79 protein-coding genes and 1 riboswitch (2 of these 80 cut by a window edge) are annotated in these 115343 nt (G+C 43.8%); of the genes, 16 read left to right on the top strand and 63 right to left on the bottom strand.

Features of this window, described 5'->3' with window-relative positions:
* The 10 genes from NSS76_RS01965 to NSS76_RS01920 all read right to left on the bottom strand — a co-directional run.
* A protein-coding gene (locus NSS76_RS01965; RefSeq protein WP_341080380.1) for a non-ribosomal peptide synthetase crosses the window boundary here: on the bottom strand, positions 1-9533 show its 5' portion. The gene continues 601 nt to the left of window position 1, outside the view; only the first 9533 of its 10134 coding nucleotides appear in the window; the start codon lies at positions 9531-9533; its stop codon lies beyond the left edge, outside the window.
* A 63-nt stretch (positions 9534-9596) separates the two neighbouring features.
* On the bottom strand, positions 9597-13430 hold the full coding sequence (locus tag NSS76_RS01960; protein WP_341080375.1) for a non-ribosomal peptide synthetase: 3834 nt from the start codon (positions 13428-13430) through the stop codon (positions 9597-9599).
* Between the two features lie 43 nt (positions 13431-13473).
* A complete protein-coding gene (locus tag NSS76_RS01955) occupies positions 13474-24168 on the bottom strand; it encodes a non-ribosomal peptide synthetase (RefSeq protein ID WP_197172451.1) in 10695 nt (3564 codons plus the stop codon).
* Positions 24169-24190: 22 nt separating this feature from the next.
* Complete coding sequence (locus NSS76_RS01950) at positions 24191-34897, bottom strand: non-ribosomal peptide synthetase (protein ID WP_187470537.1); 10707 nt, start codon at positions 34895-34897, stop codon at positions 24191-24193.
* A gap of 145 nt (positions 34898-35042) precedes the next feature.
* Positions 35043-35136: riboswitch (cyclic di-GMP riboswitch) on the bottom strand.
* A 368-nt stretch (positions 35137-35504) separates the two neighbouring features.
* The gene (locus NSS76_RS01945) at positions 35505-36308 is read right to left on the bottom strand and encodes an ABC transporter permease (RefSeq protein WP_024424298.1); all 804 of its coding nucleotides are present in this window, start codon (positions 36306-36308) and stop codon (positions 35505-35507) included.
* Positions 36301-37170 (bottom strand): ABC transporter permease, encoded by an 870-nt coding sequence (locus NSS76_RS01940; protein WP_024424299.1) that lies wholly within the window; start codon positions 37168-37170, stop codon positions 36301-36303. Before NSS76_RS01940 ends, NSS76_RS01945 begins: the two co-directional genes overlap by 8 nt.
* Positions 37170-38261 (bottom strand): ABC transporter ATP-binding protein, encoded by a 1092-nt coding sequence (locus tag NSS76_RS01935; protein ID WP_025092817.1) that lies wholly within the window; start codon positions 38259-38261, stop codon positions 37170-37172. Before NSS76_RS01935 ends, NSS76_RS01940 begins: the two co-directional genes overlap by 1 nt.
* A gap of 8 nt (positions 38262-38269) precedes the next feature.
* The gene (locus NSS76_RS01930; protein ID WP_024427273.1) at positions 38270-39355 is read right to left on the bottom strand and encodes an ABC transporter substrate-binding protein; all 1086 of its coding nucleotides are present in this window, start codon (positions 39353-39355) and stop codon (positions 38270-38272) included.
* The gene (locus tag NSS76_RS01925; protein ID WP_341080366.1) at positions 39352-41340 is read right to left on the bottom strand and encodes a hydantoinase B/oxoprolinase family protein; all 1989 of its coding nucleotides are present in this window, start codon (positions 41338-41340) and stop codon (positions 39352-39354) included. The genes NSS76_RS01930 and NSS76_RS01925 overlap by 4 nt, the downstream gene beginning before the upstream one ends.
* Complete coding sequence (locus NSS76_RS01920) at positions 41330-43399, bottom strand: hydantoinase/oxoprolinase family protein (RefSeq protein ID WP_341080365.1); 2070 nt, start codon at positions 43397-43399, stop codon at positions 41330-41332. Before NSS76_RS01920 ends, NSS76_RS01925 begins: the two co-directional genes overlap by 11 nt.
* 367 nt (positions 43400-43766) lie before the next feature.
* Between NSS76_RS01920 and NSS76_RS01915 the strand changes: the two genes are divergently transcribed.
* The 3 genes from NSS76_RS01915 (at position 43767) to NSS76_RS01905 (ending at position 46525) form a co-directional block, all read left to right on the top strand.
* Complete coding sequence (locus tag NSS76_RS01915; protein WP_024424305.1) at positions 43767-44195, top strand: NucA/NucB deoxyribonuclease domain-containing protein; 429 nt, start codon at positions 43767-43769, stop codon at positions 44193-44195.
* Positions 44196-44322: 127 nt separating this feature from the next.
* Complete coding sequence (locus tag NSS76_RS01910) at positions 44323-46020, top strand: methyl-accepting chemotaxis protein (RefSeq protein ID WP_341080362.1); 1698 nt, start codon at positions 44323-44325, stop codon at positions 46018-46020.
* 118 nt (positions 46021-46138) lie between these two features.
* A complete protein-coding gene (locus NSS76_RS01905) occupies positions 46139-46525 on the top strand; it encodes a competence protein ComJ (RefSeq protein WP_341080360.1) in 387 nt (128 codons plus the stop codon).
* Position 46526: 1 nt separating this feature from the next.
* Here the strand turns inward: NSS76_RS01905 and NSS76_RS01900 are convergent, their stop codons facing one another.
* Together NSS76_RS01900 and NSS76_RS01895 are read right to left on the bottom strand one after the other, a co-directional pair.
* Positions 46527-47333 (bottom strand): aminoglycoside N(3)-acetyltransferase, encoded by an 807-nt coding sequence (locus NSS76_RS01900; protein WP_341080357.1) that lies wholly within the window; start codon positions 47331-47333, stop codon positions 46527-46529.
* A 28-nt stretch (positions 47334-47361) separates the two neighbouring features.
* Entirely contained in the window at positions 47362-47778 is a 417-nt protein-coding gene (locus NSS76_RS01895; protein ID WP_025092811.1) for an Lrp/AsnC family transcriptional regulator, read from the bottom strand.
* Positions 47779-47893: 115 nt separating this feature from the next.
* On the opposite strand from NSS76_RS01895, the gene NSS76_RS01890 reads away from it, so the two are divergent.
* Complete coding sequence (locus tag NSS76_RS01890; protein ID WP_341080354.1) at positions 47894-48658, top strand: MBL fold metallo-hydrolase; 765 nt, start codon at positions 47894-47896, stop codon at positions 48656-48658.
* A gap of 43 nt (positions 48659-48701) precedes the next feature.
* On the opposite strand, the gene NSS76_RS01885 is transcribed toward NSS76_RS01890, so the two are convergent.
* Positions 48702-49031, bottom strand: coding sequence for a YckD family protein (locus tag NSS76_RS01885; protein WP_024424311.1), 330 nt, complete (start codon positions 49029-49031; stop codon positions 48702-48704).
* A 181-nt stretch (positions 49032-49212) separates the two neighbouring features.
* Here NSS76_RS01885 and NSS76_RS01880 point away from each other — a divergent pair, with 181 nt between their 5' ends.
* Together NSS76_RS01880 and NSS76_RS01875 are read left to right on the top strand one after the other, a co-directional pair.
* Positions 49213-50085 (top strand): transporter substrate-binding domain-containing protein, encoded by an 873-nt coding sequence (locus NSS76_RS01880; protein ID WP_024424312.1) that lies wholly within the window; start codon positions 49213-49215, stop codon positions 50083-50085.
* A gap of 12 nt (positions 50086-50097) precedes the next feature.
* Complete coding sequence (locus tag NSS76_RS01875) at positions 50098-50775, top strand: amino acid ABC transporter permease (protein ID WP_034283291.1); 678 nt, start codon at positions 50098-50100, stop codon at positions 50773-50775.
* Positions 50776-50892: 117 nt separating this feature from the next.
* On the opposite strand, the gene NSS76_RS01870 is transcribed toward NSS76_RS01875, so the two are convergent.
* From NSS76_RS01870 to NSS76_RS01850, 5 genes are all read right to left on the bottom strand, one after another.
* A complete protein-coding gene (locus NSS76_RS01870; RefSeq protein WP_122631507.1) occupies positions 50893-52191 on the bottom strand; it encodes an arsenic transporter in 1299 nt (432 codons plus the stop codon).
* A gap of 132 nt (positions 52192-52323) precedes the next feature.
* The gene (locus tag NSS76_RS01865; RefSeq protein WP_024424315.1) at positions 52324-53556 is read right to left on the bottom strand and encodes a PucR family transcriptional regulator; all 1233 of its coding nucleotides are present in this window, start codon (positions 53554-53556) and stop codon (positions 52324-52326) included.
* Between the two features lie 126 nt (positions 53557-53682).
* Entirely contained in the window at positions 53683-55230 is a 1548-nt protein-coding gene (pruA, locus tag NSS76_RS01860) for an L-glutamate gamma-semialdehyde dehydrogenase (protein ID WP_024424316.1), read from the bottom strand.
* 23 nt (positions 55231-55253) lie between these two features.
* Positions 55254-56171, bottom strand: coding sequence for a proline dehydrogenase family protein (locus tag NSS76_RS01855; protein ID WP_151863125.1), 918 nt, complete (start codon positions 56169-56171; stop codon positions 55254-55256).
* Positions 56172-56332: 161 nt separating this feature from the next.
* A complete protein-coding gene (locus NSS76_RS01850; RefSeq protein ID WP_341080345.1) occupies positions 56333-57103 on the bottom strand; it encodes a nucleotidyltransferase domain-containing protein in 771 nt (256 codons plus the stop codon).
* A 92-nt stretch (positions 57104-57195) separates the two neighbouring features.
* Here NSS76_RS01850 and NSS76_RS01845 point away from each other — a divergent pair, with 92 nt between their 5' ends.
* Entirely contained in the window at positions 57196-57510 is a 315-nt protein-coding gene (locus NSS76_RS01845) for a hypothetical protein (protein ID WP_024424319.1), read from the top strand.
* A gap of 35 nt (positions 57511-57545) precedes the next feature.
* Here the strand turns inward: NSS76_RS01845 and NSS76_RS01840 are convergent, their stop codons facing one another.
* Positions 57546-58502: an acetylxylan esterase gene (locus NSS76_RS01840; RefSeq protein ID WP_257802889.1), complete on the bottom strand. Its 957-nt coding sequence runs from the start codon at positions 58500-58502 to the stop codon at positions 57546-57548.
* Positions 58503-58713: 211 nt separating this feature from the next.
* Here NSS76_RS01840 and NSS76_RS01835 point away from each other — a divergent pair, with 211 nt between their 5' ends.
* Positions 58714-59499, top strand: coding sequence for a carbon-nitrogen family hydrolase (locus tag NSS76_RS01835; RefSeq protein WP_056765066.1), 786 nt, complete (start codon positions 58714-58716; stop codon positions 59497-59499).
* A 243-nt stretch (positions 59500-59742) separates the two neighbouring features.
* Here NSS76_RS01835 and NSS76_RS01830 read toward each other — a convergent pair whose 3' ends face one another.
* Positions 59743-60648, bottom strand: a complete 906-nt coding sequence (locus NSS76_RS01830; RefSeq protein ID WP_341082659.1) for a LysR family transcriptional regulator — start codon at positions 60646-60648, stop codon at positions 59743-59745.
* A gap of 116 nt (positions 60649-60764) precedes the next feature.
* On the opposite strand from NSS76_RS01830, the gene NSS76_RS01825 reads away from it, so the two are divergent.
* On the top strand, positions 60765-61538 hold the full coding sequence (locus tag NSS76_RS01825; RefSeq protein WP_185854073.1) for a class I SAM-dependent methyltransferase: 774 nt from the start codon (positions 60765-60767) through the stop codon (positions 61536-61538).
* A 211-nt stretch (positions 61539-61749) separates the two neighbouring features.
* Here NSS76_RS01825 and NSS76_RS01820 read toward each other — a convergent pair whose 3' ends face one another.
* The 5 genes from NSS76_RS01820 to NSS76_RS01800 form a co-directional block, all read right to left on the bottom strand.
* The gene (locus tag NSS76_RS01820) at positions 61750-63126 is read right to left on the bottom strand and encodes an MFS transporter (RefSeq protein ID WP_025092801.1); all 1377 of its coding nucleotides are present in this window, start codon (positions 63124-63126) and stop codon (positions 61750-61752) included.
* Between the two features lie 121 nt (positions 63127-63247).
* On the bottom strand, positions 63248-64255 hold the full coding sequence (locus NSS76_RS01815) for a LacI family DNA-binding transcriptional regulator (protein ID WP_024427258.1): 1008 nt from the start codon (positions 64253-64255) through the stop codon (positions 63248-63250).
* Positions 64256-64332: 77 nt separating this feature from the next.
* Positions 64333-65280: a dihydrodipicolinate synthase family protein gene (locus NSS76_RS01810; protein ID WP_024424325.1), complete on the bottom strand. Its 948-nt coding sequence runs from the start codon at positions 65278-65280 to the stop codon at positions 64333-64335.
* A 344-nt stretch (positions 65281-65624) separates the two neighbouring features.
* Positions 65625-66182 carry a shikimate kinase gene (locus NSS76_RS01805; RefSeq protein ID WP_003214270.1) on the bottom strand — a complete coding sequence of 186 codons (558 nt, stop codon included), beginning with the start codon at positions 66180-66182 and terminating at the stop codon, positions 65625-65627.
* 85 nt (positions 66183-66267) lie between these two features.
* Positions 66268-67041 (bottom strand): IclR family transcriptional regulator, encoded by a 774-nt coding sequence (locus tag NSS76_RS01800; RefSeq protein WP_133744727.1) that lies wholly within the window; start codon positions 67039-67041, stop codon positions 66268-66270.
* Between the two features lie 147 nt (positions 67042-67188).
* Between NSS76_RS01800 and NSS76_RS01795 the strand changes: the two genes are divergently transcribed.
* Positions 67189-68547, top strand: coding sequence for a hypothetical protein (locus tag NSS76_RS01795; protein ID WP_133744726.1), 1359 nt, complete (start codon positions 67189-67191; stop codon positions 68545-68547).
* Between the two features lie 39 nt (positions 68548-68586).
* Here the strand turns inward: NSS76_RS01795 and NSS76_RS01790 are convergent, their stop codons facing one another.
* The 9 genes from NSS76_RS01790 to NSS76_RS01750 all read right to left on the bottom strand — a co-directional run bounded on the left by NSS76_RS01790 (position 68587) and on the right by NSS76_RS01750 (position 78479).
* Positions 68587-69900 carry an MFS transporter gene (locus NSS76_RS01790; protein WP_025092799.1) on the bottom strand — a complete coding sequence of 438 codons (1314 nt, stop codon included), beginning with the start codon at positions 69898-69900 and terminating at the stop codon, positions 68587-68589.
* Positions 69901-69945: 45 nt separating this feature from the next.
* On the bottom strand, positions 69946-71148 hold the full coding sequence (locus NSS76_RS01785; protein WP_024427254.1) for a CaiB/BaiF CoA transferase family protein: 1203 nt from the start codon (positions 71146-71148) through the stop codon (positions 69946-69948).
* Positions 71149-71273: 125 nt separating this feature from the next.
* The gene (locus NSS76_RS01780) at positions 71274-71654 is read right to left on the bottom strand and encodes a cupin domain-containing protein (RefSeq protein WP_024424330.1); all 381 of its coding nucleotides are present in this window, start codon (positions 71652-71654) and stop codon (positions 71274-71276) included.
* Positions 71655-71677: 23 nt separating this feature from the next.
* Positions 71678-73438 (bottom strand): thiamine pyrophosphate-binding protein, encoded by a 1761-nt coding sequence (locus tag NSS76_RS01775; RefSeq protein WP_133744725.1) that lies wholly within the window; start codon positions 73436-73438, stop codon positions 71678-71680.
* 38 nt (positions 73439-73476) lie between these two features.
* Entirely contained in the window at positions 73477-74250 is a 774-nt protein-coding gene (aroD, locus tag NSS76_RS01770) for a type I 3-dehydroquinate dehydratase (protein WP_133744724.1), read from the bottom strand.
* A gap of 9 nt (positions 74251-74259) precedes the next feature.
* Entirely contained in the window at positions 74260-75693 is a 1434-nt protein-coding gene (locus NSS76_RS01765; RefSeq protein ID WP_133744723.1) for an aldehyde dehydrogenase family protein, read from the bottom strand.
* Positions 75690-76547, bottom strand: coding sequence for a citryl-CoA lyase (locus NSS76_RS01760; protein WP_332285373.1), 858 nt, complete (start codon positions 76545-76547; stop codon positions 75690-75692). The genes NSS76_RS01765 and NSS76_RS01760 overlap by 4 nt, the downstream gene beginning before the upstream one ends.
* A 315-nt stretch (positions 76548-76862) precedes the next feature.
* Positions 76863-77684: an ammonia-dependent NAD(+) synthetase gene (gene nadE / locus NSS76_RS01755; RefSeq protein WP_024424335.1), complete on the bottom strand. Its 822-nt coding sequence runs from the start codon at positions 77682-77684 to the stop codon at positions 76863-76865.
* Positions 77685-77882: 198 nt separating this feature from the next.
* A complete protein-coding gene (locus tag NSS76_RS01750; RefSeq protein WP_024424336.1) occupies positions 77883-78479 on the bottom strand; it encodes a DUF1989 domain-containing protein in 597 nt (198 codons plus the stop codon).
* A 111-nt stretch (positions 78480-78590) separates the two neighbouring features.
* Between NSS76_RS01750 and NSS76_RS01745 the strand changes: the two genes are divergently transcribed.
* Positions 78591-79907 (top strand): amino acid permease, encoded by a 1317-nt coding sequence (locus NSS76_RS01745; protein WP_029706583.1) that lies wholly within the window; start codon positions 78591-78593, stop codon positions 79905-79907.
* On the opposite strand, the gene NSS76_RS01740 is transcribed toward NSS76_RS01745, so the two are convergent.
* The 7 genes from NSS76_RS01740 to NSS76_RS01710 form a co-directional block, all read right to left on the bottom strand.
* Positions 79902-80660: a YqcI/YcgG family protein gene (locus tag NSS76_RS01740; protein ID WP_341080311.1), complete on the bottom strand. Its 759-nt coding sequence runs from the start codon at positions 80658-80660 to the stop codon at positions 79902-79904. The two genes, NSS76_RS01745 and NSS76_RS01740, sit on opposite strands and share 6 nt — an antisense overlap.
* Positions 80661-80977: 317 nt before the next feature.
* A complete protein-coding gene (locus tag NSS76_RS19605; RefSeq protein ID WP_241743505.1) occupies positions 80978-81193 on the bottom strand; it encodes a UPF0715 family protein in 216 nt (71 codons plus the stop codon).
* Between the two features lie 104 nt (positions 81194-81297).
* The gene (locus NSS76_RS01730) at positions 81298-81927 is read right to left on the bottom strand and encodes a LysE family translocator (protein ID WP_024424337.1); all 630 of its coding nucleotides are present in this window, start codon (positions 81925-81927) and stop codon (positions 81298-81300) included.
* 92 nt (positions 81928-82019) lie between these two features.
* Entirely contained in the window at positions 82020-83210 is a 1191-nt protein-coding gene (locus tag NSS76_RS01725) for an MFS transporter (RefSeq protein ID WP_268415553.1), read from the bottom strand.
* 54 nt (positions 83211-83264) lie between these two features.
* Positions 83265-84311, bottom strand: coding sequence for a Gfo/Idh/MocA family protein (locus tag NSS76_RS01720; RefSeq protein WP_024424339.1), 1047 nt, complete (start codon positions 84309-84311; stop codon positions 83265-83267).
* Positions 84308-85174, bottom strand: a complete 867-nt coding sequence (locus NSS76_RS01715; RefSeq protein ID WP_073203693.1) for an HAD-IIB family hydrolase — start codon at positions 85172-85174, stop codon at positions 84308-84310. The genes NSS76_RS01720 and NSS76_RS01715 overlap by 4 nt, the downstream gene beginning before the upstream one ends.
* Positions 85149-86474: a DegT/DnrJ/EryC1/StrS family aminotransferase gene (locus NSS76_RS01710; protein ID WP_341080296.1), complete on the bottom strand. Its 1326-nt coding sequence runs from the start codon at positions 86472-86474 to the stop codon at positions 85149-85151. Before NSS76_RS01710 ends, NSS76_RS01715 begins: the two co-directional genes overlap by 26 nt.
* Positions 86475-86583: 109 nt before the next feature.
* Here NSS76_RS01710 and NSS76_RS01705 point away from each other — a divergent pair, with 109 nt between their 5' ends.
* Positions 86584-87573, top strand: coding sequence for a LacI family DNA-binding transcriptional regulator (locus NSS76_RS01705; RefSeq protein ID WP_341080294.1), 990 nt, complete (start codon positions 86584-86586; stop codon positions 87571-87573).
* A 49-nt stretch (positions 87574-87622) separates the two neighbouring features.
* On the opposite strand, the gene NSS76_RS01700 is transcribed toward NSS76_RS01705, so the two are convergent.
* The 3 genes from NSS76_RS01700 to NSS76_RS01690 all read right to left on the bottom strand — a co-directional run bounded on the left by NSS76_RS01700 (position 87623) and on the right by NSS76_RS01690 (position 91883).
* The gene (locus NSS76_RS01700; protein ID WP_103132604.1) at positions 87623-89245 is read right to left on the bottom strand and encodes an L-lactate permease; all 1623 of its coding nucleotides are present in this window, start codon (positions 89243-89245) and stop codon (positions 87623-87625) included.
* Between the two features lie 43 nt (positions 89246-89288).
* A complete protein-coding gene (locus NSS76_RS01695; RefSeq protein WP_122631524.1) occupies positions 89289-90236 on the bottom strand; it encodes an L-lactate dehydrogenase in 948 nt (315 codons plus the stop codon).
* Between the two features lie 216 nt (positions 90237-90452).
* Positions 90453-91883 carry a YfcC family protein gene (locus tag NSS76_RS01690; protein ID WP_024424344.1) on the bottom strand — a complete coding sequence of 477 codons (1431 nt, stop codon included), beginning with the start codon at positions 91881-91883 and terminating at the stop codon, positions 90453-90455.
* Between the two features lie 153 nt (positions 91884-92036).
* Here NSS76_RS01690 and NSS76_RS01685 point away from each other — a divergent pair, with 153 nt between their 5' ends.
* Positions 92037-93164: a M20 peptidase aminoacylase family protein gene (locus NSS76_RS01685; protein ID WP_034623963.1), complete on the top strand. Its 1128-nt coding sequence runs from the start codon at positions 92037-92039 to the stop codon at positions 93162-93164.
* A gap of 47 nt (positions 93165-93211) precedes the next feature.
* Here the strand turns inward: NSS76_RS01685 and NSS76_RS01680 are convergent, their stop codons facing one another.
* From NSS76_RS01680 to NSS76_RS01610, 15 genes are all read right to left on the bottom strand, one after another.
* On the bottom strand, positions 93212-93934 hold the full coding sequence (locus NSS76_RS01680; protein WP_044333557.1) for an SDR family NAD(P)-dependent oxidoreductase: 723 nt from the start codon (positions 93932-93934) through the stop codon (positions 93212-93214).
* Positions 93935-94044: 110 nt separating this feature from the next.
* Positions 94045-94797 carry an alpha/beta fold hydrolase gene (locus NSS76_RS01675; RefSeq protein ID WP_024424346.1) on the bottom strand — a complete coding sequence of 251 codons (753 nt, stop codon included), beginning with the start codon at positions 94795-94797 and terminating at the stop codon, positions 94045-94047.
* Between the two features lie 107 nt (positions 94798-94904).
* Positions 94905-95786 (bottom strand): glycine betaine ABC transporter substrate-binding protein, encoded by an 882-nt coding sequence (locus NSS76_RS01670; protein WP_341080285.1) that lies wholly within the window; start codon positions 95784-95786, stop codon positions 94905-94907.
* Positions 95786-96631, bottom strand: coding sequence for a glycine/proline betaine ABC transporter permease subunit OpuAB (gene opuAB / locus NSS76_RS01665; protein WP_024424348.1), 846 nt, complete (start codon positions 96629-96631; stop codon positions 95786-95788). Before opuAB ends, NSS76_RS01670 begins: the two co-directional genes overlap by 1 nt.
* A 10-nt stretch (positions 96632-96641) precedes the next feature.
* Complete coding sequence (gene opuAA / locus NSS76_RS01660) at positions 96642-97907, bottom strand: glycine/proline betaine ABC transporter ATP-binding protein OpuAA (protein ID WP_024424349.1); 1266 nt, start codon at positions 97905-97907, stop codon at positions 96642-96644.
* A gap of 399 nt (positions 97908-98306) precedes the next feature.
* Positions 98307-99401 (bottom strand): toxic anion resistance protein, encoded by a 1095-nt coding sequence (locus NSS76_RS01655; RefSeq protein WP_024427234.1) that lies wholly within the window; start codon positions 99399-99401, stop codon positions 98307-98309.
* A gap of 14 nt (positions 99402-99415) precedes the next feature.
* Positions 99416-101032 carry a YceG family protein gene (locus tag NSS76_RS01650; protein ID WP_024424350.1) on the bottom strand — a complete coding sequence of 539 codons (1617 nt, stop codon included), beginning with the start codon at positions 101030-101032 and terminating at the stop codon, positions 99416-99418.
* A 70-nt stretch (positions 101033-101102) separates the two neighbouring features.
* A complete protein-coding gene (locus tag NSS76_RS01645; RefSeq protein WP_151040496.1) occupies positions 101103-101918 on the bottom strand; it encodes an HAD family hydrolase in 816 nt (271 codons plus the stop codon).
* Entirely contained in the window at positions 101915-103024 is a 1110-nt protein-coding gene (locus NSS76_RS01640) for a cysteine protease StiP family protein (RefSeq protein ID WP_172881259.1), read from the bottom strand. The genes NSS76_RS01645 and NSS76_RS01640 overlap by 4 nt, the downstream gene beginning before the upstream one ends.
* On the bottom strand, positions 103017-104348 hold the full coding sequence (locus NSS76_RS01635; RefSeq protein ID WP_341082657.1) for a phosphoribosyltransferase family protein: 1332 nt from the start codon (positions 104346-104348) through the stop codon (positions 103017-103019). Before NSS76_RS01635 ends, NSS76_RS01640 begins: the two co-directional genes overlap by 8 nt.
* Complete coding sequence (locus NSS76_RS01630) at positions 104338-105525, bottom strand: HpcH/HpaI aldolase/citrate lyase family protein (RefSeq protein ID WP_341080280.1); 1188 nt, start codon at positions 105523-105525, stop codon at positions 104338-104340. Before NSS76_RS01630 ends, NSS76_RS01635 begins: the two co-directional genes overlap by 11 nt.
* 99 nt (positions 105526-105624) lie before the next feature.
* Entirely contained in the window at positions 105625-106404 is a 780-nt protein-coding gene (locus NSS76_RS01625) for a TerC family protein (RefSeq protein ID WP_024424355.1), read from the bottom strand.
* 140 nt (positions 106405-106544) lie between these two features.
* On the bottom strand, positions 106545-107123 hold the full coding sequence (locus NSS76_RS01620) for a TerD family protein (RefSeq protein ID WP_007498343.1): 579 nt from the start codon (positions 107121-107123) through the stop codon (positions 106545-106547).
* Between the two features lie 41 nt (positions 107124-107164).
* Complete coding sequence (locus NSS76_RS01615) at positions 107165-107746, bottom strand: TerD family protein (RefSeq protein WP_024424356.1); 582 nt, start codon at positions 107744-107746, stop codon at positions 107165-107167.
* A 20-nt stretch (positions 107747-107766) separates the two neighbouring features.
* On the bottom strand, positions 107767-108369 hold the full coding sequence (locus tag NSS76_RS01610; RefSeq protein WP_024424357.1) for a TerD family protein: 603 nt from the start codon (positions 108367-108369) through the stop codon (positions 107767-107769).
* Positions 108370-108771: 402 nt separating this feature from the next.
* On the opposite strand from NSS76_RS01610, the gene NSS76_RS01605 reads away from it, so the two are divergent.
* Positions 108772-109764, top strand: coding sequence for an LLM class flavin-dependent oxidoreductase (locus NSS76_RS01605; protein ID WP_341080279.1), 993 nt, complete (start codon positions 108772-108774; stop codon positions 109762-109764).
* A gap of 210 nt (positions 109765-109974) precedes the next feature.
* On the top strand, positions 109975-111015 hold the full coding sequence (locus NSS76_RS01600) for an acyltransferase family protein (protein WP_341080277.1): 1041 nt from the start codon (positions 109975-109977) through the stop codon (positions 111013-111015).
* A 20-nt stretch (positions 111016-111035) separates the two neighbouring features.
* Here the strand turns inward: NSS76_RS01600 and NSS76_RS01595 are convergent, their stop codons facing one another.
* Together NSS76_RS01595 and NSS76_RS01590 are read right to left on the bottom strand one after the other, a co-directional pair.
* A complete protein-coding gene (locus tag NSS76_RS01595; protein ID WP_024424360.1) occupies positions 111036-111815 on the bottom strand; it encodes a glucose 1-dehydrogenase in 780 nt (259 codons plus the stop codon).
* Between the two features lie 119 nt (positions 111816-111934).
* The gene (locus NSS76_RS01590) at positions 111935-112363 is read right to left on the bottom strand and encodes a cell wall hydrolase (RefSeq protein ID WP_024424361.1); all 429 of its coding nucleotides are present in this window, start codon (positions 112361-112363) and stop codon (positions 111935-111937) included.
* Positions 112364-112890: 527 nt separating this feature from the next.
* Between NSS76_RS01590 and NSS76_RS01585 the strand changes: the two genes are divergently transcribed.
* Positions 112891-113952 carry a DUF4352 domain-containing protein gene (locus NSS76_RS01585; protein ID WP_024424362.1) on the top strand — a complete coding sequence of 354 codons (1062 nt, stop codon included), beginning with the start codon at positions 112891-112893 and terminating at the stop codon, positions 113950-113952.
* A 186-nt stretch (positions 113953-114138) separates the two neighbouring features.
* Here the strand turns inward: NSS76_RS01585 and NSS76_RS01580 are convergent, their stop codons facing one another.
* Both NSS76_RS01580 and NSS76_RS01575 read right to left on the bottom strand, forming a co-directional pair.
* Positions 114139-114477, bottom strand: coding sequence for a hypothetical protein (locus NSS76_RS01580; protein ID WP_044333585.1), 339 nt, complete (start codon positions 114475-114477; stop codon positions 114139-114141).
* 129 nt (positions 114478-114606) lie between these two features.
* On the bottom strand, positions 114607-115343 hold the 3' portion of the coding sequence (locus NSS76_RS01575; RefSeq protein ID WP_044333587.1) for an ABC transporter permease. The gene runs 439 nt beyond the window's last position; 737 of the gene's 1176 nt are visible here — the last part of the coding sequence; its start codon lies off the right edge, out of view; it ends in the stop codon at positions 114607-114609.

Genomic DNA, 115343 nt, shown 5'->3' with positions numbered 1-115343 from the left:
ACAATGCTGTTAAACAATGAATCTCCATTCGGGATGTGGGTCAGCTGCTGAATATCTGGCAGTACGGTATATTCGAATTCCCGCATCTGAAAAACTGTGTCCTGCGTATGTGCCAGCAGCTTGGAAATGGTCCACTCTGGCGTAATCGGCAAACGGAGCGGCAATGTGTTAATAAAGAGCCCTGTCATGCTTTCAACCTGTGGTAAATCCGCCGGCCGTCCTGATACTGTCACTCCGAACACGACATCCTCATATCCTGAATGAAGATGCAAAAGCAGCCCCCATGCTGTTTGAATCAATGTGCTCATTGTCACCTTCTGCGCGCCTGTCATCTTTTCGAGTTTCTGCTGCATCTCGGGCGTTAGTTTGATACTTAGCTGATCAACACCTGCATCTTCATCCGAAGCCTGCCCGCCGTCTCCTGGAAGTGGTGTAGCCTCTTCTACTCCTGACATATAACCTTTCCAGAACTCTAGCGCCTTCTCTTGATCCTGCTTTTGCAGCCACTCGATAAAATCTTTATATGGACGTACAGCAGGAAGATCCACCTCCCGTTCATCCACAAGAGAGCGGTATAAAGAAAAGGATTCTTCAATAAAACTGAACAAGCTCCAGCCATCGATTAAAATATGATGAAAGCTAAAAATAAACGTGCATGTGTTTTCATCACGATGGAATAAAGCAATACGAATCAGCGGTTCATCCGTATCTTCTAGTTTGAAATCCTTTAAACGATCTGTTTGCAAATATTGCTGGATAGCTTCCTTCTGATCCGTTTCACTCAGGTGGCGCACATCGTGCTGAGTGAGATGAATGCTTCCTTCTGATTGAATCAACTGAACAGGCTCCTTTAGCCCTTCCCAAGCAAATGTTGTCCGCAAAATCGAATGCCGCTCTACAAGCAGATTCCAGGCTTTTTCATAGGCTGCGCCGTCCGTTAAGCCTACGAGTGTCATATGCACTTGACCAAAATACGCCTGTGATGCTTGATCTAATAGTGCATGAAACAGCATCCCTTGCTGCATTGGAGATAGTGGATACACATCCACTACATTGTCTGGAAGCTCATCGATTTGCTCTTGCGTCAGCTGAACCATTGAAAAATCAGATGGCGTAAAGCCGCCTTTTGTCTCTACACAATGCGTCAGAGTATCCTCCATTTTTTCTTTGAACCGTTCAGGTAACAGGCGCACCTCTTCATACTGAAGCAGTTCACGGTTTATCATAAAATTCATCTGAAGCTGACCGTTCACAACATATCCGTACACATCGATCAAATGCTGTCTTTCTGCTTTTGGATCATGTACAAGTCCATTTCGTTCATCTGCTAAATAAAGATGTGCTTCACCGTCTATTTGATCTAACTGTCCAAGATAATTAAAGCTCATTTGCGGCGCTGCCTTTTTGAGGAAACGAGATGCTGTCATATATTGAAGCAAGCCATAGCCGATTCCCTTTTGCGGCACAGCTCTTAAGGTTTCTTTGACATCTTTGATTTGTCTCTCAATATCGGTTTGAATAAAAGGAATAAAAATAGGATAAGAGCTTGTAAACCATCCGACTGTTCGTGACAAATCCATGTGTTCAAATAAATCCTCGCGCCCGTGCCCTTCTAACGTGATGAGCAGCGGCTTTCCAACGGCTTGTGTGAGTCCTGATAAGAGTAAATCGTTTACCTCTGTTCGGTACGCTTGTGATGCCTGTTTTAATAAAATATCTGTTTGATCCTTCGTCAATTGAATAGACAGGATCTCTGCATGTTCTTCTATATTGAAAAGCGCAGGTGTTTGAAAAGGAGAATCCTCTTCCTCTTGACTGATGATATTTTGCCAAAAAGGAACCTGCTCTTGTAATTGATCGGTTTGTGCATATTCATAAAGAGCATCTGCCCACTGCTGATAGGACGCAGTTTTCTTTGCAAGCTCGATTTCCTGCCCTGCCGCAAGCTGCTTCAGTCCATTTAATATGTCTTCCTGTATGATGCGCCATGAGATTCCATCCATTACAAGATGATGGGCAGCGATAAAGAGTTCAGACGTGCCATCATTTGTGTGAAAAAGAATGGCTTTGATGACTTCTCCCCGTTCTAATGACAACGTTCCTTGACAGGCGGCGGTCTCCATGCGGATTTGTTCCAGCGCTTCCTCCTGAGAAACACCCGTCAAATCAAAGAAGGAGACACAAGGGGGGATGCCAGGCGCACGAATGGTTTGAATCCATGATCCATCTGCTGTTTTTGTATACATCGCTCTCAGCATATCGTGATGATCGACAATTTTTGAGAGAACCTGTGTCAGCTGCTTTAGCTGTATGGATTGCTTGAATTCCATATGCGCTGATAAATTCCAATAATCTTGGTTTGTCATTGATTGCTCAAAGAACCATGATTGGATTGGAAGCAGACGAACAGCTCCTGTGACAGGTGACTGGTCATAGAACGCAGCAGCATCTGACCTTTTCATAGCAAGTGCCAGCTGTGAAATCGTCTGTTTTTCAAATACATCCCTTGGCTGAATGACATAGCCTTCCTGTGCTAAGCGCGCCACCATTTGTATGACAATAATCGAATCTCCGCCAAGCTCAAAGTAGTTATCATGTACGCCAATCGAAGGCGTACCGAGCAGCTGAGTCCATACTTTTTCCAGTACACGCTCTTCCTCACTGAGTGCCCTGTCAGCCGGTTTGTCCACTTCTTCCTGTCTCCACTCTGGCATCGGAAGACGTTTTTGGTCTACCTTGCCATTTGCCGTGAGCGGGAGTTCCTCCAGCTCTATTAATAGGCTTGGCACCATATAATCTGGCAGTATTTCTTTTAATTGATGGCGAATGTCTTGCGTGGTCATGCTGCCCTTTTGGACAAAGTAACCGATCAATCGCTTATGACCACTCTCATGCTGATGCGGAATGACCGCACATTCTATGATGTCTTCAAAGCGCAGCATAGCAGCTTCAATTTCTCCGCATTCGACGCGGTGTCCGCGAATTTTCACTTGATGATCGATTCTTCCAAGGCAGTCGATGATGCCGTTTGGCAGCCAGCGGCCCATATCGCCTGTTTTATATAAACGCGCTCCTTCTTGGAAAGGATGCGGAATAAATGATTGCGATGTTTTTTCTTCATCTCCAAGATATCCGAGTGCAAGCCCTGTACCGCCTACGTAAATCTCTCCAATAACACCTTGCGGAACCGGCTGCAGCTGGTCGTCTAGTACATAGGCCTGAGAATACGCAATTGGCTGACCGATAGGAATTGTTGCCTGCCTCTCATCCACTGCCCGAATGTGATGCACACAGGAAAACGTCGTATTCTCAGTTGGTCCATAGCCGTTTAAAAGGCCTTCAGGTAAATACGGCAGCGCTTTACGGATATGAGCAGCTGACAAAGCATCACCGCCGACCAATAAGGCATCGAATCCAGATAAAGCTTCTGGATGTTCCTCTGTTAATCGGTTAAACAGCGGCACTGTCAGAAATCCTGTTGTGATCTTGTAAGATGTCAGCGTGTCAGCGAGTGTATCCATTGATAAGATCGTATTTCGATCAGTCAGTATCAGCCTTCCCCCGTTGAGCAGGGCTCCCCATATTTCATACGTAAAGGCATCAAAGGAAAAGCTCGCGATTTGTAAAATACGCGTTTGTTCATTAAGGGTGACATAATCTGTTTCGCATACAAGCCGGATGACCGCTTGATGTGGAATTAAAACCCCTTTTGGCTGACCGGTTGATCCTGATGTGTAATTGATATAAGCGAGTCCATCAGGTTTTAAAGCAGCAGGTTTGAATTCTGCCTCTGATAAAAACTCTTCATACCCCTGATCAAGACAAATGAGCTCGGTTTGACTGATCGAGACTTGTTTCAGCCATTCATTTTTTGTCAGTAACAGCTGAATACCTGTATCCCTCAGCATATAATCAATGCGTGCATCTGGATATTCAGGATCAATTGGGACGTAGGCCCCGCCTGCTTTCACAATCGCCAGCACCCCAAAAATCATTTCAGGCGACCTGTCGATCAGAAGCCCTACTGGTTCATGCGGCTTCACTCCTCGCTGCTGCAGATAAGCGGCAAGCCGGTCGACTTTCTCTTGTAACTCCTGATACGTCCATTGTTTTCCCCCAGATTCGAGGGCGATCGCATGAGGTGTCTTTTTCACCTGTGCTTCAAACCGTTCTGTGATGAGAAGCGGGCCTGCTGGTTGTTCTGTTTTGCCGCTCCATTCATAGAGCAGCTGCTGCCTCTCTTTCTCTGGCAGATAATTCATTTGTCTGATCGGCTGTGCTGGATTTTCACAAATACATGCAAGCAGCTGCTCGTAGTAACAAAGGAACCGATCCATCGTGTCGTCAGAAAATAAGTCTGCATCATACTCCAGTTTTAATTGAAGACCTTCCGCCCCTTCAAAAACAAACAGAGATAGATCAAATTTAGCCGTATCGTTATCCTCAATGGCTAAAACGGATGTCGCCTCACCCATTGGAGAAGCTTCAAGGGGCAGGTTTTGCAGAACGAACATGACCTGAAACAGCGGCTGCTTGCCAGCCTCACGTACAATATTCAGCTCATCTACGACCATCTCAAACGGCACATCCTGATGCGCATAGGCGCCCATTGTTGTTTCCTTTACTCGCTCTAATAGCTCTGTGAAAGCCGGATTCCCGCTATGATCAATCCGAAGTGCCAGTGTATTCACGAAAAATCCGATGAGCTGCTCCATCTCCGCCCGATTTCTCCCAGCAATGACGGATCCAATAACAAACTCATCCTGTGAAGACAATCGATGCAGCAAGGTAGAGAAAGCCGAAAGTAATGTCATATAGAGGGTGCTGTCTGTATTTTTAGAAAGAACAGCCAGCTGCTCTGATAGCGGCTTCGACAGTCGGTATTTTTTCGTCTTTCCCCTGTAGGATTGGACGGCTGGACGCGTGTAGTCATACGGCAGCATCAACTCTTCCACAGGTACCGCAAATTGCTCCTTCCAATAGGAAAGCTGTTGATACAGTGTTTCTCCCGTCAAATACTCCTTCTGCCATAGTGCGTAATCTGCATATTGAATCGGCAGCGGTGAGAGATCAGGCTCCCTCCCTTCGATGATCGCTGTATACCATTCGGACAGCTCCTTTGCGGCAATGCCAATCGACCAGCCATCTGACACGATGTGGTGAATAGACATCAGCAGCAAATGATCTGTTTCTGACAGCCGAATCAGCTTCGTGCGAAAAAGTGCATCATGCTCTAAGCGGAAAGGCGTGCCCGCTTCTTTTTTCGCCCACTCAGCCGCTTTTTGTTCTTTTTCTTCCTGTGATGAAAGATCTGATACATCGACCACCTCAAGCGCTGGAAGAGTCATATGCTCATGTATGATCTGTACCGGTTCATCGCCGTTCATCGCAAAGGATGTTCTGAGCGATTCATGCCTTTGCACCATTTGCTGCAGGCTGCGCTGAAGTACCTTTACATCTAAAGGTCCATTCATCCGAAAGGAAATCGTATTATTGTATAATGGCAGATCAGGCTGTAATTGATAGAGAAACCACTGTCTTTGCTGGGCATAGGACATCGGAAGCTCCTGACCCTTTTCTATTTTCCGTATCGGAATCGCTTCATCGGCTTTGGCATGTGAATCAATCCAGTCCGCTAACTCTCCAAGTCTCGTATGCTCAAAAAGAACAGCGAGCGGCACGTCAAATCCCGTTTTCTGTCTAACAGCAGACAGCATTTGCGTTGCCTTGAGCGAATGACCTCCGAGTAAAAAGAAGTGATCACCACAGCTGATGTTTGAAACATCAAGCAGTTCGGACCAAATGTGTGCCAAGAGTTTTTCCGTCTCGGTTTGAGGTGCTCTGTCCTCTGAAGCATTTCCACTTTCCTCTATTAATTCATTGAAATGCACTTCGTCCGGCATCCCATCCTCTGTTTCTTTCCAGTATTCTTCAGGATATAGATGGACGGAACATTCACCAGAGAGACGAGACTGTATACACGTATAAATGGACTGATACAGCCTTTCTTCAACAGCCTTTGTTTGATCGGTTTTGAAAAAGACATATACGACCTGCTCTGTTTGGGTCTCCCCTTGTATCATCTCTTGAATTTCCTGCTTCGACCGATCCAGCCCGATATAAATGAGTGGAGCTTCTGTCATCATGCATGCAAACATTGTTTGAATGCCCGCCCGTTTTGGAATCGAGAGATAGCCCCTTTCTTTTAGCATGCCTTTGATCATTGACCCTTCACTCATTCCGGTCTCATCCCACATGCTAAAGCTAAAGCAATACGGTTTTACTGTAGATGTCAGCCTCTGATAATGAGCAAATTGTTCAACGAACTCATTGGCCGCACAATAAGCGCCAACGGTCATCCCGCCCTTTAACGTTCGAGCTGACGAGCTAGAAAGAAATAAGACATTCTCCCGTTTAGAGGCTGCTTCATGAAGCGCAATCGTGCCATATACCTTCGCTTCGTACATCGCATCTAATGATACAGACGTCATATCACGAAGCAGCTCTTCTTGAATGATGCCAGCGAAATGAATAACGCCATGCAGCCTTTTACCTAATGCCGTCTCCTCTCTTGAGATCAGGGCTTCAATGGCTTTTGCGTCAGTAATGTCTACTTTTTCATAAAGAACTGTACCGCCGTGCTTTTCCACTAGTTTCTCAAGTGAAATCAATACGTCTTGCTGCTCCTCAGATAAAGCCTCTCGCGATTTTCTTCCAACTAGCACTAGATGCGCTTGATAGGATGTCAGCAAGTACTCACTAAGCATCCTCCCAATGCCGCCAAGCCCGCCTGTCATCACGTAAAGCCCGGATGATTCAAATGGCGGTTTCTTCATCCTTTGTTCTTTTTCCAGATGAAGCGGTGTTAAAAGAGGAGTATAACGAACACCTTCACGATAAGCGGCGATATGATGGCTTGTGTCATGTGTGAGCTCTGTCATGATCGATGATGCATGAGAACGGCCAGCATCCGGTTCTGTCAGAGAAAAATCAAGACACCGCACCTTGATAAACGGCCATTCATGCTGAACAGCTGTCATCAGTCCTGCTGTCGTTGCTTTCTCCACATCATGTCTTTGATCTTCCGGCAAATTCATCGCATGGGCAGAGACTAAGGTGATCTCTACCGGCTCATCATAGGCAGCGACCGCTTTAGTTACATATAGTGCACTCATACTGCCTGTTTTCTGGGCTTCTTTCGCCAACGCTGCATGAAGTGTGTCTTCTTGAGTTGTGTAGTTCCAAAGGTGAATGATTTGTTTCACCGAAACGCCATACGAACGGAGCGTCTCAAAGAGTTGTTCGTAGTCAGACGGCCGATTCGGGTGGATGATGAAGTGTGTTTGTGTGAGTTGTGTGAATGCTTGCCCCGGTTCAACCGTAATATAAGTTTGTTCATTGCTTGAAAGGGATCTCAATTGATCTGCCAGCCCTAATGTGTCTGCAAAGATCACCGTGTCCCCTTCTGTTTGTTTTTCCGCTTCATGAAGCGGAGCAGGTGTCCACTTCTTTTGTAAACTCCAATCAGGCAAGGTGTGCTCATTTTCAAGTCTGATGTCCAGCTCCTTGATGATTTCATCGAATTCGCCTTCCTGCCATCGCTTCTTGAGCTGTGCCCTTTCTATTTTTCCAGAGCTTGTTTTCGGAAAGGCGTGCTTCTGAACAGGGATCACACGCGATGCAGTCAACCCCATTTTTGATGCAATATGGGATTTGATATTCTGACTTGCCCTCATGATATAAGAAGGTTCATACAGCTTCGGTGTAAAAAAGAGAATCAGCTCGTCGGATGCAGATGCTTCCATCCGGGCGGAACAAGCGGCTACAAAGCTCGTTTCGACGCCGGGTACTTCCTCTGCAATGACTTCTATTTCATAGTTGTGATAATTTTTCCCGTTGATGATGATCATGTCTTTTTCTCTACCGGTTAATGTCAGCCTTCCTTCGTGCAGAAAACCTAAATCCCCCGTGTGAAACCAGCCGTCTGTTTGAAAGACTTCTTGATTCGCTTCGTCATTCTTGTAATAGCCCTTCATTGTCGTCGGCCCTTTAATTTGCACACTGCCAATATGATCTTCGGGAAGAAGTTCATGCTGATGATTAACGATACGAATCGTGATACCAGGAATTGGTCTTCCCAGCTCTGTAAAGCTGACGGTTCCTGTCTCACGTGCCTCCGCTGGTCTTAGCTGCTCTGTGAGTGATGTTTCCTCAAAGGTTAGAACCCCGCTGCTTTCATCTCCCCGCTCTATCGCAAAAGAGAAGACAACGGCTGAAGAGATTTCAGACATGCCGAATGCTGGTCTCATGACGTCTCCCTTTAAGCCGTGCGGAGCCAGCAAGTGTAAAAATCGGTGAATCGTCTTCGGTACGACCGCTTCTGCCCCATTGATCATACAAGACATAGCAGAAAGATCCCAAGATCCTGACGAAATGTCTTTCTCATAATCATTGATCATCGCAAATGCGAAGTTAGGCGCCCATGTCTTTGTTGCACGGTAGCGGTCCATCCAGTCAAGCCAGCGCAGTGGCTGAGCGATAAAATCATCTGTTCTTGCCCGAACCTGTTCACAGCCCGTGTACACATTGACAAGGTGAAACATCACAATACCGCCAATATGATCTAAAGGCATCCAGTCTAACGACACATCCTCTTGTGTAAACCCATTGGCTGCCACTGTTCCTTTGACATTCGCCAGCACGCTTCGATGAGAATGCTCTACGCATTTGGGCATCCCTGTGCTTCCAGACGTTAAGATAAAAAAGACTGAATCATCCGGTGTCGCGGGATAAGCTTCTATATCTCTTTCTAAAGAAAGCATCGGCTCAACGGCTGCGACACGTAACTTGTCTGTATGCCACAATAAAGCTAAGCCTTGCACCTCATCAATCAGCGAGTCATCTGTTAAAATGAGCGGATGCTCCAGCAGGTTCCACGCATGATGAAGCTTCTTCACAGAGGCATTCATTTCACGATAGGTCGGTGCAGCGGACACTAATGTTGGAACAAATCCGCCTAACACACACGCCCAAAAGGCTGTTACCATTGCATGATTGGATGAAAACTGAAAGAACACTGGATCACCTGGTTCAAGTCCGAGCGCCCTTAAACCTGTCAGAACCCGCTCGGCATCCTCCTTTAACTGCGCGTAGGATTGTGTGAGTTCATTTTCACTATTGACGATATAAGTCAGCCCATTTGTCGTTTTTGCCGCCTCCGTTAAGGCGTCCTGCAAGGTTTGGGCTCCTGCCTTAACATCTAGATCCCCTCCATAGGAAAGGGCGGGCGGCATGTCCGCTGAAGCAGGGGAAGCCGTTTGCGTCTGTATCGATTCAGATGCGGCCTCCTGCTCCATGTGATTGTCGAGAAATAAATGAGAGAGGTGATATGGCCGCGGTCGAATGGTTTTTTCACGAGAAAAAACAGCGAAGCGTTCGATTTCGTTGGTTTGTAAAATGGTTCTCTGTACATCTTGTAAAATCGTATCCATTGATTCATGTACATTTGATTGGTTCATAATTGATGGTTTCATATGAGTTCCTTTCCTTTTTTATCAGGCAGGACTGCTAATGTGCACCCCTGCCTGATCTAAAGTTTACAAAACGGCTTCTCTATTTTTTTGATTGACGATCTTTTGGATCAGCTGGGCATTTTGGGCTGCACATTCTTGGTTTTTGAACATGTCAGCATGCTGACCATAGCCTTGATAATAGCGATAAGCACCGGTCGTCGCTTCTTCCCAATGATCCATCCAGTCTGGTATATCAATTTGCTCTTCTGATTGGATGAAATCAATATCTGCTTGTATCTTTCCTTGATTCACCCCCTTAACAAATGTTTCATAATAGGCCCGCGTTTTTTGAGCAAGCGCTTCTTGAACGAGCTCTTCTTGGGCAAGTTCACTTTGCTTTGATTGATGGACAATCGCTGCGATATCGTCATCAATGGATCGTCCTTCTAAATCACTTTCACCAATTTTCTTATAGGAATCAATCATGATGACCTTTTCCACCGTCCGTCCTGCTTGTTCAAGCGATTGAACGAGCTCAAAGGCCAGATAGCACCCGCCAGAGTAGCCCATCAAAGTCAGCGGTCCTTCAGGCTGAAGGTGCTGAATATGCTGAACGTATTGCGTCATGCGTTGATCAGCTTCAATAAAGTCAAAGGCGATCAAACGAACGCTATCAAGCGTTTTGGCAGCTTCCTGATAGATAAAGCCGTAGCCCGGTAATGGCGGAAGAGCAAAGACTGTTGGCGTTTGAGATTCGTTGAATACAAGATAGCCGGCAGCTTGGTGATCCTGCTGTTGAATATAACGGCTGATGGCTTCGATTGTCGGCGTCTCAAACAGCAAGTGAATAGGCACCTGAACATCGAATTCCTTCGACACCTTTGATAAAAGTGACATCGCTTTTAAAGAATGTCCACCAAGCTCAAAGAAATGGTCATCTGTACTGATATCATTTCGTTCAAGTACTTCACGCCACATGACAAGCAGCTTTTGTTCTATCTCATTTGCCGGAGGCTTCACATGGCGGTTTCCTTGAGGCGCCTCCGGCTTTGGCAGCTGACGTTTATCAACCTTTCCGTTTGGTGTCAGCGGCATTTTCTCAAGTCTGATCAGCTCATGAGGCTGCATGTAAGCCGGAAGTTTCTCCTTCAGCCCTGACTTGATCACATCAACTTTGTCCTTCCACTCCTCCTCACACGTCATATAGGCGAGCAGCCTTGTATGCTGCGAGCCATGCTGATCAGTTATGAGGGCAGCTTGCTTTACGCCTGGATGCATGAGAAGGTGGGCTTCAATTTCTGTCAGCTCAATTCGGTGGCCGCGAATTTTCACCTGATCGTCCACTCTGCCTGCATACTCAATCAGACCGTCTGCTCGAAAATAAGCCAAATCACCCGTACGATACAGCCTTTCTCCCGCAGCAAATGGATGTGTGATAAAGGCTTCTTTTGTCAGATCAGGACGATTCAAATACCCCTTCGCAAGCCCTTTGCCGCTGAGACAAAGTTCTCCGACCATTCCAATCGGCTGAAGCTGTCCGTGCTGGCTCAATATATAAGCACCCGTTTGGTTAATCGGCTTTCCGATGGGAATAGAATGCGCTTCGATCGGAGGAGCTTCATCTACAGGATAATAGGTGGCGAAAACCGTTGATTCAGTTGGGCCGTAGACATTGATTAGTCTGCCTTTCCCCATAACATCAAAGGCTTTTCTCACATGCTGTATAGATGCACGCTCACCTCCGAACAGCACCTTGCGCACACTGCGCATCCAATCGGTTTCTTCATCAATAAGAAGATTAAATAAAGCAGTTGGAACAAACATGACAGAAATGCTTTCTCTTTTAATCAGCTCCGTCAGCTCATGCATATCTAAAATGGTTTCTTTTTTCGGCAGGACAAGCTTTGCTCCGTTTAAAAGTGCACCGTATACATCAAAGGTAAAGCCATCAAATACGCTGTTGGATAGCGACAGTAGTGTATCTGTTTCTGAAATGGTTAAGTAGTTCGTATTTTTGACCACCCGGGCAATATTGGAATGGGTTGTCATGATGCCTTTTGGCTGACCCGTTGTGCCTGATGTATACATGATATATGCCGTATCGTGTAAACCTGCTTCCAGCGGCAGATTCTCTGAGCTCATTAGTGAAATCTCCTGATCATCTGCAAACAGATACGTGCCAGCAAACCCGAGCCCCTTCGCCTGACCAATAAAGGATGAGTGAGTCAGAAGATGCGTCGCTCCGCTGTCTTTAAGCATGTATTGAATGCGGCTTTCTGGATAGTCAGGATCAATTGGCACATAGGCTGCGCCTGCTTTTAAGACAGCAAGCAGACTGACAATGAGTTCAGGCGTTCGATCGGCTAAAATGGCGATGACCGTTTGATGTTCGGCTCCATTTTTTTGCAAATGTCGTGCCAATCGATTGGCTTGTTCATTCAGCTCAGCATATGTCATCGTTTGCTCTTCTGCTGATAGCGCCACTGCATTTGGCTGTTTGCGGACATTATGCTCAAACCATTTCGATAAATACAGCTGGTCATGCTCAAGCTCAGGTGCATTCCATTCCTCAAGAATCAGCTGTTTTTCCTGATTCGTGACGAGTGGGAGTGTATGAACCGATTGATCGGGATGCTTGACCGCCTCATGTATCAATAGGCTGAGCTGTTCCTTTAACTTATGAACAAATTGAGGATCAAACGCTCTTTGGTTAAAGGCCAGCTTCAATAGTAATTCTTCTCCAGGCGATGCGAGCAGATTCAAATCATAGTTTGATTTTTCATAGACATTCATGTCCTCCACCGTGAACCCTAATCGTGCCTCTTGCTCGTCCTTCTTTGCGGCTGGGACATTTTCAAACACAACAATATGATCAATGAGCTGCTGCTGACCTGACTTTGCCTGAATATCATAAATCGGAATATATTGGTGCGGCTCGGCTGCAAGAGACTGCTGCTGTGTTTCTGAAAGGAGTGCACGAAATGTCATGTGATCTGTCAGCTGAATTCTTCTTGGGATGACATTGATGAACAATCCAACCATCCTGTCAACGCCAGCCAAGTCTGCCGGACGTCCTGACACAACTGTTCCAAACAGCACATCATTTGACCGTTGATATCTGCTCAGCAGAACCGACCAGACGGATTGAAGCGCACTGCTTAACGTTGCATTTTGCTGCAGCGCTAACTCTGATAAAGCGGCCGTTTCTTCTTTGCTCATGGACCACTCAATTTCGCCTAATTCATGTTCATTCGTTTGTTTCCGCTGCTCTTTAAAGGTCGATTGTCCATCAAACCCTGCTAATGATTGCTGCCAATATTGAAGTGATGCTTGCTTATCTTGTTTTTCCAGCCACTTTATATATTCTTTATATGGTTTGACCGGCTCTAACTTGTAAGGGACGTCATGTAAAAGTGCATGATAAATCGCAAATAACTCCTGCACCACAAGTCCAAAGCACCAGCCATCCAGAAGGATATGATGATAGCTCCATATCCAGCGATAGCTGCCAGGGCCCGTTTGGAAAACAGACGCCCGCATGAGAGAATCCTTCGAAAGGTCAAATCCTCTCAGCTGATCCTGTTGTTTGAATTTCTCTATACGTTCAAGCTGTTCGTCTTCAGAAAGATCTTGCAAGTCCACAACATCAAGTGTAAAAGGACGTTCTTTTAGTACAACTTGGACAGGGCGCTTTACTTTTTCGTGGAGAAACACGGTACGAAAAATATCGTACCGCTCCACGATGATATTCATGCTTTTCTCAAGTAAGTCATAACGCAATGTGCCCTTAACGTTCATATCCATTTGCTCTACATAAAAGCCCTTTTCCTGATGATGGAGGGTATGAAACAGCATTCCTTCTTGCATCGGTGACAGATAATACATGTCTTGAACTTGATCCCTTTTAAATTGACTCATCTATTTCATCCTCCCTTCCTTTTTTATGATTCATCTCGTGTTGTTAAGTCAATTTCTCCTCAAGCATGTCAAAAATGTCGTCCATTTCATCCATTTCAAGGTCAGCCGCAGAGAAGTCACTTGGCGTAAATTCCCGTTCTTGCTGCGCTAAGCAATGGGTGATGATGGATTGAATTTTCCCCTTCAACAATGCCATGAACTGCTGTATCGTCTGTTCTTCATATTCACTTGCACAATAGGAACAAGACAAAATGAATCGATTGTGTTGAACAAGACCACTAAGGTTCAGCTTATAAACAGCTTCCGAATCAGGGCTTGCTTGTCGTCCCATATCATAAGTCGACGGTCTAAAGAGTTCTGTCGTCACTTCCTGATCAATCTGTCCAAGATAGTTCAAGCTGATTTCAGGCTGTACGTGGTGCCCTGACGGTTCAGCGGCTGTCATGTATTTTAAGATCCCGTAGCCGATTCCTTTATTTGGCACACGCCGCAGCATTTCTTTCGTTCCTTTAATAGCATCAGCTATGGTCTGATCTGGCTTCGCTTCAAGTACAACTGGATACATACTCGTAAACCAGCCAATCGTGCGAGAGACATCCAGCTCTGATAAAATATCCTCTCTACCATGACCTTCAAGCTGCACATGTACATGGGACTCACCTGTCCACTCTTGAACAGCAAGACCGAGAGCACATAAAAGAATATCGTTCATTTCCGTTGTGTACGGCAGATGAATATCGGTCAAAAGATGCTCAGTTTCTGTTTCTGTCAGCTGCATTTGAACTGATTTGGTTTCGGCAACTTTTCTTTTTGTCACTTCATGATCAACAGGTAATGCGGTTAATGGTTTGCTTTCAATTTCTGCCCAATACTCCTGCTGATTTTTTAATGGCTGTGACTGTGCATAACGTTCAATGGCCTCTGCCCATTCTTTAAAGGAATGAGTTTTCAGCGGCAGGACAAGCTTTTGTCCCTGAGCTGCCTGCTGATATAGAGACATAAAGTCCTCTAGTAAAATTCGGCATGAGACACCGTCAATGACTAAATGATGTGTCACGATGAGTAAATGATCGCCATCTTCTGCATGGAAACAAATCACTTTCATTAACGGACCTGTTTCGAGATTCAGCTGACGCTGATACTCATTGGCATATGTGGAAACAGCCTTTTTCACGTCGTGCTCTTTTGAGACATCATGAGAAATAATCGCCAGCGGTTCCGTGAGCTCCCGCTGGTTGTATTGCAGGATGCCGCCATGTTCCTGCTTGTATACCATACGCAGTGCATCATGATGTGAAAGTAGTTTTTGCATGACTTGTTCTGTAATAGAAAGGTCAAATCCATTTGGTGCATGAAGCATCACCGAGAGATTCCAATGGTGCTGATCGCTGAATGCTCGTTCAAAGAACCAGCGTTGAATCGGTGTTAAAATGACTTCTCCTTCGACAGGTGATTGGTCGGCTGTGAGAAGATCGGCTTCTTCAATATATGGGCGAAGCTCCGCAATGGTCGGATACTGGAATAGAAGTTTCATATCGAGCTTCCAGCCTGCTTGCGTGAGTCGGCTTGCCATTTGGATACCTTTAATCGAATCTCCGCCAAGGAAGAAGAAGTGATCGTGAATGCCGACTTGGCTGACGCCAAGGACATCTTCCCAAATGCCGCAAAGCAGTGTTTCCACTTCATCCCTTGGTGCTTCGTATACCGTTTGGTTCGCTTCGATATCAGGAGCTGGCAATGCTTTCAGATCGACCTTTCCATTGGCCGTCATTGGAAATTGGTCTAGTTTTATGATCCATGATGGCACCATGTATTCTGGTAACGTGCGTTTTAGGCTTTCTTTTAAGTCCTCTGTATCGTTCTCCGTAATCACGTAAGCGGCAAGGGCGTCCTGATCACCCGCATCTTTGACCGTTGTCACGACGGCTTCTTTCACCGAATCCAGCGTCAGAAGCTGGGCTTCAATTTCTGACAGCTCAATACGGAAGCCGCGGATGTTGACCTGATGGTCTATTCTGCCGAGATAAATTAGCTCACCATCGTCTGTCCATTTCACTAGATCGCCTGTGCGGTACATGCGCTCACCTGGATAAAATGGATCTGGCACAAATCGTTTGTCGGTTTCTTCTGGGAGATTCCAATAGCCCCTCGCCAGTCCTTTTCCTGCAATCACGAGCTCACCCGGTACGCCTGGCGGCGACAGGTCGTATAAAGAACCCATGATGTAAAAACGTGTATTGGCAATCGCTGTTCCAATCGGAATCGTGCCTTGTTCTGGATCGATCATTCCGCTTGTCGCTACGACTGTATTTTCAGTCGGACCGTAGTTATTCACTAGTTTGTATGGGACTGGCTTTACCTGTTTCAGCTTATCTCCGCCTGTTAGTAAATAACGCAGAGAATGGTTGTCCATTGACATAAACTGCTCACATAGCTGCGTTGGCAGGAAGGCAATGGTGATGTTTTCTTTATTGAAATACGCATTGAGCTTGATCATATCGAGACGAATCGCTTCGTCGATAATGTGCAGCTCTGCGCCGGCGATCCACGTTGGGAACATCTCCCAAATGGAGGCGTCAAAGCCAAAACCGGCATATTTCGCAGTTCGATCGTCTTTCGTCACTTGGAAGGCTTCATTGTGCCAGAACGCAAGATTCACAAGGGACTGGTGCTCGACCATGACACCCTTCGGCTGTCCCGTCGTCCCAGACGTGTAAATCATATAAGCGAGATCTGTTGGCTTCACATGAACCTGAATCTCGTGAGCTTCTCCCTCTACCGCATCTTCTATGAACAGGACATGACCTGTAAATGAAGGTGGTGCAGTGAGTTCTTTCTGCATCAGAAGTACCTCTGACCCGCAGTCTTCCAGCATGTACGCAATACGCTGCGCTGGATAATCCGCATCAATTGGAACGAATGCCGCACCTGCCTTGAGAACGCCAAGGACAGCAGCTGTCATGTCAAGAGATGGGCTGGTAAGAATACCGACGCGGTCTCCTGGTTTTGTGCCGCTTGCGATGAGTCGTGAAGCGACTACATTGGCCCGGCTGTTCAGCTCTTCATACGTCCAGCTTGTTCCACAGAAGGTCGCTGCTTTTTGATGAGGTGCTTCTTGTGCCTTAGCCTCAATCAAGGCATGAACGGTTTGATCTACCGGGACGTCTAGGGCAGGTCCTGACCATTCATTGATCAGCTCTCGTTTTTCCTCTTCAGTTATGAGAGATAGCGCTGAAATTGGCTGATTCAGCTTAGCCAGCATATCGTCTATGATTTTTTCAATATACCTGCTCCAGCGCTGAATGGTGCTCTTTTTAAACAGGGCCGCTGCATACTCAAAGCGCAAGCCCACTTGGTCATTTTCTTCAAATACACCGAGCGTTATATCAAATTTTGCATGAACGGTATCTTGCTGCTTTTGCGAAAGCTTGAGTCCATTCAAATCCGGTAACGTCAGGTCACGGTCATCTGTTGTCAGCATGACACTAAACAATGGATTGCGGCTCGTGTCTTTCGGAAGATCTAACTGAGCCACCAATTCCTCAAACGGGAATTCTTGATGTTCATAGGCTGATAGGCTGCGATCTTTCATTTTTTCAAGCAGCTGCGCTGTCGTTTCTTCTGGCTGCACTTCGTTTCGAAGAGCCAGTGTATTGACAAACATGCCTGGAACCCGTTCGATCGAAGCATGCGTACGTCCTGCGGTCACAGCGCCTATGACGATATCTGTCTGCCCAGTTAACTTGGAAAGGAAAATGGCAAATGCCGTTTGCATCACCATGTTCAAGCTCACACCTTTTTCCGCCATGAGCGTTTTGATGGACTGCACCTTTTCAGCAGATAACCATCTATCGACTCGCCCTCCTTCAAATGACTGAACTTGAGGACGCGGAAAATCAAGAGGCAGTGCTAAGTCTTCCGGCGGCTGTGCATATTGCTCCAGCCAATACTGCCGCTGTTTCTCAAGCAGCGCCTGCTGCTTTTCTTCCTGCTGCCATACCGCAAAATCCTTGTAATGCAGCTGAACTGGCGGTAACGTCTTTTTCTCATACAGCTCTGCGAGTTCTTGAATGAGCAGGCTGCGTGTGACACCATCCGCAATGATATGGTGCATATCCATCATGAATACATATTTCTCATCAGAAAGCTTCGCCACTTTTGCCCTCATTAATGGTGCTTGATGTAATGAGAATGGTGTAATGAATGACTCGATGACAGACTGCTCCTGATCGCCCTCTATTTCATCAACCTCTAATGTAAACGGCACTTGGCGATAGACTTTTTGAACGGGCACGCCGTCAATTTCTACAAAGGCTGTCCGAAGTGATTCATGTCTGCCGATCAAGGCTTGAAGCGCTGCTTCCAGCTGCTTCACATCAAGGCTGCCTTCCATCATTAAAACGGCTGGCATATGATAAGTGACTGCTTCTGGATGCAGCTGCTGCAGTACATACATCCTCTTTTGAGCAGAAGAGACGGGATAGAAATCTTGCTTTTCCGCTGGCTGAATGGATGTCACCACCGAAGAATCCGTTTCTTCCAAGTAGGCTGCCATTGCCCGTATGGTTGGTTTTTCAAAAAGGACTTTGAGCGGCACATGCTTGTTCAGCTTTGCCTGCACCTTCGAAATGAGCACCATGCCCTTGAGGGAATGACCTCCCAATTCAAAGAAGTGGTCAAGAACGCCCATTTGTTCAACTCCAAGAACTTCTGACCAAATGTCACACAGCGCCCGCTCAAGTTCCGTTTCTGGTGCCACATGCGCCGTATGGTTCATATGCACCTCATGCGGAAGCGGCAGAGACTTCGCATCCACCTTTCCGTTTTGGGTGAGTGGAATGTGATCGACTTTCACAAAGTACGTTGGAATCATATAATCCGGCAGTGTCTCCGCAAGATTTTCTCTAAACGTCAGTGTTCCAATGTGTTCAGGCGCTGTGTAATAGAGTGCAAGCTCCGGCAAACGGGACAGGTGCAGGACTTTTACATAGACTTCTTGAATAGATGCCAGAGCACGTGCGGCATGCTCAATCTCCTGTTTCTCAATGCGATAGCCGCGGATTTTCACTTGATCGTCGACTCGTCCAAGAAACTCAATATCTCCATTTGCATGCTGTCTGACCAAATCCCCTGTGCGATACATTCTCTCTTGAGGATCATATGGATTATCAAGAAAACGTTCTGCTGTTAATTCAGGCTGATTCAAATATCCTCTCGACACGCCTTCTCCAGATATATAAAGCTCTCCCGGCGCGCCATAAGGGACAAGCCGCTGCTGCTGATTGCATACGAGCGCTCTTGTGTGAGCAATGGGCTGTCCGATCAAAGATCGTTCCTTCAAAGCGTCCAGCTCTTGCGGTGTGATCAGCTTGATCACTGTACCAATGGTTGTCTCAGTCGGACCATAATGGTTCATGACTGCCACGCATGGATGCTGCATCATAAATGTTTCAACATCCTCAGGGATCACCGGTTCTCCTCCAAGTACCACCAGGCGTAAAGCATTAAATGAATGTTCCTTAGAATCTGCCATCATATGAAATAAGGATGGTGTCATTTTGATATAAGTCAGCTCTTGTTCATCAATCAACCGCATCAAACGTACAGGGTCTGTATACACGTCTTCATGAGGAACATAGAGTGTCCCCCCTGCTTTTAAAACAGGGAAGATGCTTGTGTAACCAAGATCATACGCATAAGAAGAAAGCAGTGCCGTCCGATCACATTCCTGCAATGTCACCTCATTTATCAGCCAGCTGACATAGTGTGATAGATTACGATGCGTGAGCTGTACACCCTTCGGCTTCCCCGTTGTCCCAGATGTGTAAATGACATAAGCGAGCTGCTCAACCGATACTTCCGGCAATTCTAGTGGATGGCTTTGATGCACTGCTTGTTCAACCTGCACCACTTGAATCGACTTATGATTTTGATAGGAATCTGCTAGAGACTCATTTGTCACGATGACTTGTGCACCTGAATCCTCTAATGTGTAGCGGATTCGTTCAGCAGGAAAGGCCGGATCAATCGGGACAAACGCTCCTCCTGCTTTCATCACACCAAGCATGGAGACGATGACATAGACAGAGCGGTCAAGGATCAGTGCCACAGTTTGTTCCTTCTCGACGCCTCGTTTCTTAAGCTCACAGCTAAGTGCATATGACATATCCTCAAGCTCGCGGTAGGTGAGTTTTCTTTGATCATCCATGACGGCGATAGCATCCGGTGTTTCCTTCGCCTGACGTGAAAATTGGACATGGAATGGCTCATGACGATTCGTCTGCCCTTCGGTTTTTTTCTCCAGACGCTCTATTTGTTCATGCTGATCCAGTATATGGAGCAAGCCGATCTGTTCCTCTGGATGACGAACCGCCTCCCGAATAATCGCCAGAAGATGAGTTCCGAACCGGCGGACGGTCTCTTCTTTAAATAACGCCGCTGCATAGTCAAAGCTCAGCTTTAATGCTCCCTCGCGTTCAAATGCTTCTAAAGATAGATCAAATTTGACCGAGTGATGCTGAATGGCATAAGGCGAAATGTGCAGATCGCCGAGCTTTAGCGCTGGTACCTCCATGTTCTGCATGTTAAATGACACGCTAAAAAGCGGGCTCCGAGTTGTATCACGGTCTAATGGAAGATGTGCAATTAACTCTTCGAGCGGATAGCTTTGATGTGCAAAAGCATCAACACTTGTTTCTTTTATTTCTTCAAGCAGCTGTAAAAATGTTTTGGTTTGTTCTGGTTTTCCGCGCATCGCAATGGTGTTGATAAACATCCCCGGCATATCTTGGATATCAGGGTGTGTCCGTCCAGCAACTGGCGAACCCACAATGATATCTTCCTGCCCACTATAGGAGGCAAGCAGCACTTGAAAGGCGGATAACAAGAACATATACATGGTCGTATCGGTTTTCTGAAGCAGTTCCTGAATTCGCTGAGTCGTTGCTTGATCACAGCCAAACATGAATCGTTCTCCAGTAAAATCACGTTCTGCTGGACGCGGATAATCAGTTGGCAGCTCTAAAATCGGTAAATCTCCTTCAAATTGCTTCAGCCAATACGCTTCATGCTCCTTCTGTTTCTCCGTTTCTTCTTCACTTAGCTGCCAGACAGCGTAATCTTTATAATGAAGGGCTCGTTCAGCAAGAGCTTCTCCATCGTAGGCCTTCGCCAAATCTTGAATGAATGTCTTCATGGAGCTGCCATCTGTAATGAGATGATGTGCTTCCAAGACGAGAAGATGACGGTTCTCACTGACTTTTAGCAGCTGAGCTCGCAAAAGGGGTGCTGCTGTTAAATCAAATGGCGATTGACGTTCAGTAAGAAATGCCTCCGCCTCTTCTTCCTTGATGTCATGAACAGGAAGGTCAAATTCAGTCCATTCATGCACCCTTTGGACAATGTCTTCCCCGTTCATATGAAAGCTCGTTCTTAAGATTTCATGTGTTTGGATTAACTGATTAAATGCTGATTTAAGCCGCTGATATTCGAGTGTTCCTTCAAGCGTTAAGACGATCGGAATATGATAATTCGTGCTGTCAGGTTCAAGTGTCTGCAAAATATATAAACGGCGCTGAGCTGGTGATACCGGATATTCGTCCGCCTGCTCTGCTGGCAAAATAGGATGTCCGGTTTCTTCTTGACCATCCTGATCGATGTAAGCCGCTAATGAGCGAATCGTCGGCTTCTCGAAAATCACTTGAATCGGCACTTCCTTTTGAAGCACTTCTTGAACCTTCGCAGACATCATCATCGCTTTGAGCGAGTGCCCGCCAGCCATAAAGAAATGCTCGTCTATCCCAATCGTTTTCCCAAGAAGCTCCTCCCAAATGTCAGCGAGTGCCTTTTCTGTCTCGGTCTCAGGCAGAATGATTTTGATTTCCTCGCGATGCACTTCGTCAGGCTTAGGTAAAGCTTTTCGATCTACCTTCCCGTTCGATGTCAGTGCAAAGGTATCCAGCTTCATCACATGGTGCGGCACCATATAAGCTGGCAGTTTTTGATTGAATACATCTCGTACCTCTTCTTCTGTCAGTGATCCTGTGAAGTAAGCGATGATTTCCTTTTCATCTGAAGAAAGCTGCTGAACAAGTACAACTGCTTCATCTATGCCCGCTTCTTGATGAAGCACTGATTCAATTTCACCAAGCTCAATACGGAAACCACGAATTTTCACCTGATCATCGGCACGACCGAGGAATTCAATCTGACCATCTGCACCATATCTAGCCAAGTCCCCCGTTCGATACATCCGTCCTGACGGCTTAAAGGGATCTGCCATGAATACTTGATCAGTCAAATCTGGACGTTTGATGTACCCTCTTGAAACACCATCTCCGCCCACATACAGCTCTCCTGGGGCTCCAATTGGCTGAAGTCTTTGATAGTCATCTAAAATATAAGCTGACGTATGATTGATCGGCTGACCAATTGGGATCGGGCCCGCTTCATCTCCTCTTACTTCGTAAATGGTCGAGATGGTTGTATTTTCGGTTGGGCCATAGACATTCAGCAAGGTAATTGATGGATGATGCTTTTTCACAAGCTCCGCACTTTTCACATTGATCACATCACCGCCGGTGAATAATGTGTTTAACCCTTTGAACATTTGCGGCCGCTGCTGAGCGAGCTGATTAAATAAACCAGTCGTTAAAAAGAGCGCTGTGATCTGATGTGTTTGGATAAATTGTTCAAATCGGTGAATATCCAATAAAGTATCACGGTCAACAGGATAAAGCGTCGCCCCATTCAGAAGCGTAGTAAAGATTTCAAGGGTAATCGCATCAAAGCTGACAGCTCCTGTATGCGCCATACGATCCGACGTGTTCAACCCTATTTTTTCCTGAGAGCATGCTAACCTCACAATATGCTGATGCTCAATTTGAACTCCTTTTGGCCGTCCAGTTGATCCCGATGTGAACATGATATATGCCAATTGAGATGGGGACGTCTCGACTGATAACTCCGCTTGTGAGTGATGAGACATGCCGGTCACATGAACAGCTTTGATGCTTTCATCAACTGGCGGCTGGCTGTCAGCATAGAGCACAATGGATACGCCGCTGTCTTCAAGCATCCAACGGATTCTCTCATCAGGCTGAGCTGGATCAATCGGTACATAAGCAGCCCCTGCGTATAAAATGGCTAACATGGTGATCACCGCATCTGCTGATCGGTTCATATACACCGCGACTGCATCCCCCGGCTGAACGCCGTTTTCAACAAGACTGCTCGCTAAACGACGGATTTCACGTCCAAGTTCTTCATATGTGAATGTTCGCTCGCCTTCGACTAATGCCGGATGGTCAGGCTGCGCCTTGATACGTGCATTGAGCAGCTCAGGAATGGACAGGTGCTTCGGATAATCTCGCTCCGTCTGGTTCCACGCTTCAATCAGTTGCTTTTCTTCTTCTGTAATACATGTCACTTCATGAAGACGCACATCAGGATTGTGAATGATTTGCTTCATGAGATTGGTCAGATGTTTGGATATGTTTTCAATGACCTTTTCTTCAAAAGCCATCGCATTGTATTTGAATTTCAATGTCCACGTTTCACCAGGATAGACAAGGACATTGAGGTCGAAATTCGTTTGTTCAAATCCGTCCTTTACATCAATGGCAAAACCGAGACGTGCAGACATGGTGTCACCAGACAGCTCCTGATCTAAAGGATAGTTTTCAAACCCAACCAAATGATCAAAGAGTTTTCCTCCAGCAGCTGTTCTCTGCTGAATGTCATAAAGCGGCATAAAATCATATTTTTCCGCTTCCAGAGCATGCTGCTGAACCGTTTGAAACAGCTGTTTAAAGGTCTGCTCCTGATCTAATGTCACCCGAACAGGTATCGTATTGATAAACAGCCCTGCCATCCGCTCAATCCCAGACACACTTGGAGGTCTGCCTGATACGACTGTTCCGAATGTGACATCATCTGCTGCATGATAGGTGCCTAAAAGAACGGACCAGACAGCCTGAAAAAGGTTCGGTGCTGTCACTTGGCATTGTCTTGCCACATCTTGAATGGCTTGTACGGTTTGAGCGTCCCATGTAAACGTCCATTCCTGATGGTCATATTGTCCGTTCGCTTCTTTTTGCTGCAGCAGCCCTTGGTGCTGAACAGCACCATCCAGCCGCTCCGTCCAATAGTCTTCTGCTTCTTGTTTGTTTTGCTTTCCAAGCCACTGGATATAGTCCGCATAAGGCTTACCTTGTGAGCGATCCGGCGTTCGGCCGTTCCGATAAGATTCATAGTAATGAAACAGTTTTTTCATCAAAACACCCATGGACCAACCATCCATGATGATGTGATGGTTGCTCCAAATCAGGTGCCAGTTTGTTTCATTTAATTGAAAAACAGCGACTTTCAACAACAGATCATTCGTTAAGTGAAATCCTTGCTTTCTCACTTGCTTTTTATATTGATCCAATACCTTTTTCTGCTCTTGATGATTCAGATGAGATAGATCTTCTCTATACACATCTATATGACGTTCAGCCAGTACAACCTGACGAGGCTTTTGTAATTGCTGATAGACAAAGGCTGTACGCAGAATGTCATATGTCCGTACGAGTTCATTGAGACTCTTTTCAAAAAGATCGAGATCAAAATCTCCGCTTATTCCAAGCTCAAGCTGTGTGAAATAAGAGGAGGAATTAGGGTCTAGCATGGCATGATACAGCATGCCCTCTTGCATTGGTGTTAAAGGATATACCTTTTGAATTTTCTGCTTGCTCATAAGTCCACCTCTTCATTTTTGCTTAAAATAGATCCATTAGCTTTTCAAGTTCGTCCATGGTGAGATCCTCATCCCCCACATCACTAGGTGTGATCTGACTCTCATCCTGTGATAGACAATGTGAGATCAGTGCCTTTACATTCTTTTCTAAGAGTTCCTTGAACTGTTCGATCGTACGTTCTTCGAATTCAAGGTGATGATAGGAAATCGTCACATGGAGCATGGCTTGTTCTACGAAACCAACAATATCCAGCGCATGAGGTTTCTCAGATTCAGGGCTCAGCGATTGTCCTGCATGCCATGGAGAACGCCTCAATTCACCGCCGCCGATCTGTTCATCAAATTGACCAAGATAGTTAAAGCTGATATCTGGTGTGACTTGAAAATCGATATCGTCCTTCATCTTGTCAGGCGTTAAGTATTTTAAAACGCCATAGCCGATCCCCTTGTTCGGAATGTGCCTGAGTTCCTCTTTTAAATGCTTGATCTGATAAGAAAGATCGTCTGCATGCGACATATCCAGTAATACTGGATACATGCTAGTAAACCAGCCAATGGTCCGTGATACATTGACCGCAGGAAGGATGTCCTCTCTCCCGTGTCCTTCAAGATGAATAAAGTGCCTGTCTTCTCCTGTCCACTCTTTCATGGACAACCCCAATGCCGTCAGCAAAATATCATTGATTTCCGTTTGATAGGCTTCATGTACATCCGTCAGCAGACTGTGTGTTTCCTCCTTAGACAATGTAAAACGAAGGGTCTCTGTATGAAGCATTCGTTGATCCTCCGTGACATGATCCTTTTGAAGCGGACGAACGGAATGCGCAAGTACCTTTTTCCAATAATCTCTTTCCGATAGCAGCTCATCTGACACAGCGTATTCAGTCAGCTTTTGGGCATATTCTTGGAAGGAGTGTGTTTTTTCAGGAAGGGTAAGTGTTTCCCCGCGCTTCGACTGTTCATAAAGAGCCATGAAATCTTCAAGGAAAATGCGCCATGACACACCATCAATGACAAGATGGTGTACAGCGAGCAATAAATGATCTCCTTGATCTGTTCGGAAAATGGCAGGTTTCACTAGTGGTCCCTCCGTTAACGACATACTCGCCTGCACTTCATTTGCCAGCTTTTCTACTTGCTGGATCTGCTGCGACAGCTCTCCTTTTACTTCAACCACATCAATTGCCACATTGTTTTCCTCGATTCCTCGATGACGCTGGATGACGCGCCCTTCTTCGAGCGGATACACCATTCGCAATGCATCATGATGAATCATGAGCTGCTCCAGTACTTGCTGAACGTTTTTCTCATTTAAACCATTTGGCGCATGAAGCATCATCGATTGGTTCCAGTGATGCTGATTCGTAAAGTTTCGTTCAAAGAACCAGCGCTGAATCGGTGTTAAAATGACTTCTCCTTCGACAGGTGATTGGTCGGCTGTGAGAAGATCGGCTTCTTCAATATATGGGCGCAGCTCTGCAATGGTCGGATACTGGAATAGAAGTTTCATATCGAGCTTCCAGCCTGCTTGCGTGAGTCTGCTTGCCATTTGGATACCTTTAATCGAATCTCCGCCAAGGAAGAAGAAGTGATCATGGATACCGACTTGGCTGATGCCAAGGACATCTTCCCAAATGCCGCAAAGCAGTGTTTCCACTTCATCTCTTGGTGCTTCGTATACCGTTTGGTTCGCTTCGATATCAGGAGCTGGCAATGCTTTGAGATCGACTTTTCCATTGGCCGTCATTGGAAATTGGTCTAGTTTTATGATCCATGATGGCACCATGTATTCAGGCAATGTGCGTTTCAGGCTTTCTTTTAAGTCCTCTGTATCGTTCTCCGTAATCACGTAAGCGGCAAGGGCGTCCTGATCACTTGCATCTTTGACCGTTGTCACGACGGCTTCTTTGACCGAATCCAGCGTCAGGAGCTGCGCTTCAATTTCTGACAGCTCAATACGGAAGCCGCGGATGTTGACCTGATGGTCTATTCTGCCGAGATAAATCAGTTCTCCATCCTCTGTCCATTTCACTAGATCGCCTGTGCGGTACATGCGCTCACCTGGATAAAATGGATCTGGGACAAATCGTTTGTCGGTTTCATCTGGAAGATTCCAGTAGCCTCTTGCCAGTCCTTTTCCTGCAATCACGAGCTCACCAGGTACGCCTGGCGGCGACAGGTCATATAACGAACCCATGATGTAGAAACGTGTATTGGCAATCGCTGTTCCAATCGGAAGCGTGCCTCGATCTGGATTGATGACTCCGCTTGTCGCTACGACTGTATTTTCAGTTGGACCGTAGTTATTCACTAGTTTGTATGGGACTGGCTTTACCTGTTTCAGCTTGTCTCCGCCTGTTAGTAAATAACGCAGAGAATGGTTGTCCATTGACATAAACTGCTCGCATAACTGAGTCGGCAGGAAGGCAATGGTGATGTCTTCTTTATTGAAATACGCATTGAGTTTGATCATATCGAGACGAATCGCTTCGTCAATAATGTGCAGCTCTGCGCCGGCGATCCACGTTGGGAACATCTCCCAAATGGAGGCGTCAAAGCCAAAGCCGGCATATTTCGCGGTTCGATCGTCTTTCGTCACTTGGAAGGCTTCATTGTGCCAGAATGCAAGATTCACAAGGGACTGGTGCTCGACCATGACACCCTTCGGCTGTCCCGTCGTCCCGGACGTGTAAATCATATAAGCGAGATCTGTTGGTTTGATCTGAACCTGAATCTCGTGAGCTTCTCCCTCTACCGCATCTTCTATGAACAGGACATGACCTGTGAATGAAGATGGCGCAGTGAGTCCTTTCTGCATTAGAAGCACCTCTGCTCCGCAGTCTTCCAGCATGTATGCAATACGCTGCGCTGGATAATCTGCATCAATCGGAACGAATGCCGCACCTGCCTTGAGAACGCCAAGGACAGCTGCCGTCATATCAAGGGATGGGCGGGTGAGAATACCGACGCGGTCGCCTGGTTTTGTGCCGTTTGCGATGAGTCTTGAAGCGACTACATTCGCCCGGCTGTTCAACTCTTTATACGTCCAGCTCGTTCCGCAGAAGGTCACTGCTTTTTGATGAGGTGCTTCTTGTGCCTTAGCTTCAATCAAGGCATGAACGGTTTGATCTGACGGGACGTCTAGAACAGGACCTGACCATTCATTCAGCTGTTTTTGCTGCTGCTGCGGTGACAATAATTGCATTTGATCTAACGATTGATCTGGCGCTGACACCATTTGTTCCAGCAAATGAAGGAAATATTCTTTCCACTTTTCAATTGACGTCTTTTGAAAGATAGAACAATTAAAATCAAACACGAGATCAATTTGATCTGCGGATTCGTTTCCAGTTAAGGTCAAATCAAATTTGGCAATATTCTCTTCGAATGGCTGTGGAACAATGTGAAGCCCATCCATTGATAAATCACGAATATCCGCATTTTCCATTGAGAATACCACGTCAAAAATTGGATGACGGCTTGTGTCGCGAACCGTTTGCACCTGATCTACCAATTCTTCAAATGGGTACAGCTGATGCTCATTTGCTTCTAACACAAGCTGATGAACATTTGACGCAAATTCAGCAGCTGTCTGATGTCCTGATGGTCTTGTTCTAAGTGCCAGCGTGTTCACAAACATGCCGATCACAGATTGAATATCAGGATGGGTTCTGCCAACAACCGGAGAACCAATGATGATATCCTCTTGTCTTGAAAGCTTGCTTAAAAGAATACTGTAGCCAGCAAGCAGGACTGTATAGGTCGTACTGTTGAGCGCTCTAACGAGTTCGTCCAATTTCGCTTTAAGCGAACCTTCGATTGTAAATGAGACACGATCTCCTGCGAATGTTTGCACTTTTGGCCTTGGCAGATCTTCTGGCAGTGCCAGCACAGGCAGCTCCCCTTGTAATTGATCCAGCCAGAAAGCCTCTTCAGCTGCTTTTTGCACAGCAGATGCCTCACTTTTTGACCAAACTGCATAATCCTTATATTGAACAGGTAATTCCTCTAGTTTGTCTCCTCGATACAGGGCTGATAGCTCCTCAATTAAAATGCCAACAGACGCACCATCTGAAATGATATGATGCATATCAATCAGTAAATAATGGACATTTACGGAGACGGAAACCAGCCCTATTCTGAGTAAAGGCGCTTTTTCAACATCAAATGGCCTGATAAAGTCATTCATTAATTCCTGTATGTCTCGGCCGTTCTGTTCAATTTTTTCAATGTCTATAGAGACATTTGTTTCAATCCGTTGAACAGGTTCATTCTGAACAAAATCAAAGCTCGTTCGGAAAGCTTCATGACGTTGGACTAGCTGATCAATTGCCTTTTCAAATCGTTTTTCATCAAAGGCTCCTTCTAGCTTTAAGGCAGCCGGCATATGATAGCTTTGCTCCGCATCAGTCATTTTCTCCAAAACAAACAGTCTTTTCTGAGCAGATGTCACTGGATAATAGGACGCCTCTTTGGCAACTTCTACTCGCTTGATCTCCGTTTGATCCGCTTGATCAACCGCAAGGGCGAACGCTTCTAATGTTGGGGATTCAAATAAAGACTTCAAAGTGAGCTCCACCTGCATCTCTTCATATAGCCTGTTCAGCATTTTCATGCCGCGCAGCGAATGACCTCCGCATTCAAAGAAATGATCACGCCTGCCGATTCGCGGCACTTCAAGAACTTCCTCCCAAATGTTCGCCAGCAGACGCTCTGTTTCTGTTTGAGGAGAGGTGTATTCATTTGCCCCCTGCTCACTGAGATCAGGTGCTGGCAGCGCCCGCCTATCGACCTTGCCATTATTCGTCAAAGGAAGCTCGTCTAATTGCATGAAAAATGCCGGCATCATATATACAGGCAGTTCACGCCCTGCTTGCTCGCGCAAATCAGATAATGAAACAGATCCTTCTGCTGTGAAATACGCACATAAGGTGTCATTCGAAGCAGCAATGACGACAGCTTCCTTCACCTGAGGATGCTGCAGCAGCTGGTGTTCAATTTCACCAAGCTCGATACGCTGTCCGCGAATCTTCACTTGATGATCGATCCGTCCAATGAATTCAATATCTCCATTTGACAGCCAGCGTGCAAGATCGCCCGTTTTATACATGGTCTCTCCAGGGCGGAAAGGATTGTTGACAAACTTTTCGCTTGTTAGTTCTGGCTGCTTATAATATCCTTTCACCAGTCCATCACCAGCGACACATAGCTCTCCCGCCACACCCGGCGGCTGAACATGTCCAAACTCATCTACAATATAAACAGCCGTTTGACTCACTGGCTTTCCGATTGGGATAGATAACGCCTGCTTCTCAATATGATTCACAGGATAATATGTGGTGAAAATTGTGCTCTCAGAAGGTCCGTACATATGAACAAGCTTGTCTTTCCCAACTGTCTCAAGTGCAGTCACTACATGAGGCACAGAAGCTCGCTCTCCGCCAAACAGCACTTTTCTTACGTTTTTCAGGCTGTCTTTTTTCATGTCGATGAGTAAGTGAAAAAGAGCTGTTGTGATCATTAAAATACTGACTTTTTCCTTCTCAATCGCTCCAGAAAGCTCATTCATGTTTAAAATATGATCCTTTGGCAGAACAATGAGTTTCGCTCCGTTTAATAATGCACCAAACACATCAAACATAAAGGCATCAAATACATAGTTTGAGAGGCTCATCACCGTGTCTTCAGGATGAATGGTGAGATAATTCGATTGCTTCACCGTTCTCAAAATGTTCCGGTGTGTCACCATATTTCCTTTAGGCTTACCGGTTGTACCTGATGTATAGGTCAAATTCGCCAAGTCCTCAGGTAAAATATGAGCATCTATAGGGCTGTCTGACTGCTGAGCAATCGCTTGATCTTCTGTTTCTATGATGGTTCCCTCAAATGCAGTGAGCACCGAGCGATGGCGCAGCACTTGATGTGTCAGTAAGAATTGTGCACCGCTGTCTGTTAAAAAGTACTTCACGCGCTCATCAGGGAAATCGGGGTCAATTGGTACATAGACACCGCCAGCCTTAAGCACAGCCAAAACAGAGAGCACCATTTCATTGGAACGTTCAAAGAATAGGGCCGCTTTCATCCCTTTTTCAAAACCAGTTTCACGCAAATAATGAGCCAGCTGATTCACTCGGTCATTCAGCTCTTGATAAGAAAGAACCACATCTTCACATTGCAATGCAGGCTGATGACCATGCTGCTGCACCTGTTTTTCAAACTGCGTCACAATGGTTTCTTCTGCTGGATAAGGCGAAGGTAACGGATTCCACCTATTTAACTGAGCTTCTGCTTCTTGTTCAGACAGTAATCGATAGGATTGAATAGCTTCCTGCGGCGCTTGAACCATTTGCTCCAGCAGATAAACATAATGTTTCATCATCTGCTCTGCCGTACTTCGTTTAAATAGCGCCGTACTGTAATCAAGTACAAAGGATAAACCTTGATCGGACTCCATCGCTTGCAGTGTTAAATCAAATTTCGCAATATGGAAATTGGTTTCTTCAACCTCGACCAGCATGTCTCCAATATGCTGGGCTGCTCCATGATCCGGCGCGAGTGTAAAGACGGTGTCAAACAATGGATGACGGCTAAAATCTCTTGGCACATTCAGCTTTTCAAGCAGCCGTTCAAATGGATATTGCTGATGCTCAAATGCCTGCATTGTCTTTTTCTTTACTTGCTCAATCAGCTGAGACATGGTTCCATTCGGATCTACCTCAGACCGCAAAGCAAGTGTCTGGACAAACATACCGATCATGTCATTCAAATCTGTATGCACACGCCCTGCCGCCGGTGTTCCGACCACGAATTCCTTTTGACCTGTATATTTGGCAAGCAATGTATAGTAAGCAGAAAGCAAGACCGTATACAGTGTCGTGTGATGGTTTGCTGCAAGCTCCTGTAATTGATTCTTTAACGCTTCATCTATTTCTTTGATGACACGATCACCTGCGAAAGACTGGACAGCTGGACGCTGATAATCAGTCAGCAGCTGTAAAGCCGGAATATCACCCGAAAATTCTTGCAGCCAAAATGCCTCTTCTTTTTGAAAGCCTTGGTGCTGTTGCCAAACTGCATAATCTTGATATTGAAGCTTCAATGGTGCTTTAACCGATCCCTCGTAAGCATCTGACAGCTCACGCAGCATCAAATCGATCGAAAGACCATCTGAAATCAAATGATGCATATCGAAAAAGAGCAAATGCTCCTGATCATGCAATGACTGCAAACCAATTCGAAGAAGCGGCGCACACTCAAGATCAAAAGGTCTGACAAATTGCTGCATGTTTTCTTCCATCGTACCGCCTGTCAGCTGTTCTATTTGAAAGGACACTGATGAAACGATCCGCTGACGAGGAACACCTTTTATCGTATGAAAAGAAGTGCGCAGCATATCGTGACGTGAAATCAGCCTGTCAAAGGCTTCAGTCAGCTTCTCAAGCTGCAGAGTTCCTTTTAACCTCACAACAGCAGGCATATGATATGCAGTGCTTTGCTCCAATTGACTCACCATATAGACGCGCTGCTGTGGAGGCGACAATGGATAATGATCAGCAGCCGGCGCTTTTGGTATCACCGTTTCAGAAGACCTTTCTGCTTTCTCAATATAAGCAGCTAGAGCAGCAATTGTCTGCTGTTCAAATAAAACGGAGAGCGGCACCTCCACTTCAAAGTCTCGCTGAACCTTGGTAAGTACGGTCATCGCTTTGAGCGAATGCCCGCCTCGATCGAAGAAAGAATCATACACACCGATCTTCTCTTGATCTAGAATGTCTTCCCACAAATGAACAAGCTTCGTTTCTATATCGTTTCTAGGTGCCGTATAAACAGCATGTACCGCTCTATCACCTTTTAATGCAGCAAGTGCACGACGGTCGACTTTGCCGCTGACTGTGAGTGGAAAAGCATCGAGCTGTTTGAAATAAAGAGGCATCATGTACGCTGGAAGCTGATGTTTGATAGCCGCTTGCAGCATGTCAACAGACACACCTTCATGACGAGCTTGATAATAAGCACTTAACGCCTTTTCTCCATCCGCTTCGTCAACCACTAGCACGACAGCCTTATCAACTCCATCTACCTGCTCCATCACAGCTTCAATCTCGCCTGTTTCTATCCGGTAACCCCTTATTTTCACTTGATCGTCCATTCTGCCAAGATAATCAATCGTGCCATCTGGAAGCCATCTGACTAGATCCCCCGTTCGATACATCCGCTCATGCGGAGAAAACGGATCTGCTGTGAATACCTTCTCCGTCAATTCAGGCTGATTCACATAGCCTCGCCCAACACCTATACCGGCAATGCACAGTTCTCCTGCTGCCCTATGCAGCTGCAATTGATCATATTCATTTAAAATATAAATGCGATGATGACCAAGCGGTTTTCCAATCGTCACATAGCGCTGTTCAGTTGATTCGCTCAGCTCACTGAGATTCAGGCGATGCACCGCCGCATCCACACACGTCTCAGTTGGACCATACACATTCCACAGAGTAAAATCAGGCTGACTCATACGAACTGCTTCAATGAGTGAACGTGCTGCTTTCGCAGGCAGCGCTTCTCCCCCAATCAACATGTGCGTCAATGACAGCCCGTCCAAATCCGCAGCAAGTAAAAGCTGCACATGCGCCGGTGTTCCATCTGCCGCTTCAATTTGATGTTTTCTGTAATAAGCCGCTAGCTGCATGCCATTTCTCGTCGTTTCTCGCGGGATGATATGAAGCGTATGTCCAAATAAAAGGGCAGCAAAGATTTGTTTGACCGATGCATCGAAATGGAATGGGGCTAGTAGCGCCATTTGTAGCTCATTCGCCCCTTGATAAATCTCATGATGCAAAGCATGGACCAAATGATGAAGCTGAAGATGCTCAATCATGACGCCCTTCGGCTTTCCAGTCGTACCCGATGTATAAATCATGTAGGCTAAATCATCCGGCGCCGTCTGATCTACAAGCTCAGGCAGCCGTCCATCATCTAATAATATTTGCTGCAGCACGATCAATTTTTCCGAAAGGGCTGGGTATTCTTGAATGAACGATTCCTCTGTTAACACAATAGAAGCACCTGAATCCTCCACAATAAATTGAATGCGCTCCTCAGGTAATGCCGGATCAATTGGTACATATGCCCCGCCAGCCTTTAGTATGCCGAAGACTGCTACCATGGCATCTGTCTTACGCTCCATCAAAACAGCAACAGGCACATCACGTGAGATACCTTTCATTTGTAAAAAACGAGCCAGCTTTTCTGCCTGTTGTTGCAGCTCTCCGTAAGTAATTGTTCCATCTTCTGCTACAACGGCTGTCCGGCCTGCATATTTGTTGGCTGTCTCATCAAACAGGTGATGAACCGGTTTTGCTGCTGGCCTTTCAAACGATTCTCCTTCAGATAATTGCAGCAGCTCCTTTTGTTCACCTGCTGAAAGTAAAGGCAGTGTCCCGATCAGCTGATCAGGCTGAGAGACGGCCGCTTCTAGTAATATCAAGAATCGATCAAACATCTTACTCATTTCTTCTTCTGTGAATACATCTGTACGGTAATCCAAATCAATGGTCAATGTATCAGTATCCCAGCGGTCTTTCACATGGATTGAAATATCATTCATTCCGCTCCCGCTAAAAATCGGTTCAGTAATGAACGACAGATTCTCTTTTTTCTGCCACTGCATCACCTGATACTCTAAAGAAATATCAAAAAGGCGTCCTGTAAACCCTTCTCTTTCCCGCAAATCATTCATGAGCAAATTGTAAGGGTACTTTTGGTGTCGCAAGATCTTCATTTGATCCGCCATGACCTTCTTTACGAAATCAAGAAACGATTGCGACCCTTGAACAGAAGCACGCATTGGAATCGTAGATACAAACATCCCAATCATCTTTTTTTCTTTGGCATTCGTCCGGTTGCCCATAAAGGTTCCAAGAACGACATCCTCCATACCGCTAAAGCGATGTAAGTAAATATAGACAGTGGACATAAACATCGAAAGCATACTGACTTTCTGTTCTTCACAAAAAACACGAAGCTTCTCCTTTAAAGAATCTGGAACATCCCCTGAAAATCGCTCCGCATGCAAACTCATCTCGTATCCCTTATGCGGTTTTAAAGATGCGAAGTCTGGAATATGAGCAAATTGCTCATTCCAAAAAGCTTGGTCTTTTTGAAAACGTTTAGAAGATTCATAGGTCTGCTCACTCATGATGTGATCAACGAAGGAAATCTCCTCAACTGGCGAGATGTCTACTCCTTGCAGCATGTCATGATATAAATCAATAATGCGATTTCCCATTAAAATGATGGAAATACCATCCGCGACAATATGATGTGCTTTACAGAACAGCCAGCACTCTTGATCACTGATTTGAAACACCGTAAATTCAATCAAAGGGCTGTCAATCAATGGCATCGGCTCACGAATCTGCTCGTTTGCCCAAACCCTTACTTCCTCTTCACTCCAGCCCTTTTCCATGCGAATCGGCTGTTTTTCATAAGGTTTGATATATTGAACAGGCTCCTCCTCTTCATCTCGATACACGAGCCTCAGCCGAAGAGAGTCAGTTTGTCGAATGTACGCTTGAAGCACATCGACGACCAAAGAAGGATCGAGACCAGATGCTGATCTCAACCTGGCGAATCCACCCAAATTAGAAATACTTGTACCTGGATAAAATCTTTCCGTGTAGAATACTCGCTTTTGCGCATGTGTTAAGGGGTAATAAACTATATTCATTCTCATCCTCCGCCTCTTCTATGTTTTCTCCACCAATTTCACCCTGCACCCTCTATATCAAAAGAACCAAGTCTATTTCATTAAAATAGACGGTTAAACAGAAAAGGAGCCCACCCCGAATAAAACGGAGGGACTCCCATTTTCATTCGGTAGCCTGCCGACCTTAGCAAAAAAAGAATCATTTACCTTAGGACATGGCTTTGCGTCTCTATGTTTCCATAGATTTGCCTTTTTCTTCTTTTCTTTTAGATATTTTCTATTTACGTCCACTTTATATGAAAATATTGTTTTTTTCACCGAAAAATGGGTGTAAAGATTCATGCGTTATACCGAAGGGATCCTGTGAGAATTGACGATATTTACCGAAAATAACTAATAATAGTTGCGTTCAACCGAAAATAATCGACTAAATACCGCAAAAATTTCATATTTCCCCTTAAATTTTGAAAATATGACCGAAAATGTAGGATAGAGGTCTCCTTGCGTTCCCCGCAAATTCTTAAATCTTAAGAACTATATTCCCTAAAAAAATGAATTTTTTTACTGTAAAAACAACAAAAAAAAGAGCTGTCATTTCAAATGACAACTCCTTGTTTCTTCATTATATTTACATCACCTTAGACAAACCAATCGTTTTTTCAATAATGAGCAGCGCAATGATAGAAATGATAATAAATATGACAGATATCGCATTGACACTTGGATCAAAGGTCTGCTCAATGTAATTAAAGGTCCTGACAGGAATTGTAATGGTTTGAGGAGAGGAAACGAACAAACTGATCGATATTTCCCCAAATGACGTCACAGCTGAAAACACCCCTCCTGCAATGATTCCCGGCTTAATCAAAGGCAATGTGACTCGAAAAAACGTACGAATGGGTCCTGCGCCAAGATTCATTGAAGCCAGCTCAAGCCGCGGATCTAAATTCGAAACACTCACGCCTACCGTTCGAACCACATAGGGAAAACCAATGATGACGTGACCAATGACGAGCGCCCACAAAGACCCTGTAAAGCCCATAGCCGTAAACAAGTAAAGCATTGCAATCCCTAACACCACCTGAGGAATCATGAGAGGTGACAGAATGAAAGCTTGGACAGCCTCCTTTCCCTTAAAGGAAAGCCTTGCTAAAGCATACGATGCCATTGTCCCTAAAAGAACCGTGAGAGGCGTCACGATGAACAGCAGAATCACACTGATCCGAAGAGATTCCATCCATTCTGGATTTGACACGACCTCATGAAACCAGCGCACAGAGAACGAAGTCGGTGGAAATTCAGGAAAGGCATTTGGACTAAAAGCAGATAGGACGATCACAAGAACAGGTATGGTTAAAAAAAGATAAACCAATGACCCAGCAGTCCAAATCAGGATGGAAAGCAAGCGGTCACCTATTGACTTTTTACGCATGCATCCTCGCCTCCCAACGCTTCAATAAATAGCTTAATAGACTGACTACCACAAGCACACAAACCAATAATGTAAAGGACATAGCCGCAGCAAGAGGCAGATTATACACCTGCATGACCTGCTGATAAATTGACAGCGGCAGCAGCGGCTGCATCCGTCCGCCGACTAACAGCGGGGTGATATAACTTCCTGCTGCCAGTGAGAAGACGATGATCGCGCCAGTCACCATGCCTGGAATGGTCAGTGGTAAGGTGACATGAAAAAAGGTTCGAATCCGGCCAGCTCCAAGACTCATAGAAGCCGGTCTTAAGTGACGATCCATATCGGTTAAGCTTGTTGCGATCGGCAGTACTGCAAATGGCAGCATGACTTGGACATAGGCAATAATGACCGCATTCATATTCCACAGCATCGAGAGCGGCTTCTCAATCACCTGTAAATCTAATAACATGCCATTGATCAGACCATTTTGCGAAAGAAGAACAATCCATGCAAATGTCCGAATCACAACACTTGTCAAAAGCGGCGACACAAGTAGGATATAGAAAAATGCCCGCAGACGCGGATTAGGTGCTTTGACGAGCACGTATGCTGCGGGGTATGCCATCAATAAACAAATCACCGTTGTCTGCAAAGCCACCCACACAGTACTTCCAATCGCCTTTACATATGCATCTGTCGTGAACACATGAATATATTGAGAAAAGCTATACGTTTGTAATGTATTCATCATCGAATCGACATCGCGAAAACTGAGAACGAGCATCATCACCAGAGGAGCTAGTAAAAATACTACAAGAAACAAACAGGCTGGCAGCAGCATAAACCAATGAAATCGTTGATTCTTTTTCTTGATTCGCATCACGTATGCACCTTCGAATCTAAGAAAACGATATCTTCAGGCTGCCAATGGATATGGACGGTTTCTCCAACTTCAGGCAGTTCGGGAAATGCCGCATCAGAAGCATGGACAATGATTTCACCATTATCAAGCCCCACAACCAAACGTAATGAATGCCCAATATAACTCACATCTGACAGCACTCCTGATACATGGTTCGGCTTTACTTCCTCCCGCTCAGAAGAGATGCTGATTCTTTCAGGACGCAGCATAAGCAGTTGCTTTTCCCTCTTCTCTTGATGTGCCGCAGCCTGCAGCTGAAGATGCTGACCGCTTGAATGGGTGACATGCGGAACTGTAAATGCCGCATCAGCTTCATTGTACACGGCCTCAAAGATGTTCACCTGTCCGATGAATTCAGCTACAAATCGATTGTTTGGCTGGCGGTACACCTCTAAAGGCGTCCCAATCTGCTGTATTCTTCCCTCTCCTAAAATTCCAACCCGATCAGAAAGGCTTAAGGCTTCCTCTTGATCATGTGTCACAAGAATGGTTGTAATCCCGACATTCCTTTGAATATTTCGCAGCTCTGTCTGCATGTTTTTTCTTAGTTTGGCATCTAGGTTGCTGAGCGGTTCATCAAGAAGGAGAACAGACGGCTGAATCGCCAGCGCTCTTGCAATCGCTACCCGCTGCTGCTGACCACCGCTTAATTGGTGGGGCATCCGTTTCGCAAATGCCTCTAATTGAACAAGAGACAAGCTTTCCATCACCTTCTCTTTAATTTCCGCCTTCTTTTTCTTTTGAACCTTTAGCCCGTACGCCACATTATCAAATACAGTCAGATGTGGAAAAAGTGCATAGCTTTGAAAAACCATACCTGTTTTTCTTTGGTAAGGCGGCAAAGCTGTCACATCCTGATCGCCAATATAGACGACGCCTTTTGTTGGTTCTAAAAAACCGCCAATGATGTTTAATAATGTTGATTTTCCGCAGCCGCTAGGACCAAGAAGGGAGAAAAACTCTCCCTCATTCACCGTAAGACTGACATCGTTGAGAGCAATCTGCTCACCGAAGTGCTGACTGATGTGTTCTAAATGAATTCCACTCATGCGATCACCTATTTTCCTCCGCCTAATACTTCGTTCCATCGGTTTGTCCAATTGCCAAGCTCAGAGGTCGCTGTTTCATAATCTACCCACGTCAGCTTGCTGTAATAATTTTCTCCAACTTTCACTTTCCCCTTAATCTTGTCATCGTATTTCACATCAGAATTCGACATGCCATAATAAGATTTTTCCGAGAAAGCCTCCTGAGCTTCTTTTCCACTTAAGTAGTTTAATAGTTTGTACGCCGCTTCTTCATGCGGACTTCCCTTCGTTAAAGCCCAGCTCGCAACAGCTGCAACAGCACCTTCTTTCGGATATGAGAAACCAATATCCATGCCTTCTTCTTCAAGTGCAAATACTCGCCCGTCCCAATATGGAACAGCCGCAACATCCCCACGTTCTAACAAGGTTTGAATCGATCCTGGGTTATCTGGAAAAGCAGCAACATGACCTTTTAACTGCGCGAGACTTTTAAATGCTTTATCAATATCCTTAGGATTTGATTCTGTCCCCCCTTGCGCATGAACAAGTGCAGAGAAAAATTGCAAACCGGCTGAATAAGTCGGAGATGAAATGGCTACCTTCCCTTTCAGCTGACTGCTCCATAGGTCAGTCCAGCTGTTTGGCTCCTGCTTGACGAGGTCTTTTCTATAAGCAATACCAAGCTGCCCCATACTAAAGCCTGCTGCATATTGTTTTCCATTCACAGTAAGCTTCTTTTGGACAGAACGGTAAAGCTTTTTCACGTTCGGCGCTTGATCTTCATCAATAGGCGCAAGAACGTTTGCCGCGATACCTCTTTGAATCGTATCAGGCTGTAAGATTAGTAAGTCATATGGTGGATTTTTCCCATTTGACGCTTTTAATTTTGTAAACCATTCAGAATCCGCCCCAGAGACGGTTTGCACTTTAATTCCTGTATCTTTTTCAAACTTTTCAAGGATTGGTTTGATATTCTTTTCCCAATCGCCTCCATATACGCCAACAATCACAGTCTGCTGCTGTTTGCCTTGATCCTTTCCATTTCCACCACAAGCGGTCAGCAGTACAACGATTGATAGGATGCCTGCAAAAATAGCGATTAATCTTCTTTTCATGATTCATTTCCCCCTTTTTGTCCATTCATTTGACGAAGTGCTTGAGTAATATCTTTCTTTGTTAACGGCTCATTTCTATGACTGAAATGTTGATGAACTGCATGTTTATAGTGCGTACGTTCATTAGCCGGATAGGAACGAAGCTGAACGGCCAGCTCACTGCTGGCTTCGTCCGTCCATACTTTCTCATAAGCTGCTCTTTGTTCTCCGAAATCCCACACGTCAGTAGATGGAGAATGATTAATCTTTTCACGCACCCTGCTCGTCTGCTCCTCATCAATCTTCCATTCATTTTCGTCTAAATACACTTTCACACCATATTGCTGCAGCGCTCTTTCTTCACTTAATAGACCTGCTTCCACTTCCTGAAGGACTTTTTCTTGCTTTCTGGCAAATGGATTTCCCCAGCCGCCTCCACTTGGTGAAATCAATTGAACGATATCGCCTTTTTCAAGTCGCAGAACATCTATTTTGGGCTGGTCTTGTTTCTCACCATTAGCTGTGATCAGCTTGACCTCACCAACCGCTCCTGCTCGGCCGCCCATTAACCCCCAAGGCTGAAACTTCATCCGTTCCATTCCTCGTGCTGTCACCATCGATTCAGGCTTCATCATTTCAAATTCCAAACCAATCGCATGTCCGCCTCGATTTTCACCAGCTCCACCTGTGTTCGGCAGAAGCTCATATCGGTGAACATGAATATCAATATGCTGTTCCAAACTCTCAATTGGTGTATTCTTCAAAAAGCCTGACGAATGATCAATACCGTCCACTCCATCAGTACCATTTTGAGCACCTCCGCCTCCGCCTAATGGTTCGACAACGGACATTTTCCTGCCACCCGTTTGATCATCAGGTACAGAGAGAACCACAATGGCAGATTGACCTGCACCTGCTGCCGGCACTGCTTCAGGCAGCAGCTTACCAATGGCGCCTAGCACGACATTGTACAGCCTCATCGTAATCGAATGACGAATCCCGACAGAAGCCGGGTATTCTGGATGCACCAGCGTTCCTTTAGGAGAGATCACGTCAATTGGATACGTTATTCCACCATTAATCGGTATAAAAGGATCCTTACTAATGATGTAATTAATCAACCCTTGATAAAGAAAGGAATGTTTCTGACCATTGGTAACAAGGTTAAAGGCTGTTTTTACTTGGGGATCACACTCAGAAAAATCGAGCGTCAGCCGTTTCCCTTTGATCGTTAGCTTGATTTTCAACCGAATAGGGACGCCTGAGATCATATCATCATCTAAATAATCAGCAAATTCACTCGTTCCATCCGGTATAGCTTCAATGACCTTTCCAGCACGATCCTCGGCTTGCTTCAGCAAGTCTATCATTCCTTGTTTCACTTCGTTTTTTCCGAATTTCTCAATCATTTCTTTTAACCGAATATCTGCTGTATTCACTGCAGCAATCATCGCATTGATATCACCATCATTTAGATGACTAGCGCGGCTGTTAGCTCTTAAGAAGGTACGTACGACCTGATTCTCTTTTCCGCCTTCATAAATTTTTACTGGCGGAATTCTTAATCCTTCTTGATGAACATCCGTTGCTGTCGGTGAAATACTCGAAGGCACAAGTCCACCCACATCACTGACATGAACAAAAGACCAAGCATAGCTTACGATTTCATCATCTACAAAAATCGGCTTAATGATATGGACATCTGGCAGGTGAGTCGCCAAACCATCTGTCGTATAAGGATCATTAGTGATGATAATGTCTCCTGGATGCATCGGCCCGCTTTCTTCAATCGCCTTTTTTAGACTCAGCCCTAAAAAGATCGTCACACCCACTGTCTTCGGATAAACAAAGAAATCTCCAGAAGGCGTGGCTAATGCTGTCGCAAAGTCAGCAGATTCTTTGACGAAGGTCGTAAATGACGTTCGTTCAATGACATGTCCCATGCCTGATGCAATCGCATTAAAATAACTGCGCATCATCTCAAGCTTTGCTGGATCAGTTCTCATGTAAAGCCGCCTCCTTTGAAATCACTAAGTTACCTGATGGATCAATGCTGCCTGCCCAGTTTGGCAAAATTAATGTTGTTGTATCATCCTGCTCAATAACGGCAGGCCCATTTACAATAGAACCTACTGACAGAGTGTCCCGGTTATAAACCGATGCTTCGTATTCTTTTTCCTCTATAAAGATTCGTCTATATTCATATGGTTTCAAAGACTGTCCGCTGCTTTCATGAACAGGTGAAAAAGGCAGCGGAGGCGTCTCGCCTATGACTCGAACGCGTAAATGAGTAAACTCGATGTTTGCCTGATCATCCCTATGACCATATTGACGCTGATGCAGTTTGTGAAAGGCTTCAATGAGTTGGTGGATGTCTTGTTCTTGTTTTAGCCAATCAATCGATAATGGCAATTCAATCTCAAATGCCTGTCCTTGATAACGTGCGTCTGCTAATAATAGAATGGATGTCTGATTGATATGCTGAATGTCCTGCTGGCTGACCCAATCAGTCGCTTTTCGCGACAGCTTCTCATAATCTTGTTTTAGTTGGTTGATCGAATAGTCTTGTAAGCATATTTTCTTCGACAGCACCGCATCATGAATAAAGTCAGCGGTCAGAGCACCTAATGCACATAATGTACCCGGACTCGGAGGAACAACCACATTTTTCGCATGAATTTCTCTCGCAAGAAAATTCGCTACAACCGGTCCTGCTCCGCCAAACGCCAGCAAACTAAAATCTCTAGGGTCAAATCCTTGCTGCTCCATCACATTGCTTAATTCTGTGTACATATTGGCTACGGCTACTTGAATGAGCTGGTCAGCCGCCTCTTCAACCGTTTTGTTGAGCTGATCAGCAATTGGCTGAAAGGCCTTTTTCGCCGCAGACAACTGTAATTGTAAATGTCCTCCGGCAAAACGTTCTTGATTGAGATAACCGCATATAAGAAACGCATCAGTTAAAGCTGCTTTTTCTCCCTTTCCATACGAAGCTGGTCCCGGATTTGAGCCAACTGATTCTGGCCCCGCTTTTAGAAGTCCGCCCTGATCAATCCATGCTACCGAACCTCCCCCTGCTCCTATTGAATACATCGCAACAGATGGGAGAATAATTGGAAAGCCTGAAAGCTGATTGGATTGCGCCATTGTAGGCTGTCCATTTTGAATAATCGAGATATCTGCACTCGTCCCCCCGACATCAAAAGTGATCAGGTTGGGTTCACTAGCTGATGCTGCAATTCTCACCGCACCGATGACACCAGCTGCCGGACCAGAAAAGAGAGTCTTAACAGGCGAGGTTGCCGCACTTTCTGCATCCATTAAACCACCATTTGATTGTGTAATGTATGGAGAAATTGGTACACCTTCTTCCTTCAAACGAATTTTCAGCGTTTGTAAATACTGTTTCACCTTTGGTTGAATGTACAAATTAACAACAGACATCACTGTACGCTCGTATTCCCTCATTTGAGGCCATAATTCAGATGAGGTAAGGACTTCTAACTGTGGATAATGATGATTGATATAGGCTTTTGCCTGTAATTCATGAACTGGGTTTTGATAACTATGTAAAAAAGAAATGACGATACCTGCTAGATTTTTAGATATAACATGCTGGACTGCATCATCTAACTGCTGCAGATGGAGAGGGTTTTTGATCGTACCATCGTGTATCAACCTTTCAGAGATTGGATATACATGCTTCCGAGGTATCAATGGTTCTGGCAAACGAGAATTGAAGTCATAAGGAATGGGTAGTCGTAAACGTTGAAGTGACAATATATCTTGAAATCCTTCTGTCACAAAAAGGGCTAAATCTGCTCCTTTTCGCTGCAATAATGTATTAAGACCGATTGTCATTCCGTGAACGAGGTATTGGATGTTGGATAAATCAACCCCTCTTTTTTTTAGAAGATTTAACCCATTGATAATACCTTGGGCTGGGTCATCAGTCACTGTGGGTGTCTTGAGTTCAGTCAGCTCCCCTGTTGCTTCATTTATCAACGATAAATCAGTAAATGTTCCGCCTATGTCTATTCCGAGCCGGTATGAGACATCCGCCATTTGTACTTCCCTCCTACGATGTAATTAGAATCATATTTTGATAAATTACGACATTTTTTGATATTTGACTCCATATTATTAAAGCAGATCGGTCTAGTCAATTTTATTTTTTTGAAATTTCTGTGTGTTAAATTCTTGAAATTAGCTCAAAAAGCAGTGATAAAGCCATTTTGGATGAGCATAATCGTTTTATGATCTACAAAATTAAAATTTTTATGAATTTCTTCAAAAATGAAAAACAAGAAATCAAGTAAAATCTGTTTTTTGAATTTTAAAAGGCGTTTTTTCAAAACCAGGAGAAATTGGTAAGTAATTCTGCTATACTTCTGTTTACAAAATACGCAAACAAGAAAGAGAGCCAGCACCTATGAAACTTCTTAAAATGATTCTCTTGCTTTTATTGATTGTTATTGGTGTAGCAACAGGCTATATCCAGCTGGAGCAAGGGAAACAAGAGACAGCGAATTCATCTTATGACAAAACGATTCATTTTCCATCAGACCGCTATCCCGAAACAGCCAAGCACATAGAAGAAGCCATTGATGAAGGTCATTCATCCATTTGTACAATTGACCGTAAACATAGTGATGAGCAGAGGGATCGATCATTACATGGCGTTCCAACAAAACGCGGGTATGATCGTGACGAATGGCCAATGGCAATGTGCAAAGAAGGAGGCACAGGAGCTTCTGTTAAATATGTACGCCCTTCTGATAATAGAGGCGCAGGCTCGTGGGTAAGTCATCAATTATCGGATGATCCTGACGGCACAAGAATTCAATTTATCATCGATTAGCAGCCTTTCCCTTTTCTATATTAAAAAAATTTTCACATGACTGCATGGAGGTATTTTAAACACTTTTTTCATGCCGATAATCCTTAAGGAGGGATATCCTACCTTATACCTAAAGGAGTTAAAAAGCATGAAGAAAAAGGGAAAACTGAGGCTTGGCGCCAAAATTTTGCTGATCTTTTTAAGTGTCCTCATCATCTTTTCCGCAGTTGTTGGTTATGTGGTGAATCGCGAGATGACAGAAAACATCAAGCAAATGGCAACTGAAAAAGCAAAAGGTGATTTAAAACTAGGCTACGCCTACCTGAATGAAAAAGTAGAAGGCTCGTGGCAGATTAAAGAGGACAAGCTATTCAAAGGAAATACGCAAATGAATGATCATGACACATTGGTTGACCAATTAGCCGAATATACCGGTGATACCATCACGATTTTTCAAGGAAATACCCGCGTTGCTACGAATGTCATGTTAAACGGGAAACGAGCTGTAGGTACAGAAGTATCTCCTGAAGTGAAGACCACTGTTTTAGATAAAGGAGAAAACTATTACGGCACTGCAAATGTTGCCGGGAAAGACTATCAAACGGCTTATATGCCGATCAAAAATGAAGCAGGCGAAACAATTGGTATTTTTTATACTGGCGCCAATCAAAGCATGATTTCACAAATGCTTCAGTCATTCTATATACAATTTGTCATCGTCCTTTTGTTAAGTCTGATCGTTTCGGTCATCATTATTTCTATTTTCACTAAACGGATTCAGGCACGTCTCAAGCATATGGCTTCTGCCATTAAGAGTGCAGGCGAAGGTGATTTAACCATCAATGTGACGGATACTGCGGGTGATGAATTGTCTGAACTGGCTGGCCATTTCAATAAGATGCGTGAAAAATTAAATCAAACCATTCTAAATGTCATGAACACGTCTGAATTAGTGGCCACATCCTCTGAGCAGCTGTCAGCTAGCGCAGAAGAAACGAGTGCAGCATCAGAAAAAATCACCTACACGATTCAAGAAGTGGCACAATCTTCAGAAGAACAGTCCACTCAAATGACAGCTAGTGAGCACAAAATGATTCAAGTATCAAACGAGCTGGCAAACATCACTGAAAATGCAGGACAAATGGCTTCAAGAAGTCACTCCGCACAAGAAGTGGCCCAAAAAGGTGTACACAATATCGGTGAAGTTCATTCACAAATGACGTCTATTGCCAAATCGATTGAAGAAAATGGTACAGCGATTCAAGCATTGGAAACACGTTCAGCTGAAATTGATCATATTTCCAAAGTCATTACAGATATCGCCAGCCAGACAAACCTGCTAGCTCTTAATGCAGCAATTGAAGCAGCACGGGCAGGTGAGCATGGAAAAGGATTTGCTGTTGTCGCAGACGAAGTGAGAAAGCTTGCAGAAGAATCTCAAGCATCATCAAACATGATTTCCCATCTCATTTCTGAAATACAAAAAGAGATGACTCATTCGACGAATGCCATCAAACGAGTAAGAGAGGAAGCGGCTCAAGGGGCTGTACTTATCTCTCATACAGAGGAATCATTTCATGATATCCAGCAGTCGATGAGAGAAATGGCGAATGGCATTAAGCATTTATCAAGTGCATCACAAAAAATCGCAGCTTATACAAACGATGCGAAACAGTCTTTTGCGTCTATTACAGAAGGCGTGAAACGAACGAGTGAACATTCACAGCAAGTAGCCGGTTTAACAGAAGAACAATTTGCTGCAATGGAAGAAGTAACAGCTTCATCAGAAGCCCTTGCCCATTTAGCAGGAGATTTAAAAGCAATGGTCTCGCAATTTCACATCTAGATCCCACACCAAATAGCGCAAGGCGGCGACAATCGTCTTGCTGCCTAACTTTCTCCTCATGAATCACTCTTTAACCATTCACGTTCCAACGAAAATCATAAATAAAGGAGTTTTTTATATGAATCACTTAAATCAAGCCTATTCCCTATCTATCTCCTACCACCAAATCACGGTATACACCGGAAGCGACACACCACCTGTCATTGATTGGACAGATGAGGACATTCTTCAAGGATTTGCAACGGGAGATCAAGGAGTTTCCTTTGAAGGAATCAATAATGGAAAGGCGTCTATTATTGTGACATTAAATAGCGATGAGCCCCAAGTCTCGGTTGATAGAGCCATAACAGTTCCCTTTACGCTTACAAGTGACCAAGTTTATATCACAAGCGTCATGGCCCATGTGCTGTCTTTCTCCATTCCAAAAGGAAACTATCAGCTTACCTGCTACACCTCACAGCAGCCTGATCAAGACGTTTATTATGTAAATTTCCAAACAGTGTAGATTACGACTGATCGTATAGATCAAGCCACTGTTCCGCATAGTCTACCGATTCTCTCATGGGCAGTAAATATGAACTGGCAAGTCCAATTTGATTGTGCTGATGGATGCCTCCTGATTGCAGAAAATCACGGCCAATCTGTTCAAATAGTTCTTCTCTTGTGATGATATCTTGGTACTCTTTCCATACCCTCCACCCATTCTCTAAAATAGGGGCTCCTCTTGTCATGAGGTCCTGCTGAGGGATTCGGTATTCAGCTAGATGAAAAGCTGTCATGCTCTCAAATGATGCACCAAGCAGCAGCACTTGAGCATGAAGCTCATACATGCGGCCAAGAGGCGACTGCTCTCCTAATCCAAAGGAAAGTGCATGGTGTTTCAGAATTTCATGTTTTCTTTTCCCCCAGGCGGTGAATGAAAAATGGGGATGATTGCTTCTCGCCACGCCTGGGTATTTCCAAAATGTTTCCGCCACCTTTCCCATTGCTGCTGGCGTCGTGTAAGCTGGGTCAAATGCGGGCATTGTTTCTTTGATCGATTTCCACCATGAATAAGGAACAGGCGGATCGATCCAATCGGCGGGATCAGAAAGCTCTAACGTTTGTGCCGGCATAATCAGTGTCCCTCCTTCTGTTAAGGTTTCCATCAATGCTTGTATGACGGCTACAGCGCCTCCGTTTACCCAGCCGATTGATGATAAAGATGAATGAACACATAAAATCATGCCCTTTTTCACACCAAGTTGAACCAAGTCTGCTTTGATTCTTTCCTTTGTCATCGGTTCAGCTTGATTTTCGATTAATTTTTGCATCGTTCCTTTTCCTCCTGCGTCTCTTCTATTACTGATGAATGAGACGTTTAACCGCAATAGACAGTTTGTAATTTGCGTAATTCGTCAGCTCCGTTAAAAACTGATCAAGTTCATCATGACTGGAGAAATGTCCTTCAGCCATATAACAGCCTTCACCACTTATTTTGAACAAATTCTTGATTTCTTCCTTTTTATAAAGAAACGACAGAAGTGGTTCATGATGATGACTACGGGTATATAGCTGCAAAAAGGTTTGTATCGTCTTTTGTGTCTGCCAATCAATTGAAATGGTATATGCTTCAATCACACCTTCTTCTTCTAGCTTTAACACCCGATTTGCAACAGCTTGGCCGGTTAAATGAACTTTTTCACCTAGAGCTTTCATCGTTAATCGGCTGTTCTTTGATAGTTCTTTTAAAATATTCATATCTGTTTGGTCTAGCATTGGCTCACCTCTTTCAAAAATCAAGCCCTTCTGCCAAAAGACTTTCATGATCCTCTGTCACGTAGAACTCTTTTAATATACTGTAAACTTAATCAGAAAAAAAGGAGTCCTTTTTATGAAAATAACACTCATTCGCAATGCGACTTTATACCTTCACTATGGTCATGCAACTTTTTTAATCGATCCCTTTTTAGCAGCAAAAGGAACATATCCACCGTTCCCTCATACAGCCAATCAACATTTGAACAATCCTATTGTGGAGCTTCCTGTAAAAATAGATTTAGACAGTCTGTTACACCCAGATGCTGTCTTACTCTCTCATTTACATGTGGACCACTTTGACGACGAGGCCAAAAGAAAATTAGCTCAGGATCAACCAATTTATACTCAATCGGAGAAGGATCGAAAAGAAGTTGAAGAAGCTGGATTTCAGCATGTCACATGCATTGAAGATGAAATGGACATTTGCGGCGTTCATATTAAACGTACAGGCGGACAGCATGGGACGGGAGAAACGGCGAAGCGGATGGGGCAGGTGAGCGGTTTTGTTTTCTCTCACCCTGATGAACCTACCCTTTATATTGCAGGTGATACCATTTGGTGTGATGAACCGAAAGAGGTTGTGAATACAAGCAAGCCAGACGTCATTGTGGTCAATAGCGGGGCTGCTCAATTTTTAGAAGGCGATCCCATTACAATGACCAAGGAAGAGATTCTAGACATTCACCGTTCTCAGCCAAAAGCTCAAATTGTCGCCTGTCATCTTGAAGCTGTGAATCATTGCCTGTTAACAAGAGCTGCTTTAGAAGCTTACGTTCAAGAGCATCATGCAGATCAAGCCATTTTTGTCCCTCAAGATGGGGAAAGTCTCACCTTCTGATCGACAATAAAAAACCGGCACTTCGCTGCCGGTTTCATCATTATCATGGGCGATGGTGCTGTGGTTTTTTCAGCAATGGAACAAATCCGTTCTTTTTCAAATGAGTGTAATGCTCATCCATTCGTTTCGTGATGTGTGTGCCTTGTTCCTTTGTTAACACGCCGTACTGTACATATTTCTCAATGACTTCTTTTCGCTTAGAAAGAATTTGCTGCTCAAGGATTTCAATTTGTTTTTGTTGTTCTGCTGTTAATTTCACTTGATGTGTCACCGGGCGCTTTTCCATTTGAGGTGTTTCTCCATGAGCCGTTTCTATATGAAAACCAAATAACAGCATCATCGACAAGATGATCAAACTACTTATTTTTTTCATCATTGTTGTTCCCTCCTTTATTCGCCTTTATTTTGCGCTCACTTTCCTTTTTTATACATTATTTCAACATGCAAATTGATTATAATATTCTTACTTTTTCACTTTTCTTCTGAAAACGTTGTCCTTACAGGAAAAGCGTGCTATGTTTTGTTTTGTATAAAAAATAGAGGAGGATTCTTAAATGAGTCGTTTTTATCATAAAAAACCTATATGGATCATGCTTGTTGTATCTGCTTTCATCCTTATTATGTCTGCTTGCAGTCAATCAGGCTCATCTCAATCTGAAGACACAAAGTGGGATCAGATTAAAAAGAAAGGGAAAATCGTGGTTGCAACTTCAGGCACCCTTTATCCAACTTCTTATCATGATACTTCTAATGGCAAGGATCAATTAACTGGCTATGAAGTAGAAGTCGTCAAAGAAGCGTTTAAACGTCTTGATGTGAAAGTAGAATTTAAAGAAATGGGCTATGATGGGATGCTGAGCGCCATTAATTCTGGTCAAGTGGATGCCGCTGCAAATGATATCGACATCACAGATGACAGAAAAGACAAGTTTGCCTTTTCAACCCCTTATAAATATTCCTACGGAACGGCTATTGTTCGGAAAGATGATTTATCTGGCATTAAAACTTTAAAAGATTTAAAAGGAAAGAAAGCAGCAGGGGCTGCCACAACGATTTATATGGATGTCGCTCGTAAGTACGGTGCAAAGGAAGTCATTTATGATAATGCGACAAACGAGCAATACTTAAAGGATGTTGCAAATGGCCGTACAGATGTCATTCTAAATGATTATTACTTGCAGACACTGGCTCTTGCTGCATTTCCTAAACTAAATATTACGATTCACCCTGACTTGAAATACATGCCGAATGAACAAGGTTTTGTTATGAAGAAGGACAACAAAGAGCTTCAAAAAGAATTAAATCGTGTATTAGGCGACATGAAAAAAGACGGAACAATGAAAAAGATTTCTGAGAAATTCTTTAATCATGCAGACGTCTCTAAGAAAATTGATGCTGATGTCGAAGATGTCGACATTTCCAAATAAGGAGCCGCAATCGTGGGAGATATTCATTTAGAATATATATTTAATCCTGCACTGGCAAAGGCGTCATTTCCGTTTGTTATGAAAGGCATCTGGCTGACGCTGCTCATTTCCTTTGTGAGCATGTTTTTTGGTACCATTCTTGGCTTTTTTATCGCTCTTGCCAGGATGGCGAATTCATGGATTCTTCGGCTGCCTGCACGACTGTATATCTCATTCATGCGAGGCGTGCCCATTCTGGTGATTTTGTTTATTCTCTATTTTGGATTCCCCTATATCGGCATTGAGTTCACAGCGGTCACTGCCGCCATTATTGGGTTCAGCTTTAATAGTGCTGCCTATATTGCAGAAATTAACCGGGCGGCCCTCTCCTCTGTTCCAAGTGGACAGGTGGAAGCTGCTAAATCATTAGGTCTCAGCTATTGGCAAACGATGCGTGGTGTCATTTTGCCTCAATCCGTCCGCATCGCCCTGCCGCCATTGACCAATGTCATGCTCGATTTAATCAAAGCTTCCTCACTGGCAGCAATGATTACTGTACCAGAGCTCTTCCAGCAAGCAAAAATTGTAGGCGGACGAGAATTCGATTATATGACCATGTATATTTTGGTCGCACTCATTTACTGGGGCATTTGCAGTGTCGTCTCATTGCTTCAGGACTTTTTAGAAAAACGCTATGCGAAATATCTGTAGCAAAAAAAGAGCAGATCTCATGGATCTGCTCTTTTTCAGCATGATAGAAAACCTTTGCAGCCCTAAGCACCGGAGCGCAGACCTGCGGGCGAATGCGAGGATTTGTCTACACGATAATTAATGAATAAGCCATAACCATACATATAACCCGAGTAATGTGATAATCAAGGTTGGGATGGTCAGGATGATTCCGGCTTTCATGTACGCCCCCCAAGAGATATGGACGCCTTTTTTCTTTAAGACATGAAGCCACAGCAATGTCGCCAATGAGCCGATTGGGGTCATTTTCGGTCCAAGGTTGGAGCCGATGACATTGGCATAAATCAGTCCGTCTCTCATGACACCTGCTGTATCTGTATGTCCAATGGCAATCGCATCAATTAAAACGGTCGGCAGATTGTTCATCACAGAGGACAGCACTGCGGCAAGCACGCCCATAAACATCGTTCCTGCAAGCAAGCCATGTGAAGCCCCTTGCTGGATCCATGCCGCCAATATTTCTGTAAGACCGACATTTTTCAGTCCATATACGACGACATACATACCGATCGAGAAAAACACAATGGACCACGGCGCTTCTTTGATCACTCGCTTTGTCGCCACTTGCGGACTTCTTCTCGCCAGCCACAAGAAAGCAAGGGCAATCCCGCCTACGATGATGGACACTGGAATACCGATCAGCTCCCCCGCAAAATAACCCACAAGCAGACAGCCGAGCACATACCAAGACAAACGGAACATACGGATATCTCGAATAGCTGACGCCGGTTCCTTTGCCTGTGACAGATCGTAGGTTTTTGGGATAAGCTTTCGATAAAATACATACAGAACCAGCATGCTCGCTCCAAGCGACACAAGGTTTGGCACGAACATATTCGCTGTATATTCTAGAAAACCAATATGAAAATAGTCGGCTGATACGATATTGACCAGGTTACTAATGACAAATGGCAAGGAGGTTGTGTCTGCAATAAAACCGCTTGCCATCACAAAAGGAAGCACCATGCGCTCATCCAGCTTCAACGCTCTCACCACAGATAAGACGATTGGGGTCAAGATCAGTGCCGCTCCATCGTTGGCAAAAAAAGCAGCCACAACAGCGCCGAGCAATGTTAAGTAAATAAACATGCGGACACCGTTGCCTCTTGCGGCTTTTGCCATATGCAGTGCAGCCCATTCAAAAAAACCGATCTCATCTAAAATTAACGAAATGATAATAATGCCAATAAAGGCAAAGGTCGCGTTCCATACAATTTGCGTGACTTCCCACACATCGCCTAGATGAACGACACCAAAGGCAAGTGCAAGAATGGCGCCTCCACACGCTGACCATCCTATGGTGACACGTCCTGGCTGCCAAATGACAAGGACGAGGGTCATGATGAAAATCAAAATGGCTAAGGTGACTGATCCCAAAGGTGGCCCCCCTTTCACTTTTCTCATAAAATCTTTATCTATCATACAACGAAATGCATCAGTTGTATGCCATTTTCGCATGTCACATGAAAACCCGCAGGTGATCCTGTGCACCTGCGGATTCCATCATGATTATTGATCTTTTTTCATCAGCATCAATTCAATAAATAACTCACATCTCTGGCTAAAATGACTTAAGTCGATCGAAGTCATGTCAAAAATTTGTTTCATTCGATAGTTTAATGTATTTTGATGAATAAACAACTGCTCCGCTGCTGGCTTTAGCTTGCAGTTATTCAATAAGTAGACTTCCAGCGTTTTTAAAAACGAGGTTTGACTCTCGCGGTCTTTTTCCTTCAAGCGTAACAAATCTGGATTGAAGTCGTTTTTCTTTTTTTGATGGCTGTAAATAGAGTCTAAAAACCGGAAGACCCCTAAATTCTCATAATCATATGGAATCAGTTCTTGCCCTCCGACAATTTTTACTGCCTTGACGACCTCTATCGCTTCAAATCGACTTGTACTCATTTTCATGACATCACGATACTCTCTTCCCATCCCAATATACAAAGGGGAAGGATGGGCATTCGTTTTTGATTGCAGATGTGCGATGACATCAGCGGCAGTCGCTTTCGGTGAGTGCCGGTCTGACAGGCTGCCTAATATAACGACAATATCTGCTTGAACCGAATAGACGTGATTCACTTTATCCTCTAGCTGCAAATACGTTCGAATGACATCCTTCACATCTTCTGCCGTCTCACTTTTGTTATCGGCAGCGTGCACGACCATAACAGTAAATACGGCTGGCAGTGGAATGCTTAAGTTCTCAGCCTCCCATTTCAGCTCTTCTTCAGTATAAAAATGATCATCCATGACCTTTTTGAAAAACTCTTCAATCTTGCCTTCCTTTTTCTCAAGCTGTTTCTTATTCTTATAAATCACTTTTCCAACCTGAAAGGAAGCTTCGTGTAAAAATTGCAGCTCCTCCTGAGAGAGGGAGTCCTCAATGTCCTGCACCCAAATAAAGCCTACTACCTCTTGTTTATGCTTGGCGCTCACAGCCACCCGCCGATTAAATCCGAGCTCGTCATGGCCGCTCACATAAAAAGGCTTTGACTCCTTGTGAAGCCGCTCAATTACCCCTGTTTTCTTTAACCAATCGACCACAGACCCCGGACATTCCTTGGAGAAAATCGTTTGCTGATTGACTGGGTCAAACTGCTGAATGCTGTAAGAATTATAAGCAAGGAGCTGACACTCTGTGCTTTCTAAAATGACTGGTTTTTTTAAATAGCCGCTAATAAATGCAATTAATTTATCGACATCAAAAAATGTATGAAGCTTTTCTAATATCTCTTCCATCCCGATTGCTCCCTGATTAAGTGATACATTTATCATACTTCTTTCCAGTCAGATTTGTATAGAAACAAGTCGCAAGCAGGCAAAAAAAGCATGAACCCGTCAGTGCAGGTTCATGCTTTTTCCATATTAAAACATTTCACTAATCGTTTTTGCCTGCATGTGCAGAGCCAAGTAATCTGGACCGCCTGCTTTTGAATCCGTTCCTGACATTTTGAAGCCGCCGAATGGGTGGTAACCAACGATGGCACCTGTGCAGTTACGGTTAAAGTAAAGGTTCCCTACATGGAACTCCTGCTTCGCACGGTTGATGTGATCACGATTATTCGTAATGACAGCACCTGTTAAACCGTATTCTGTGTTGTTGGCTACCTCAAGTGCCTCATCAAAGCTAGAGACTTTTGAGAAAGCCAAGACTGGTCCAAAGATTTCTTCTTGCATTAAACGGGACGTTGGCTCAAGATCTGCAAAAATGGTCGGGTGGATAAAGTATCCTTCCGAATCATCACTCGTTCCGCCAGTGACTAAGCGGCCTTCCTGTTTGCCAACCTCGATATAATCCGTGATCTTGTCAAAGGACGCTTGATCAATGACAGGTCCCATGTAAACATCCGCAGAAAGTGGATTGGCTGTTGTTTTCGTTTCTGTGATTTCCTTCACTCGCTCAACCACTTGGTCATACAGCTTCTCATGGACGACAGCCCGAGATCCAGCTGAACATTTTTGACCTGAAAATCCGAAGGCTGATGTGAAAATGGCATTAGCCGCTAATTCAACATCTGCATCCTCATCGACAACCACTGTATCCTTACCGCCCATTTCAGCAATGACACGTTTTAAATGCTGCTGGCCTGGCTGCACTTTTGCCGCGCGTTCAAAGATACGTGTCCCTACTTCTCTTGATCCAGTGAATGTAATCAGACTTGTTTTCGGATGATCTACTAAGTAATCCCCAACCTCTGCTCCGCTTCCTGGTACAAAGTTGACAACACCCTTTGGAAGACCGGCTTGCTCAAGCTCCTCCACAAAACGGGCTGCAATGACAGGTGTCGCACTCGCTGGTTTTAAAACAACTGTATTCCCAGTGACGATTGGCGCTACTGTTGTTCCTGCCATGATCGCAAACAAGAAGTTCCACGGCGGAATCACGAGCGTCACGCCAGTTGGTGTGTACACATATTGATTGCGTTCCCCTTCACGGCTGTTCACTGGTTTTCCTTTCGCCAGCTCCAGCATTTGACGGGCGTAATACTCTAGAAAGTCAATCGCTTCTGCTGTATCTGCATCTGCTTCATTCCACGGCTTACCTGCTTCTTTGACAAGAAGGGCTGAATACTCATGCTTTTTACGGCGAATGCTTGCCGCAGCTCTGAATAATACGCCAGCTCTTTCTTCTGGAGACGTGTAGCGCCATGTTTCGAATGCTTTCGCTGCTGCTTGAACCGCCTGTTCTGCCTCTTCCTTGCCGGCCTTCGATACGGTTCCAACCACTTCATCCTTTTTCGCTGGATTGATCGAAACAATCTTGTCTTTCGTTTCAATTCTTTCTCCATTAATCACGAGCGGATAGGTTTGACCAAGTGATTCTGTTACTTTTGCTAATGCTTGTTCAAAAGCTTTGCGGTTTTCTTCCTGGCTAAAATCCGTGAATGGTTCATGCTTGTAAGGTGTTGTCATTTTTGTCACGCTCCCGTTTCAAATTATTTTTTCGTCATCCCTTTTAGAGCAAAGGCAATGTTTGCCGGCCGTTCTGCAAGACGTCTCATGTAGTAGCCATACCACTCTCGTCCATACGGAGTATAGACCCTCATTTGATAGCCTTCTTTCACAAGTGCCTGCTGCGTTTCTGATCTCATGCCGTACAGCATTTGAAATTCGAACTGACTTGTCTGTATATTGTGTTTTTTCACAATATTTTTCGTGAACTCAATCATTCGATCGTCATGTGTCGCAATGGCTGTATAGTTTCCTGAGAGCAATTGCTTTTCGATCAGCTTTTGATAATTCAGATCAACGTCTTTTTTGTTTGGATACGCCACTTCGGCGGATTCCTTATAGGCACCCTTTACAAGTCTTAAAAATGGCTGCAGCTCATTTAGGTCATCAAGATCCTTTTCTGTTCTGTACAAATACGCCTGCAAGACCGTACTGACATACTCATATTGCGATTTCATCTCTTTAAAAATGTCCAGCGTTTTTTGACAGCGCTGTTCATCCTCCATATCGATTGTCACCATGATACGGTGCTTCTCTGCCGTATCTAAAATACGTTTCATATTGCGATACACAAGGTCATCGTCAATATCCAGGCCAAGTGATGTCATTTTGAGTGACACGTGGGAATTGAGTCCCGCCTCAGCAATCCGCTGAATGGTTTGTATACACTCAGCCGTCCGCTCATTGGCAATTTCTGACTTTGTAACAAACTCACCAAGGTGATCAACTGTCACAGCCATTCCTTGGTCATTTAATCGCTTGATAACAGGGATGGCACTCTCAAAGTCCTTCCCTCCGATGATTTTCTTAGATGCAACAGCACTTCCCCAATTACGAGCAATATGGTTCAAGAGACTGCTCTTTGACAAAAACAAGAAGAAATTTCTTGTGACCGACTCCATAAAGGGCACCTCCCACTCTTTGTAAGCTATGTCTTTATTGTAAAGCTCATAAGCTGTCCGCTACAATATTTGAAGATGACAAAAATTCTGACTTTTTTTGTGGTTTTATCACAATAAGAGATAAAAAAGAGCCTGCCGTGATCCGGCTGGCTCTTCCCTGCTTACGCCCACACCTCATCAAGGGTAGACTGCAGCAGCTCATTTAATTCTTGCAACAGGTTGTCTTTCGGCTGATTGTAGCTTTTCACCAATTCATCAAATCGCGCGAGCTCTTTGTCGATAAATGGATGGACATAAGCGAGGCGGTTTTCTACATCCATTTCTTCTCCGTCCATTTTACGTTTGAGCAGCTCATGGATTTCCGCTAAAAGCGGACCTTCCTCCACTAGTTCCTCGAGCAGTTCATGAAAGTCCATCGGCGGAACCGTCCGGTATCGTTCAATCCATTGACAGGCAAGCAGCGGACGAAGCACATAGAAATACTTCTTGATTCGCACCTGCTCTCCTCGTAAATGCCGGCTTTCATTCCGCTTCGCCATATTGAGGTAATGATACATCAATGCTGGAGGATAAAACGCTCGGTCCTTTAATTCTCTTAGCTGCTTTGCCAAAGAGAAGGATTCAGCATAGATGATGTCAGACGACAGCCATTCCATGATGGACGGATTCGATTTATTGAATAAGCGAAGTGCCTTTCTAAGCTCCCAGCCGCTGATATCAAGCACATCATCAATCGGCCGTTCAATGACATCACGATGTTCTTCCATTGCCCAATACCATTCTTTTCGAGGAACATATAAAAAACGGACATCGTAATCACTATCAGTCGAGGGGAATCCCCATGCTCTGCTGCCTGACTCGACCGCGAGGCAAATTTTCACGTCATACGTTTCTTCGATGATTTTCAGCTCTTGCTTGATTCTCTCTCTCATCATCCATCAACTCTTTCTATAGAAATCTGCATGACTTCTTCACGTTTTGGTAAAATACGAATAAGACATATATGAAAAAGGAGTTGGATCTCATGTCTATATCTCGCATCATGAAATGGATCACCGGAATTTTTGAAGCCTGTCTTGCCATCCCTGTCATCGGAGGCCTATTTATTATTAGCAATGGCTATTCACCGCTCATGGTCATGCTTATTCTGCATATTATCACACTCGTCTTATCGAAGCGAGACCAAGGACCAATGATTGGCAGCATCATTGGGATTATTACATCCTGCCTCGCCTGGATTCCGATACTTGGATTCATCCTTCATATCATCACAGCTCTTGCTCTTATTATCACCGCGTTAGTGCCTGATGAAAAAACGAGACAAAATACGAGTTATTAAAAAAGAGGCCCTCCTAGAGCGGCCTCTTTGTTCTTTTATTTGAGTAAGTGCTTTTGTAAGAAGGAGAGCTTCTCTGTTTGAAAAGCCGGGATAAACTCGTGTCCAAAATAGCGATATACCTTAAGGTCTTTATCTGTTTCTAAATGGTTGTATGCCGCAAACACAGTAGATGGCGGGGTAATTTTGTCAATCAGACCGATCGCCATCAATGTTGGCTGTTTCACCCATCCAGCTAAATTGATTAAATCAAAATAGCTTAATGTCTCAAATGCCTTTTCTTCCACTTCCGGGTCACTATTTCTCCGAAAGTATGAATTGATTTCTAAATAAGGCTGCTCCAATGCCACGTCCACTGCACGCTCGAAGTTTGATAAATAAGGGTAATCTGCCGCGACGACCTTCGGAATATCTGAAAGAGCTGCTGCTGCTACCGCTAATGCGCCTCCCTGGCTTCCACCAATTACGCCGATCCGGTGTTTATCCACTTCAGGGAAGGACTGAATGACTTCGAGTGCACGAACCGCATCTAAATAAACACCGCGATAATAGTAGGTCTCCTTTGATAAAATGCCTTTTGTCATCCACCCTAAAGCGTGACCGCCTGGTGTCACTGTCTGATCTTCACTGCCGCCTTGACCGCGGACGAGCATACCAAATGTGGCGTAGCCGTGGAGCGCCCAGTTGACGATGTCGTGAATGCCGCCGTCATAGCTGGCATTATAGCCATGAAAACGAACGAGCGCTGGATGCGGGCCAGTTTGATCAGGTACAGCATAAAAGCCTTCAATTTTAGAATGTCCAAAGCTTTGATATGTCAGGCGGTACACCTTGACGCCTTTCACTGGATAGTCATACGGTTCAAGTGATGGCTTTGCCTCCACTTGGCGCAGTTCTTCGAGCGATTTCTTCCAAAAGTCTGAGAAATCAGGACGTGCAGTTTTCTTTGGTTTATATTTTTTTAGATCTTCTAGTGATAAATCGAACAATTGCATATCATACTATTCCCCTTTGTTTTATTAGTTATAGGTATCATACCACTCATTTCTTGATTGAGAAAGTCATTTAACAAAACCTTCTGACATTTCTATTGGCAAAGATGATGGAAACCATTATGATAAAGAAACTGGCCTTGAAGACTAGAATAAACCATTACATACATTCATGATTTTCACATGACATATAGCGAATAAAGGAGGAACCCATATGAAAATCGCCCTTGTCCAAATGGACGTACAAATTGGAGAACCTGAAGTGAATTTTAAAAAAGCAGAAGCGTTTTTAGAAGAAGCAGTTCGCGAGCAGCCTGATCTGATCATTTTACCCGAAATGTGGAATACCGGCTACGCCCTTGAACAAGCCGAGCAGCTTGCAGATATAAACGGTGAACGCACAAAGCAGCTCTTCTCCTCCTTTGCCCGCAAGCACCAAGTGTATCTCATCGCAGGCAGTGTGTTAAATAAGCGGACAGAGAATGAAAACATCACCAACACAATGTATGTTTTTAACCGCCAAGGTGAGCTTTTGTTAGATTATGATAAAATTCATTTATTCCGCTTAATGGATGAGCACAACTATTTAACCGCTGGTGATCAGCTTGGTTTATTTGACTATGGTGAAGATGTGACGATTGGTGCGATGATCTGCTATGACCTCCGCTTCCCGCAGCTTTCCAGAACACTTGTGAACAAAGGAGCGAAGGTGCTTGTCAATACGGCGCAATGGCCGTCAGCAAGAGTGGACCATTGGCGCAGCCTGCTCATCGCAAGAGCGATTGAAAACCAGTCATTTATGATTGCTGTTAACAGAACAGGCACAAGCAGAGACACGGCATTCCCTGGACACTCTATGGTGATTGATCCACTCGGCCGCATCCTGCTTGAAACAAAAGATGACGAAGACATTTATTATGCGGAAATTGATCTTCAGCTAGTGGATGAAGTCAGACAGCAAATTCCGGTTATGACGGATCAGCGTCTGGACTTATATTAAACAGCAGGGTGCTCCCCTGCTTTCAGCGTGTAGACAAACCCTCGCATTCGGTGTCAGGTCTGCGCTCCGGTGCTCACGAATGTCAAATTCGCTCCGCTCCGCTGCTCGCCCTTTCTAGACTGCAAAGGTTTTCTATCACGCTGAAAAGAAGACAAAGGGCTAAAACCAAGATCATTTTAGCCCTTTGTCACCAATCTTAAAGCAGGGTGCTCCCCTGCTTTTTGCGTTTAATTAAACGTTTGTTTAAGCTTTTCCTTGGTTCTGATAAAGGTCCATGAAGGATTGAGCGGCTTTCGTTAAATACCTTTCTTCAACATATGCAAATACAAGTGTTCGGGTTGGGCATGAATCAATGTGTAAATAAATGACCCCGTTCCTATCCTCTTGTGCCACCATTTTCGGCACAACGGTCACACCTAGTTCGTTTTTGACCAATGCCTGTGCTGTTTGAATATGGCTTGTTTCAAAAGCCACTTTTGGCTGAAAACCGTGATGACGGCACAGTTCCATGACCACATGCCGAAAACCGTATCCCTCTTTCAGCATAATAAATGGGATACCTTCAAGAAGTTGAAAGGGAACCATTTCTTTTTGTCCTGCTTGCTTGATGATCTCGTTCAATTCCTCTGATAACCAAGGCTGAGCAGCTTGTGGAACTGCAAGAAGGAGCGGCTCTGTCAGCATTTGTTTCGTTTTCAATGATTCATGCTCGACAGGCATAGATAAAATAGCCAAATCCAGTTTTCCAGCCAATAGACGTTTTTCGAGCTCACGAGGTGAATCTTCTATCAATTGAACGTCGACATGAGGATACGTTTGACAAAAGGTTTTTAATAAGCCGGGCAAGACATATCCCCCTGTGACTGCTGGCGCTCCAATGTTCAGCTCTCTCCCGATTTCATAAGCTGCTTCTCCCATTTCACGCAGCAAATCATCTCTTTCCTTCAAAATATTCTCAGCCCTTTTAATGAATCGTCTCCCTTGAGGTGTGGGCGTTACTTGTCCATACTTTCGAATAAATAGCGGTGTGTCTAATTCCTCTTCCAGCTTCTTCATTTGCTGGCTTAAAGAAGGCTGTGCAATATGAAGTTGATCCGCTGCTTTTGTAAAACTTTGCTGCCGGTACACTTCAATGACATATTCCATCATTCGTATATCCACTTTCATCACCTCATAGGTTTTAACTATCCATGTCATATCTTTTATGTCTTAGACAAATAACAGAAGGAATTCTACGATAAAGAGACCACAAAGGGGGAAAAGAAATGAATCCATATGCTAAAGCCGAGAACCAATTTTCACAAAATGCCGAGAACTATCGAGATTCACCTATATTTGCAGCCGGAGAAGAGCTGGAATGGATGAAAACAACAGCAAATGCGAAGGGACATGAGCATTTACTTGATATTGGCTGCGCGGCAGGACATACCGTTTTTTCCTTTTCAGACGTTATCTCTAAAGGGGTAGGCATTGATGTCACGCAAAAAATGATCGAGATTGCAGCAGCACTAGCGGAAGAACGCCACCTGAACCACATTACTTTTGAGCAGGCAGCCGCAGAAGCATTGCCCTTCTCTGATGAATCATTTGATTTAGTGACGTGCCGATTTGCTGCTCACCACTTTCCAAACCTTCCGGCAGCCATGTCTGAAATCAGCCGAGTCTTAAAAAAAGGCGGCCAATTTCTGCTCGTCGACCATTATGCACCTGAAAACCCTGCACAGGATTCATATATTAATCACTTAAATAGAATGAGAGACCCTTCTCATGTGCGGGAAAGCTCATTATCAGAATGGAAAGAGCTTTTCGATGACAACCAATTGACTCAGAAAGAGATTCGTTACTGGGATCTGCATATTGATTATCAGGACTGGATTATACGTGGACGCACGCCAGAGAATATTCAAAAGGAGATCGTTTCCCACCTTCAAGCCGCAGACCCTGACACAAAGCAGCTGTTTCAGCTTCAATTCGATGCGCAGCATCAGCCCATTTCCTTCTGTTTAAAAGCTGCACTGCTTCAGGGAATCAAGCATTAAACTGATAGAAAAAGTCTACCATCGCCGGTAGACTTTTTTAATCTTCACTGTTTCACAGGTGGCTTTTCATGTTCGTGACACGTCTCTCTTCACGACTAGATTATGTTTCTATTATATGATAAATGAACGAAGATAGGTGAGGCATTTTAGATCCTCTGAATAAAAAAAGAACCTACCCTCTTTGGAATAAGTTCTTTACTGCATGCGTAACTTACGGTGCAATATCCTCTAATACTTTCTCGCGCGTTTCGATCATTTTAAAAGCAAGAATTGCTCCCACTACCGTCACACTTGCAAAAAGAATAAAAATAGTTGAAACACCGCTTACCTCTAAAATAAAACCTATCATAATAGGAGCGATCGCTGAGGCCAGTCTAAGCCACGCTGTAGCAAATGCCGTTCCAATCACCCTCATACGTGTCGGATAAATTTCAGGTGTATATAGATAGAGGAGAACTGTAATTGTCCCCATCATTCCGTAAGCAGCAGATCCTAAATAGATGACGCTTTCTGGTGAAGTCGCTCCGCTGATCCATAAAGCCGTTAATAAAACACCTGTTAATACAAATGCAATGGTTGCCCAGCGCTTCCGTCCCACTTTATCAATTAAAAATGCACAAGCGAATACCCCTATGGTCTGTAAAATATTTGTGAGAGATGCTGCCCTTAATGAATCTCCAACTGGCAAATGGTAAACAGTATTATAAAGACTCGGTAACCAGTTATTTAAACCATTCGATACAAAGTAGGCAGAAAACCATAGTCCCCATACGACCAATGTTCTTTTACGGTAAAAAGTTGAAAATAGCTCTTTCCAGTCGCCTTTTTCAGTACTGCTGGATACTTGATTTGCGACAGGCATTCGTTTGTCAGTACTAGCTTCAATTTCTTCAATAATTCTTTCGGCTTCATCTAACCTGCCTTTCGAAATAAGCCACCTTGGCGATTCACGCAGCATGAAAAAGAATCCAAAGACGATTAAACCTCCAATGCCTCCAATCAAGAACATCCATTTCCACCCAAAGCTAGGTACGACGAATGCGCCAATTTGAGCTGAGATCATTAATCCTAATGGAAAAATCATCTCATAAAGCATAAAAAATCTACCTCTTCCTTGAGCTCGGGACAACTCATTAATATATGAGGCTGCTACCGGCACCTCTCCTCCAACTCCAATCCCTTGTATAAAGCGGAAAATAAAAAGGGCCATAAAATTACCTGAAAATACACATGCGATACTCATAATAGACATGAGGAACACCGTCCACTTTGCACTAAATACACGGCCGCGCCTTTCTGCTAACCACCCAAAGAAAATAGCACCAATCGCTTGTCCTATATAACCAGACCCAATAAGAAGGCCAATTTGAGCAGGTGATAAATTCCACATGCCGATGAGGACCGGGAGAACAAACGCTAAAGATAGCGCATCAAAAGCATCAAAAAAGGTAGCAGATCCCATAATGATTCGAGGTTTTAAATGCCATCTCGAAAAAGGTACACTTTCCATCCTAGTCAATAGTTGTGAAGCTCTATCAACAACTTGCCCACCTTGAGAATTTGAATTTCCGCTGAGTTCTAACGTCATGGTATCTCCTCCTTATTAGAGGAAATGATGCAAAAGTACATGCCGAAGAGCGCTTAAGAAATCGCTTACATTTTAAATCAAGCTGAAATTCTGCAGCGTTCATACGAGTTTTCAGCATCTATCAAATCTTTTTTGGCGTTCCCGTGGTACCCCGATCTATATAATACATAGGGAAGATATGTTCCATCGCCTCTAACTGTTCTCCTTCTAATAACTGTGTTAGTAAAGAAACAGCTTTTCTTCCCATTCCAACTAAATCAACATGAACAGAAGATAAAGAAGGGGTTAGGAAACTTGCAATGGGCACATCATCGGCACCAACGACAGACAAATCATGAGGTATTGAAACATTTGCGTTTTCTGCCGCTTTCATGACCCCTATCGCCAAAAAATCTGAAGAGCAAACAACTCCAGTCATGTGCTGGTTTCCTTGGAGAAATTGAGAAACCACTTCTACTACTTTTCCCCCATCAAATTCATCTAACTCAAACACAAGCTCTTTGTTCAATGTTAATCCTAAACGTTTCAGTGTGCGCTCATACCCCTTGTAATACCTCACACTATGCATCGAACTCATTGGACCATTGACCAGCCCAATGGTTCGATGGCCTTTATCAAATAAGGCCGTTACAGATTGACAAACACCTTCTTCATCATCCGGCCTGACACATGGAAATGGTGAATCCTCTAAGTAACTTCCGACAACGATAATGGGAATAGCCAAACTTTTTAGCCAATCCATGCTCAATTCTTCATTTCTTGGAGAAAATAAAATGGCACCATCTACAGCCTGCGTCTCAAGTAACCGCTGCTGCTGCACAGATGTAAATGACATCAGCATATTGAATTCGGTCTCATCTAATTCCTTCGCTATGCCATCTAAAATCGTTGAAAAAAATGGATTATTCAAAATATATGAACCGCGGGGAACCACTACAGCGATATTCCCAGTCTTTCTTTTCACGAGCCCTCTCGCTCCTAAATTAGGGCGGTAGCCTAACTCATCAATCACTTGCTTGATTCTTTCAGCCGTTTGAGCGCCTACTCCTGGTTTACCACTTAATACTCGGGAAACAGAGGCTATAGACACTCCTGCTTTCAATGCTACATCTTTAATACTTACTGACACATTTCATACCTCCGGGAGTCTGTTGTTTTATACCCTATTATAACCTGACTCACCTTCATCATGAAATCAATGGTCTGTTATCTACTGACGTTTTCCTTAAGCAAACCAACACTTTGAAGGCCCTGGCGAATCTCTTCTTTTTCCTTTTGAGTTAAAGGTAATACCGGCTTTCTAGCAAGCGAACTGCTGATCAAACCTCTCTGGAACATCGCTTCCTTCATTCGCAGATGAGAGGTAGAGGAAGGTTCATCCATTTTATATACAGCATGCTTTAATTCAAAGATTCTATCGTACACTTTATTAGCTGCTGCAAGGTCTTGTTCTTCCACACATTTCACAAGTTCAGCGATCAAATCTGGCACAAAACAGCCGAAACCGACAAGCGCCCCATCAATCCCTTGAACTAATGTTGGCAATAAATATTCATCGTGACATGTGAGCAGCGATACATCTGGTGCATGCTTTTTCAGTGCGCGCACATCGACTTCATATTGTGCCATGTCTCTTTGACCAATTTTGAATGAGACAACATTTTCAATTTCCGACATTTCTAGTAATTGATTCGTTGTATATGAGGTTTTTGTCCACGTTGGATATTGATGGACGATGATTGAAATGTCAATCGCTTCAGCAACATCTTTAAAGAATTGGACAGGTGATTCAGGCTGCATACCGAATCTCAGCCATGAATGCGGCGGCATGAGAAGGATACCTTCTCCGCCAGCTTCTTGAACTGCTTTTGCATGCTGGATCGCTTCAATTGTCCCTTCAGCTGAAACCCCGGAAATGACAGGTACTTCCCCTTTTAATTCGTCGGCTGCAATACGCACAGCCTCAGCTCGTTCATGTGGCAGCAAAGTCATAATCTCGCCAGTATGTCCATTGACAACAATCCCGTTAATTCCTTCGTGCTCCGCCACCCAGCGAACAAGCTTACGAAAAGCAGGTTCATCAATTGAATAGTCATCTTTAAAAGGAATTAAGACCGCCGGGAATACACCGCTCCATTTTTCTTTATTTTTCATCAACAAATTCCTCCCCATTCGATTATAGTAAACGTTTACCGTAAGCGTTTACGTAAACAATCATAGAATGTCCTCACGGAAGATGTCAACATTATTTTTTAAATATTATAATAATTCAAAAAACTCTTATTAAAATTTAGATACTATTTTATTTTTCCGAAAAAGAAAATGATCTATATCAAAAGCCTCATCACCATGAACTGATTGAAGGAGAATCACCGCTTTTTCCAAACGGCTGCACACCAAAAAAAGGATAAATACATTTTGGTTGTCAAAGCATCATCATATGTACGAAGGAAAAGAATTCAATAGAAAAAAAGTCTACCCTCAACGGTAGACTTTTTTTATTTCGAATATAAATCCCAGCCAAGCTTGAGTGTGTCCACAATATAATTGGCGACTTCCTCAGCCTCTAAATGATCTGTTTCCACTCTTGAGTTATGAAGAGAATAAATCTCCCGGCGCTCTTCAAACAGCTCTTTCATCTCATCAAGTGTCCGGTTGTGAAGAACAGGGCGGTTTTCGATTAAAATATCAAGCCGCTGCTTCCAATTCTCCCACGATAGATCAAGGAAAAGAACGGTACAATGCTTCAAGCAGGCGCGTTTGATTTCTTCCTGTTTGAATGCACCGCCTCCAAGGGAAACGATCTTGAGCTGTGTATGTTCACATAAATCGACGATATAATCCTTTTCAGCCTGCCTGAAGAATGCTTCTCCTTTTTGCTGAAACATCTCTGGAATCGTCATGTTGTACTTTTTCTCAATCTCCTGATCGACATCAATAAAATCTCTATATAGCTTTTTGGCAACCAGCTGCCCAATGGTTGTTTTCCCAACACCCATAAAGCCAATGAGGACAATATTCCGCTGTCTTACAGGAATTTCTCTATTGATTTTCATGGTCGTGACACGTCCTCCCTACGACAAGGAATGCTACATAATGTTTCTATTATATGATAAATGGAGCGCGAAAAGATAGGCAATCTTAAAAATTGTGTTTGACGACGTAGCCGAGCTGTTCAGAAAGCCGCTGTGCCTGTTCTTTCACTTTTTGCTGCAACTGAGGAATGACTTCTTCAGTAAACCGATGGGTTGGACCAGATATGGATAAACAGGCTTTCACTTCACCATGAATGTTAAAGATTGGTGCCGCTACTGCCGCAGATCCTACCTCGCGCTCATCGATGCTGCAAGAAGTATACGTGTCAAGAATATGTTTACGTTCCTTTTGCCAATCACCCTTCACCACATGATCAGCCTCAGACGTAAATACCTTTTGTTGAAATTCTTCACTTTGAAATGCCAATAATACCTTTCCGCCTGCACCTGCGTACAATGGCAGCTTCTCACCAATCTTGACAAGATGCCGAATCGATTGCAGCCCTTCCGCTTGTTCAATACAAACCCTGCTTGTTGAATCCAGTACATACAGATTGACGGTTTCCTTTGTTTCATCACGAAGTGAGTACATGAGTGGTTTAGCCAGTTCCCTCAATTTAATGGACTTCCCTGCAATGTATCCGAGGAGATAAAGCCTTTGACCCAATCGGTATTTCATTGTTTCTTGATTCTTTTCCACAAAATGATTCATTTCAAGTGCCTTGAGCAGTCTCGTTGTCGTAGACATTGCTAAATTCATCTCTTTTGAAATATCCGTTAGCGTCAGCTCTTGACGTTCTTCACTAAAACAATACAGAATATCCAAAGCACGCTGAACTGTACGCAGTCCTGATTCTTCTTTTGACTTTTTATCAGTCATATTCACTTTCTCCTTTTCCCCTTTGATTTCTTATCGACATCAACGATCGATTTTGCTATAATCCATTTTAAACGTTCCACTAAAAGAAAACAAATTCCACCAGTCGGAATAAAATCAATAAAGATATTTGATGGAGGAGATATTTGAATGTACCTGCTCGTTTTTACACTTCTTATCAGTCTATATATAGTTCATCAACTATTTCCTGCTCCCATACTCTCCTATTTTGTTGGTCTGCTGGCCGCTGCTTCGCTCACCATTTCTTTTAAGAAAGCAAGCGGGCTTTATTTGAAAACAGGTGCTGTATTTCTCATCATTGGGTTGTTCTTATTCTTCTTATCCGGCCAGCCTTTGCACACGTTTTTTCTTCACTTTCATTCCATGCTGGGCTTGCTTTCTCTCTTTTTCATGCTGCCTTTTATTCATTCTCTCATACATGTTGGACATTTCGATACACAATTAAATAAACTGCTCACACTGCATACAACGAGCTCAAATCAGCTTTATCGCAAGAGTTCATTTGTCACTCATATACTCGGCATGTTTTTAAATATCGCGACGATTCCTTTACTATATACATCGCTCAAACCGTCGCTTGAATCCCTAAAAGAACAAGTGAAACAACATCTTTATACACGCAACCTCTTAAGGTCATATGCATTATGTTTAAGCTGGAGTCCTGTTGAAGTACTGGTAAGCGTCACCATTGATGCAACCAAACTAAAATATTATCAAATTGCACCTATTACTTTTGGTTTAATGGTCGTCGTGCTGGCGATAGATTGGATGCTTTTTTCTCGTCAAAGCAAACGATTACCAAACATCATTCAGTCTTCAGAAACAAACGCCAATCCTCATCGAATTAAACGAAAAACCCTTCAGCTCGCTTTCATGCTGCTAGGTTTTATGACAGTCGTCTCACTTGTCGATGCATGGATTGGGAAAGGCTATTTATTCGCTGTAGTACTGACGATTATTCCATTTGCTCTATTATTCTCTTCTGTTATCAAAAAAAGAAAACAATATATCGCTGTCTCTGTGCCTCATTGGAAAGAAAGAACCCGTCAGCTCTCCAACTATATGTGTCTATTTTTAAGTGCAGGCTTCTTTGTTGATATGCTCCTTGCGACAAACAGTATGCAGCCGATTCAAGCATTTATTGTCAGTATATCAGACCATGCCATTTGGGTTTATTGTGTCATTGGGTTGTATTTTCTGATCACCGCCCTTTGCGGTTTTCACCCGCTCGTCTCACTTGCTTTGTTAGTCAGCATGATGGCACCAGTCTTCCATGAACTGCCTGCTCTTCCCATTGCCATCATGCTGATCGTTGCTGGCACATCAACTGTTATGTTTAGTCCTTTTAATGTTTCTGTCTCCCTATTAGCTGATTTGATGAAGGTCAATCCTTACCGTATCACTCGCTGGAATATATGGTTTGCCAGCCTTTATATCAGCATGGGTATCGCATGTGCAGCGATCATCACCGTTATCTTTTATACATAAAAAAGAGAACTCATCCTTGAGTTCTCTTTTGCTTTCTCTCTATGGCTTTAATTGAATACGTTCAATTTTACCTACGATAAAGATGTACGACAATGCCCCGCCTAAAGCGACTAAACTGACGAATAAAATGCCTCCATTGTAAGAGCCTGTCGCCGACACGATGAATCCGATAATCAGCGGAGTGATGATCCCAGCTAAATTAGCAAAAAAGTTAAATACGCCGCCAGCCAGCCCCACCATTTCCCGCGGTGCCACCTCAGACAGCATCGTCCAAGAGATATTAGACAGTCCTTGCGCAAATGAAGCGATGGATAAAATGGTCAGCACAAGCGGGATATTTGTTGTAAAGTTTGCTAAAACAATGGTACTCGTCATCAGCAAGCCAACCACTACTGGCAGCTTTCTCGCTACATTCACTGATACGCCCTTTTTAAGCAGCCAATCAGACACATAACCTCCAAACAAGACCCCAAAGAATGCAGCAATATAAGGAAGAGACGCAGCAAAACCTACCTTGAGAAACGCCATATTTTTCGCCTCTGCCAAATAGGTCGGAAACCATGTTAAAAAGAAAAAAAGGGTAGACGCAACAGAGAATTGGCCAATATAAAGCCCGATCAATTTACGATATTTTAGAAGGGCGGCAAAGTCTGCCCATTTCAGCTTCTCCTGTGATGCGACTGTCAGCCCATCGCCTTGCCGGATTAATTCTAACTCATCCTCATTTATCTTCGGATGCTCTTTCGGTTCGTGATAATACTTGTACCAAAAGAAAGCAAATATGATACCGAGCGCACCTGCTGTAATGAAGACGGTTCTCCAATCGAAAGTCGTCATGATCCAAAATAGAAGAGGTGTCGCAAATGCAAGACCCACATACTCTCCAGCAGTATAAACACCTGTTGCAAAAGCCCGTTCCCGCCTTGGAAACCATGTGGTGACAATACGGTTATTTGCAGGAAAAGCGGGAGATTCTGTAATCCCAATAAACAAACGGCAGCCGAATAAAAAGGCAAAGCTGTTCGCAAACGCCTGTAAGCCTGTGAAAATAGACCAAGTAACAAGTGATATCCCATACGTTACCTTTGAGCCAAATTTATCGAGAATAAAACCGCCTGGTATTTGCATCGCTGTATATGTCCAGCTAAATGCTGAAAAAATCAAGCCTAATAAGGCAGGATTTAATTGCAATGAAGATTGAATTGCAGGAGCAACAATGGATACACTGGCTCGATCAATATAATTAATAGCGGTAATAAAAAACAACAGAATCAATATGCCAAAACGGGCTTTCGTTGGTTTCACATATGCGGGCTGCAATTCATTCCCCTTCAGTTCTGAATGCACTTTCATAACCATCCTCCTTTGTTTCCGCAGCGTGCGGTTCGGTTGAGCGTATTAAATTACCCCTTTTTCTTCTAACTGCTTACACTCTTCTTCTGTTAAGCCAAGCATATTTGTTAAAATTTCATAATTATGTTCGCCTAAATCAGGTGCAATGTGACGGATACTTCCAGGTGTTTTTTCAAACTTCGGAATGATCCCAGGCACCTTCACTTTTCCAAGACGAGGGTGATGCACCTCGACGATATTCTCTCGTGCTTTAAATTGCGGATGCTCAAAAATATCCCGAATACTTAAGATTGGGCTCACAGGAACACCATGTGTATCTAAAATTTCTAATACATCATCCCTTGTTTTCGACGCGATCCATTCAGAGACGATCGCATCCATTTCTTTGTTATGCTTCAGCCTGGATGCATTGACCGCGAATTTTTCATTCTCTAGTAAATCTAATCGATTCATCGCCTCTGCCAATCGATTGAAGGTCGAATCTGTACTCGTCACAAGAACCAAATAATGACCATCCTTTGTCTCATAGGTGCCGGCAGGGCTTGAATGTCCACTCAACCCCGGTGAACGCTCACGCACCTTCCCAAGCTTGTCATATTCTGCAACCAAAAACTCTAACATACGAAACACAGATTCATAGAGGGCCAAATCCACCATTTGCCCAGTTCCTTCTGGATGTGTATCCCTGTAATACATCGCTGTCACAGTAGCAAACGCCACATAGATGCCAGCAATATAATCAGTGAGAGAAAAGGAAGGGCTGACTGGATGCCGGTCTGGAAACCCTTGAATATATGTAAAGCCGCTAAACGCCGTCGCTGGTGTTCCAAATCCGGCTTTGTCCTTAAACGGGCCCGTTTGACCATAACCTGATACACGAATCATAATTAAACGAGGGTTGATTTCTTTTAACACATCGTACCCAACGCCCCATTTTTCGAGGGTGCCAGGGCGGAAATTTTCAATCAGCACATCGACCTGACCCGCAAGCTTTTTAAAAATGTCTTTTGCTTCGTCTTTGTGCAGATCCAGTGTAAGGGATTTCTTATTCCGTGAGAGACCAGACCATCTAAGTGGTTCCCCATCTGCAAAAGGACCGACATGCCGCAGCGTATCGCCTTTGCCAGGAATCTCAACTTTGATGACCTCTGCTCCAAAATCCCCTAGAAGCACCGCGCCATAGGGTGCAGCAATCATCGTAGAGACGTCTAATATTTTTATTCCTTCGAGCGGTGTGTTCATATTCATTGCTTGACTCCCTTTCATTCAAGTGATGAAGGGCTAAAATCATTCCTAATTTTAGCCCTTTTCATCTTTCTGATTGACCCGGAAAGCCCTGATGATTCAAAAAGAGGGCTTACCGGTACAGTTGTTTAATCCTTCGGAAGCTGCCCTTGCGGTGTGTAGAGCCAAATGAGCCATAAAGGTTCATCTCCTGTATTGACATGCTGGTGCGGGACACCGTCAGGAATGAACATAAAATCATTTTGTTTAAAGGACTGCCTTTCTCCATCACAAATGACTTCGCCAGATCCTTTAATCACAAAATCAAATTCCTCTGAACCCGGGTGATTGTGCACTGAACTTGCTTCCCCTGGTTCAAAAATGGTGAGACCCGCCATCATATGTTCTGAACCAACTGTATCCGGTGTAATGGTTTGAAATACCTTTCGAACCATTTGCTCCTCTGGACGATCTAAGCCTAACCATAATGGGTTCCCATCTTGAAACGGATTCAATACTTTAATTTTCATTGTTAATTCCTCCCTCGTTCTGATTAATTCACGCTGACATGTGAGCGCTTTGAATTTGGTGAATAAATGTCATTAATATTCCAATGTCCATCCGTAGGAACAGGATCATTTTTCATTGCGACATCAATAACGCAAGGCTCCTGAGAAGCAATGGCTTCAGCTAAAGCTTCTTTGAATTCAGAAGCAGAGGTGATTTTAATCCCCTTCATTCCATAACCTCTCGCAATGGCAGCAAAATCTGGTGAATAGCTTTCTCCATCTTTTCTGAAAACAGTGCCGTACGTCGTTTCATAGTGCGCCATTTGCAAGCCGGCTATTGTGCCAAATGCACTGTTATTCATCACAATCCACACAACAGGAATGTTCTCTTCAACGGCTGTTGCGAGAACGGATGGATTTTGACCGAAGCCGCCGTCTCCAACGAGTGACACAACAACACGGTCAGGCTGGGCAATCTTCGCCCCAAGTGCGGCAGGGGCTCCAAATCCCATCGTTGCAAAGCCGCCTGGCGTTAAAATGGTTCCTGGCGTCAACACTGGAAATTGCTGTCCGACCCCATTTTTGTTCCAGCCAACATCCGTTGTAATAAACGCATCTGGCGGCAATACTTCCCGCACTTCCTGCAAAATACGCTGCGGCTTCATTGGGAAGGATTCATCTTGAATATTCGTCAGATTGCTAGCGTGAAAATCCTTACGATATGCCGCAATTTCCTTTTTCAATTCAGGACGATTCAGTCCTTTTGGCAGCCTTTCTCTCGCCACTCGATTGAGTACAGTCAAGGCTTGCTTAAGATCGGCTACTGCTCCAATTTCAACAGGATAGTTACGTCCAATTTCATTCGGGTCAATGTCAATATGAATGAGCTTGGTTGATGGGAAGCGGAACGTATAATCTGATTCCCACGAGCTCGCATCAGCTTCAGCAAAACGAGTGCCTAAAGCCAATATATAATCCGCCTCTTTGCACTGATCATTGATAAATTTCGTCCCCCAAAATCCTGTCATTCCAAGGGTCATTGGGTGATCATCCGGCATGGCTCCTTTCCCCATTAAAGAATGGGCGACAGGGATACTTAGATGGTCAGAAAATGCCTTTAATTCTTCAGCTGCATCAGCTAATAAAATGCCTCCCCCTACATATAAGAGCGGCCTTTCTGCCTGCAGCAATCGATCTAATATCCGATTGGCCGTTTGATCATCAATAGAAGGTTTTTCAATGGTGTGTGTATGATGGTTGATTTGTTCAAACAGGGACACATCTAGGTCTTTTGAGAACACATCCATTGGAACAGAAATAAGCACCGGGCCAGGACGGCCGCTTTCAGCTAACTGAAATGCTTTTGATAAAATCTCTGGAAATAATTCTGGAATATCGACTCGCCATGCTCTTTTCACAAACGGCCGGTAAATTTCGTATTGAGAGGCATCGGAATGAAGATTGATCTCTTGATGTGGGTGCTTTCCGTAATAATGACTTGGAACATCTCCTGCAATGACAACCATTGGAATGGAATCAAGTGCTGCATTCGCTACCCCTGTTGCGGCATTGGTGAGTCCAGGTCCTAGATGACTGAGAACAACAGCCGTCTGTTTCTTTGCCCGCGCATAACCATCTGCTGCATGTGCCGCTATCTGTTCATGTCTGACATTTACAAATTGAATCGAGCTTTTTTCAAGCGCTGATAAAAAAGCAATATTCGTATGACCGCAGAGACCGAAAATATGCTCGACTCCCCGATTTTCTAAGTACTGAATAACCTGTGTAGAAATATTCTTCTTCATGTTTCTCTCCTCTCACGGTGCAGCTATGAATCTGCTACTCACTTATTCTTTGAAAACACAATAGATAGAACATTGTTCAAATCCTGTATCGCCACTTGCCCGGGAGCTGAGCTTTCTTTCCCTACAGCAAAGGTCATCACAGAACCAAAAAGCCCGCCAATCATTCTTGTAAAAGCCCCGTATTCCGCCATTGCCATGGAAATAATGGGAATTGAGAGCTGCTTTTTCGCATGGCTGGTCGCCGAGAGCAGTGTTAATGCATCGTCATAGGAATGCGGCATCACTGCGATCTTTGCGATGTCGGCGCCGACTGATTCTGCATTGACGAATAGCTGCACGAGACGATCCACCTCAGGGGTGCGATCGAAATCGTGATACGACACAATCAAGGTAACGCCATGTCTTTTAGCAGCCTGACTGACTTGCTGTATATGTGTCACATCATGCATGAATTCATAATCAACGGCGTCCACAAGCTGTGTGGAACAAAGCTCGGCAAGCAGAGAAACCTTCTCAGATTCTGAGAGTGATATCCTTTCGCCTCCCTCCTTTTCAGAACGAATGGTGAATAAAAATGGGATGTCCTTTGCCTTTTCTACCATTCCCTTAAGGGTTTCTATCACTTGATCCTTGTCATGAAGGTGATGAAAAAAATCCGCCCGCCACTCGATCACATCAGGCTTCTTCTCTGTTAACACCTCGACCTCATGAAACAATTCTTCCTTTGTTTGTCCGATGAGCGGCGTACAAATCATTGGCTGACCGCCTTCCTGCACACTTTTTACCTTTTGCTGAAATGCATTCACATCCATACGCCCCTTTCACAGACCATTTGGAAGCACGACCATTTTGGTTTCGGTCATCTCCTCGATGGCGAAACGCGGACCTTCTCTTCCAAGGCCACTTCGTTTAATCCCGCCATAAGGCCAATGATCCAGTCTAAAATTCGATGTCCCATTGATGACAACCCCGCCAGCTTCAAGCTCTTTTGCTGCGTGTAATGCCACATCCAGCTGATTCGTAAAGATCCCTGCCTGCAAACCATATCGACTATCATTTGCTTCTTTAATTGCCTCCTCCAGCTCCTCATAAGGGAGAATGCTGACAACTGGGCCGAACACTTCCTCACAGACGACCTTGGCCTGTTTCGGAGGGTTTAGCAAAATAGCCGGTGTGATGCTCGCTCCATTTCTTTTCCCCCCGCATAAAAGCTGGGCACCCATGCTCTCTGCCTCTTGTATCCATGCCTCAACACGCTGTGCGGCCTGTACATCGACCATACAGCCGATATCACTCTCGCTGGACAGCGGATCTCCAACAACAAGCTGCTCTACTTTTTGTTTTAATACCTCAGTAAACGACGGCATCATTTCCTGGTGGACATAAATTCTTTGAACAGAAATACAGCTTTGACCGGAATTACTAAAGCCTGTTTTGGCACACATGGATGCGGCTTGTTCAATATCTGCATCGTGATGAACAATCGTCGCTCCATTCCCTCCGAGTTCGAGCAGTACCTTTTTTAATCCCGCAGAGGTTGTAATGTGTTCGCCTCCGGCAGCCCCGCCGGTAAAAGAGATGAGATTCGTTCTTTCATCAGTGACTAACTGTTTCCCGGCGTCGACTCCGCCAATCACAAGCTGCAAACCAGCCTCAGGAAATCCTGCTTCGAGAAGGAGTTCGACAAACGCTGTGGCAACAGCTGATGTTTGCGGTGCAGGCTTCAAAATGATGACATTCCCTCCCGCAAAGGCCGGACCGACTTTGTGACAAATTAAGTTGAGCGGTGCATTAAAAGGGGTAATCGCCAGCACAACTCCGACTGGTACTTTAAATGTCATGGCCATTGCTCCCTGTCCGCGCGATGATACATTGCCAGGAATGGTCTCACCTATTAATCGATTCGCTTCTTCCGCCGATTGCGCCAGCGTCTCGATTGACCGCGAAACTTCATCTCTTGTATTTTTAAGCGGTTTGCCTAATTCTAGCGAAATCAATTTTGCAAAATGGTCTTTTTGTTCTTCAAGCAAGGTGGCTGCTTTTGTTAGAAGCTTTGAGCGGTCGATTGCCGATATTCCCGCTATTTGTTTTTTAGCATGCTGCGCACTAGAAAGTGCCTGTTCTATGTCTTCTGATGAGGCGAGATAGGATGTACCGAGCCTTTCTCCTGAGTAAGGATTGATGATATCTGTTTTCACACGACCGATATCCAGCCACTCGCCGTTTATATATGACAACGCTTTTAAACCACTCAAATTTTTTCTCCCTCCTTCAAGTGCCGCGTTCCATGTCCTGCATAACGAACCAATCTTTCTTCATTCGGACAAGGTCCTTTCACGAGGGCTCCTTTTGTCAGCTCCTCATATGCATGCGCCACGATGCCCATTCCTCTGGACAAGGAAAAAATGCCTTTTGCTGCTTCTGCTGGAATGTTTAATTCACATTGGATGGCAGCAGATACACCATCTATATTCATCGTGATTTTCTTCCCTTTCAGTTGTTCAAGCTCATGCCTAATTGCTTCGGCTAACCGTAAATATGTGCCGCTGATAAGACCTTGCTGGACATATGTGTGACTCAGCTCATATAGACGTCTCACCCTCGGATCATCATCATGAAGCTGATGGCCGATTCCTGGGATTTTTTCCTTGCGATTTAACCATGTTTGGCACACTTGCTTTGCCGCAGACTGTATATCCTTTTGATCATCGTAGATCGCTTTGGCCTCGTATAGCATGCGCATGGCCTTCTCTCCGGCTCCGCCATGAATGTCACCTAATAGATTCACCCCTGTTGCAACAGAGGAATTAAACGAAATGCCGCAAGTCACCGCCATTCTAGCTGCTGCAATAGATGGCGCTCTTGGTCCATGATCCGCACCTGCGACAAGAACACTTTCAAAAAGAGCTGCTTTTGAATCATCCAATAATTCACCAACAAGCAGTAAATAGAGCATTTGTGGATACGACAATTCACCAATCAGTTCTTCAATCGGATACCCTCGTAGTTCAATTGAATTTTTTTGAATATGACTAATCTCAGTCTCCCACCAAGCGCCTCCCTCTTTGTAAATTTCCAGTGCACTTCGATTTTTCATTGTGTGAATCATTCCTTTAGCTTCTTATTTGGAGGTAAACCACCCCCTTTATTCCGTACAATGGAATCTAATTTCACTTTTCGGAATGTGGTTTCATTGTAAGCGCATTCTTTTTATTCGTCAATTATTTTTTTCTGAAAATACTGTCAATAGGAGCGAAATTAAGTTAATCGAACTAATTATGTTTGCTTTTGTTGATCAAAAAAATTGATTTTTAGTTAAATGGACTTAAGTATATCGTTCTACTAATTTAATGAATTTTTGGTTATTTTGTCAAACTCAATTCGACATAAAAAGACCTCTCCATCTTCTGGAGAGGTTTCTTTTTTATTTCCACCAGTCATCAAACATGGAAGCGGGTACTTGGCGTTTATGCTCTGATTGAACATAACGCTTTTCAATCGCTTCGGCGGCTTGATCTGACACTGGTTTTCCTTCTAAGTAATCATCAATTTCATTGTACGTAATGCCGAGTTCTGTTTCATCCGTTTGCTGAGGTTTATCATCCAGCAGATCGGCTGTTGGTTTCTTTAAATACAGGCGTTCCGGTGCTTCTAGGGCTTCTAAAAGCGCACGGCCTTGGCGTTTTGTCAAACCTGTGAGCGGGAGAACATCTGCACCGCCATCACCATACTTCGTGAAGAAGCCGGTTACTGCTTCAGCTGCATGATCTGTACCGATGACAAGCAATCCCTCCTCACCACCTACAGCATATTGCGCGATCATTCTCATGCGTGCTTTGACATTCCCTTTATTAAAGTCAGACAATGGGCCGCCCGTTTCCTTTTGATATTGATCACTGAATGCTGACACGGCAGGTGCAATATCATATTTCCACGACTTGTCTGGCTGAATAAATGATAGGGCGAGCTGTGCATCATCTTCATCCTGCTGCACACCATGCGGAAGGCGTACCGCAATAAAGACCGCATCCTCTTTTCCTTCTTGACGAAGCTCACTGACAGCAAGCTGTGCAAGACGTCCGGCAAGCGTTGAATCCTGCCCGCCGCTAATGCCGAGTACGAATCCTTTTGCCCCGGTTTTTTTCAAGTATTCCTTTAGAAATCCAACCCGTTTTTCGATCTCCTGCTTTGGGTCAATTGAGGGCTGCACATGCAACTCTTGGCTGATCTTTTTCTGCAAACTCATACACTTTTCCTCCTAAGCATCCTCTACATGAAGAGAACAGGTTTTACTCACAATTCATTGATTTAACAACGTTTTTTGAATCTCCATTATACCATGTTTTCATCAAGAACATTTTGTTAGACGTTCCCCTATTTCTTAGATGATCAAACATTCACAAGTGAAAAAGACCACGTCTTTATGGACTGGTCCTTTTCATTTTTAATCAATTTCTACCCGTATAGATGTACAGCTTGATCCATTACACTTCCCAATATCAGCAGGACATGCGGACACGGCCACAATGAGGTCCATTTCAGCCCGCAGGCGAATGTAGTCACCTGGCAGCGATTTTGGCTCCTCCACAGACAGCTTTCCTTTTTCATCAATGACTGTATTCATAAAGGCGTTAAAAGGATAGTACATATCCTCCTTTGGAATTCCAAAGGGCTCAAAGGCAGTCCGCAAATTGTCGTAGCATGTATGCATGACCTCTAAGTGCGTCCGGCCGTATAAAAGCTGATACATCTCTTGCCGGCAGGCGGGCATGTATAAATCATGGCATTCTACTGTATCTTCAATGATCGTAAACATCGGTTTATATAAATTAGAATAAAGCTTATCGCCTTTTTTCACTTTAGACGAGAACAAACTGTCCATCGTCGCACCTTGGTCAAATTTTTCATAAAAATCTTTTTCATGATAGGCCATCACATCTGCTACTTGCTGGCCTTCGACATCAACCACTCGCATACATTGGCCTTTTCCTAAACGAAAGCCGAGTCTACCCTTTGGTAAAATGACGTGTTCTCCGTTCATCACATGCACTCCTTTCCATGACAGTATGCCCAAAATGTCCCCTTGATCATGTATAAAAAAAAGACGCGGTCACAAGCTAATGTCATGAAATAGAAAGGTGTTGCACTTGCATTGAAAGAAGAACAATCTTTATCTTGGTGGCAGCTTTCTCTCATCGGAGTCGGCTGTACAATTGGCACTGGGTTCTTCCTTGGTTCCAGCATCGCCATTACAAAATCCGGTTATTCCGTCTGCATCTCCTTTTTGCTTGCTGCGGCCGGAACGTATCTCGTCTTTAAACATTTAGCTGCGATGACAGCCGATAATCCTGATAAAGGGTCATTTTGTTCCTATGCTCGTAAAGCATACGGACGCTGGGCAGGGTTTAGCAATGGCTGGGTGTATTGGTTTGCAGAAATGCTGATTACAGGAAGTCAGTTAACCGCCATTTCTCTGTTTACCCGCCACTGGTTTCCTTCTGTTCCGCTTTGGGTGTTTTCTGCGATTTATTCCGCTCTTGCCCTGCTCGTCATTATCATTGGGCTTTCTTCTTTTCAAAAGACAGAAAATGTTCTTGCGGTACTGAAAACAGCGGCGATTTTTCTATTTATGATTCTTGCGGTGCTTGTATTATTCGGCATTTTGACAGAACATAAACCGACCCTTCATCTGCCTAACAAGGATCACGAATGGATGCCTCTTGGTCCGCTTGGTCTTTGGAATGGATTGATTTATGCGTTTTATGCATTTGGGGGAATTGAAGTCATGGGGCTGATGGCGGTTCATTTAAAGGACCCGAAGGATGCGGCAAAAGCTGGACGTGTCATGCTGATCATTCTAGCGGTCATCTATATCGTCTCGATCGGACTTGCTCTCTTGCTTGTCCCAGTGACAGCTTTTAATGAGAACAGCAGTCCATTTATTACTTCATTAGAGCCGTTTCATTTATCGATCTTTCTTCATATCTTTAATGGCATTTTCATTATTGCTGGTTTTTCGACATTGGTTGCCTCTCTCTATGCGGTCACAACGCTGCTCGGCACAATGTCAGAGCATCAGGATGCACCTGCTTGTTTTAAACAAAAAGATCCTTCGCATGTGAGATGGTCTTCGATTATCTTAACTGCTGCTGGCTTAATTGTCTCGATTTTGCTTGCACTCTTTTTGTCCAAACACATCTACGAGCATCTCACAACAGCAGCCGGTCTTACCTTGCTGTACACATGGATTTTTATTCTGTTCTCAAGTAAAAAGCTATCCAAGCCATCCACCCGCCAAACGTGCGAAATGATTCTTGCGCTGCTCTTAATTGGAGCCGCTGTATCAGGCACATTAACAGAGGCAAGCGGACGACCTGGCTTTTTTATCAGCCTTGGGATCATTGCAGTGATTGCCATCATGGTGCTATTTATGAGGAAAAAGTGGAAGCAGGATCAGACCGCATCATAATTTCATCATGTTTTTTAATGCAGTAAATGGACATTTGGCGGAGGCTGGTTTCTCCGCCTCTTCATCTGGGAGAAAGTATTGCTTCCATTCATGATTGGTCGGGTCCCCGTACCATTTTAATGATGGGTGAACACTGACCTCATCATATGCTTTGAGCCGCTTGCGAACGAGCTGGCTCATTTTTTGTCCAAACTTGGTCGATCCATTCAATTTCTCAAACACCCATCTAGGCTGAAATGCCATCAAGAGATAAGGGAAGTGGCGGCTTTTTCTGAGTTTGTGAGCAGGAGTGGAACACAAAATAAAATACGCTTCCCCATGGAAGCAATACTCCCACTCATGATGATGAGTATCTAGCGAAATCTCCTCAGGCCACAGTTCTTCATCTTTATGATGCAGCCGTTGAAGCAGCGACCAAAACTGCTGCTCAAACTCTTCAAGCGAGCTTTCCTTTAAATCCTGCGGTGTTTCAAAAAAACAGATAAATGAAGCATATTGACCGGTTTCTTTCGCACAGCCTTGATATTCTCTCAGCAGCTGGGCTAATTCATCCACCGCTTCCTCTTCCCTCGGGTCACCAACAAACCCATAGCGTAAATGATCGAGAAAAAATCCCTGTCTTCCGGGTACACAAGGGAATGTATCGGCTTCATCTCCTACCATCTCGCCAAATTGTGTGAAAGCATCCTGCTTCCATTCTTCTAGTGATCGTAGATTTTGATCAAGGCAACTTTTCGCATACAGCTGGGCCATTTCCTTACACCTCGTTTTAGTGTCTTCTCCATAGCCTATGAGGTGCAAATGGCTGTGGTGACTGTCCTTCCACGACTTCCTAGCGTATGACAAGATGGGTTTCCTATGATCAGACTAGTGAAAGTTAATAGAGAGCCTTTCGTCATACCTACGATGGATTCTCCATCAAAAAGACGGAATCCAGCACCCAATAAATAAGGGCTGCGCAGAAGCTAAACAAATAGACTTTATAGCTGATGAACACAACAAGCCCATAATCAATCCATAAAGCCAAAGCCGAACAAACTACCCATGCCGCAATAAAATAAATCAATAAGTCACGGCTTCGAAAACCTCTTAGGATGCCGGTGTAAAACAAGCTGAATCGGTGCAGCAAAAATGACATAAGCGAGCAAAATGAACAGACTGGTCATCTCCACATAACTAAAGCCCACTTCAGGCGGCATGAATAAAAACGTATAAACGAATGTTGCTGTGATGACTGATAAAATCAACATACACACATAGTTGAATACTGGCAAAAACAGTCGCATAGCAGAAGCTCCTTCAATCCATTTTCTATTCCATCATTATTCAAGAATGTGTTATGTCTGTCAATCCTTACAAAAAAACAGACTGAATGTGTCAGTCTGTTTTTCTACCCAATCAACGCCATAATCCCTTGATACCCAAAATAGGCACCGAAACCAAGTAAAGATAGACCTGCAAGAACAGATAAGCCATGTAACACACGTTCACTTAAATAACGCCTAAACGAACTAGCAAGCAGCGCCATACTGAAATCCCAGATCAGCATGCCGATAAAAATAGCCATACTGTACATGAGCATTTGGGAAGCTCCATACTTTTCGATCGTATTGGCTAAGATGCTGCCATAGATGCCAAGCCAAAACAAAATACTGAGCGGATTAGATAGAGAAATGAAAAATCCGGTCATGAACGATTTGCCAATTGATGTGTTTTCGCTGTCCTTTTTCGGACTCTCCTGTAAATTGATTTTACGCAGACTTTCAATGCCGGTATAGGTCAAAACGAAAAAGCCGAACAGCCACAAAAAGGTTTTGACAAGAGGTGCAGTCAAAAGCTGGGCGACACCAAAATAGATGAGAAGCATATAGACAATATCCGCAGCCATAGCCCCCACACCAAAAATCCACGCATGCCAAAATCCACTTTTAATCCCTCTGTCGATTTGGGCTGCATTGACTGGCCCAACAGGCGCTGAAAGTGACAACCCTAAAAAGATATAACCAAAAAACACCGCCACATAGACGTCCTCCTTTTGATGCTGACTTGTACATGTTATTCAAACTTTCTGCGTTTTAGTACAAGTCCTTTGTCATCATTTCAGGTGGAGGCTTAGCGGTCTGCTTTCAGTGCTGACTGCTGCGCGTGTACCGTTTCTTTTTTCTTAGAACGATTCATTTGAATCGCAGCTGCGAACAGAAGAACAGCTAAGAAGGCAAATACAAAGACGGCACTAGCCGCTCCTGCCCATTCCAGACTAAATCCAATCAAAAAAGACAAGCAGGCTCCGCCTAAGCTCGCAGCTGCAATAAAATAACTTGTCGCCTCATCGATGGCATTTTCAATCATTAAGGCAGACGCTGTCAGTGCGATTGGGAACATGCCAGCTGCGCAAAGGCCGATGAAAAAGATGAGAATCAGCTGCGCGGTCATGTGGGTTGTCAGAGCGAATATCACAAGCAGCAAAATCATCAGTGATGCACTTAGCTTTAAAAAACGCAGCGGATGCAGCTGATCAGCTTTTCTCGCGATCACGGTTCTGCCAATGACGATCGCTGTCCAGAAAGTAGAGACTGCGAAGAGTCCCCAATTTTCTCCCCCTTTTTCCAGCATGATTGACGGCAAAAAATTCGCAAAGTTCGTTTCAATCCCTGCGTAGAAAAAGGCAAAGCAAATCATGATCACCACAATCATTCGATTATTTCGATCAACAAGTAAAGACGGTTTCCGCGTCCCCCCTGTAGAAGGAGCATCCATCTGTCCATGAGGCAGTTTGTTCATAAAAACCAGCCAGAGCATAAGGAAAAATGTCAGCGCACCCACCTGAAATAAAAACACATACTGCCATGTCTGTTCTGTGACAGTCAGCAGAATCACTAGCGGAAATAACAGCGCACCTAGTCCAAAAAAGACCTCCATAATACTGATTCGCTTTGCACTATTAGCCATCGAAATGACATACGCACCGGCTGTTGTCTCAAGACTGCCAGCGCCGCTCCCAAGAAAAAAACCTGCCAGCACAAGCGTTGTCCAGCCCGGCACCAATAGCCCCAGCAGAAGTGAGCCGATCATCAGCAAAAGACCCATCGTCAGCACAGCGCCATAGCCTTTTTTTCTCACTAGAATGGGGGATAACAGAACACCAGTCAAAAAACCAATAAACTGAAAAAAAATTAAAGATGATAATTCCCCGGGGCCTTTATCGTAACTAGACAGCAAATAAGGTGTTAAGCTGCCAAAAAACACATGAATGGTCCCAATAAAAAAATAAAAGACACAGCCAAAATAAAATACCTTTTTCATCTTTTCACTTCCTCTAAAAAGGAGCGGAGTCATGATATCCTCCGCTCCACCTCTTTAATATGCCTGGGCAGAGACGACTGCCTCTTCCCTTTCAAAGCATGTATTGAGCGCAGCCTGAGCGCGATAACCATCTTCAAAATCAGCGACCTTCATATGAGATGGGTATGGATCAGTATTCACCCAATGCATCAACTGATCGCGGAATGTATCGGACCATCCGTAAAATTCATTTGGCGGATCTGTCAGCAAAGTTTGCGGCATTTGATGACGCTCCACACACAATCCATCACTGATCTCATATTCGTTTTTCATGTTCGTATGGTATTTGAATACCTTGTCATGACCAACGACTTCTACACTAAATCCACATTCCTCAGGCTGCGTGCTTTTGGATGTCACCAAATGAAAGAACACTTGATTCTCCATCTGCCCGAAAATTTCGGTATGATCATCCACCTGAACCTTTTTCTCTTCTTTTTCCTTTACATGTGTCAGCATCTTGGTGTTAAGTGATTCTTTCTTCATTTCACTGCCAAATAAGTACCACAGCATATCAATCAAATGAATGCCAAGATCCCCTAGTGCACCGCTCGTACGCAGACTTTCGCCGCTGTCTCTCCATGAAAAAGTCTTTCTTCTAAGGGCACTGTTTTTCTTAAAATGAGTTCTGACGGTTAAAATGCGGCCTAATTCACCGTTGGCAATCAAGTTTTTCAATATATTCACAAAGGATAAATAACGATAGTTAAAGCCCATACTGGCTTGAACTTGGAACTGTTTGGCTGTCTCCACCATTTCCTTCGCTTCCTTCAGCGACACAGCCATTGGTTTTTCACATAAAATCGGCTGTCCTGCTCTTAGCGACTGAAGGGCATGGTCCTTGTGACAAAAATTAGGGGATGCAATGATCAATCCATCAGATGCATCTGCCAGTGTCTCGATACTTGAATACACACGTCCGCCGTACTGTTTAATGAATCCCTGTGCGACCGACTCATGCAAATCATAGACACCGGATAATTCTGCACCTTTGATCGTTGATAATGCTCTTGCATGTGCTTTTGCAATATTCCCTGCTCCAACAATTCCAATTTTCTTCATGAATGTGCCTCCTCATGTTTATACATCACTGTTTTCAGTGTTTCATAGATTCCTTTTGCATACCCATGATGACAAATTTGGTGATGGTGCCGTTTGGCTTCGGCTGTCGCATTTTGGACAAGGAAACCGTGTGTGACGGATTGAAGCATCCGCAAATCGTTCCCGCTATCACCAAAGGCAAAGCCTTGATCTTTCGATAAATCATATTGGTTCAGCATAAAACGGACAATTTCATCCTTCCCTGTTCCGACTGGTAAAAAGTCGACATCATAGCAATCCGCAGGATCTCCTGCAAGCGGGTTGCATTTGTTGATGTTGACTGCCACGCCTCGCTCTTTAGCCAGTGTTTGGATAAATGATAGATGATGAAGATCTGTCCGTTCATCCTGCTCCTGATAATAGAAATTCTTCTTATACCCTGAACTGCCCAGCTGCGTTTGCGGTCTAAGGGAAATGCCCTTTTCTCGGATGGTTTCCAGGATGTCTTCGATTTTTTCATCTGAAAAGCCCTGTGCATCCAGCCGCTTCATCCACTCTGCATCTGGCTGTCCAAAATGAGCATCCGACGTATATACAATCTCAGTCCCTAAGTTCGACGCAATGAAATGCGGGAATTGATGAAACCCGCCTTTTTCCATTTTGCTCGTGACAGAATCGAGGCTGCTTCCCGTCACCCAGCCCAGCAAGAGCTGTCCCGCTTCACTCTTTTCTGCTACAAAGGCTTCCAGCCGCTTGACATCCTCTCTCTGCTCCTCTGTCATTCCATGAGAATAATACGTTTCATCAAAATCACAGAAGACGATCCACTGCGGATTCTTCGGCAGATTCAGCAGTTTTTTATTGAATGGAAGACTTGATAACATGATGAACCCCCTCGATGACCTTCTCCTGATCTTGCAGCGGCATTCCTGGATAAAGCGGCAAGTGAAGTAATTGCTGCGCTGCTTTTTCCGTGTGTGGAAGTGTCGTTTGTCTATATTTTTGAGAAACAAGATTTGTTTGATGCTGATGCGATAGAACCGGGTAATAGACATCCGTCTCTATGCCCATTTCCAGCAATTTCGCTGCCAGTTCATCTCGTTCTCCCTTCAGCACTCTAATCGGGAATAGATGCCATACATGATCATCTGTCAGCGTCGGGAGCTTCATATATCCTTCATTCTCAAGCGTTTGCAGCTGGTCAATGTATCGCTTGGCTAAGTAAAAACGTTTGAAATTTTGCAGTCCTAAATACTTCATTCGTTCGAGTCCAATCGCTGCCTGCAAATTATCAATTTTCGAATTAAAGCCGTAGTCACTGCGTTTGACATTTTTCTTTCCAGCTGCAAAGCCGTGATAGCTGATCTCCATGCATTTTTCCGCTAAGGCCTCATCATTTGTAGCTATGGCTCCTGCCTTTCCGCAGACCCCAAGGTTTTTGTATGGATTAAAGCTGAGAACAAGTCCATCTCCATAAGCGCCAAGGCCGCTGCTGCCAATCGCCTGGCAGCCGTCTTCAATGATTTTCAGCCCATGCTGTTTCGCAATCGCCGAAATCTCCTTCATATCCGCTTGCTTTCCATATAAATGAACCGGTAGAATGCATACCGTTTTATCTGTGATATGCTTCTCTATTTCACTCGGTGAGAGGCAGTAGGTTTCAGGATCAATATCGGTATATACCGGAACAGCCCCAATGGCAAGCACTGCATTTTCTGTTGCAGCAAAGCTATTGGCCGGCAAAATCACCTCGTCTCCTGGATAGACGCCTGCTGATATGAGACTGATCATCAATGCATCTGTTCCACTTGACGTGGCAATGACATATTTTTTCCCTAAGTACTCAGCAATCGCCTTTTCAAATGTCGGAATATATGGCCCTGAAGTAAAACGGCCAGAGCTCAATACTTCCTTCAGCACCAGCATAATATCATCGATTTCATCTTCTGAAATCAGTTTGTCAACTGGCAGAAACGGTATCTTTTTTTCCTTATTTTGTTTATAATGGAAGAGAATTTTTTCCAAACCTGTGCGCTCTATATCTTGCTCAAGGAACGTCACCAGCTTTTCATTTGCTAGATGCTTTTCAACTGAATCAGCCTTTACTTGAACACCTTGATTGATCATATCCAGCAAAGGAAGATAATCCTTGCTTTTACCTGATATCTTCGTCAATATTTGCATTCCATTCCCTCCAATTAATCAATTCCTTTTGTTAATATTTAACTTGTTTCACATTGTAAATGATGTTATCGATTTCAGAACAATAACTTTGTGTAAAGGATTTGTTAATATGTGTACAATTTATGAAATTGCTAAACGCTGCGGGGTTTCAACCACCACCGTTTCTAGAGTGCTAAACCATCACCCATATGTGTCAGAAGAAAAGCGGCAGCTCATTTTACAGGTGATGAAAGAAATGGAATATACACCGAGTTCAGCAGCCCGCACACTAAGGTCACATCAGACAAAAACCATTGCTGTGTCTGTTCCAGCTGTGGACCATCCTTTTTTTGCACAATTGATTAAAGGCATTTCAAAGGAAGCACTGGATCAAGGATATAAAGCCATCGTGCTCCAGACGTTTTATCAAGAAGCATTAGAGCTTGAAGGGCTTCAATTATTAAAAAGAAAAGAAGTAGATGGGTTTATATTGGGTGCGTTAGAAAATACGTGGGAGGAAATTGAGCCATTTTTAACGAACGGCCCCATTGTCATGGCAAATGAATATCACCAAACAGCAAACATCCCGATTATTGGATACGATGAACGGGAAGCCGCCTATAAAGCGGTGGACTATTTGATTCGGTCGGGGCGAAAATCGATTGGGTTTTGCTTTGATACAGAAAGCAGTGAAGCGCAGAAACAAAGGAAACAGGGATATCTTGATGCACTCTCAGCTCACGGTTTGCCGCTGCAGGATGATTGGCTGTTTGGAGAGGCTTTTACCATTGAAGACGGCTTTCGCTTAATGGAGGTCATCCATCATATGAAGGAAGCGCCTGATGCCATTTTCACCGGCAATGATCAAGTCGCAGCAGGACTCATTAAACAGGCTATTTCATACGGCTATCAAATCCCCGGGGATCTAGCGGTCATCGGCTATGACAACCAAGACATTTGTGAGGTGACAGCTCCAACGATCACCACAATTGACATACCGATCGTAGAGCTTGGCCAGCGGTCTGTACAGCAAATGATCGCACTCCTGCAAGATCAAAAACCATTACAGCGCGAACATATCCAGCTGCCTACACGGCTCGTGACAAGAGAATCTACATAAAGAAAAAGACTGAGAGAGATCTCAGTCTTTTTTATACCTATCTATCAACCTATACAAATTGAGCGAGAATGAATGTCCATATACATACAATACCGAGCAAGATGAAGCTGTACTTCACGGTCTTTTTGAAGAGCTCAGATTCTTTCCCTGTTTCTCCAACAGCTGCTGTAGCGATAGCGATTGATTGTGGAGAAATTAATTTCGCCATCACACCACCGGTCGTATTCGCCCCAATTAACAAACCTGCCTGTGAACCGATTTGAGAAGCAGTGACCGCTTGAAGGTTACCGAATAAGGCGTTGTTACTCACGACAGACCCCGTAATAAACACGCCGATCCAGCCAAGCACCGGGCTGACAAGCGGGAACAAATCGCCCGTTTTGGCAAGAGCAAGTCCAATCGCTGAACTTAGTCCAGCAAAGTTCGCAAGGTTGGCAAAGCCCATAACAAAACAAATAGTAAGAACAGGAACCCAAAGCTCTTTCACCGCTGCTTTTAAGCAGACAGCGCCTTCTGTTAATGTAATATGTCTGCTAAACAGCCCTGTCAGCATCACCGCAATCAGAATGGCAGTACCCGTGGCACTGATGACATCAATTTTAAAGATCGCATCAATAGGTGTTTCCGTTTGTGCAATTGGTGGTAATTTCACAATTTGCTGATGTAAAAATGGCATTTTCACTAAAATGGTCGTCCAGTTAAGCGGTCCTCCTACAGCAAACAATGCTTTAAATGCCGGCAGACTCCATACCGTAATAACAGCAGTTAAAATATAGAACGGAGACCATGCTTTCAGTATTTCAACGCCGCGATACGTTTGTTTCTGTTCAATATCTGGCGCTCCTTCTTCACGATAAATGTGTTTTGGCTGCCATTTCCGAAGAAATAAAGCCAAAACTCCCATACTTGCTAAGGCAGAAATAATATTGGCAAGCTCAGGACCCATCGTCACCATTGTGACAGCTTGCAAAATGGCATAGGTACCACTCACAACAAGTAAGGCTGGCAGAGTTTCTTTGATTCCTTTCAATCCATCTACAATCAGAATAAGGAGAAACGGAATACAGAATGAAATAAACGGGATCGTATATACAAGGGTTTGAGATAACGCAAGCGGCGTCATATTGCCCATTTGCGCCCCTGTAATCACTGGAATGCCTACAGCACCAAATGCACCAGACGCAGCATTGGCAATTAAGCAGAGCATCGCAGCTTTCAGCGGTTTAAACCCAAGCTCTGTTAAGAGAGCGGCACTGATCGCAATCGGTACACCAAACCCAGCAGCGCCCTCTAAAAATGCGTTAAAACTAAAACCAATTAATAAGAGCTGAAGACGTTGATCTTGAGAGATTCCTGCAATACTAGATCGAATGACATCGAACTTACCAGATTTCACGGCAATTTTATAGAGCCATACCGCCATGATGACGATATATCCAATCGGCCACAGCCCATTAGATATACCGAGCAGCACAGCAGATAATGCTTTTTCAACTGGCATATGAAAGAAGAAAACAGCTGTTACAAAACTGACGATTAAGGTAAAACAAGCGGCTAAAACACCTTTTAGCTTAAAAACGGTTAATGCAAGAAGAAAAAACAAGATTGGAAGCATTGCCACCAATGCACTGACGAATTCATTACCAAACGGATCATATATTTGCTGCCACATAGTGATTCATCCTTTTCTGCTCAGATAGGTTGCTTTTGATTGATTAAAAATGAGGAGCCAAAATCTCTTTTAACACATTTACACTGTGTGCAAATTTTTCTTTCTCCGTATCATCCAGAGCAAGCTCCATCACTTCTGTTGCACCATTTCGATTCACAAGGGCTGGTACACCAATGTAGACATCTTCTGCTCCGTACTCTCCATCTAAGTAAGTGCTGACAGTTAAAATGCTGTTTTCATTGTGCAGGATCGCTCTTGTAATGCGGGCTAAACTCATTGCTACGCCGTAATAAGTAGCGCCTTTTTTCTCAATGATTTGGTAAGCGGCATGACGAACATTTTCCATGATTTCATCTAAGTCTTCTTGTTTGTATTGCTCATTTCTCTTCATTAATTCTGTAATTGGTACACTTCCGATATTCGCATGACTCCAAACAGCAAGCTCTGTATCTCCATGCTCGCCAATGATGTAAGCATGCACGTTGTGTGCCGCTGCTTCAAAATACTCACTAAGCATGTATCTAAATCTTGCCGTATCAAGCGTCGTACCACTGCCAATCACTCGTTCTTTTGGAAGTCCACTGAATTTCCAAGTCGCATATGTCAAAATATCGACTGGGTTTGTGGCAACTAAGAAAATGCCATCAAATCCACTTTTCATTACGTTTTCTACAATGCCTTTAAATATATTTAAATTTTTCTCAACAAGGTCAAGTCTTGTTTCACCTGGCTTTTGGTTTGCACCAGCACAGATACAGACGATATCTGCATCCTTACAATCCTCATAATCTCCATACCATGTATTCACAGGATGCGGGGCAAATGCTTTTCCATGGTTTAAATCCATCACGTCACCCATTGCTTTGTCTTGATTCAAATCGATGACAACCAATTCATCTGTGATTGCTTGATTTATTAATGTAAAGGCATAACTGCTGCCGACGAAACCTGCTCCAATAAGGGCTACTTTGTTTACTTTTTCGTTTGTCATTTATCTCATCCTCCTGAGTAAAACTAGGCTGTTTTTCTTATGTGAAGTATTTCACATTCATATTGTGCAACATTTCACAAACTTTTGCAAGGGGACTGCTCAAAAAAAATATGTAGCGAATTTGTGAACACATTTATTGTGCTTTCAAAGCGCTGGCTCCATACATATTTCCACAAGAAAAAAGCTGCCAAACGCTCACGGCAGCTTCCTACATATTTAATAAGGTCCCCAGTTGATCATGACCCCGATACAAATAAATACAAGACCGATGACAAACCAAATGAGGGCAAGCGGCACCATAAAACGCAGCCACTTTACATAAGGTATACCACTTGCAGCAAGCACAGCCATCAACACACCAGAAGTCGGATTGATACAGTTGACTACCCCTTCGCCAAGCATCACTGCTTCTACAGCTACCTGTCTTGTGATACCCATTAAATCAGCGAGCGGCGCAAGAATCGGGATAAAGACAACGGCTTCTCCTGATCCTGATGAAATCAAAAAGTGAAGAAGCGCACTCGCAATATACATCCCGATCGCACCAGCGATTGGACTAAAGCCTGTCAGCATACTCGCCAAGCCGTTGACCACTGTATCAAGCAGCTTCCCGTTTTCTAAAATGACTGAAATACAGCGTGCCATCCCAACAATAAGTGCGCCGTATACAAGGCTTTGGCACCCGATAATAAACGTTTTCGCAATATCATTGGCCGCTAAACCGCCGAGCAGTCCAGCAGCGATAGCCATAAAGATGAACACACCCGCCATTTCCTTATCGGTCCAGCCAAGCTGAAGTGCGCCATATAAGAAACCTCCAAGTGACAATCCGCACACTGCTAAAATCAGCTTATGTCTGCCAGTAAATGCAGGCTTGTCCACAGATTCCGCATCGGCTCCGCCAAGCCCCTTAGCAGGAAACCATTGATCGCCAAGAATGCTTCCCTTTTCTTTATTCTTCAGACGTCTTGTATATAAATAGATGTACACAATACTAGAAATAAGAAAACAAAGATAAATAATGACACGCAGGCCAATGCCGGAAAAGATCGGCAGCTCTGCAATCGTTTGTGATAAACCTAATGGAGATGGAGATAAAATCGTTGCGTTAAATCCTGCATAACAGCCGATGTATATGACAGCCGCTCCTGCTACAGCATCCCATTTCAAGGATCGTGCTACAATGATGCCGATTGGAATAAATCCAATGACAGAGTTCACGACAATTCCGGTCGTTCCAAGGACTGAAAATAATCCCCCAACAATACAAATAAACAATAATTGCTTCGTTTGAAACCGGCTGATGACATGGTGTATCATCCCGTTAATAGCACCTGTCTTCTCCAAAATGGCAATGGTTCCGCCCGTAAATAAAATCAGAAAAATAATAGAAGAGGACCCTACCATTCCTTCTTGTATCGCTGTAAAAAAGCCAACTGGACTCACTGGTGATTGATCAATACGGTGATAGCTGCCAGGAACGGCTGTTGTGATCTCCCCAGATGTCTTTCGGTCAAACTCACCCGCTGGTACAAAATACGTTGCTATTGTACAAATCAGTGCAATCATAAATAAGAGAACATACGCATCTGGCATTTGAAGTTTTCGTTTTTGTTTCTCTGGTGCTGATACTGTCGCTGTTTTCATGTGTCAAAACCCCTTTGTCCCGATCAGAATTTCACTTAATTTTCAGAATAATCAAATGATGTGTTATATTATAAACACTGTTGATATTTAAGAGCAATATTATTTCATTAAAATAATGTTTTGGCAGATTATCTGTCAGCAAGGAGGCTTCTCATGACAACTTTGACAAACGAAATGAAACAAACCGTGACAGACATCTTTGAACACTTGCATGCCCACCCAGAAATCAGCTGGGAAGAAACAGAAACGACCGCTTATATTGAAGATATATTGAAAAAATTGGGCTGCAAAACTCAAACATTTGACGACTGTACAGGGGTGATCGGTGAAATTGGAGAAGGCGCACCAGTGGTCGCTGTGAGAGCTGATATTGATGCACTTTGGCAGGAAGTAGATGGTGAGTTTCAAGCCAATCATTCATGTGGCCACGATGCACACATGACAATGGCTCTTGGCACCTTCATGGCATTAAAGGAAAAAGAACGACCGAACGGCACGATCCGTTTCATCTTTCAGCCTGCTGAGGAAAGAGGCGGCGGTGCGCTGAAAATGATTGAAAAAGGTGTGCTCGCAGATGTCGATTACTTATATGGCGTACATGTGCGCCCAATTCAAGAAACATTAAACGGACGCTGCGCTCCTGCTATTTTGCACGGATCAAGTAATCATTACGTCGGCACCATTATTGGCGAGGAAGCGCACGGCGCACGCCCACATCTTGGCGTCAACGTAATAGAAGTGGCTTCAACTCTAGTGCAGAGACTCGCGCATATCCATGTCGATCCAAGAGTCGCGCATTCTGTCAAAATGACCAATTTACATGCTGGCGGGGGCAGCTCAAACATCATCCCAGGGAAAGCTTCTTTTACATTAGATGTAAGGGCGCAAACAAACGAAGTAATGGATGAGCTAGAAAAAGAAATTGAAAGAGCGGTTCATTCTGTAGCGGATGCCTTTGGCGCTTCCATTACACTTTCAACAGACCATCGTCTGCCTGCCGCCACCTTAAATGAGGAAGCTGTCCAGATCATGTCTCATGCAATTGAACAGGTTTTAGGTAAAGAGCAGCTTGATCCCCCGATTGTCACAACAGGTGGAGAGGACTTTCACTTTTATGCAGCAAAGCTTCCGCATATCAAATCCACGATGCTCGGTTTAGGCTGTGATTTAAAGCCTGGTCTTCATCATCCGTATATGACCTTCGACCGCTCTGCAATCTTTACCGGCATTGAGATTTTGACCGAAGCTGTCTATCAAACACTCCAGCAGCATTCATCATAAATGAAAAAGCCACCCGCCTTCTCATCAAGCGGGTGGTCTGCTTTATATTATGCATTCAGATCTGCCATGGCTGGAACGTTGATTTCTTTTACGCAAGATACCCTTGATAAATGAATCACACATCTCGCAAGCTCCACAATATCCTGGACAGGGATTCTCGTTTCATCATATAGAGTGATGGCCTTTTCGGCTCCATCCTCATACGGAACCTCCGCCGCCAGCTCTCCTGGATTGATACAGGTGACGGATATTTTATCTTTCCTCACATGCTCTCTCAGTGCATTCACAATTCCGCGCAGGCCAAATTTAGATGCAACAAACGAGACTTGCGGCAGGTTTGTATGGTCGAGTCCAGCCGTTGAGCCAATCACGATGATTTTCCCATTCTCTGATTTCCTTACGTGCGGAAGCAGTGCCTGGATGTATGTAATGGTTGAGGTGACATTCACATTGATTAAATGTGCAATATCCTCTGGCTGATCGTGATCAAAGGAATAATCGCCTTCAAAGCCTCGTTTTTCCCATAAACCGACGTTATAGATGAGTACATCAATCGTCTGGTTCTCAAGGGCTTCAAGCATATAAGGGATATGCGTTCGGCTTGATAAGTCGATTTTCAGCCAAATTCTATGTACACCGTCATCTATGCTCAAACTGCTTGGTTCACTACGCGACACAATCCAAACTGTATCTCCACTTGAAGGGAGACCCTTTACAAAAGCATCTCCTAATCCTTGACTTGCACCGAATATGATATAGTTTTTACTCATAGCTCCTCCTTCTATGGCACACATACTGTAAGCGTTTTATACCTATATCATACAGATTCAAAGAGACCGGCGCCCCTTTTATGCTCGTCTTCACTTATTGATTGGCGCGGCTACTGGATTTCCTTTAATTCGACTGGTAATGCACGTGCCTCTATAAAGCATTTGATCATTTCTGTAAAAAGTTCTTTCTTCTCAAAAGTAAATGTATGTCCAATACCGGGAACGATGAAGCCTGTTGCCTTCGGATGTGAATTCGTTATTTTTTTTGCTGACCGTTTCATAATGCCTTTTTCTTTTTCTCCCACTGTGACAAGAATGCGTGCCTTCGCTTGTTGAAACGTGTCAGGGAGCTTGTAATGAAGGTTTTCTTGAAACATCGTAAGAAGGGTTTTCTTTTGCAGATGTTTCGATTCCGCCGCATAATGATGCAGTACATGTTGCGAGAGCCCCATCTTTTCAGCTTGGAGCTGGATAAACCAATCTTTCTTTAATAATGGATACGTCAGTGGCAAGAGGGGTCTCACCATGAAATGGAGCCATGGCAAAGGCATCACAAGGGCACTATTGATGACGGCTATGTCTACGATATCTGGCTCTCTTGATAACACATCAACTGCAATCTGCGCACCTAAAGAAAATCCAATCAGAATCACTTGACGCCCATTCGCATTTTCCTTGATCCATGAGATGACTTCACGGGTGCTTTCATTCATTGAAAATATCTGTTCTTTTGCTCTTGTCCCGTGTCCAATGAGATCAGGAGCAAAGCATTCATACGTGTCCTTCAATATTTCAACCTGCTCCTGCCACATCCAGCTGCTTACTCCTCCACCATGCAGAAAAATCATGATTGACTTATCCATCGTCCGACAACTCCATCCTTCTATATAAGAAAAAAGCAGCCGCTTTTTGAGCAGACTGCTTTTTCAACATGCTCCCTTCTATTATAAGGGAACCACTATATCATTGACTATTTTTTCAAATCTTCAATGGAGTTTACGTTCTTCATATATTTCGGAACAACTAGCCCCATTCGAAGACCTTTCATACTTGTACCAAGGTCATCATATTTCCCTTTAAACTTCGCTGCATACGTTTTATGCGTATTTGGCAGCCAAGCGGATAATGATGCATCCGCACTTCCGGTTGCAATTGCTGTCCACATTGGACCTGCTTCAACCTGAGTCAAAGTCACCGTAAACCCGAGTTCACGCAATACTTCTGCCGCAACATTGGTACTTGCAATCTCACTATCCCATGCAACATAGGCCAGATTGACTTTTCCACCATTCGACTTTTTCACGCCTTTTGTCCATTTCGCTACTTGGTCTTTATGTTTTTTCACATATTTTAAGGCGGCATCCTTTGGTTTCACACCATCTTGGATATCAATCATGACTTCGCCCATGTCATCTTGAGACCATTTAAACTGACTAAGCATTTTGGCTGCTTCCGGCTGATCCTTTGCAAAGCCTTTACGTGAAATCGTATGAATTTCTTCCGCTTCACCGTAAGATTTTTTTGGATCATCTAAATATTTTAAATCATAGCGGGAAAACATCCAGTGTGGATTCCATCCAGTGATGATGATTGGCTTTTTACGGTCGTAAGATTTTTTAAGCGTTGCCGTCATGGCTGCACTTGATGCAGACACAACCGTCCAATCCTCTAAGCCGTAATCCTTTTTCGCTTGATCTGTCAGTGCCATAATCCCTGAACCAGGATCGATTCCGATAATGGTTTTATTCACCTGCTGTGCGGCACTCGCATTTGAATCTGTCTGCGCACCGCAAGCGGCTAGTAAAAAGACAAGCAGGGCGGTCATCCCAATGTAGAGAGACTTTTTCCACATTAAGCATTCCCCCTGGATTTTTTCGTTTTAATGTTTTGTGTAATACGGTCAAGTGTAATCGCCACAATCACAATGGCAATACCTGCTTCAAAACCAATACCTGTTTTCAGCTGCGTTACCGCACTATATACTTCTGAACCAAGTCCTGGTGCACCTACCATTGCCGCAATGACGACCATTGATAGAGCCAGCATGATACTTTGGTTAATACCAGCTAAGATGGTTTTTGTTGCAAGTGGAAGCTGAACTTTGAATAAACGCTGGAATGTCGTTGAACCAAATGCTTCGGTAGCTTCAATTAAATCAGCTGGTACTTGTTTAATACCGAGAATGGTCATACGAATCGTTGGCGGCATGGAGAAAATAACCGATGCCACAACCCCAGGAACAACCCCAATATTAAAGAAGAAGATCGCTGGTAATAGATAAACGAATGCAGGCATTGTCTGCATTAAATCTAAAATAGGTGTCACAATTTTACGCACAGTTTCCTTCTGTGATGCCCAAATACCGATCGGAACCCCGATCACAATGGAAATGACCACAGCGGTCAAAACGAGTGCAAGTGTTTGAAGCATTGGATGCCAGTAGCCTAAATAGTCGATCAGTAAAAATCCAATAAGTGTGAAAAGAGCAACTCCTCTTGTACTAATCCACCAGGCAATGCCGGCAAAGATAAGGGTTAAAATAATGGATGGAATGACGCCAAGTGCTGCCACAATCCCATTTACTGTTCCTGCTAATCCATTTGTGATGCCATCAAAGAAACCACCAAACGTTAATGTTAACCAGTCAACAAATTGATCGATATATTCCGCAAACGGAATTCTAGGTAAATCACTCATACTAAACATCTTATTCTACCTCCTGTGCAGAAGGCTCTTGTGCTTTAATTTCCTCTAGCTTGTTAGAAGACATGTTGATATACTCATCATTTCCTGATAATGCACCAATCAATGCACCTCTGACCACAATGCCCTTCATTCTGTTTTTCTCATCGACAACGGCAATCGGAATATTCGCATCAGACACCGCATCAAAGATCTCTGTCAAATACGTAGATTCCAACACTGTCGTAAATTCTTTATCGAGAACCGTTTCAAGTGACGCTCCCGTTTCTGCTGCCTTTTTCGCTGCTTGGGCAGAAATGACACCTAATAAATGCTTTTTCTTATCTACTGCATAGATAGACGAAATCCCAAGGTTTTTCATGAGCGTAAGCGCAACACGTGCCCCTTTATCGATCTGAACTGTTTCTGCACGTTTCATAATATGACCAGCGGTTAATACTTTAGAAAGGTCAACATCTTCAACGAAGCGTTCAACATATTCATTCGATGGGTTCATCAGAATTTCTTCTGGTGTTCCGATTTGAACGATATTTCCATCCTTCATGAGGACAATGCGGTCACCAATACGAAGCGCCTCATCTAAATCATGGGTAATGAAAATGATCGTTTTTCCTACAGATGTATGAAGCTCAAGCAATTCATCCTGCATATCTTTACGAATTAATGGATCTAGTGCGCTGAATGCTTCATCCATTAATAAAATGTCAGGGTCATTTGCTAACGCACGTGCCAATCCAACACGCTGCTGCATACCACCACTTAATTGATTTGGATATTGCTCTTCAAAGCCTTCAAGTCCAACAAGCTTTAAAGATTCAAGCGCTTTTGGTCTGCGCTCTTCTTTATCGACACCTTGCAATTCAAGACCATACTCAGTGTTCTCAAGAATTGTACGGTGCGGGAACAATGCGAAGTTTTGGAAAACCATGCTGATCTTTTTCCGTCTGACTTCACGCAATTGATCCTTTGACATATTTGTTATCATATCCCCATCAATATATATTTCACCGGAGGTTGGTTCGATTAACCTGTTTAGCATCCGCACAAGTGTGGACTTTCCGCTCCCTGATAGCCCCATGATGACAAATATCTCGCCGTCATACACATCAAAATTTGCTCGATTGACACCAACTGTTGCGCCGGTCTCTTTTAGGATCTCTCTTTTTGTTTTCCCTTTTTCAAGCATTTGAGATGCTTTTTTAGCATTTTTACCGAAAATTTTAGATACATTATTTATCTTGATTTTGATATTTCTCTCTTCAGAATTCATATTTTCCCTCCAAATTAGCATCTTTATAACCGTAACATAAGCGTTATGATGCGAACAATCTTTAGAATTCGCTTATTTCCCCACAATATGTATGAATTCCATATAGAGGTCAGGTCATTAGAGTTTATACGCCGTATTACTCGTAAATCCTATAGAATGCTTCATAAACTACATATTTTACGGGGTATTTCCTCTCATCAGACAATATTTTACTGGAAATTCCTAATTGTGCTAAAAAATAAGTCGAATCCTCGTCATAGCGGTTTTTTGAATCATGGGCGAACCATTCCCCTTAACAGGATTTACCCGAAAATGGTCACATAAAAACCTTTTTCCTCAAATTTTATTTAAATTCATAAAAAAACTGCCTGCAACTTTAGTTACAGACAGCTTGTTTTTTTAGGACTCTAGGGCAGCCCGCTTAATATTATCTTGAAGCTCAAGCATACGTTTTGTTCCATCTTCGCGTAATCGCTTGTTCTCTTCTTCGATCTGTTTCGTCTCTTTCATCCCTTGTACAATTGTATTAAAGGAAGATTCGATCGTTTCAATGTCGATGCTTGGACGGCCAGATAATTTGGCAATCTCCACACTTTGACTTGAAATGTTTTCAGCATTTCGTTTCAGCATTTCATTTGTTCTTCTATCCAGCTCACTCATAGAATCAGCCACAAGCTTTTGTCTCTTCGCTGTAACAGCTTGAATGATCCCATTTTTGAAAATTGGAATCGTGATGATGAAGGCAGAGTTGATTTTACCGATTAATTTCGTATTCCCACGCTGAAGCAAACGGATTTGCGGTGCTGTTTGAAGCGCCACCATTCGTGCCATATCAAGGTCATACACACGCTCTTCAAGCGCTTGAATGCCATTACGAAGCGTATCAAGCTCCATTTGTGCCAGCTGGTTTCCACTAGCTGCTTTTTCTTCATATGAAGGAACCAATTGTTTTAATTCTTCGATTTTCATTTGACCGGCTACGACATACTTTTCCAGCTCCAAATAGTATTGAATGTTATGCTCATACATTTCTTCAAGCGTCACAGTCGATTTGGTCATTTCATCTTTATATTTACTAATTTCCACATTAATTTTTTCAATTTCTGCACCGAGCGTTTGATATTTACTAAAAATCTTTTCGATCATGCTGCCGCCGCGCTTAAAGATTTTTGACAACAAACCACCCTTCGGTTCGTCAAAATCATTTTTATCAAAACGATCCATAATCTTACCAAGCTGCGTCAGCATTGTTCCTGAGTCAGTGACGCTTGTTGAACGCATCATTGAAAGGATACGATCAGAGAACTTAGAGATTTCAACGGCCGGCTGTTTTCCGTATTCAAGAAGTTCCAGCTGATTTTTCGCATCGATCTGTCTCGCAATATTTTGCACTTCTGGTTCGTTTCGAAGCTGAACGCGAATATCGTCTGCCTTCTCAATCGTGATTTCCTCTTTATCAATTGAAATGATGTCATTTCCGTTTGTATTTGTCATAAGCTTTGATCTCCTTATCGGTTTTTAATGGATTGAAATAACTTTCTAACGATGGACGGCTCTTTAAACTCCTGGTTCATGACCATCTCATCAAGCCAATGGGTATCAAATAGTTGGTCATCGATATACCGTTCGATACACTGATATCCCGCCGGATGATATACGAAGAGATCCACACCCATTTCATTTAGGAAAATCAGGGCGGCCGCATCAGAACGAGTCAGCTCTCCATTATATTCCGTATGGTATAAAATCACTTTCGGTACGGTTTGTGCGTAATCAAAGGTTTGAATCAGTTCAATGAGATCCTGGCTTAAATGCAGAACCTGCTTGAATAAATAAATACGGACATCTAATTCGGTTTCATTGCCTTCTTTTAATAGCTTCGGATGCTGACAGATTCGAGATATCGCCTCTGCTATCGCACGCTGCGTGCCCTCATATAGATGAGAAAACTGCCACACATTGCTTTTCATTAATAAGTCAGGATCAATCTCTCCATTAGAAGAAAGTGCATGCTGATAATGAAATTGATAATTCGAAGTCACTTCTTTCGTAAAAGGAAAATGGCGAATGGTCTTCGTCTCTTTCCCCTCCATTAACGTGTGAATGCGATCCCAGTATTCACGCTTGTCTCGTGTGACACCCATCATTTTCGCAAAAAGATTCGGAATCTGTATCGTGTCCCGGTCTGCTTTAAAATTCGGGCGGATAAAGGATCGTTCCTTTGCAATTAAAAACAGCTCATCATACGTGGTCTTCAGTGTAATAGAATGAGGAGTATGATCTCTGAATTGCCACGGCTTATACAGCATTGAATCTTCCGTGTGAAGCACCTCTTCAAGCTCTCTTGTCGAGCGGTACGCCACCGTTGATTTCCTCTCAGGCTTTTCAGTAGGGAACGGCTCAAGCTTTGAAGTCCCCGGGTACTGATCAATAAAAGTCAGCTTTTCTTCTGGATCTAATTCGCGGAACGAATCCTCGCCTTCTGGATGAAATAGCACAACATCACAGCCAATCAGCATGACATAGTAAAGAAAATAAAGCTGACTTTTATTCGCCTCTCCATACCAAATGACAGCCGGCATTTTTTCTTCGATATTGACTTCCTTCAGCCATGGACCTAGATGGTTATTTGAAAACTTCACGACATCCAGCAGGACCCGGCGGAAATCAGGATGCTGAAATCCACCCTCGTGCAGCTGCTTGAAATGCTCAAATACCTTGATCAATGAAAGACGGATATGCCGGTTCATCACAGGGTTTGGATGGCGTACAATCAGCTGTTCACCATCTAAAAAAGCAACAAAGCGATTCACGGACAATCCCTTTTCTTCTTGGTTAATCAAATGAATACGCTGCAGCGCTTGAAAATGCTCCGGCTCAATATGACGATTGAGTGTTTCACTTAAAATATGCATGCCGTCTGTTTCGTATAATTCATGTAAATAAATAAAATAATCGGTTGCATCATGCGGAGTTCCAAGGACCCGGGCGGCGAGACGCGGCAAGGACAACGTATGCTCGTCCTTTACATAACCGTCTCTTTCAGGGAGCGGCTTTTTCAGCACATTTTTCCAGGCTTCCTGCTCCGCCCGTGTATGGGTGACATTGATTTCTTTATAACTCACGCCGCTCCTTCCTTTCTCCTATATTTTCTCGAAAGCTACTACTATCATATCATTCAGTCTTCTACTTCTGCTATCGAATCGAAGGCTTTTTTGCGTTCATCATCTGATCGATGACAGAAGCGGTGATTTCATCCGCTGCGGCCATGCCAGATGCTGCTGTCGGCTCAAGTGATGGGTCAAAGTCCAGAACTTCTCCATGCCTTGGGGCAAAGCCCATATCTGATTGACGAATGAGCCCTGCATCTAACAGAGAATCACCCGCACCATAGACGTATTCAAGCTGCAGCCTGTCCTTTAGAAAAGCAACAGCATCCCACTTATTAAGCGGCTGTGGAATAAAATAAAGCTTCCGTCCCTGAAGAGAAACCTGCCAGCCTCTCTCCTCGCCCCACAGCTTCAATTCAGCAAGCGGAATGTGAGATAGATACTCCTCTTTCATAATTAAATAAAGAAATCTTCCCTCTGCTGTACGGGTACGCTTCACCCATGCCGCAACCGGAAGTTCCGAGATCGCCCTCAACATCTCTCTGACTGGCATACACTCCCTAAGTCTCTCATCAACAATGGCCTGCCAATCCTCAAGCGGTTTGCCATGATGAAGAATACAGCCCCCATTTGTTGTGACAGCATACTCCGGTTTAAGCTCTTGCTCAAAGAAGGTGATTCGTTCATACTGTGCGGTTGTTCTTGTCGTCACTGGAATGAACCAGCCTGATTGATGAATCGTCTGCAAAGATTTTTTCGTTTCAACAGACATATAGGAAAGCGGCCGTTCGTCCAGCACCTCAACTAAATCATACTCTCCTTCATACGCATACTGGTCAAGCACTCGATGTGAGTAAATCAGCGTCCGGTCTAAATCACTGGCAAATGCAAATGTCTTCATGACGTTTGCTCCAACGGGCGAATTAACCCACAGCACGTGTAGGACATATTGGCATATTCAATGACAGGAACACCTCTGTCCTCTGCCAAAAGCAATATATGCTTCAGCTTCTCCTGAGATTCAGGCTGAATCAAGATTTTCCAAGGGATTCTTCTAAGCAGCACGCGGGTCGTTTCACCAACACCCGGCTTAATCAAGTGGGTATTTTCAATTTGAAACTCCTGACCGATTGCTTCAATGGATGCCATTCCCCGCCAATCTGCCGGTGCTCCTTGCGTAAGTATGGTTTCTGCTTTCTCTTGTACATTTGGTCCGAGGCTGGAAAATGCTTCTTCAATTGTATCCACATATAGATTGGACACATCTTCATCAAGTAGCTCTTTATAATACTTTGCCCCATGGAAATCATCGGCATTGATCCAGCGGTTGTTTAATACCGTACGACTGACAAGCCCTGATACTGTCGAATTCAGGCAGGCACTTGGAATGAGAAAGTCCTCCCTCGTTCCGTATACATGTGTACAATAGCCGGGGTCTGCCAGCACAGCCAGCTCACTCGAGAGACGTACACCATACTTTTTTTCAAAATCAAGAACAGCTTTTTGGAGCTCTTTCGAAATCGCCCCTTTTCCAGTCCATCCATCGATAAAAGCAATTTCAAAACCTGGATGTTCTTTCAGCATATAATGCAGTGCATTCTCGTCTATTCCGCGGTCGCGAATAATAGAGATGCTGTAATGAGGCAGATCGACACCATACGCCTTTCGAATATATCGTTTGATCAGCACCCCGATCGGTGTCCCTGCACGCGCCAAACTGCAAAGCACGGTTTGGAAACCTCGCTTCTTCACAATCTGTTCTGCTACAACAGCTACTGCTTCTGCTACCTTTTCCTTACTTTCTTCAAGAGATTGATAGAATAAAGTCATATAAGATGCCGTTGGTTTGTACTCAATTGGCAGCATTTCTGAATAATGCGCGCCGCTCTGAATCGAACGCTCCCGCTCTTCTGTACTTTTCTCCATCTCAATAGAGGATAAATCTTTGAGTAAGAAGGTTACATCCTGCTCTGGATAGCTCCCCATCTTTGTATACACATTAGCCATTCACCTTCACCTCGTCTGATAAAGTCACAATATGCACATGCTTCACATGCCGCTCAGCAAATAAGTGAACAAGCGGAAGCAATGCCTCCTGAGAGACCTTTTTCTCAAAAAAGAGAAATACATCATCATATTCACCTTTTGGAATGTTGTACACGTAGTGCTGAATTCGGGCATCCTCTGGATTCATAAAGGTAAACCCATTTTGGACAGCGTATCCATCCTTTTCGACTGGGTGAATAGGGCTTCTCGTTGTTGAATGAAAGAGAACGCCTTCCCCCATGTGTGCAGACAGTCTCATCGGGACATACATCAGCTCACCTGTCCCTAAGCAGAGTGTTTGTTTTCCTTTGCGTTCCTGCCGCAGCCTCAATCCCGCTTCAGCAGCTGCTTGGTCGAGCGCTTCCGTATCTGCTGCGTTTAAACCAAAACGACCCGTTTCATGTATATATGGCGAATGACCAGCCGAATTTGCTGCATGAGAAAGTGAATAGGACACTTGCTTAAAGAAAGGTTGAAGAGAGTGAAAAGAGAGACTTGGCTGCTTCTCTTGCTCCGCAATCTCATACGAATAAGCTGGCTCATCGAGCGTTTTGCCTCGAAAAATCATCTGCCCTTTTAATAAAGACAATGATGTGATGTGAATTCCAAGCTCCTCTTCAAGCTGGCACATGGCTATCTCATGCTCCTCCGTCCGCCAGTCCAAAATGGAAAGAATGGTATAAGAATGCCTTGGATACTTTGCATGAAGGTCACGAATGATGTTGATATTGGTACGGCCTGTCGTGACTTCATCATCTACTAACACGATGGGGCGGTCTGTGCGAAGGAATGCTTCCTCTGCATAACAAAGCTGATCTGTTGCATGCGAATGTTCTTCTTCAAATACCAATGATGGGTCAAGATCCAGCAGCTGTTCACGTGTCGTATGAATGTAAGATGCGCCTTCTATCACATTATATACACCATGCCCAAGGGCTGTTGCTGTTTCCGCAAAGCCGATGACGACAGGCTTATTGCCAGCTGAAAGCTTTTCTTTTTTGAGTGTTTCATAGGCTGCCGTTAACACCGTGTGATCATCCGTCTTGAGTGCCTCTACAAGAAGATCTTGGTGCAGGGGCGTCTGTCCCGTTTGCTCTTTGGCATATGCCATCGCTAAAAGACCCGAGACAAGAAGCGGTTTTACTGGATGAACAGGAATATGCTTTCCAAGCACCTTACTCACGAATAAAAAGGCTCTTTTTTTGTTCACCCTTGCCGCCATCTCAAAAAGATGCTCTTTTTCAAGCTGGAGCGCACCTTCTTTGAGGTCAAGCTCAACCTCCATATGTTCCAAGATGTTCAGCGTATGCTGCTTCTGATTCTGTGAGTATGTCGATATAGCTTCTATTTTCATGAAACACCCCGTAAATGTCTGACTTCATTAAAATGTGCTCTGCCCACCTGTAATGCGGCTTTGTTTCATTCATCTTATTAGAGAAAGCACTCTTCATCACGCCAACTGTGCCGTCAGCATGTTCCAGAATGCTTAAAGCATCCAAGTACTCTTCCTTTGTCACAACGTACATGCTTTGCACTGGCTTGAGATGTGTTGGATGGATCACTGTCTTTCCATGTATGCCGTTGGCTACATCGAGTCTTGTCTCTTTGAGTAAACCTTGTACGTCATCGAATTCAGATAAGGACTGCTCACCGCCCTTAGAAAGCGCACGGATGAATGGTTTTTGTTCCTTTCGTGCAGGGTCAAAATGCTCCCATACAGCACCTGATATAACAAAGGAACGACCAAAATAATTGATAATATCTGTGATCAAATCAGCAATCAATCTGATTTCATAGATGGTGGTGTCGCGATCACGGCGAATGCCATATAAGCCGCAAAGATCAGTTGCCCCAATACGAATATTCAAAATATATTCTTCATCATTCAGCATGATCTGCTTTAACTTAGACAGCACCGTATATCTTGTTTCTTTTTCTAATAAATCGGGTGTTTCCAAAATGGGCATACCGTACAGCGTTGTCTTCGTTTGTGCGGACGCCTGTTTCAAGCTGTCCAAATAATCCTTCGCATTATGAATAGAACACTTTGGAAATACAAAACCCGTCAATAAACGAAGAGATGGACCAAGCAAATCTGCCATTTTCAGCAGCTGCTTCGGCGAACGAACCCGAATAAATAAAAGCGGCATTTGTTCAGCCATTTCAGGTGTATGCGTTAATTTGTCCGACAGTTTGGCGAATTGTACCACTAGATTCTGTTCAGCCATTTCCACTTCTTGATCACCGATGGCATCCTCTAAACAAAATACAACAGAGCAAAGCGCTTCATATTTCTGCGACAGCAGCATGTCTGCTATATCCTGTCTTGTCGCGGGCATATACAAAGTAGCACCTAATGCATGCGCAAGTACGTGCCTTGGCTTCATCAAATGCATCGCCCCCGGCCGTTTGAAAAAAATATCGTGCTGCCTCGCCTCTGATAAAAACTGAAAATACCGCATGCTGTGCCACCTCCTGTTGTTGAGAGAAAATCGAACAAATGACTTGATGATTCAAAAAAGGATGGAGCCGCTAATCAACTCCATTCCTTTTTGATCGTCCTATTCTTCTTTTGAAGCCGCAGCTTCGTTTGTCACTTCTTGATGTTTCTTTTTATTGATTTTATGAACGATAAACGTTCCGATAAATGCTAGGATAATAATCGCAAAGAATACAAGATGCGGGATTTCAATGTGAGCAGCACTCAAGCCCATTTTGATCGCAATGATCCCGATGAGAATAAACGCTGTATTCTCAAGCTCTGGGATACGGTCAATGAGAACAAGGAATAACTGTGCGACTGTACGCATCATGAGAATTCCAAGCATTCCGCCTAATAGTAGAATCCATACTTCCTCAGATACAGCGAATGCTGCAAGAATACTATCAACCGAGAAGGCAAGGTCCATAATTTCAACAGAAATAACAGTTGCCCAGAACACACCAAAGACTCGAATCAACCAGCCTTCTTTTTTCAGTTCCTTCGCTTCATCATCGCCGTCACCTAACCAGAAGTGCTTAATAACAAGCCATGCTAAGTAAGCAGCTCCGAGGACCTTAATCCACCAGAACTTAATAAGCAGCATCCCTACGCCAATGAATAGAAAACGGAAGAAATAAGCGCCAATTAATCCGTAGGTTAATGCTTTTTTACGCTGCTTTTCTGGTAGATGTTTCACCATCACAGCTAATACAAGTGCGTTATCTGCTGATAACAATCCTTCAAGCACGACAAGAGTCCCAATAAGCCCCCAAGAGACAGGGTCTGTTAATACCTCTGCCCACATATGCCAATCAAAAAACGAGGCATATGTATCCAACATATGTTTCAAAATGTCCAACTGGTTTTCCTCCTATAAGTGTAGAAGCATCAGCAGGCTTTCGCCTGCTGCTATTCTTGATCGCTGTTTCTTTCTCACTTAGGAAAAGGCCTCCATATGAGCTTTTGACAGCATCTCTTGAACTGATTTGTTTCTCTTATTTACACTTCTAACCCATAATTTTGACAAAGAGCTGCAAGTCCGCCAGAGAATCCGCTTCCGATCGCGTTAAACTTCCAATCACTTCCGTGTCGGTACAATTCACATACCACAACAGCTGTTTCAATTGAGAAGTCTTCGCCTAAATCGAAGCGAATCAATTCTTCCCCGCCCTCTTCATTTACAACACGAACAAATGCATTAGAGACTTGTCCAAAATTCTGGCTGCGCGCCTCTGCATCATGGATCGTAACTGTAATTCCGATACGATCAATGTTAGCAGGAATTTTCGAGAAATCAACGAGAATTTGCTCGTCATCTCCATCTCCTTCACCCGTACGGTTATCACCTGTATGAGTGACACTGCCGCTCGGATGCTGAAGGTTATTATAGAACACAAAATCTGTATCTTGCTGACAACGATTGTTTGCATCCACCAAGAAAGCCGAAGCGTCCAAATCAAATTCGGCTCCGCCAGAATATTTATTCGTATCCCAGCCAAGACCGATCATCACTTTCGTCAGCCCTGGGTTGGTTTTGGTTAAATCGACACGTTGTCCTTTTGAAAGCTGAATCGCCATATTCGTATCTCTCCTGTCTTTGAAAATAGGAAACTATTGCGTTATCCGATATCTAAGCCAAAGTCCGTTGCAATGCGGGCAAGACCGCCTTGATAGCCTGATCCGACAGCTGAGAATTTCCATTCCCCGCCATGACGGTATAATTCACCTACAATAATGGCTGTCTCAATTGAAAAATCCTCTGCCAAATCGTAGCGAATGAGTTCTTCATTAGATGCTGCATTTAAAATACGTACATATGCGTTAGACACTTGTCCGAAATTTTGACTGCGCGCTTCTGCATCATGAATTGTAATGACAAATGAAATCTTTTCAACACTTGCCGGTACAGCTGCAAGGTCAACATTGACCTGCTCGTCATCTCCGTCCCCTTCGCCAGTGCGGTTATCGCCTGTATGTACGACACTGCCGCCTCCGCCAGTTGTTTGGTTGTAAAAGACAAAGTCAGATGGAGAGCTTGCTTTACCTGCCGCATCTAAAAGGAATACACTTGCGTCTAGATCAAAGTCATGTCCGCCGTCATACTTATTGACGTCCCAGCCAAGACCGACGACTACTTTTGTTAAACCCGGATTCGTTTTTGTTAAATCAATTTTTTGACCTTTCGCTAAAGAAATTCCCACTAGGAACCTCTCCCTTCTGTTTAAATATAGTTTCTCGTAATATCTGCAAGCTTCGCATCATTTGTACCATTTCCAAGCGCCGCAAACTTCCACTCATTCTCATGGCGATAAAGTTCCCCGACGATTAACGAAGTTTTTCCTGCATAGTCATCTTTTAAATTATATTTCACTAATTCTTGATTGTTTGAACGATCAACGATGCGAATGTAAGCATTTTGAATCATACCAAAGTGTTGGTTTCTTCTAAGGGCATCATAAATGTTCACGACAAACACCAATTTATTCACATTACCCGGCACCTTTCTCAAGTTGACGAGGACTTGTTCATCATCTCCGTCTCCTTCACCAGTCAGGTTGTCACCTGTATGCTCAACACTGCCGCATTTGCTCTTTAGGTTGCCAAAATAAATCAAATCTTTATTTTCCGTAAACTTATCATTTTTCAGCATGAGCACTGAAGCATCACAATCAACATCAGCGCCGCCTCCGCCGCCAAACAGCTTTCCTAAAAATCCGCCGCCTTGTGATACAGGGTCCCAGCCAAGTCCAACAAGAATATTCGTCAGCCCTGTTTTCCCTTTTGTTAAATCAATACGTTGACCTTTTTCTAATGTAATCGCCAAATCAATCACTCCTCCAGCATAATAAAAATCTATTTATTAAGCGATGGACCCTATTAAAATCATCATACATGAAAATTCGACAAAATTCATGAAATGACATTGGAGCCTCTTACTCTTTTTTCTATTTACTAGTATATACGATCTATGTTCAAGATAGGTTTCAAACTCTTTATATTTTTTTAACGAAAGATGCACATTGGAAATGGTTCATGTCGTTAATGAAGTGTTTCATGTGAAACATTGTCGAAAGTTCCCGATGAACAGCTCTTACTGATAAGGAGTGTATTAATGTGGTTTCATATGTTGATATAGAAAAGAAGCAAAGGATAAACCCTTTCGTTTCCTTCCACCTATGGATTTCTTTATACTGATATTCAGCATGTTGATGAAAGGATGTTGATGATGCCATCACTTCATATATTAGATCAAGTCGCCATTCCTAAAGGTCAGTCTGCTCAGGAGACATTGATTCATACAACGCAGCTGGCTCAGCTGGCTGAAACGCTTGGGTATGAGCGCTATTGGTTCGCCGAACACCACAGCACAAGAGGGCTCGCTAGTACAGCGCCTGAAATATTAATGGCTCATATTGCGGCTCATACAACGACCTTGCGTACCGGATCTGGCGGTATTTTACTTCCTCAGTACAGTCCTTTTAAAGTAGCAGAGGTCACGCGGCAACTTGAAGCCCTTTATCCTGGACGGATTGAGATTGGTGTCGGCAAATCTCCAGGCGGGATCGAAAGGACGAGACTCGCTTTGACGGACGGCGTGCCTAAAGATCTGTCTCAGTTTGACCGCCAGCTGAAGGACCTTCTTTTTTACTTATCAGACAGCCTGCCTTCTGGTCATCCGCATGCAGGCGTGAAAGCTGCTCCGCTTGTTGATGCTCATCCGCCGGTTTGGCTGCTTGGGCTGGGAGAAAATAGTGCCATGCAGGCGGCGGAGCTTGGAATCAACTATATTTTTGGCCACTTTATCCATCCTGCTCGCGGCACACAAGCATTTGAGACGTATCGATCACACTTTTCTCCATCTGTCTTTTCTAGGCAGCCACAATCTATGTTTGCCGTCTTTGTCATCTGCGGTGAAACAGATGAAGAAGCAGACAGGATCGCCAGCAGTACAGATTTATGGCTGCTTCGTGTTGAAAAGGGACTGGACAGCCGCGTTCCTTCTATAGAAGAAGCAAGCGCCTATCACTACACCATACAGGAAAAGAAAAAAGTGCTGCAAAACCGCCAGCGGATGATTGTCGGCTCGAAGAAAACGGTGAAAGAGCAATTACAGACCTTGATGGACCGCTATCAAACGGATGACATCATGATTCTGAACAATTCCTTTGATCCGATCGAAAAACAACGTTCCTTCAAGCGAATAGCAGAATTATTTTGAAGCCAGCTTTCCAGGCTTCTTTTTTACATTGTCATAAAAAATGGGAAATGTAACATCAAGATGTCAAAATCCTTCCGTCTGTCATCTGATCGCAAATGTGTCTTCTAATCGTTAGCGAACTGTAAACGCATAAGAGGTGTACCTTTTATATAGTAGAGGTACATATTCAATGAACGGTTTACAACGCTGAGAAAGAAGGAGATGACAGACATGAAAAAGAGACTCGATTGGGTTGATGCAGCTAAAGGGATTGGCATTCTGCTCGTGGTCATGGCGCATGTGCCCATTCCAGATTCGCTCAAGCAATTCATTTACTCTTTTCATATGCCGCTTTTCTTTTTACTATCAGGCATGATGTTTCGATCATCCTCATCCCCTGCTTTGTCATTTATTCAGAAAAAAGCCAAAAGCTTACTCTTGCCCTATCTCTATTTCTCCATCATTACGTATGTATTTTGGTTCTCCGTTACCCGTTTTTTCGCATTCAAGGGACAAACGGATATTGATCCTTTCGTTCCGTTTACAGGTATTTTCATATCCAATGCAGATGAAGCAAGACTGACACATAACCCAGCGATTTGGTTTTTAACGACGCTCTTTTTAGTGGAAATTTTATTTCTCTTTATGCATCGTCTTTCTAAAGGAAAACCCGCTGCCGTGATCTTGCTGACTGTTCTTTGCGGAGGTGCTGGATATGCCTCTACCTTGCTTTTAGATCAAAGTCTTCCTTGGAACGCCAATGTCGCCTTGACAGCTGTTGTGTTTTATTCGATTGGATTTTTAGCAAAGCAATGGTTTGTGGAATTAAAAACAGATCCAACCCTTCTTTTATGTACAGGTCTGCTTGTGCTGACGGCTTACATGCAAAGCTTTAATTCACGGATCGATATGCGCGTCAACGACTACGGTGATCTCTTTATTTTCTATGCATGTGCTCTGCTCGGTTCAGCTGCCGTGATTTATTTAAGCTTTAAATTGAAAACATCCCCTATTTTGACGTATCTAGGACGTAATTCTATTGTCATTCTTGTCTTGCAGTTTGCCGGTATCGATATCATGAAAGCATTTGTTTTTTATGGACTCGGTATCAATATTGCTGATACAGCACAGCTCTCTTGGACACTTTTTTATACGATCGGCACATTGCTGCTCATGGTGCCATGTATCTCCTTCCTGAGCAAGTACCCGATGCTGCTCGGCAAACCGACCAAAGCCGCTCAACGCTACGAACAAAAAACATCCGCCGGCTGAACAGGCGGATGTTTTTTGGATTAATCATTGATTTGAGAAGGATAAAGTGTCATTCCACCATCTACAAATAAGGTGGTGCCTGTGATATACGCCGCTTCCTTAGAAACGAGGAATGCAGCAGCGGCCCCAATCTCCTTCGGTTCACCAAAGGTTCTCATCGGGATTTTCTCAAGCTGCTTTTGTTTTTTCAATTCATCCTGCAAATCATCATTCGATTCGGTCGCCATGGTACCCGGCGCAATCGCATTGATTCGAATACCTGCTTCGGCATAATCAAGAGCCAGCGTCTTCGTCATCATATTCATTCCGCCCTTTGAAGTGGAATAATGAACATTGAACGGGCGCGGGATTTCCTGATGGACACTGGAAATATTTAAAATGGACCCTTTGATGTCATGCTCCATCATATAAGTGAGTGCAGCCTTTGCGCCTAAAAATGCGCCTGTCATATTCACATCGATGACATTTTGCCATTGCTCCAGCGTCATCTCATGCGGCAGCGCTTCTTCGCCGTTGAAGCCTGAATTATTGACGAATACATCTACTGTACCGAAATGCTCCAGTGCTGTATCCATAATGGCTTGGATGCCTTCCTCTTTGGAGACATCTGCGTGTACTTTCACCGCCCCACCTCCGTGCTGCTGAATGGCTTTTACGGTCTCTTCAGCTCCATCTTCATCGCCTTTATAGTTTACAACCACATTCATTTCCTCTTGTCCAAACCGTAATGCGATCGCTTGTCCAATTCCTTTTGAAGAGCCTGTGACAATGGCTGTTTTCCCTTTTAAATCTTGATACATCTTCATTTCCTCCATTCACGTGCTTCATCTTGCTGATACACAATGGTTACCCATTTTGGAAAAAACAAAAACACAACCCTCTGCATTTGTACTCTAAGAGGGTTGTGCGTTTCATCAAGCTAAAAGGTGTTATAAACATTTTCACACGTTTCGGCGGTTGGCTGATAAAAGCAATGCGACTTATACCTTGCCACAAACGGCTGATTGTACCAAGTCGCCGGACAATCGCCAGGCGGTTTAAAATACCAAAGGCTGAATTTTGCCGGCCAAAACCGTTCTCCGTTAATATTTCTCCGCGCAAGTGTTTTTTCCGTTTCTCGTGCTCGCTGATAGAAGTAACCATGCGTGACCGCTTCAAATGCATGCTCCTGATAAATCATTTGTGGAATCGTACGCAGCCCTTTAAAGTCAGAGCAGTTGGCACGCAAACGATTGATGCCCACGTTTCCTACGAGCAGCATCCCTCGCCTCCCTTCACCTTCTGCCTCCGCTCTCAGCAGTCTGGCCATTAAATCAATATCAGAGCTTGTCGCTCTTACCACTGCCATACATCCACCTCCAGTTCGTTTCTCTTTTATTTTATGTAGCGTTTCTGTGTAGATGACTGCCATTTTGACATGAAAAAGCACGTTCAGTGTCGGCAGCCTGTCTAAATTTGCTGGACATGTGTCTCGCTGCCAACAACACTCAAACCAAGTGACCATATACATAACAGGAAGAAATATTCATTACTATATACTCATTTACAAGTCATAAAAATCCTTCTAATTGCGACATCATCTTCAAAAACAGTCATTTGAACCTATTCAATAATCCGACTCAAAACCTTAAAATATAAAATGTTGAGTTTCTACAGGAGATATCAAATAATAAATTACAAGTTTCTCCTCTCAACTTAGTGTCATTTTTACTACTTGAAGCCAATCAACCTCGGAAACGCACTGAGGTATTGACAGTACTTTCGCTTCATTCTACAGTAAAAAACATACAGTATTTTTCTTTTTGTGCAAAAAGAATGATATGAACTACAGCTTTTCAATGAAATTCACCATAAACCCGAGGAGGAAAACACGCCATGTTTAAAAAGAAATTATCCCTGTTTCTTCTGATCTTGTGTGTAACTGTTGTCGCTGCTGCTTGTAGTGGTGGAAAAGACAAAACAGCTGCGAAAGAAAACGATACCAAAAAATCTCTTGATGCAGCAGAGGTAAAGGTAGAAAGTGCTGAGTACACATTACCACCTCAATACGATACATCTGTACAGGATGATCAGTATGTACTAAAAGTGAATGTATCTGTAAAAAATATCAGCAAAGAGCCTCTCAATGTTGATAAAAGCAACTTCACGCTTTACCAAGATGACGCACAGGTATCTACGATCTCTCCAGATGACTACAACGAAGTATTATCTTCAAGCTCTTTAAATGCAGACAAAGTAACAAAAGGCGGTCTTTTCTTTGTTGTTGACAAAGACAAGGACTATCAGCTTGTTTACACAGAGCCAGGAAGCGGATCGAAAAAAGATGACAAAACACTAGAATTCGATATTAAAGGAAAAGACTTAATGAAAAAAGCAGATACACTACAAGCATCTGCAAAAGCTCTTTCTTCTTATATTGATGTGATGATTTTTGGTAAGAAAAACGATGATTTCGAAAAACTAACAGGTGATAACAAATCAACTGTTGTGAACGAATTTGATAAATCATTCAAGCAAGGTTACATCACTTCTTCAGGTATTTCTTCTAGCTCAGCGAAGGACGAAAACCTTGATAAGCTACTGAAAGCTGTGAAAGAAACATTAGCTGAAAAATCAAAAGTTTCAACAAAAACAAAATCCATCAGTGGTGATAAAGCTGTCGTGACTGTGACTCTTACACCAATCGATGCAAGTCCGCTTGTCGATCGTTTGAAAGAGAAAGCGACTGAGTTCTACAGCAAAAACCGTTCAGCTTCTTATGATGAAGCGCAAAAATACTTACTATCAATTTACCCAGATGAGTTTAAAAAATTAGGACCATCATCTTCTGAAGAAACAGTAGAAGTCAACATGAAGAAAAATGATATCGACCAATGGAAACTTGATTTGAACGATTATAAAACAAGCTCATTAGTTGAGAAATTCATCAAGAACTAATGGAAAAACCCCCGATTCCGGGGGTTTTTTCTTAATTTATTTCGGTTGTTTCCTATATTTGATTCTGAAATACATACAAGAAAGCAAGAAAATCGCCAGCCACCCCACTGAATGTCCACCATAAATATAGTAATGGCTGCTACTATTAATATAGTGAGATCGAGCTTTTTTCATATCGCAAACATTTTATAAAGATGAATTCCTCTTTTCAGCTTCATATTCTTTAATGATCTCAATTGGATCAATCGCATCTTCCTCTTGTGCGTATTCCTCTACATAAGGAGTTGTTAATTTTTCAAACCTTTGCTCATCGTCTACTAAAGCAATATAGACATCATATCCCTCATAATCAGAAGGGAATAACGTTGCAGTAGAACTACCGGTTTCTAAAGCCTTGTCTATTGCATTTTTTAATTCTAATAAACCTACCCTGTTTCCCAAAATAAAGGCTTCAAAATGGTGTGTTTGCTGAGCATATATATTACATAGTCCTAACACATCATCGTCATCTGTTTGATAAGACATACCCGAACTCCTTTCCTTGGTAAAATTAGGATAATCATATCATTTCCTCTTCCATCATGCTATCGCGAGCCTCTTTTATATGAATCTCTGAATATAAAAAACTTGCAGAATATATCTGCAAGTTTTTCTTTATTTCGCAAGCATCCATTTCTCTTTCATAAACAAGCTTCTGACGATGACAAACAGGATGACGACTGCCAAGGCTGAGGAGCCGAGTGTCAGGGTGATGGACATTGGATCGATGATACCAAACATCAATTGCTTACACAGCGCATGAATATTGAGAAATGGGATGGCAAAGTAATACGTATCTAGCTGCGTTGCACCTGCTCTCATGGTAAAGAACATTGGGAGCACACCTAGTGTAATGATCATGGACATGTACGATTGCGCTTCTTTGACTGAACCCGACATCACACTGAGCAGCAATTCAATCATGGATACCATGAAGGAGAAGATGATAAGCGCCGCAAACATAACGCCGATAATGCTCCACATTTGATCACCAAAGTTCAGAGCTTGCTTCAGCTTTTCTGTAAAGAGCAAAGTAGATAGAAGCAGCATGCCGATCGCCACAATCCCACTTAAAATACCGAACATAGAGACAGCGAGCCATTTTCCGATGAGAATCTGGAGTCTGCTGGCCGGCGTCAGAAACAACGCTTCAATGGATTTTCGGTCTTTTTCACCTGCTACAATATCAAGCGCTGCCGGCAAAGCACCTGAGATCACGGAGGTCACCAAAATCATTGGAAGGAGAATCGACAACAGCATAGCGGTCACTCCGTTTTCCCCTTCATCACCTTCTTCTACATCAACGGACTGCACTTCAAACGGATGAATAACGGACGTATCGATTTGATCCG

Origin of the sequence: Bacillus sp. FSL R5-0654, from assembly GCF_038008745.1 — a bacterium.
Taxonomy (GTDB): Bacteria; Bacillota; Bacilli; order Bacillales; family Bacillaceae; genus Bacillus; species Bacillus safensis.
This window is presented reverse-complemented; position numbering and strand designations above follow the sequence as displayed.

Excerpts from the sequence above, each read along its gene's own strand:
- NSS76_RS01725 (WP_268415553.1), bottom strand. The coding sequence starts at position 83,210 with ATGAAAAAGGTATTTTATTTTGGCTGTGTCTTTTATTTTTTTATTGGG.
- NSS76_RS01930 (WP_024427273.1), bottom strand. The coding sequence starts at position 39,355 with ATGAAAAGAAGATTAATCGCTATTTTTGCAGGCATCCTATCAATCGTT.
- NSS76_RS01820 (WP_025092801.1), bottom strand. The coding sequence starts at position 63,126 with ATGACGTTAGAACTCAGCGGAAATTCAAATTCTCAAGGTGGGCAAGTT.
- NSS76_RS01600 (WP_341080277.1), top strand. The coding sequence starts at position 109,975 with ATGAAAAAGAGACTCGATTGGGTTGATGCAGCTAAAGGGATTGGCATT.
- NSS76_RS01950 (WP_187470537.1), bottom strand. The coding sequence starts at position 34,897 with ATGAATATAGTTTATTACCCCTTAACACATGCGCAAAAGCGAGTATTC.
- NSS76_RS19605 (WP_241743505.1), bottom strand. The coding sequence starts at position 81,193 with ATGCGACTGTTTTTGCCAGTATTCAACTATGTGTGTATGTTGATTTTA.
- NSS76_RS01900 (WP_341080357.1), bottom strand. The coding sequence starts at position 47,333 with ATGCAAAAATTAATCGAAAATCAAGCTGAACCGATGACAAAGGAAAGA.
- NSS76_RS01945 (WP_024424298.1), bottom strand. The coding sequence starts at position 36,308 with ATGCGTAAAAAGTCAATAGGTGACCGCTTGCTTTCCATCCTGATTTGG.
- NSS76_RS01785 (WP_024427254.1), bottom strand. The coding sequence starts at position 71,148 with ATGAATATGAACACACCGCTCGAAGGAATAAAAATATTAGACGTCTCT.
- NSS76_RS01630 (WP_341080280.1), bottom strand. The coding sequence starts at position 105,525 with ATGCGGTATTTTCAGTTTTTATCAGAGGCGAGGCAGCACGATATTTTT.
- nadE (WP_024424335.1), bottom strand. The coding sequence starts at position 77,684 with ATGAGTTTGCAGAAAAAGATCAGCCAAGAGTTGCATGTGCAGCCCTCA.
- NSS76_RS01675 (WP_024424346.1), bottom strand. The coding sequence starts at position 94,797 with ATGGATAAGTCAATCATGATTTTTCTGCATGGTGGAGGAGTAAGCAGC.
- NSS76_RS01845 (WP_024424319.1), top strand. The coding sequence starts at position 57,196 with ATGTCTATATCTCGCATCATGAAATGGATCACCGGAATTTTTGAAGCC.
- NSS76_RS01655 (WP_024427234.1), bottom strand. The coding sequence starts at position 99,401 with ATGACAAATACAAACGGAAATGACATCATTTCAATTGATAAAGAGGAA.
- opuAA (WP_024424349.1), bottom strand. The coding sequence starts at position 97,907 with ATGAATTCTGAAGAGAGAAATATCAAAATCAAGATAAATAATGTATCT.
- NSS76_RS01885 (WP_024424311.1), bottom strand. The coding sequence starts at position 49,031 with ATGAAAAAAATAAGTAGTTTGATCATCTTGTCGATGATGCTGTTATTT.
- NSS76_RS01940 (WP_024424299.1), bottom strand. The coding sequence starts at position 37,170 with ATGCGAATCAAGAAAAAGAATCAACGATTTCATTGGTTTATGCTGCTG.
- NSS76_RS01705 (WP_341080294.1), top strand. The coding sequence starts at position 86,584 with ATGTGTACAATTTATGAAATTGCTAAACGCTGCGGGGTTTCAACCACC.
- NSS76_RS01790 (WP_025092799.1), bottom strand. The coding sequence starts at position 69,900 with ATGAAAGTGCATTCAGAACTGAAGGGGAATGAATTGCAGCCCGCATAT.
- NSS76_RS01700 (WP_103132604.1), bottom strand. The coding sequence starts at position 89,245 with ATGTGGCAGCAAATATATGATCCGTTTGGTAATGAATTCGTCAGTGCA.
- NSS76_RS01760 (WP_332285373.1), bottom strand. The coding sequence starts at position 76,547 with ATGATTCACACAATGAAAAATCGAAGTGCACTGGAAATTTACAAAGAG.
- NSS76_RS01590 (WP_024424361.1), bottom strand. The coding sequence starts at position 112,363 with ATGGCAGTGGTAAGAGCGACAAGCTCTGATATTGATTTAATGGCCAGA.
- NSS76_RS01690 (WP_024424344.1), bottom strand. The coding sequence starts at position 91,883 with ATGAAAACAGCGACAGTATCAGCACCAGAGAAACAAAAACGAAAACTT.
- NSS76_RS01935 (WP_025092817.1), bottom strand. The coding sequence starts at position 38,261 with ATGAGTGGAATTCATTTAGAACACATCAGTCAGCACTTCGGTGAGCAG.
- NSS76_RS01800 (WP_133744727.1), bottom strand. The coding sequence starts at position 67,041 with ATGACTGATAAAAAGTCAAAAGAAGAATCAGGACTGCGTACAGTTCAG.
- NSS76_RS01955 (WP_197172451.1), bottom strand. The coding sequence starts at position 24,168 with ATGAGCAAGCAGAAAATTCAAAAGGTATATCCTTTAACACCAATGCAA.
- NSS76_RS01640 (WP_172881259.1), bottom strand. The coding sequence starts at position 103,024 with ATGGCTAATGTGTATACAAAGATGGGGAGCTATCCAGAGCAGGATGTA.
- NSS76_RS01720 (WP_024424339.1), bottom strand. The coding sequence starts at position 84,311 with ATGAAGAAAATTGGAATTGTTGGAGCAGGGAATATTGCAAAAGCACAT.
- NSS76_RS01775 (WP_133744725.1), bottom strand. The coding sequence starts at position 73,438 with ATGAAGAAGAATATTTCTACACAGGTTATTCAGTACTTAGAAAATCGG.
- NSS76_RS01830 (WP_341082659.1), bottom strand. The coding sequence starts at position 60,648 with ATGATGGAATATGTCATTGAAGTGTACCGGCAGCAAAGTTTTACAAAA.
- NSS76_RS01895 (WP_025092811.1), bottom strand. The coding sequence starts at position 47,778 with ATGCTAGACCAAACAGATATGAATATTTTAAAAGAACTATCAAAGAAC.
- NSS76_RS01680 (WP_044333557.1), bottom strand. The coding sequence starts at position 93,934 with ATGAGTAAAAACTATATCATATTCGGTGCAAGTCAAGGATTAGGAGAT.
- NSS76_RS01620 (WP_007498343.1), bottom strand. The coding sequence starts at position 107,123 with ATGGCGATTCAGCTTTCAAAAGGACAACGTGTCGATTTAACCAAAACC.
- NSS76_RS01595 (WP_024424360.1), bottom strand. The coding sequence starts at position 111,815 with ATGTATCAAGATTTAAAAGGGAAAACAGCCATTGTCACAGGCTCTTCA.
- NSS76_RS01865 (WP_024424315.1), bottom strand. The coding sequence starts at position 53,556 with ATGGAAGAGATATTAGAAAAGCTTCATACATTTTTTGATGTCGATAAA.
- opuAB (WP_024424348.1), bottom strand. The coding sequence starts at position 96,631 with ATGAGTGATTTACCTAGAATTCCGTTTGCGGAATATATCGATCAATTT.
- NSS76_RS01810 (WP_024424325.1), bottom strand. The coding sequence starts at position 65,280 with ATGAAAAATAAAGAAAAATGGAGCGGTGTATTCCCGGCGGTCTTAATT.
- NSS76_RS01695 (WP_122631524.1), bottom strand. The coding sequence starts at position 90,236 with ATGACAAACGAAAAAGTAAACAAAGTAGCCCTTATTGGAGCAGGTTTC.
- NSS76_RS01710 (WP_341080296.1), bottom strand. The coding sequence starts at position 86,474 with ATGCAAATATTGACGAAGATATCAGGTAAAAGCAAGGATTATCTTCCT.
- NSS76_RS01835 (WP_056765066.1), top strand. The coding sequence starts at position 58,714 with ATGAAAATCGCCCTTGTCCAAATGGACGTACAAATTGGAGAACCTGAA.
- pruA (WP_024424316.1), bottom strand. The coding sequence starts at position 55,230 with ATGACAACACCTTACAAGCATGAACCATTCACGGATTTTAGCCAGGAA.
- NSS76_RS01825 (WP_185854073.1), top strand. The coding sequence starts at position 60,765 with ATGAATCCATATGCTAAAGCCGAGAACCAATTTTCACAAAATGCCGAG.
- NSS76_RS01780 (WP_024424330.1), bottom strand. The coding sequence starts at position 71,654 with ATGAAAATTAAAGTATTGAATCCGTTTCAAGATGGGAACCCATTATGG.
- NSS76_RS01605 (WP_341080279.1), top strand. The coding sequence starts at position 108,772 with ATGCCATCACTTCATATATTAGATCAAGTCGCCATTCCTAAAGGTCAG.
- NSS76_RS01840 (WP_257802889.1), bottom strand. The coding sequence starts at position 58,502 with ATGCAATTGTTCGATTTATCACTAGAAGATCTAAAAAAATATAAACCA.
- NSS76_RS01920 (WP_341080365.1), bottom strand. The coding sequence starts at position 43,399 with ATGGCGGATGTCTCATACCGGCTCGGAATAGACATAGGCGGAACATTT.
- NSS76_RS01685 (WP_034623963.1), top strand. The coding sequence starts at position 92,037 with ATGACAACTTTGACAAACGAAATGAAACAAACCGTGACAGACATCTTT.
- NSS76_RS01715 (WP_073203693.1), bottom strand. The coding sequence starts at position 85,174 with ATGTTATCAAGTCTTCCATTCAATAAAAAACTGCTGAATCTGCCGAAG.
- NSS76_RS01740 (WP_341080311.1), bottom strand. The coding sequence starts at position 80,660 with ATGGCCCAGCTGTATGCGAAAAGTTGCCTTGATCAAAATCTACGATCA.
- NSS76_RS01890 (WP_341080354.1), top strand. The coding sequence starts at position 47,894 with ATGAAAATAACACTCATTCGCAATGCGACTTTATACCTTCACTATGGT.
- NSS76_RS01910 (WP_341080362.1), top strand. The coding sequence starts at position 44,323 with ATGAAGAAAAAGGGAAAACTGAGGCTTGGCGCCAAAATTTTGCTGATC.
- NSS76_RS01750 (WP_024424336.1), bottom strand. The coding sequence starts at position 78,479 with ATGAACGGAGAACACGTCATTTTACCAAAGGGTAGACTCGGCTTTCGT.
- NSS76_RS01880 (WP_024424312.1), top strand. The coding sequence starts at position 49,213 with ATGAGTCGTTTTTATCATAAAAAACCTATATGGATCATGCTTGTTGTA.
- aroD (WP_133744724.1), bottom strand. The coding sequence starts at position 74,250 with ATGGATGTGAATGCATTTCAGCAAAAGGTAAAAAGTGTGCAGGAAGGC.
- NSS76_RS01585 (WP_024424362.1), top strand. The coding sequence starts at position 112,891 with ATGTTTAAAAAGAAATTATCCCTGTTTCTTCTGATCTTGTGTGTAACT.
- NSS76_RS01580 (WP_044333585.1), bottom strand. The coding sequence starts at position 114,477 with ATGTCTTATCAAACAGATGACGATGATGTGTTAGGACTATGTAATATA.
- NSS76_RS01855 (WP_151863125.1), bottom strand. The coding sequence starts at position 56,171 with ATGGAGTCGGTCACAAGAAATTTCTTCTTGTTTTTGTCAAAGAGCAGT.
- NSS76_RS01795 (WP_133744726.1), top strand. The coding sequence starts at position 67,189 with ATGTACCTGCTCGTTTTTACACTTCTTATCAGTCTATATATAGTTCAT.
- NSS76_RS01960 (WP_341080375.1), bottom strand. The coding sequence starts at position 13,430 with ATGAGTCAATTTAAAAGGGATCAAGTTCAAGACATGTATTATCTGTCA.
- NSS76_RS01850 (WP_341080345.1), bottom strand. The coding sequence starts at position 57,103 with ATGAGAGAGAGAATCAAGCAAGAGCTGAAAATCATCGAAGAAACGTAT.
- NSS76_RS01925 (WP_341080366.1), bottom strand. The coding sequence starts at position 41,340 with ATGAGAACTGATCCAGCAAAGCTTGAGATGATGCGCAGTTATTTTAAT.
- NSS76_RS01645 (WP_151040496.1), bottom strand. The coding sequence starts at position 101,918 with ATGAAGACATTTGCATTTGCCAGTGATTTAGACCGGACGCTGATTTAC.
- NSS76_RS01915 (WP_024424305.1), top strand. The coding sequence starts at position 43,767 with ATGAAACTTCTTAAAATGATTCTCTTGCTTTTATTGATTGTTATTGGT.
- NSS76_RS01635 (WP_341082657.1), bottom strand. The coding sequence starts at position 104,348 with ATGGAGGTTGAGCTTGACCTCAAAGAAGGTGCGCTCCAGCTTGAAAAA.
- NSS76_RS01905 (WP_341080360.1), top strand. The coding sequence starts at position 46,139 with ATGAATCACTTAAATCAAGCCTATTCCCTATCTATCTCCTACCACCAA.
- NSS76_RS01670 (WP_341080285.1), bottom strand. The coding sequence starts at position 95,786 with ATGTGGAAAAAGTCTCTCTACATTGGGATGACCGCCCTGCTTGTCTTT.
- NSS76_RS01805 (WP_003214270.1), bottom strand. The coding sequence starts at position 66,182 with ATGAAAATCAATAGAGAAATTCCTGTAAGACAGCGGAATATTGTCCTC.